Annotated in this window: 75 protein-coding genes, 1 pseudogene and 1 riboswitch (1 of these 77 only partly in view); of the genes and pseudogenes, 25 read left to right on the forward strand and 51 right to left on the reverse strand. The window is 64.2% G+C overall.

Annotated elements, in window-relative coordinates; all coding sequences use genetic code 11:
- Positions 1-190: the final stretch of a J domain-containing protein gene (locus DKM43_RS13320; protein ID WP_109798991.1), read on the forward strand. 344 nt of this gene lie to the left of the window's left edge; 190 of the gene's 534 nt are visible here — the last part of the coding sequence; the start codon falls outside the window, past its left edge; the stop codon is at positions 188-190.
- 3 nt (positions 191-193) lie between these two features.
- Here the strand turns inward: DKM43_RS13320 and DKM43_RS13325 are convergent, their stop codons facing one another.
- From DKM43_RS13325 to DKM43_RS13345, 5 genes are all read right to left on the reverse strand, one after another.
- The gene (locus tag DKM43_RS13325; RefSeq protein ID WP_109799059.1) at positions 194-1372 is read right to left on the reverse strand and encodes a CCA tRNA nucleotidyltransferase; all 1179 of its coding nucleotides are present in this window, start codon (positions 1370-1372) and stop codon (positions 194-196) included.
- Entirely contained in the window at positions 1369-1980 is a 612-nt protein-coding gene (locus DKM43_RS13330; protein ID WP_109798992.1) for a CoA pyrophosphatase, read from the reverse strand. The genes DKM43_RS13325 and DKM43_RS13330 overlap by 4 nt, the downstream gene beginning before the upstream one ends.
- Positions 1977-2543, reverse strand: coding sequence for a DUF1285 domain-containing protein (locus DKM43_RS13335; protein ID WP_109798993.1), 567 nt, complete (start codon positions 2541-2543; stop codon positions 1977-1979). The genes DKM43_RS13330 and DKM43_RS13335 overlap by 4 nt, the downstream gene beginning before the upstream one ends.
- Before the next feature lie 38 nt (positions 2544-2581).
- The gene (locus tag DKM43_RS13340) at positions 2582-3091 is read right to left on the reverse strand and encodes a GNAT family N-acetyltransferase (protein WP_109798994.1); all 510 of its coding nucleotides are present in this window, start codon (positions 3089-3091) and stop codon (positions 2582-2584) included.
- A 90-nt stretch (positions 3092-3181) separates the two neighbouring features.
- A complete protein-coding gene (locus DKM43_RS13345; protein WP_236632585.1) occupies positions 3182-4576 on the reverse strand; it encodes a helix-turn-helix domain-containing protein in 1395 nt (464 codons plus the stop codon).
- Between the two features lie 147 nt (positions 4577-4723).
- On the opposite strand from DKM43_RS13345, the gene DKM43_RS13350 reads away from it, so the two are divergent.
- The 3 genes from DKM43_RS13350 to DKM43_RS13355 all read left to right on the forward strand — a co-directional run bounded on the left by DKM43_RS13350 (position 4724) and on the right by DKM43_RS13355 (position 9105).
- Positions 4724-6319, forward strand: coding sequence for an isocitrate lyase (locus DKM43_RS13350; protein ID WP_109798996.1), 1596 nt, complete (start codon positions 4724-4726; stop codon positions 6317-6319).
- Positions 6320-6412: 93 nt separating this feature from the next.
- Positions 6413-6571, forward strand: a complete 159-nt coding sequence (locus tag DKM43_RS16595) for a hypothetical protein (protein WP_201739872.1) — start codon at positions 6413-6415, stop codon at positions 6569-6571.
- A 170-nt stretch (positions 6572-6741) separates the two neighbouring features.
- Complete coding sequence (locus tag DKM43_RS13355) at positions 6742-9105, forward strand: putative bifunctional diguanylate cyclase/phosphodiesterase (RefSeq protein ID WP_236632586.1); 2364 nt, start codon at positions 6742-6744, stop codon at positions 9103-9105.
- A 24-nt stretch (positions 9106-9129) separates the two neighbouring features.
- Here the strand turns inward: DKM43_RS13355 and purQ are convergent, their stop codons facing one another.
- Positions 9130-9807 (reverse strand): phosphoribosylformylglycinamidine synthase subunit PurQ, encoded by a 678-nt coding sequence (gene purQ, locus DKM43_RS13360; protein ID WP_109798998.1) that lies wholly within the window; start codon positions 9805-9807, stop codon positions 9130-9132.
- Between the two features lie 74 nt (positions 9808-9881).
- The gene (gene purS / locus DKM43_RS13365; RefSeq protein WP_109798999.1) at positions 9882-10115 is read right to left on the reverse strand and encodes a phosphoribosylformylglycinamidine synthase subunit PurS; all 234 of its coding nucleotides are present in this window, start codon (positions 10113-10115) and stop codon (positions 9882-9884) included.
- Positions 10116-10467: 352 nt separating this feature from the next.
- On the opposite strand from purS, the gene DKM43_RS13370 reads away from it, so the two are divergent.
- The gene (locus DKM43_RS13370) at positions 10468-11073 is read left to right on the forward strand and encodes a TetR/AcrR family transcriptional regulator (RefSeq protein WP_109799000.1); all 606 of its coding nucleotides are present in this window, start codon (positions 10468-10470) and stop codon (positions 11071-11073) included.
- 37 nt (positions 11074-11110) lie between these two features.
- Here DKM43_RS13370 and DKM43_RS13375 read toward each other — a convergent pair whose 3' ends face one another.
- From DKM43_RS13375 to DKM43_RS13415, 9 genes are read right to left on the reverse strand one after another with little or no spacing between them, the layout of a single operon-like run.
- Positions 11111-12055, reverse strand: coding sequence for a Vgb family protein (locus DKM43_RS13375; protein ID WP_109799001.1), 945 nt, complete (start codon positions 12053-12055; stop codon positions 11111-11113).
- Positions 12056-12078: 23 nt separating this feature from the next.
- Positions 12079-13848 carry an allophanate hydrolase gene (gene atzF, locus DKM43_RS13380; protein ID WP_109799002.1) on the reverse strand — a complete coding sequence of 590 codons (1770 nt, stop codon included), beginning with the start codon at positions 13846-13848 and terminating at the stop codon, positions 12079-12081.
- Positions 13845-17441, reverse strand: a complete 3597-nt coding sequence (gene uca, locus DKM43_RS13385; protein WP_109799003.1) for an urea carboxylase — start codon at positions 17439-17441, stop codon at positions 13845-13847. Before uca ends, atzF begins: the two co-directional genes overlap by 4 nt.
- Before the next feature lie 11 nt (positions 17442-17452).
- Positions 17453-18085 carry an urea amidolyase associated protein UAAP2 gene (locus DKM43_RS13390; protein ID WP_109799004.1) on the reverse strand — a complete coding sequence of 211 codons (633 nt, stop codon included), beginning with the start codon at positions 18083-18085 and terminating at the stop codon, positions 17453-17455.
- Positions 18086-18101: 16 nt separating this feature from the next.
- Entirely contained in the window at positions 18102-18926 is an 825-nt protein-coding gene (locus tag DKM43_RS13395) for an urea amidolyase associated protein UAAP1 (protein ID WP_109799005.1), read from the reverse strand.
- Entirely contained in the window at positions 18923-19396 is a 474-nt protein-coding gene (locus tag DKM43_RS13400; RefSeq protein WP_407938500.1) for a CopG family ribbon-helix-helix protein, read from the reverse strand. Before DKM43_RS13400 ends, DKM43_RS13395 begins: the two co-directional genes overlap by 4 nt.
- A complete protein-coding gene (locus DKM43_RS13405; protein WP_109799006.1) occupies positions 19393-20163 on the reverse strand; it encodes an ABC transporter ATP-binding protein in 771 nt (256 codons plus the stop codon). Before DKM43_RS13405 ends, DKM43_RS13400 begins: the two co-directional genes overlap by 4 nt.
- Positions 20160-20987 carry an ABC transporter permease gene (locus tag DKM43_RS13410; protein WP_109799007.1) on the reverse strand — a complete coding sequence of 276 codons (828 nt, stop codon included), beginning with the start codon at positions 20985-20987 and terminating at the stop codon, positions 20160-20162. The genes DKM43_RS13405 and DKM43_RS13410 overlap by 4 nt, the downstream gene beginning before the upstream one ends.
- Before the next feature lie 52 nt (positions 20988-21039).
- Positions 21040-22122 (reverse strand): putative urea ABC transporter substrate-binding protein, encoded by a 1083-nt coding sequence (locus DKM43_RS13415; protein ID WP_109799061.1) that lies wholly within the window; start codon positions 22120-22122, stop codon positions 21040-21042.
- Positions 22123-22371: 249 nt separating this feature from the next.
- Here DKM43_RS13415 and DKM43_RS13420 point away from each other — a divergent pair, with 249 nt between their 5' ends.
- Complete coding sequence (locus DKM43_RS13420) at positions 22372-23280, forward strand: sterol desaturase family protein (RefSeq protein WP_236632587.1); 909 nt, start codon at positions 22372-22374, stop codon at positions 23278-23280.
- A 207-nt stretch (positions 23281-23487) separates the two neighbouring features.
- Positions 23488-24015: a c-type cytochrome gene (locus DKM43_RS13425; RefSeq protein WP_109799009.1), complete on the forward strand. Its 528-nt coding sequence runs from the start codon at positions 23488-23490 to the stop codon at positions 24013-24015.
- 86 nt (positions 24016-24101) lie between these two features.
- Here the strand turns inward: DKM43_RS13425 and hemA are convergent, their stop codons facing one another.
- The 14 genes from hemA to bchF are packed head-to-tail and all read right to left on the reverse strand — an operon-like array spanning position 24102 to position 39491.
- Positions 24102-25322, reverse strand: coding sequence for a 5-aminolevulinate synthase (gene hemA, locus DKM43_RS13430; protein WP_109799010.1), 1221 nt, complete (start codon positions 25320-25322; stop codon positions 24102-24104).
- Positions 25323-25350: 28 nt separating this feature from the next.
- The gene (gene puhE, locus DKM43_RS13435) at positions 25351-26136 is read right to left on the reverse strand and encodes a putative photosynthetic complex assembly protein PuhE (RefSeq protein WP_109799011.1); all 786 of its coding nucleotides are present in this window, start codon (positions 26134-26136) and stop codon (positions 25351-25353) included.
- Positions 26130-27179, reverse strand: coding sequence for a magnesium-protoporphyrin IX monomethyl ester (oxidative) cyclase (acsF, locus tag DKM43_RS13440; protein ID WP_236632590.1), 1050 nt, complete (start codon positions 27177-27179; stop codon positions 26130-26132). The genes puhE and acsF overlap by 7 nt, the downstream gene beginning before the upstream one ends.
- 41 nt (positions 27180-27220) lie before the next feature.
- A complete protein-coding gene (locus DKM43_RS13445; protein ID WP_109799013.1) occupies positions 27221-27511 on the reverse strand; it encodes a hypothetical protein in 291 nt (96 codons plus the stop codon).
- On the reverse strand, positions 27508-28002 hold the full coding sequence (puhC, locus tag DKM43_RS13450) for a photosynthetic complex assembly protein PuhC (RefSeq protein ID WP_109799014.1): 495 nt from the start codon (positions 28000-28002) through the stop codon (positions 27508-27510). Before puhC ends, DKM43_RS13445 begins: the two co-directional genes overlap by 4 nt.
- A complete protein-coding gene (gene puhB, locus DKM43_RS13455) occupies positions 27999-28622 on the reverse strand; it encodes a photosynthetic complex putative assembly protein PuhB (protein ID WP_109799015.1) in 624 nt (207 codons plus the stop codon). The genes puhC and puhB overlap by 4 nt, the downstream gene beginning before the upstream one ends.
- Positions 28619-29383 (reverse strand): photosynthetic reaction center subunit H, encoded by a 765-nt coding sequence (gene puhA / locus DKM43_RS13460; protein ID WP_109799016.1) that lies wholly within the window; start codon positions 29381-29383, stop codon positions 28619-28621. Before puhA ends, puhB begins: the two co-directional genes overlap by 4 nt.
- Positions 29384-29417: 34 nt before the next feature.
- Positions 29418-30857, reverse strand: a complete 1440-nt coding sequence (locus DKM43_RS13465; RefSeq protein WP_109799017.1) for a BCD family MFS transporter — start codon at positions 30855-30857, stop codon at positions 29418-29420.
- On the reverse strand, positions 30857-31588 hold the full coding sequence (bchM, locus tag DKM43_RS13470) for a magnesium protoporphyrin IX methyltransferase (protein WP_407938501.1): 732 nt from the start codon (positions 31586-31588) through the stop codon (positions 30857-30859). Before bchM ends, DKM43_RS13465 begins: the two co-directional genes overlap by 1 nt.
- Positions 31585-32481: a ferredoxin:protochlorophyllide reductase (ATP-dependent) iron-sulfur ATP-binding protein gene (gene bchL / locus DKM43_RS13475; RefSeq protein ID WP_109799019.1), complete on the reverse strand. Its 897-nt coding sequence runs from the start codon at positions 32479-32481 to the stop codon at positions 31585-31587. The genes bchM and bchL overlap by 4 nt, the downstream gene beginning before the upstream one ends.
- A 10-nt stretch (positions 32482-32491) precedes the next feature.
- On the reverse strand, positions 32492-36088 hold the full coding sequence (locus tag DKM43_RS13480; protein ID WP_109799020.1) for a magnesium chelatase subunit H: 3597 nt from the start codon (positions 36086-36088) through the stop codon (positions 32492-32494).
- Entirely contained in the window at positions 36078-37667 is a 1590-nt protein-coding gene (gene bchB / locus DKM43_RS13485; RefSeq protein ID WP_109799021.1) for a ferredoxin:protochlorophyllide reductase (ATP-dependent) subunit B, read from the reverse strand. Before bchB ends, DKM43_RS13480 begins: the two co-directional genes overlap by 11 nt.
- Positions 37668-37671: 4 nt before the next feature.
- The gene (locus DKM43_RS13490; RefSeq protein WP_109799022.1) at positions 37672-38967 is read right to left on the reverse strand and encodes a ferredoxin:protochlorophyllide reductase (ATP-dependent) subunit N; all 1296 of its coding nucleotides are present in this window, start codon (positions 38965-38967) and stop codon (positions 37672-37674) included.
- Positions 38964-39491, reverse strand: a complete 528-nt coding sequence (bchF, locus tag DKM43_RS13495) for a 2-vinyl bacteriochlorophyllide hydratase (RefSeq protein ID WP_109799023.1) — start codon at positions 39489-39491, stop codon at positions 38964-38966. The genes DKM43_RS13490 and bchF overlap by 4 nt, the downstream gene beginning before the upstream one ends.
- Before the next feature lie 376 nt (positions 39492-39867).
- On the opposite strand from bchF, the gene DKM43_RS13500 reads away from it, so the two are divergent.
- From DKM43_RS13500 to DKM43_RS13530, 7 genes are read left to right on the forward strand one after another with little or no spacing between them, the layout of a single operon-like run.
- Complete coding sequence (locus tag DKM43_RS13500) at positions 39868-40608, forward strand: cobalamin B12-binding domain-containing protein (protein ID WP_161554094.1); 741 nt, start codon at positions 39868-39870, stop codon at positions 40606-40608.
- Positions 40609-40620: 12 nt separating this feature from the next.
- Positions 40621-42036 carry a transcriptional regulator PpsR gene (gene ppsR, locus DKM43_RS13505; protein ID WP_109799025.1) on the forward strand — a complete coding sequence of 472 codons (1416 nt, stop codon included), beginning with the start codon at positions 40621-40623 and terminating at the stop codon, positions 42034-42036.
- Between the two features lie 50 nt (positions 42037-42086).
- Complete coding sequence (chlG, locus tag DKM43_RS13510; RefSeq protein WP_109799026.1) at positions 42087-42989, forward strand: chlorophyll synthase ChlG; 903 nt, start codon at positions 42087-42089, stop codon at positions 42987-42989.
- Complete coding sequence (locus DKM43_RS13515) at positions 42989-44302, forward strand: BCD family MFS transporter (protein ID WP_109799027.1); 1314 nt, start codon at positions 42989-42991, stop codon at positions 44300-44302. The genes chlG and DKM43_RS13515 overlap by 1 nt, the downstream gene beginning before the upstream one ends.
- Entirely contained in the window at positions 44299-45495 is a 1197-nt protein-coding gene (locus tag DKM43_RS13520) for a geranylgeranyl diphosphate reductase (protein WP_109799028.1), read from the forward strand. Before DKM43_RS13515 ends, DKM43_RS13520 begins: the two co-directional genes overlap by 4 nt.
- Positions 45492-45974: a TspO/MBR family protein gene (locus DKM43_RS13525; protein ID WP_201739873.1), complete on the forward strand. Its 483-nt coding sequence runs from the start codon at positions 45492-45494 to the stop codon at positions 45972-45974. The genes DKM43_RS13520 and DKM43_RS13525 overlap by 4 nt, the downstream gene beginning before the upstream one ends.
- A 6-nt stretch (positions 45975-45980) precedes the next feature.
- Complete coding sequence (locus DKM43_RS13530) at positions 45981-46250, forward strand: hypothetical protein (RefSeq protein ID WP_109799029.1); 270 nt, start codon at positions 45981-45983, stop codon at positions 46248-46250.
- A 114-nt stretch (positions 46251-46364) separates the two neighbouring features.
- Here the strand turns inward: DKM43_RS13530 and pufC are convergent, their stop codons facing one another.
- From pufC to DKM43_RS13580, 10 genes are all read right to left on the reverse strand, one after another.
- Positions 46365-47441, reverse strand: coding sequence for a photosynthetic reaction center cytochrome PufC (gene pufC / locus DKM43_RS13535; protein ID WP_109799030.1), 1077 nt, complete (start codon positions 47439-47441; stop codon positions 46365-46367).
- Positions 47438-48412 carry a photosynthetic reaction center subunit M gene (gene pufM / locus DKM43_RS13540; RefSeq protein ID WP_109799031.1) on the reverse strand — a complete coding sequence of 325 codons (975 nt, stop codon included), beginning with the start codon at positions 48410-48412 and terminating at the stop codon, positions 47438-47440. The genes pufC and pufM overlap by 4 nt, the downstream gene beginning before the upstream one ends.
- A gap of 14 nt (positions 48413-48426) precedes the next feature.
- Positions 48427-49251: a photosynthetic reaction center subunit L gene (pufL, locus tag DKM43_RS13545; RefSeq protein WP_109799032.1), complete on the reverse strand. Its 825-nt coding sequence runs from the start codon at positions 49249-49251 to the stop codon at positions 48427-48429.
- A 120-nt stretch (positions 49252-49371) separates the two neighbouring features.
- Positions 49372-49557: a light-harvesting antenna LH1, alpha subunit gene (gene pufA / locus DKM43_RS13550; protein WP_109799033.1), complete on the reverse strand. Its 186-nt coding sequence runs from the start codon at positions 49555-49557 to the stop codon at positions 49372-49374.
- Positions 49558-49635: 78 nt separating this feature from the next.
- On the reverse strand, positions 49636-49791 hold the full coding sequence (gene pufB, locus DKM43_RS13555) for a light-harvesting antenna LH1, beta subunit (RefSeq protein WP_082013438.1): 156 nt from the start codon (positions 49789-49791) through the stop codon (positions 49636-49638).
- Positions 49792-49956: 165 nt separating this feature from the next.
- Positions 49957-51402 carry a chlorophyllide a reductase subunit Z gene (gene bchZ / locus DKM43_RS13560; protein ID WP_109799034.1) on the reverse strand — a complete coding sequence of 482 codons (1446 nt, stop codon included), beginning with the start codon at positions 51400-51402 and terminating at the stop codon, positions 49957-49959.
- Positions 51399-52952, reverse strand: a complete 1554-nt coding sequence (gene bchY / locus DKM43_RS13565; protein WP_109799035.1) for a chlorophyllide a reductase subunit Y — start codon at positions 52950-52952, stop codon at positions 51399-51401. Before bchY ends, bchZ begins: the two co-directional genes overlap by 4 nt.
- Positions 52953-52970: 18 nt before the next feature.
- Positions 52971-53957 (reverse strand): chlorophyllide a reductase iron protein subunit X, encoded by a 987-nt coding sequence (locus DKM43_RS13570; RefSeq protein ID WP_109799036.1) that lies wholly within the window; start codon positions 53955-53957, stop codon positions 52971-52973.
- Positions 53954-54931, reverse strand: a complete 978-nt coding sequence (gene bchC, locus DKM43_RS13575; RefSeq protein ID WP_109799037.1) for a chlorophyll synthesis pathway protein BchC — start codon at positions 54929-54931, stop codon at positions 53954-53956. The genes DKM43_RS13570 and bchC overlap by 4 nt, the downstream gene beginning before the upstream one ends.
- A gap of 120 nt (positions 54932-55051) precedes the next feature.
- Positions 55052-56179 (reverse strand): methyltransferase, encoded by a 1128-nt coding sequence (locus tag DKM43_RS13580; RefSeq protein ID WP_109799038.1) that lies wholly within the window; start codon positions 56177-56179, stop codon positions 55052-55054.
- Between the two features lie 79 nt (positions 56180-56258).
- Between DKM43_RS13580 and crtD the strand changes: the two genes are divergently transcribed.
- Complete coding sequence (crtD, locus tag DKM43_RS13585; RefSeq protein ID WP_109799039.1) at positions 56259-57818, forward strand: 1-hydroxycarotenoid 3,4-desaturase CrtD; 1560 nt, start codon at positions 56259-56261, stop codon at positions 57816-57818.
- A gap of 23 nt (positions 57819-57841) precedes the next feature.
- The gene (locus tag DKM43_RS13590) at positions 57842-58669 is read left to right on the forward strand and encodes a hydroxyneurosporene dehydrogenase (protein WP_236632588.1); all 828 of its coding nucleotides are present in this window, start codon (positions 57842-57844) and stop codon (positions 58667-58669) included.
- Here the strand turns inward: DKM43_RS13590 and DKM43_RS13595 are convergent.
- The gene (locus DKM43_RS13595; RefSeq protein WP_201739874.1) at positions 58623-59939 is read right to left on the reverse strand and encodes an MFS transporter; all 1317 of its coding nucleotides are present in this window, start codon (positions 59937-59939) and stop codon (positions 58623-58625) included. The two genes, DKM43_RS13590 and DKM43_RS13595, sit on opposite strands and share 47 nt — an antisense overlap.
- A 159-nt stretch (positions 59940-60098) precedes the next feature.
- Positions 60099-60179, forward strand: a riboswitch (Fluoride riboswitch).
- Positions 60180-60203: 24 nt separating this feature from the next.
- Here DKM43_RS13595 and DKM43_RS13600 point away from each other — a divergent pair.
- Entirely contained in the window at positions 60204-61589 is a 1386-nt protein-coding gene (locus tag DKM43_RS13600; protein WP_109799040.1) for a voltage-gated chloride channel family protein, read from the forward strand.
- Positions 61579-62004 carry a DUF190 domain-containing protein gene (locus tag DKM43_RS13605; protein ID WP_109799041.1) on the forward strand — a complete coding sequence of 142 codons (426 nt, stop codon included), beginning with the start codon at positions 61579-61581 and terminating at the stop codon, positions 62002-62004. Before DKM43_RS13600 ends, DKM43_RS13605 begins: the two co-directional genes overlap by 11 nt.
- Positions 62005-62011: 7 nt before the next feature.
- On the opposite strand, the gene DKM43_RS13610 is transcribed toward DKM43_RS13605, so the two are convergent.
- The 5 genes from DKM43_RS13610 to DKM43_RS13630 are packed head-to-tail and all read right to left on the reverse strand — an operon-like array spanning position 62012 to position 67109.
- Complete coding sequence (locus DKM43_RS13610; protein ID WP_109799042.1) at positions 62012-62191, reverse strand: hypothetical protein; 180 nt, start codon at positions 62189-62191, stop codon at positions 62012-62014.
- Positions 62188-63087 carry an alpha/beta fold hydrolase BchO gene (gene bchO / locus DKM43_RS13615; protein WP_109799043.1) on the reverse strand — a complete coding sequence of 300 codons (900 nt, stop codon included), beginning with the start codon at positions 63085-63087 and terminating at the stop codon, positions 62188-62190. The genes DKM43_RS13610 and bchO overlap by 4 nt, the downstream gene beginning before the upstream one ends.
- Positions 63084-64778, reverse strand: a complete 1695-nt coding sequence (locus DKM43_RS13620; RefSeq protein ID WP_109799044.1) for a magnesium chelatase subunit D — start codon at positions 64776-64778, stop codon at positions 63084-63086. The genes bchO and DKM43_RS13620 overlap by 4 nt, the downstream gene beginning before the upstream one ends.
- A 10-nt stretch (positions 64779-64788) precedes the next feature.
- Positions 64789-65790 (reverse strand): magnesium chelatase ATPase subunit I, encoded by a 1002-nt coding sequence (gene bchI, locus DKM43_RS13625; protein WP_109799045.1) that lies wholly within the window; start codon positions 65788-65790, stop codon positions 64789-64791.
- Positions 65791-65834: 44 nt separating this feature from the next.
- The gene (locus DKM43_RS13630) at positions 65835-67109 is read right to left on the reverse strand and encodes a DUF3422 domain-containing protein (RefSeq protein WP_109799046.1); all 1275 of its coding nucleotides are present in this window, start codon (positions 67107-67109) and stop codon (positions 65835-65837) included.
- A 281-nt stretch (positions 67110-67390) separates the two neighbouring features.
- Between DKM43_RS13630 and DKM43_RS13635 the strand changes: the two genes are divergently transcribed.
- From DKM43_RS13635 to DKM43_RS13665, 7 genes are all read left to right on the forward strand, one after another.
- Complete coding sequence (locus DKM43_RS13635; RefSeq protein WP_109799065.1) at positions 67391-70363, forward strand: TonB-dependent receptor; 2973 nt, start codon at positions 67391-67393, stop codon at positions 70361-70363.
- Between the two features lie 170 nt (positions 70364-70533).
- Positions 70534-71259: a SapC family protein gene (locus DKM43_RS13640; RefSeq protein ID WP_109799047.1), complete on the forward strand. Its 726-nt coding sequence runs from the start codon at positions 70534-70536 to the stop codon at positions 71257-71259.
- A complete protein-coding gene (locus tag DKM43_RS13645) occupies positions 71240-72250 on the forward strand; it encodes a cupin-like domain-containing protein (RefSeq protein ID WP_109799048.1) in 1011 nt (336 codons plus the stop codon). Before DKM43_RS13640 ends, DKM43_RS13645 begins: the two co-directional genes overlap by 20 nt.
- Positions 72247-73767 (forward strand): tryptophan halogenase family protein, encoded by a 1521-nt coding sequence (locus DKM43_RS13650; protein ID WP_236632589.1) that lies wholly within the window; start codon positions 72247-72249, stop codon positions 73765-73767. Before DKM43_RS13645 ends, DKM43_RS13650 begins: the two co-directional genes overlap by 4 nt.
- 87 nt (positions 73768-73854) lie before the next feature.
- Complete coding sequence (locus DKM43_RS13655; protein WP_109799049.1) at positions 73855-74934, forward strand: LacI family DNA-binding transcriptional regulator; 1080 nt, start codon at positions 73855-73857, stop codon at positions 74932-74934.
- Between the two features lie 38 nt (positions 74935-74972).
- Positions 74973-76187, forward strand: coding sequence for an MFS transporter (locus tag DKM43_RS13660; RefSeq protein WP_109799050.1), 1215 nt, complete (start codon positions 74973-74975; stop codon positions 76185-76187).
- Between the two features lie 140 nt (positions 76188-76327).
- On the forward strand, positions 76328-78727 hold the full coding sequence (locus DKM43_RS13665) for a glycoside hydrolase family 3 protein (protein WP_109799051.1): 2400 nt from the start codon (positions 76328-76330) through the stop codon (positions 78725-78727).
- Between the two features lie 32 nt (positions 78728-78759).
- On the opposite strand, the gene DKM43_RS13670 is transcribed toward DKM43_RS13665, so the two are convergent.
- The 5 genes and pseudogenes from DKM43_RS13670 to DKM43_RS13685 all read right to left on the reverse strand — a co-directional run.
- Entirely contained in the window at positions 78760-80199 is a 1440-nt protein-coding gene (locus DKM43_RS13670) for an efflux transporter outer membrane subunit (RefSeq protein WP_161554095.1), read from the reverse strand.
- 11 nt (positions 80200-80210) lie between these two features.
- Positions 80211-82463: a peptidase domain-containing ABC transporter gene (locus DKM43_RS13675; RefSeq protein ID WP_109799053.1), complete on the reverse strand. Its 2253-nt coding sequence runs from the start codon at positions 82461-82463 to the stop codon at positions 80211-80213.
- A complete protein-coding gene (locus DKM43_RS13680) occupies positions 82460-83704 on the reverse strand; it encodes an HlyD family efflux transporter periplasmic adaptor subunit (protein ID WP_109799054.1) in 1245 nt (414 codons plus the stop codon). The genes DKM43_RS13675 and DKM43_RS13680 overlap by 4 nt, the downstream gene beginning before the upstream one ends.
- Before the next feature lie 199 nt (positions 83705-83903).
- Complete coding sequence (locus tag DKM43_RS16525) at positions 83904-84059, reverse strand: hypothetical protein (RefSeq protein WP_161554096.1); 156 nt, start codon at positions 84057-84059, stop codon at positions 83904-83906.
- 192 nt (positions 84060-84251) lie between these two features.
- Positions 84252-84375 (reverse strand): annotated as a pseudogene (locus DKM43_RS13685) (IS5 family transposase); the annotation flags it as partial.

Raw genomic sequence — 84375 nt, forward strand, 5'->3', positions numbered from 1 at the left:
GCTTGAGGTGCTGGAGCTTGAACCCGATGCCGATTTCGACGCCGTGCGCAAGGCGTGGCGCATGAAGGCCAAGCTGGTTCATCCGGATGTGCGCCCCGGCGACAAGGCGGCAGCGGAAGAGTTCCAGAAGCTTCAGCTTGCCTATGAAGTGCTGCGCGCTGCCGAGGAACGGCGCGAGTGGAAGGGTTGAGCTTCAGCGGCTCGTCAACATCTCGTCCAGCAGCGCGGTTGTTCGCGCCGCGTCCGGAAAGCCTTCGGCAATCCACGCCGCTTCCACCTCGCGCAGCAGCCGCGCCACCTCTGGCCCGGCGGTGACGCCGCGGGCAACGATGGCGCCGCCCTTGAGCGGAAACTCCGGCACGGACCATCCTTCGAGCGCGGAGAGCGTTTCGCCAGCAAGCAGCAGACGGTCGCAGGCTTCGGTCATGCCGAGCCGGTAGGCCAGCGCTCTGGCGTCGATCGGCGCCCCATCGCGCGCGGCCGCGATTGCCAGACGCTTGCGCTGCGCAGTGGAAAGCCGCAGCCGCGCCGCAACCTGTTCAGCCAGCGCGGGATCGGCAGGCAACAAGGCTGCAAGCCGGCGCAAGGCATCGGGGGCAACTGCCTGCGCGGCTTCATGAGACGTGAGGCGTTCAAGCCCCGCGACATCGGCTTCGGGCAGAACCTGCTCCAGCACGCCGAGTTGGGCCATGCGCCGCACAGTGGGTGCGGGATCGGGCAGGGCCAGCAGGGTCATCAGTTCCCAGCCCACCCGCTCGCGCGAGAGCCCTTTCAGCCCGGCTGCCAGTTGCTGGACCGCACATTCGGCCTCGGCATTGGCGGGGGTGGAGCCATAGCGCGCCTGAAAGCGGAAATAGCGCAGGATGCGCAGGTAATCCTCGCGGATACGCTGGCGGGCATCGCCGATGAAGCGCACGCACCGCGCGGCCAGATCTTCCAGTCCGCCGTTATAATCGAACACTTCACCCGTGCGCGGATCGGCATAGAGCGCGTTGATCGTGAAATCGCGCCGTGCTGCATCATCCCGCCAGTCGGTGGAGAATGCCACGGTAGCATGGCGGCCATCGGTGGACACATCCCGGCGAAGCGTGGTGATTTCCACCACGCCGCCGGGCAGGACGGCTGTTATCGTGCCGTGAATGATGCCGGTTGGAATGGTCTTGATCCCGGCAGCCCCCAGCCGCGCCGTGACCTCTGCGGGCACGAGGGTCGTGGCCATGTCCACGTCCTTCGAGACGATGCCCAGAAGGGTGTCGCGCACCACGCCGCCCACCCAGCGGCAATTGCCCTGCGCCTCCGGATCAAGCGCCGCAACCAGCGCAGCAAGATCGGCGCGCGCCGTCCATTCGGCTTCGGGCAGGCGTCGGATCATGCGGGCAAGTCCTTCCATGCGATGCGCTTGGCCAGATTGGAAATGATCGCCGCCGTAACCCCCCAGATGCGATGGTGCCGCCACATGATCTCGATGAAGCGGCCCTTGCGGCCATTCCATTCTGCCGATTGCCAGCGGTGCTGCGCCGGATCGAGCAGAAAGCCCAGCGGCGGTTCGAACCATTCGGCCACTTCTGCTGGGTTGGGAGTGATGGTCAGCCCTTCGGGCACCATCGCCAGAACCGGCGTGATGTCATAGCCGGTGCCGGTGCGGAAGCGGTCGGTCGTGCCGATCACGCGCACGTCTTCGGGGCGAATGCCAAGTTCCTCGTTCGCCTCGCGCAGCGCCGCTTCAACGGGGGTCTCGCCGGGATCAAGCTTGCCGCCGGGAAATGCGGCCTGTCCGGGGTGGGCGCGCATGTGCGACGGACGATGGGTAAGCAGCACGCCCGGACCTTCGGCATGGCCAGCGCGGTCAGTCACGGCGATCAGCACGGCGGCGAGGCGCAGGCCATGTTCGGGCAGGGGGCGCCAGTCTTCGTAAAGCTGCTTCACCGGTTCGCGGTGGCCATCCTCGTACAGGCGCGTCAGCCGGTCGAACAGGGTCATGTGCCCGGCACCAGTGCAAACCGTGCGCCGCGGCTTTCCACCACGAGTTCATCGCCAAGGCTCAGCGCGTGGTCGATCAGCTGGCCGTAGGTGCTCCGGTTGAGCCGGGCCTCGGTGCCATTGCGCACTGTCAGATAGAAGGCTGGCACATCCGGCGTTCCTGCCACGCGCAGCGGGTTTTCAGGGCCACATATCACCAGATCGTCGGTGTTCAGCCTGAAGGCAAGGACCCGTCGTCCGTCGGCGTCGGTCTTTGCTTCCATATCGGTGGCGATGAAGGCTGCGTCATCAACCATGATCGACAGGCGCTGGAAGGGCGTAACCAGCCAGTGCTGCCCGGCCTTGTCGCGCATCAGCAGCGAGGCAAAGGCGCGCACCATCGCGGGGCGTCGGATTTCGCCGCCCTGATGGAACCAGCGGCCATCGGCGCCAATGCGCATTTCGCTGTCGCCAACGTCCTGCGGCTGCCACTGTTCAACCGGCGGCAGTTTGCGTGCAGCCACCTGCGCGGCCAGTTCGGCAAGGCTCAGCGCGGCGAGTTCGGGGGGCGGTTCGTAGGGCATCGGTCAATCGTCACCTTCTGCGCCGATGCCAGAACCCGTCAGCGCCGCCAAGGCCCCAACATGCCCTCTTGCGGCAGAACCGCAGGGTTTGCGGTGCGGCACAGCAGACGACGCTGTTCGTAAGGCCCCGGCAGCTTCCATCCACCAGTGTGGGCATTGCTGAAACCGAAGAAGCGTTCGTAGTATTCGGGATCACCGATCAGCACCTGCGGCAGCGGCGCGCGCGGGTCGATCGCGGTGAGGCTGGCGGTCATCAGCGCCTTGCCGAACCCTTCGCCCTGAAGGTGCGGCATGACCGCCACGGGGCCGACCATTATCATGGGGTGCATCCGCCCGGCCGGATCGGTCAGGGCCACGGGCCAGCACTGGATGGTGCCGGCCAGCATGTCGTTATCGTCCAGCGCAGCGAAGGACAGGTTGGGCAGCCAGTCCATGCCTTCGCGCACCTTGTAAGCGGTGCGGCCGCGCCGCTCAGGCTCGAAGGCTGCATCCAGCAGTTCCTCGATCAGGGCGGGGTCGACATCGGCAAGGGGAATGATCTTGGACAAGGGCAGCGCTTTCGCAGGCTCCGGGCACCCCGGCAGAAGCCGCGCCGATAGCCGCCAAGCCGATGCGCCGCAAGTGATCCGGTCAATGCTTCACGACTCGGCAAAGCTGAACGGTTCCACCCCGCGCCGGTAATCGTCGGGCAGGATTTCCCGGCCGATGGGCGGTTCGGCGCGGGCCGTGCACTGCGCGCGGTGGCACAGGCGGCAGGTCACGCCAATCGGCGTTGCCGCAGCGCTCGCCGCATCGGCGCCTGCGGCATAGACAAGGCGCGGCGCGTGCTCGGCCGCACAGGCCAGCGCAATTGCGCGCGTCCAGCGAGGGCGGCCAAAACCGCCGCCGCCCGATGTCACGGTGCGCGCCAGCGAAAAGAAGCGCTGGCCATCGGGCAGTTCAAGCCACTGCGTCACGATTTCGCCGGGTCTGCGGAAGACTTCGTGCACGCTCCACAGGGGGCATCCCCCGCCATGCGCGGCGAAGGGAAATCCCGCGCCATCGAGCCGCTTGGAGACATTGCCTGCCGCATCGACGCGGATGAAGAAGAACGGCACCCGTTCCTGCCCTGGCCGGTTGAGCGTGGTCAGCCGGTGCGTGACCTGTTCGAAGCTCGCGCCGAACTGGCCGGAAAGCGCCTCGATGTCATAGCGGCGCGCATCGACCGCGCGCGCGAAGCGGTCATAAGGCATGACAAGCGCGGCGGCGGCATAGCTGGCAAGCGCCCGACGCACGAGCTGCGCGGCCGTATCGCTGGCAAAGCTTTCCCCCCGGATCACGGCGGCAATGTCGGGGCGCAGCGTGGTGTAGGCGATGTGCTGCATCAGCTGCCAGTTCCGGCCGGAAGGCGAAAGCGTATCGTCGACAAGGAGCTGCTCATTATGCCGGTCATAGCGGCGCACCGCGTCCATCATCACTTCGGGTGGCAGGAAGCGGACCCGCACGCCGCGCAGCCGCAGCCAGTCCACCGCCCCGCCTGCCTTGTCGATCTCGGCGGAAAGCTCTTCGGCCCTTGAATCGATCGCGGGAAAATAGTTTCGCCGCGCAGCCACGAAGCGGCGGGCCTCGCCCACCGGATCGCTTGCGCCGGGTCCGGGAAGGGCATTGCGCTGATCGGCAAGGGCCTGCTGCTCGCGCTGCCATGCACCGTAGAGCCGCAGCAGTGCCTCGGTGACACCGGGAAAGCTTGCCGCCACATCGGACACTTCAAGGGCGGGCAGATCGATATCCGCAAAGAGCGGATCGCGCAGGGCATCGCTCAGCCTTCGGGCGTAATCGTCGCGCTCGTCGGCAGCAAGATCGGCCATGTCGAGCTTGTAGGCGCGCGCCAGCCGGAGCAGCAGATCAGCGGTCAAGGGGCGCTGGTTGCGCTCGATCAGGGCGATATAGCTTGGGGAGATCCCCAATTCATCGGCCATGGCCTGCTGGGTCAGGCCCAGTTCGCGGCGGATGCGCTTGAGGCGCGGGCCGAGGTAGAGTGGTCTTGACGACACCGGATACGCCTCCTGTAGGGTCTGCACAACTTTACAAGCATATTCTGTAAAGTTTGACAACATGACTGCATAAGGCGTTCCGCCGCCGTGATCGCAGGGTTATGCCGGTCTCACATCAGACACAGACCACGTGAGGGAACACGGGACATGACCTACCACAGCAAGATCGTCGAAGCCGGCAAGGCCATTGCGCCTTTCGCGCAGACCTGGGACGGGATCGAACCCGAAAACGTGGCCCGGATGCGCCTCCAGAACCGCTTCCTGACCGGTCTGGACATTGCGCGCTACACCGCCAAAATCATGCGCCGCGACATGGAAGCCTATGATGCGGACCCGGCGAACTACACCCAGTCGCTCGGATGCTGGCACGGTTTCATCGGTCAGCAGAAGATGATTTCGATCAAGAAGCACTTCGGCACGACCAAGGGGCGCTACCTCTACCTGTCGGGCTGGATGGTCGCCGCGCTGCGCAGCGAGTTCGGCCCCCTGCCGGACCAGTCGATGCACGAAAAGACCAGCGTGCCTGCGCTGATCGAGGAACTCTATACCTTCCTCAAGCAGGCCGATGCCCGCGAACTGGGTATGCTGTTCCGCGATCTCGATGCGGCGAAGAAGGCGGGTGATGCGGTCAACACCCACCGCATCCTGCACAAGATCGACGAGTTCGAAACCCACGTGGTGCCGATCATTGCCGATATCGACGCGGGCTTTGGCAATGCCGAGGCGACCTACCTTCTCGCAAAGAAGTTCATCGAGGCGGGCGCCTGCTGCATCCAGATCGAGAACCAGGTTTCCGACGAAAAGCAGTGCGGCCACCAGGATGGCAAGGTCACTGTGCCGCACGAGGACTTCCTCGCGAAGATCCGCGCCGTGCGTTATGCTTTCATGGAGCTTGGCGTTGATGACGGGGTGATCGTTGCCCGCACTGACTCGCTTGGGGCAGGGTTGACCAAGCAGATCGCCTACACCCGCGAAAAGGGCGACATCGGCGACCAGTACAATTCGTTCCTTGATTGCGAGGAAGTCGATCCGGCGAACCTCGGCCACGGCGATGTGCTCATCAGCCGCGATGGCAAGCTGATGCGTCCCAAGCGCCTGCCTTCGAACCTTTACCAGTTCCGCCCCGGAACCGGCGAGGACCGGTGCGTTCTGGATTGCATCACCTCGCTCCAGAACGGCGCGGACCTGTTGTGGATCGAAACTGAAAAGCCCCACATCGGCCAGATTGGCGGCATGGTGAAGCGCATCCGTGAAGTGATCCCGAACGCGAAGCTGGTCTATAACAACAGCCCCTCGTTCAACTGGACGCTGAACTTCCGCCAGCAGGTGTTCGATGCCTGGGAAGCCGAAGGCCGCGATATGAGCGCCTATGACCGGGCGAAGCTGATGAGCGTTGATTACGACAACAGCGAGCTGGGGATCGAAGCCGACGCACGCATCCGCACTTTCCAGCGCGATGCGGCGCGCGAGGCGGGCATCTTCCATCACCTCATCACACTGCCCACCTACCACACGGCGGCACTGAGCACCGATAACCTCGCCAAGCGCTACTTCGGCGAAGAGGGCATGCTGGGCTATGTCAAGCAGGTCCAGCGCGAGGAAATCCGCCAGGGCATCGCCTGCGTGAAGCACCAGAACATGGCCGGCTCCGACATTGGCGACGACCACAAGGAATACTTCGCAGGAGAAGCCGCGCTGAAGGCCGGTGGCATCCACAACACGATGAACCAGTTCGCCGCATGACCCGGCGGGGGGCGGTTCTCCCGCCCAATCCCTGAAGACGACCCGAAATCCTCGCGGCAATCACGCCTCGAAGATCCAAGAAGGAGACCCAGAATGGCTGAACCTGCACGTGCCCGCGCGGTCCTCTCGACCGAGGACTTCAAGCTGATCCGCGAGGCAGTACTGCACTACCTCAAGGTCATCGAGGACCAGCCCGAATCGGTGAAGTTCTCGAACCTCTACCACCGGCTTGGCAGCGCTTTGGGACGTTGACGGATGCGTTAACGAAACGGGCAACGCCTATACGGACCTTTCCTGGGGAGGAAAGTCCGGCCCGTCGCGCTCCATAGGGGGTGCGGCGGGCCATATTTTTGCTGGCACGGCCGCGCGCGACGGCCGCGGCGCTTACTTTTGGATAATGAATCGGCGGTAAGTATCGGGGCGTGACAAAACTATCTGCGCCTCAGGAAAATCCCGTTGCGGCCAAGCTGCCGATCCTTGCTGTGATCGGTCTGCGTGATCCTGAGGAAGGGGACTGGGGCCGCCTGCGCGGCTTGCAGTATTCCAGCCTTGCAAAGCTCACCTTTCCGCGCCTCATCGCCCATGTCATGGCGGCGCTTCTGGTTCTGCAAACCTATGGCCGCAGCGTCCATCTTGCCCTGCTGGTGGGATGGATGGCCTTGCTTGTGGGGGTGCTGATCTTCGGCGCGCGCTATGATCGTTCGCTGGTCGATGCCGACCGGCGGCGGGTCAGCCGTCAGGAAATGCACCGGCAGAACCTAAGTTCGCTGGCTGTGGCGGCAGTCTGGTGCGTGCCGATGCTGGTCTTTTCCGCCTTTGGCGACGCCGCGCAACGCATGACCTTGTGGACGGTGCTGGCCATGCTGATGACCGGCAGGGCCGTTACATTTGCAGCGCTGCCCATTGCCACGGTGCTCTTTGCGGGCGTGGTCGGCCTGTCTGCAATCCTGTCGTTCCTGTTCTGGGGGGAATATACGGCGGCGTCAGTCGCCGTGGCGTTCATCGTCATCGTCAGCGTGGGCGCTGTCGAAGCGGCGCGGACATTTCTTGGCGCGCGCGTGGCAGAGGCCGGGATGGCCGAGAAGGCGGAAGTCGTCTCGCTCCTGCTGCGCGAGTTCGAGGAAGGCGATGCCGACTGGCTGTGGCAGATCGATGCCACCCGCCGCGTGCGTTCGGTCAGTCCGCGCTTTGCCTTCGCGCTCGGCGAAGACCCCGAAGACGTGGAAGGCAAGCCTCTGATCCAGCTTATCGCCGGGCTGGCCTGGGAAAGCGGGCATTTCCATTCCAGCCTGCACGATCTGGCCGAACGGCTGAAGCGGCGCGAAAGCTTTTCCAACCTGCTGGTGCGCGTGACGCTGCACGGCAACCATCGCTGGTGGGAACTTTCCGCATCCCCCAAGTTTGACGAGAACGGCACGTTCGTCGGATTTCGCGGAGTGGGGTCCGATGTTACCGAACAGCGCGAGAGCGCCGAAAAGATTGCCTATCTCGCGCGCTACGACACTCTGACCGGCTTGCCCAACCGCCTGATGCTGACCGAAGCGCTGGGCGATGCGCTGGCCTATGCCGAGAAGTGGCGCACGTCCTGCGCGCTATTGATGATCGATCTGGATCGATTCAAGGCCATCAACGATACGCTGGGCCATCTGGTCGGCGATCAGCTGCTGTCGCTCGTTTCGGAGCGGATGAAGGCGGTGATGCGCGCCAATGAGGTGTGCGGGCGCCTTGGCGGTGACGAGTTTGCAGTGGTCATCCGTGACGCGGCCGACGGGCGGCGTCTTGAGGAGCTTTCCGAGGCGATCATCGCCACGCTTTCACGTCCCTACGAGGTCGATCACCACACCCTCTATGTCGGGGCGAGTGTCGGTTCGGCAATCGGGCCGCGTGACGGTTCGACGGTGGAAACCCTGCTGCGCAACGCCGATCTGGCGCTCTACCGGGCCAAGGACGAGGGCGGCGGGCGGCACTGCACCTATGAACCCTCGCTCCACGCCCATGCCGAGGAACGCCGCAAGCTTGAGTTCTCGTTGCGGCACGCACTGGAACGCAATGAGTTCTCGCTGATGTATCAGCCGGTGGTCGATGCGATGACGGAGAGCGTGCTGAGCTTCGAGGCCCTGCTGCGCTGGACCAGCAGCGAGCACGGCTTTGTCAGCCCGGCAAAGTTCGTTCCGCTGGCTGAAGACACCCGGCTGATCGTGCCGATTGGCGAATGGGTGCTGCGCACGGCCTGCCGCGAGGCAATGAACTGGCCGGAGCACGTCAAGATTGCGGTCAACGTATCGGGCGAACAGCTGCTCGATCCCTATTTTGCCGAAACCGTGGTTGGCGCGCTGACCAGCACCGGGCTTTCGCCGCATCGCCTTGAGATCGAGGTGACGGAGAGTATCTTCGTGCGCGACGGCACCACCGCGCAGATGACGCTGGAAAACCTGATGGGCATCGGTTGCGGCGTTGCTCTCGACGATTTCGGAACCGGCTATTCCTCGCTGGGCTATCTGCGCAAGATGCGTTTCTCGACGATCAAGGTCGATCGCAGCTTCGTGCAGGGCGCGGCGAAGGATAATCCCGAAAGCCTTGCGATCTGCCGTGCCGTGGTGGCCATGGCCGACAGTCTGGAAATGTCGACTACCGCGGAAGGGGTCGAGACCGAACTGGAGCTCGAAGTGATCCGCCGTCTGGGCTGCAAGAAGATCCAGGGCTACTACTTCGGGCGCCCGATGAGCGCTGCCGATGCGCTCGCCCTGTTCAGCACGCCGCGCTTTCGGGAGCGGCTGGCAAGCTGAGACTCCGGCAAGCCGTCGCTGGTGTCAGGCGGAGACCAGCGAGCGCACCACGCTTTCGAACAGAGCGCGACCGTCGGTGCCGCCCTGCGCGGGTTCGATCATCCGTTCCGGATGCGGCATCATGCCCAGCACATTGCCGCGCTCGTTCAGGATGCCGGCGATGTCGCGGGCCGAACCGTTGACCTGCTCGGCATAGCGGAAGGCCACCCGGCCTTCGGCCTCAAGGCGGTCAAGCGTGGCATCGTCGGCAAAATAGTTGCCATCGTGGTGCGCCACCGGAATGACAATGCGCTGGCCCGCTTCGTAGCCCGCGGTGAACAGCGACTGGCTGTTCTCTACCGTCAGCGCCACATCGCGGCAGACAAAGCGGATGCCAGCGTTGCGCATCAGCGCACCGGGCAGCAGGCCCGCCTCGGTCAGCACCTGAAAGCCATTGCAGACCCCCAGAACCGCCACGCCGCGTTCGGCCGCGCGGACTACCGCCTGCATCACCGGCGAACGAGCTGCCATCGCGCCGGAACGCAGATAATCGCCATAGGAAAATCCGCCGGGCAGGGCGATGAAATCAAGCCCGTCAGGCAGGTCGGCATCGCCATGCCACACGCGGTGAACGGTGCCGCCGCAGACCTGCTCGATGGCAACGGCCATGTCGCGGTCGCAGTTCGATCCGGGGAAGGTGATGACGGCGGAAGTGAAGGCCATGGGAGATGCTCCTTGCGCAGCTCAGATTGCACGCAAATCGTGATGCGCGCAGATCGTCGGATCAGACCGCTTGCTCAGGCCGCCCTTTCGATGCGGTAGTTCTCGATCACCATGTTGGCGAGCAGCTTGCGGCACATCTCGTCAAGCGCTTCGTCGGTGGTGCTGTCGGCAACGTCGAGTTCGATCACGCGTCCGGCGCGAACATCGTTGACGCCCGAAAAGCCCAGTCCTTCGAGCGCGTGGTGAATGGCCCGACCCTGCGGATCGAGGACGCCGTTCTTGAGAGTGACCAGGACGCGAACCTTCATCGGCGGGGCCTTTCGCAGATCGAAACGGGTGAGAATCTTGTGCGCGCCTATGCAACCGGTAGCCCGCAAGAGCAAGGGGCCGCGCGACAGTGCCGGTTCGCCACACTTGCCGTCGATCCCGCACGCATGATTCCTACGTAAAGAAACGATGCGGGCGATCGGGCCGTTGCGGGGTATCCTCCCTGCGCCAGGGACTGGCAGAACTCGCGCGGTGGCGGGGCTTCCGGAACCAGAAACTGCACCCCGCACAGCCGCCGGAGATGCGCCGCCACCGCCTCTTTTGCCCGATTTGACCGATGCCGCGTGCTGACGCGCCTTTTAACTGACGGTTGCGTCAGCTATAGCATGAGCCATGCCCCGCAAGACTCCGGAAGATCGCAAGGCCCGCATCCTCGAAGCTGCGCGCGAGGAGTTTGCCGCCCACGGCTTTGCCGCAGCCCGGCTGGAGGATGTGGCAAGCCGGGTCGGCATCAGCCGCGCGGCGCTTTATCTGGCGTTCGACAGCAAGGAAGCCCTGTTCCGTGCGCTGGTTTCGGGTGTCATCACCGAACTGATGCCCGCCCTTCTGCCCAGCGATTACGGCAGTCTGCCCGCACCCGCGCTGCTGCGCGGGTTCATCCGCAACGCAACGAAGCGGATTGCCAGCCCGGAAATGGCCTTTCTGCCGCGTCTCATCGTGGGCGAGGGGCGCAACTTTCCCGAACTGGCCCGCTTCTACCACGAAACCACGATGATCTGCCTGATCGGCGCGGTTGAACGGCTCATCATCCACGGGATTGAACGCGGCGAGTTCTCGTGCCCGGATCCGAATATGGCGGCGCATTCGGTGGCCGGAAGCTTGATCTATGCCGCGCTGTGGCAGAACGTGTTCGAGCCGGTCGGCGCGCAGCCGCTTGACGTGGACTGGCTCGCCGAGACACAGGCCGGGCTTGTTCTGGCGGCGTTGCGCAAGGTGTAGGGTCCAAAGCGCGTTTGGATCTGGGAAGCGGCCGCAGTCAGGGCTTTGCCGCTTCGAGCAGGCCCTTTATCGGCCAGAACGAAATCGTGTGGACATCATGGGCGCTGGTCCAGATGCCTTTGGGCGTAAAGCGGATGGCGCCGCTTCCCGCTGCCTTGCCATGCCTGCCGCTGACTGTCATCGAAGCCGGATCGATCACGGCAAAGATCTGGTCATCCGTGGTGCGCAGCCATACTTTCCCATCGCCAGTATCGATATCGCCGTATTTGAGGTTTGCGCCCACCTTGATGCGCCCTGTCACCTGCCCGGTGGCGGGATCAGCGCGCACCAGCGTGCCTTCGCCCTGTTCCTGCACCCACACTCCGCCTTCACCTGCGGCGAGGAATCCCGGCATCTTGCCCAGTGGCGCGCGGGCAACCACGGTGTTGGTTTTCGGGTCGATCTTCTGGAGCGTCTGCTGCGTTGCGCTGACCGCCCACAGGGCATCATAGCCATAGGTGACATACCACGTATCGGCATCAACCGGGATGCTGGCAATGACGGCATTGCTTGCCGGATCGATGCGGGCGACCGCGCCTTCGGGCTTGCTTGCCAGCCAGACCGAACCGGCCCCTGTCGCCACGATCAGTTCGCCCTGTTTCTGGTTGGCAATGCCGCTGGCGATGGTGGCGACAACCTTTGCCTCTTCCAGATCGATGCGCAGCAGTGTGCCTTCGGCGCAGTTGGCCACCCACAATGATCCGAAGCCGATGGCCATGGCCCCGCAGGGCCGTTCGACCGGCACTTCGGCGAGTTTACCGTTGCGACCCCATTTTTCGACCTTGCCGCGATTGGTCAGCCATACCGCATCGCCATCAACCGCAATGAAATCGGCAAAGCCGGGCACGGTCTGCGCCTGCTCCACCACTTGCGCGCTGGCAGGGCCAGCCCCCAATAGCGCGGCGATGACCATCGGGATAAGGGCAAGCGTCTTGCGAAACATGGGGAGGGCCTTTCGCTTCGGGATCAGGATTTGCTGGCGATATAGGCGCGCCAGCCGCCAAGGTGGGTGATGTCCTGGGCACCTTCGAGCGCGCGCGGTTCGGCCACGAAGCCCTTCACGCTGCTGCCATCAGCCAGCACCACCGTGCCAATGGCCAGCGGCGGCGGGACTTCAACCACAAAGCTGCCGAACTCAGCCACGCCCAGTTCATAGACTTCCACCTTGATCGCCGCGCCATCGGCGCTGAACACCAGCGCAGGCTTGGGCGGCACGCTGTCGGCCATGGCATAAAGCCGGTATGTCGGCGCGGTTTCGAAAGCGCCAACGAATATGGCGTTTCGCGAGGTAAGCTGCCAGTGCAGCGGCATCCCTTCAAGGTGTGCGCCAACCACGGCGAGTTTAACGGTCTGCATCTTGCCCTCCAGATCGAGCGGGGGTGGGGGAGGAAGCTGTGCGGCGGCCAGCCACGCTTCGGCCGCCGTCAGCAGCGCACGGTCACTGTCAGCCGGGCCGATCAGGGTGATGCCAAAGCCAGTGCCATTGTCGCGCTGCCCCGCAGGCACGGCAACCGCGGCCATATCCAGCAGGTTCACGAAGTTGGTATAGGCGCCCAGATTGCTGTTGAGCGCAACCGGCGATGCCAGCAGTTCTGCCACGCGGTAGGTCGTGCCCGTGGTCGGAAAGGCAAGGAGATCGACTTCGCCCAGCAGGCGGTCTGCCTGCCGCTTCAGCGCGGCCATCCGGTAAATGCCGTTCCACAGTTCGACAGCGCTCTTGCTCCAGCCTGCTTCCACTACGGTCCGCACGGTAGGATCGACCGCATCGGGATTCTCGCTCAGAATCCGGGACATGGCGGCGGTGCGTTCGGCAACCCATGGCCCGTTGTAGAGCAGCAGCGCCGCTTCCTGCAGCGGGGCCATGTCGATCTCGACCACTTCGGCAAGGCCCGCCAGCACATCGAGCGCGCGGTCATAGAGATACTCGGCTTCCACATCGCCGAACCACAGGCGCTGACCACGCCGGGGAACGCCGATGCGGCGGGCGGCAAGGGGGCGGTCCGCCAGCGGTTTCGACCACGGATCGGCCGGATCGAACCCGGCAATCACCGCATCGACAAGGCGCGCATCAGCAACATCATCCGAAAACACGGTGATGCAGTCGATGCTGCGGCAGGCAGGCACAAGGCCCTGTGTGGGCCAGCGGCCCTTGGTGGGCTTGAACCCGATCAGGTGGTTGAATGCCGCCGGAACCCGGCCCGACCCTGCGGTATCGGTGCCCAGCGCGATGGGAACCAGCCCGGCGGCCACGGCAACGGCCGAACCGGAACTCGACCCTCCACTGACATAGGCGAGGTTCGAGGCATTGCGCGGAATGCCATAGGGACTGCGCGTGCCGACCAGCCCGGTGGCGAACTGGTCGAGGTTGGTCTTGCCCACGCAGATCGCGCCTGCGGCTGCCAGCCGGTCGATCACCGTCGCATTGGCGCCGGGGCGATAGGCAAAGGCGGGGCAGGCGGCGGTCGTCTCAAGCCCGGAAACGTCGATGTTGTCCTTGGCCGCGTAGGGAACGCCCGCCAGTGGCAGGTGCTCTCCGGCGGCAACGCGGGCATCGACGGCGCGGGCCTGTGCCAGAAGATCATCCGGCGATGCACGGCTGATCCACACCTGCGGCTGAACCGCATCATAGGCGGCAATGCGCGCCAGCGTCGCTTCCATCACGGCCACCGCGCTGGTGATGCCTGCGCCGACATCGGCGGCGATGCGCGATGCGCTTTGGCGAAAGGCGGCGCTCATGCCGCCTTCTCCAGCGCAAAGATCGGCGCGCCGGGCTGGAGCGACTGTTTCTCGGTGACATAGAGGGCAACGATCCGGCCCGTGCCGGGGCTGAGCACGGGGCATTCCATCTTCATCGATTCCAGCACCGCGATGGTATCCCCGGTCTTCACTTCATCGCCATTGGCCACGAGCAGTTTCCACACGCTGCCGCCGAACGGAGCTTCGACAAGATCGGCCCCTTCGGGGACGCTGACTTCGGCCTCGTCGGGCGTGTCGGCTTCTGCAAGGGCCGATATGCGGTCAAACTCTCCGCGTGCCTGCCAGTCGGCGCGTTCGGCATCGAAAGCAGCCTTGCGCTGCGCCTCGAAGGCGGCAATCGCTTCGGCATTGTCGGCCAGATACCGGCGATAATCGGCCAGCCTGAACTCGGACGGCTCGATGGTGATCGATCGCCTGCCGCTGGGAAAATCACGCCGCCATTCGGCCAGTTCCTCGGCGCTGACCGGATAGAAGCGGATCTGGTCGAAGAAGCGCAGCAGCCACGGCTTGCCTTCGGTGAAATCGGCGGTCTGGCGATAGGTGTTCCAAACCTGGATGGTGCGGCCGAACAACTGGTATCCGCCCGGTCCTTCCATGCCGTAGATGCACATGTAGGCCCCGCCGATGCCGACGACATTGGGCGGGGTCCACGTGCGCGCGGGGTTATACTTGGTCGTGACCAGACGATGCCGGGGGTCGACAGGCGTTGCCACCGGCGCGCCGAGATAGACATCGCCCAGCCCCATGACGAGATAGCTGGCATCGAAGATCAGGTTCTCCACCGCCGCCACATCGGGCAGGCCGTTGATGCGGCGGATGAACTCGATGTTGTCCGGGCACCATGGCGCATCGTCACGCACCGCGCCCATGTATTTCTCGATGGTCTCGATGGTGGCAGGATCGCGCCAGCTCAGCGGCAGGTGGACGATGCGCGAAGGGATGGCGAAGTCTTCAAGGTCGCCAAGCCGATCTTCGGCCGCGATCAGCGCGTCGAGTGCCCCTTGCTGGTCCAGCGCCGCGCCATCGAAGTGCAGTTGCAACGAGCGGATTCCGGGAACGATGTCGATCACGCCCGGAATGGCCATGCGCTCCAGCTCGGTCATCAGTGCATGGACGCGGATGCGCAGCTCGATATCGAGAACCAGAGGGCCGTATTCCACCAGGATGTTGCGATCCCCCTGCTGGCGATAGACGGTGCGGGGGCGGCCTGTGCCTTCGGGCAGTTCGGCCAGTATCGGGGTCTGTGCAGCGATGGCGCAAGGGCGGCTTGGCGGCACCTTGGTTCCGTTCTCCAGCAGCGTGGCCTGTGCGGCGGCAGCGGCGCTTGCCTCGGCCATGTTGACCGGGACGAAGCGCACCCGGTCTCCGGCGGCAAGCTGGCCAACTTTCCACAAGTCTGCGGCAATGACCACGAAGGGACAGACAAAGCCGCCAAGCGAGGGCCCATCCGGTCCAAGGATGATGGGCATATCCCCGGTGAAGTCCACCGCGCCGATGGCGTAGGGGTTGTCGTGAATGTTCGAGGGATGAAGCCCTGCCTCGCCGCCGTCGCGCCGCGCCCATTCGGGCTTCGGTCCGACCAGCCGCACCCCGGTGCGGTTCGAGTTGTAGTGGACCTGCCAGTCGGCGGCGACGATCATGTCGATATCATCGTCGGTGAAGAAATCGGGCGCCCCGTGCGGGCCATAGAGCACACGCAGCGTCCATTCGGTGCCCAGCGCGGGGAGCGGAATGGTCGGGGCTGCACTGCTGGTCGGGGCGCCAGCCAGATGAAGCACGTCGCCTGCCACCAGCCGCCGCGCCGCATGGCCGCCGAACTGACCCAGTTCGAAGGTGCTGCAACTGCTGAGATAGGGCGCGATGTCCAGCCCGCCTGCGATGAGGAGATAGCCGCGCATCCCGCCGCCCGATGCCCGCCCCATGCTGAGGGTCTGCCCGGCAGCGATGTCGAACGGCGTGCCCGGCGCCACGGGTCTGCCATCGAGCATGGCACCGAAATCGGCGCCGGTCAGGCACACGCGGGCCGGAGCGGTAAAGGCGAGCGTGGGGCCCGTAACAGTCATTTCCAGCCCGGCCATGCCTTCGGGATTGCCCAGCAAACGGTTGCCGATGCGGAAGGACTGGTCGTCCATCGGGCCGGATGGCGGCACGCCCACGGCCCACAGCTTCTGCCTTCCGGGCCAGTCCTGCACGGTGGTGGACGTGCCGCCGCTGATGACCCGGATGCTTTGCGGGGTGAAGCTGATGCTTTCCAGAGCGCGGGTGGAAACCTCGCCGCTGGTGAAAGCTGGCGATGCCACCACGCTGCGCAGCCAGCGCAGGTTCGTCTCGATCCCGTCGATGCGGCTGGCGGCAAGCGCGCGCTGCATGGCTTCGACTGCCGCCTCGCGGCTTGAGGCGTGAACGATCAGCTTGGCAAGCATGGGATCGTAGAAGGCGCTCACTTCCGTCCCGGCCATGACCCACGTTTCGGTGCGCACGTCATCGGGGAAGCGAACGCAGGTGAGCGTTCCGGAGGTGGGGCGGTAATCGAGTGCGGGGTCTTCGGCATAGAGCCGCACCTGAACCGCATGGCCCAGCGGCGTAACCGGTGCCGTATCGAGGAAGCTGTAATCGCCCGCAGCGCCGCGGATCATCCATTCCACAAGATCCACGCCGAAGACCATTTCGGTCACGCCATGTTCCACTTGCAGGCGGGTGTTCATCTCAAGGAAGAAGAACTCCTCGCGGTCGGCATCGTAGAGAAACTCCACCGTTCCGGCAGAACGGTAGCGCGCCGCTTCGCCAAGGCGAATCGCGGCTGCGAACAGTGCCTGCCTGACGGCTTCGGGCAGGAGCGGGGCAGGTGCCTCTTCCACCACTTTCTGATTGCGCCGCTGGAGCGAACAGTCGCGCTCGCCCAGTGCCACCACCCGGCCTTCGCCATCGCCGAAGATCTGCACTTCCACATGCCGCGCGCGCCGCACGAAGCGTTCAAGGAATACGCCCGCATCGCCGAAATTGCTCTGGCCCAGCCGGGCCACCGCGGCAAAGCCTTCGCGCACGTCAGCTTCGGTTTCGCACACGCGCATCCCGATGCCGCCGCCGCCCGCGGTTGCCTTGAGCATCACGGGATAACCGATGGCCAGTGCGGCAGCGATGGCTTCGGCCTCGCCGGTCAGGAGATCGCTTCCCGGAGCCAGCGGCACCCCGTGCGCGGCTGCCAGTTCGCGGGCGCTGTGCTTGAGGCCGAAGGTGCGGATGTTTTCGGCGGTGGGGCCGATGAAAACGATTCCCGCCTCGGCGCAGGCGGCCGCAAACTCGGTGTTTTCCGAAAGGAAGCCATAGCCGGGATGGATGGCGCCCGCGCCCGTCTGATGCGCCGCGGCGATGATCTTTGCGATGTCGAGATAGCTCTCGCTTGGCCGCGCGCCGCCGATGCAGACGGCCTCGTCTGCTTCCGAGACGTGAAGCGAACCTTCGTCGGCCTGCGAATAGACCGCAACGGAACGCAGGCCCATGCGGCGCAGAGTGCGGATGATCCGGGTGGCAATCGCACCCCGGTTGGCGATGAGAACGGTGTCGAAGCTCATTGGGGCAGGGCTCATGCGGCCACGATCATGCGAACGGGGGTGGGATTGAAGGCGTTGCAGGGATTGTTGATCTGGGGACAGTTGGAAACGACCACGATCACGTCCATCTCGGCGCGCAGATCCACCGTCAGGCCCGGCGCGGAAATGCCGTCGACAATGCCCAGCGTGCCGTCGGCTTCCACCGGCACGTTCATGAAGAAGTTGATGTTCGAGACGATGTCGCGCTTGCCGCGCCCTTCCAGCAGGTTTGCCTCAAGGAAGTTTTCCACGCAGGCATGTTGCGCCTTGGTGTGATGACCATAGCGCAAGGTATTGGATTCACACGAACATGCGCCGCCGATGGTATCGTGATACTCCACCGCCGATGCGGCAATCGTCATCATCGGACGGCCTTCGTTGGACATCAGCGTGGTGCCTGTGCGCAGAAACAGGTTGCCCTGCGCGGCCACGGTATCCTGCGCGCTGTAGCGTTCGGCATCGTCGGCAGCGCTGTAGATGAGGAAATCTACCGCCTGATTGCCTTCAAGATCGACGATGCGCAGGGTCTGCCCCTTGGCCACATGATGCAGCCAGGGCGCGCGGGCGGGCACGATCTCGTCGTGGACGATCATGCCCGAAAGGCCGGAGAGGTGGGGATCGCTCATCGCTTGCATCCTTGTTTCAGCGGCGGAAATAGTCTTCGACGTTGATGAAGGCGCGCTGGCCCTCCGGCGTCGCGTTGCGGATGGGGTCGTCTTCGGCCGTCACCTTGCCGCGCCATGCGGTGACGCGCAGCGGCGTGACGGAGTATTCCGGCCTTGGGTCAAGCACGTGCGGGCAGTTGGCGATCACCACGATCACGTCCATCTCTGCACGCAGCAGCACCTCGCGCGCCGGTGCAAAGGGGCCGATCAAGGGCGTTATCGTGCCATCGGTTTCGATTCTGGTGCCCTTGAAAAGGTTGATGCAGGGGTGCACGTCGCGCCGTCCAAGCCCGTGCTTGGCCGCGCCCAGCAGGAACCGGTCCCGCCCATTGGGATAGGCGCCGCTGTTGCGCCCTTCGCCATACTTCGCAAGGTTGGTTGCCGCGTTGGAGGTGCCGCAGAAACAGTCGTGCGTGCCCGCACTGTCGGCCTCGATGCTCATCAGCACGCGGCCCATGTCGGACAGGAGCAGCTTGCCCGCCTCAAGGTAGGCGTTCCACTGAACCTTTACCGTATCGGCCACGTTGAGCCGTTCGGTCGGCATTTCGGCATTGAAGATCTGAAGCCCCGCGCAGGCATCGCCCTTCGCATCGATCAGCCGCAGGCGCGCGCCTCGTGCCAGCCGCCGCGTGGCATAGCCGCCCGGCGCGATCGTTTCCTCCCACACCAGATCACCGGCCGGGATGCCTTCGGGCAGGTCATCAGCAACCGGTGGCAGGACCGGCATGGATTCCACCACGGTTCCCGCCATGCTGCGAGCATGATCGCGCGCGGCCATCGGATTTGCGAGAGTTTCGGTCATTGCGCCGCTCCATTGTCTGCATCTTCGGCTGCATCCTGCTCGTAGAGCGGCGGAAGCAGCGCGGTGGTTGTGACGAGTTCAAGCTGCTGGACACCGCGCACGCGGCGCAGCGCATCCGCCAGTGCCTTGAGACGCACGGCAGGCCCCTGCACCAGCAGGACTTCCAGCGACTGGTCATCCTGCAGGAAGACGTGCTGGGTAGTGATGACCTCCTTGAGGTAATCGCTCTGGGTCTGGGCAAGCTGGTGCCGCACCCGGCCGCGATCGCCGCGATAGACAACGGTGATCGTGCCTGCGAGCATCTCTTCCGGCCGGGTATAGGCTTCGTGCTTGGCAAGGGCGTGGCGGATCAGTTCGGCAATCAGCTGCGAACGCGAGGGCAGCTTGCGCTCCTCGACCATCATGTCGAGCTGGCGGAACAGGCTGGCCGGCAGGCTCATGCTCATCCGGGCAAGCGGGCGCGCGCTCATGCTGCGGCTCCGGCTTGGGCGGCGGGGCTTTCCGACGATGCCTTCTTCTTGTCCAGTGGCAGGTCATAGACCGCCGTTGCGCCGAAACGGTGCGGCGCGTGCGGATCATGGCGGCGCTTGTCGAGCGCGAGGACGCGCGTTCCCAGCGAGAAAGCCTCGCGAATATCGTGCGTGACCATGATGACGGTCAGGTCATACTGCTGCCACAGCCTTGTAATCAGCGCGTGCATGTCGGCGCGGATGCCCGGATCGAGCGCGCCGAACGGTTCATCAAGCAGGAGGATGCGCGGTCGCTTGATAAGCGCCTGGGCAATGGCCAGCCGCTGCTGCATCCCGCCCGACATCTGCGCCGGATAAAGGTGCAGGCTGTCGCCCAGCCCCACGGCTGCAAGCATTTCGGCGGCCTGCGCTTCGGCAGCCTTGCGCCGCGATCCGAAAAGGCGGGCAAACAGCGGCGCTTCGGCACATTCCAGCCCGAACACCACATTGCCAAGCACGGTCAGGTGCGGAAACACCGAGTAGCGCTGGAACACCACGCCGCGATCGGGGCCGCATTCGGGCGGCAGGGGCGCCCCGTCGAGCATGATGCTGCCGCGCGTTGCCTGCTCCTGACCAAGGATCACCCGCAGCAGGGTGCTCTTGCCTGCGCCCGATGGCCCGACAATCGAAACGAACGAGCCTGCCGTAACGTCGAGGTCGACACGCTCAAGGATGATGCGGTCGCCATATTCGACCCACACGTCGCGAAGAGTCAGCATCGCACTCAATGGCCTGCTCCCGATGCCGAAGGGTGCGCCCAGGGGAAGGCGGCGCGGCTGATGCGCGTGGCGGCATAGTCCATCGCAATGGCCAGGAGCGCGATCCAGGCCACGTAGGGGATGATGACATCCATCGAGAGATAGCGCCGGACGAGGAAGATGCGGTAGCCAAGCCCCACATCCGATGCGATCGCCTCGGCCGAAATAAGGAACACCCACGCCGGGCCGAGCGCAAGGCGCAGCGCCACCAGCAGACGGGGCATGGCCTGGGGCAGGGCAACACGCAGCATGATCTGCCAGCTTCCCGCGCCAAGCGTCTGCGCCTTGACGATCTGCTCGCGCGGGAGCGCTGCCACATGCCCGGCAATGTCGCGGATCATCACCGGCGCGATGCCGATCACGATCAGCGCGACTTTCGCCGTCTCGCCAAGGCCAAGCGCGATGAACAGGATGGGCAGCAGGGCGATGGGCGGGATCACCGCAATACCCGTGACCAGCGGGCCAAGCGTGGCGCGCAAGGGGGGAAGGACGCCCAGCACAAGCCCGACCAGCAGTGCCATCAGCGTGGCGATGCCCAGACCCAGGCCAAGCCTTTGCAGGCTGGCCAGCGTATCGGCCCAGAACACCAGCTTTCCGGTCAGGGCATCGGGCTGCTGCATCATGCCCCACAGCGCTGAAGCCATGCCGCTGGGCAGGGGCAGGATCTTGTCCGAAGGGTTCAGGGCATGGCGCTGCGCGGAAAGCACCACATAGACGAGGGCCAGCAGCGCGATCGGCAGCGCGCCCAGCACGAAACCCTGTCTGCGTCCGATCTGTCGGTTTACCCAGCGCATGTCGGATTCTCCCGGTCAGGCCGAAGCGTCGTCATCGTCAGTGTCACGCGCCTCAGAGCTTTCCGTCAGCAGCAAGTCGCATGAAGCTGTCGTCAAAGCGCAGCGTGACACGCGCGGGATCACCCAGAGTTACGCCGCCCGGAAAGGCGATGCCCACCGCGTCTGCCGAGGTCGCGCCCTGAAACAATCCCTTAGAGAAGCTGAAATCGCGCACCTTCGTCATGGTCGAGACCAGATCGGGCGAGGTTGTCGCGGCGACGGCTTCCTTGGGATCGACATAGAGCCGGGTCGTCTTGAGCTGGCTTTCGAAGATTTCGGGCGTGGTCCCGGCCAGTTTTGCCATTGCGGCGCGGGCTTCCTTGCCCTGTGCGTCGTCTCGCACCATCAGGCCGACGGTTTCATACCAGATACCGGCCAGCGCCTTGCCCAGATCGGGATTGGCCTTGAGCGTGGCCGTATCGACCACCAGCAGATCGAGGATTTCGCCCGGTATGTCGGCTGAACTGAACACCTGCGTGACGCCGGGCTGGCTGCGCATCACGGAAAGCTGGGGGTTCCACGCGACAGCCGCCTTCGCATCGCGGCTGGCAAAGGCGCCCACGATATCGGCATCGGCCGTGTTGATCGTGCGCACGTCTGTCAGCGACATGCCCGCCGAACCCAGCGCACGAGCCAGCAAATAATGCGAGACTGAAAGTTCCACGAGGTTGATGGGCTGGCCCTTAAGCGCGGCGACCGTGGTGCCGCCTTTCAGCAGGACGCCGTCGTTGCCGTTCGAATAGTCGCCGACGATGATCGCGCTCGTATCCTTGCCGCCTGCGGCGGGGATCGTCAGCGCATCCATGTTCGCCACGGTCACGCCGTCGAACTTGCCAGCGGTGAACTGGTTGACCGACTCCACGTAGTCGTTGACCTGAACCACGCTGATCTTGAGGCCATATTTGTCGGCCCACTTCTTCACGATGCCTGCCTGTTGGGCATAGGGCCAGGGCATCCACCCGGCATAGATCGACCAGCCGATGCTGAACTCGGTGCGCTTGGGCGCGGGCGCATCGGCCGATGGCGCGCATGATGCCACCGCCAGCGTTGCTGCCATCAACAATGTCTTTCCGGTCCTGCGGATCAGCCTGAGCACGAGTGATTCCCCTTTTGCTTTCCTGGCGGGCTGCACCATGGGGGAAATCAGGCGGGCGGCGTATTACGCTTTTTGCGTATGGTAATACTTGGCAGCCAATGAAGCCGCGCTCCGTGAAAACGATGTGCCGTGGCGTCCGGAAGGCGTCAATTGCGGGTGCGGGCGACTGGTTACGCCAATCGGCGTATGCTATGCTGCGGCCGCCCGCGCTTAGCGTGCATCCCTGAGGCAGGACAGGGTAATCGGCACATGCAGAGTGATACGATGCGATCCGGCGCGGCGAGGCTGGCGGTTGATCTCCTGCCTCCGGCCATGCTTGCTCTTGTCGTGACGTTCTGGGCCTTCGCACCTGAAGCGTGGGTGAAAAGCACCTGGGTCGTCATCGGCGTGAGCACTGCAATCACCTTCACGATCCTGCTGCTTGAAATCCCGTTTGAGCGTCATCCCGGCTGGCGGATGACCCGGCGCGAGTTTTTCACCGACTTGTTCTATGTCGTGCTGAACGCCACGATCATATCCAAGGCGACCAACTTTTTCGCGGAACGGCCACTGGAATCGGCCAAGGAAGCGCTTGGCCTTGCAACGCCATGGGCAGGCGAAATGCCTTGGCTGCTTCAGGTTGCCTTCGTCGTGTTCCTCATCGAGTTCGGGCAATACTGGATGCATCGGCTCATGCACAACTCCACGCCCTTCTGGCTGACGCATGCGCCGCACCATCACATCACCCAGCTCAACGCGATGAAAGGCGCGGTGGGCAACCCTATCGAACTTTGGCTCATCAGCCTCAGCGTTGTCGTTCTCTTTGATTTTCAGCAGTCGGCCGTTCTTGCCGGATACAGTGTGCTTGGCGTTGTCTCGACATTTGCCCATGCCAATGTCCGGTCCGATCCGCCGCTGTTCTATTCGTTGATATTCACGACCATCCGGCACCACAGCCTGCACCATTCGGTCCCCTATGAAGATACGCGCTGCAATTACGGCAACTCCCTGATTCTGCTTGACCGCATTTTCGGCACCTACAAGGAGGGTGAGGCATCGATCGTGGGGCAGGATGACAGGCGGCGCCTGTCCATTCGCGAGCAGTGGCTCTTTCCTTTCGTGCCGTTGATCGAACGGATGAAGACGGCAAGGGAAAGAAGCGCGCGCGCTGCCAAGTAGCAGCCACGCTTGCGGCAAGCCTTGCCACCGAAATCGGCTCGTCTGACATTTTGCCACGTTCTGCCGCATAATCGTGCGTTGATGGGAACCTTGCGTTTCATTGCATGTTCAACCCGAAATGCCGTGTTGCGGGACTTGCCCGCTCATGGTTTACTTCTGCGCCGTTTGTTGTGAACGTGCATCATTTCGGATGAAGGGTGGATGCAAATGAGGCAATCTTTTCAATATATTGCGCTGACGACTGCTACCCTGCTCCTCGCATCGTGCGGCGGCGGAAGCGCGGACAAGGCTGCTGAAGCACCGGCTGCCGCCGAAACCACGCAAGCGGCCGCTCCCCCGGCCGAAGCGGCACCGGCTGCTGCCACCAGCGCTGCTGCGCCGACGGCGGACTCCACCGATACGCTTGATGGCACCACCCTTGCCTCGCTCAAGCCCGATGCGGCCCACGGCAAGACCATCTTCGCGCAGTGCAAGGCGTGCCATTCGGTCGAGGCGGGCAAGAACATGGTCGGTCCTTCGCTTGCCGGTGTCGTCGGTCGGGCCGCCGGGTCCATTGCCGGTTACAGCTATTCAGCCGCCAACAAGAACAGTGGCATCACCTGGACCCCGGAAAAGCTGTTCCAGTATCTGGAAAAGCCCGCGCGTGTGGTTCCGGGCACCAAGATGGCATTTGCCGGCCTTCCGAAGGCGCAGGATCGCGCCGACGTGATCGAATATCTCAAGGCTCCCAACTGAAGCGGAGCAGCCTTTCGGGTTCGCAAACAGAAGCAATGGAGCGCAGGATCAGCCGATCCTGCGCCCCTATTGGTGAACGCCGGTAATCAGGCGGCGACTGCGCGGCGCGCCAGTTCGCATTGCGACCAGATATCGCTCAGCGCTTCGATCAGCTTGTCGACATCGCCATCGGTGTGAACGGGCGAGGGCGTGATGCGCAGCCGTTCGGTTCCGCGCGGAACCGTGGGATAGTTGATCGGCTGCACATAGATACCGTGGTTGTCCATCAGCCAGTCGCTGATGCGTTTGCACTTGTGCGGATCGCCCACCATCACCGGGATGATGTGGCTGGGATTGGGCAGGTGCGGAATGCCGATGGCATCAAGGCGGCGCCGAACCGTGGCCACGCGCTCCTTGTGGCGGGCGCGTTCGATTTCGCTGCTCTTGAGATGGCGGATGCTGGCCGTGGCACCGGCGGCAAGCGCCGGGGGCAGTGCAGTGGTGAAGATGAAGCCGCTGGCAAAGGTGCGCACGAAATCACACAGTGCAGCCGATGCCGCGATGTAGCCGCCCATGACCCCGAACGCCTTGCCCAGCGTGCCTTCGATCACCGTGATGCGGTCCATCAGGCCCTCGCGTTCGGCCACCCCGCCACCGCGCGGGCCATAAAGGCCAACCGCATGGACCTCGTCGATGTAGCTCATCGCGCCGTGCTTTTCACACACGTCGAGGATCTGGGCGATCGGGCCGATATCGCCGTCCATGGAATAAACGCTCTCGAAGGCCACGAGCTTGGGCACTTCGGGTCCGTATTCGGAAAGGAGCTGGTCGAGGTGCTCGACATCGTTGTGTCGCCACACCCGGCAGGTGGCGCGCGAATGGCGAATGCCTTCGATCATCGATGCGTGGTTCAGGGCGTCGGAGAAGACCACGCAGCCGGGAATCTTCGCCGCCAGTGTGCCAAGACCCGCCCAGTTCGATACGTAACCGCTGGTGAACAGGAGCGCTGCTTCCTTGCCGTGCAGATCCGCCAGTTCCCGCTCCAGCAGGACATGATGATGGTTGGTGCCGGAGATGTTGCGCGTGCCGCCGGCACCGGCGCCGCATTCATCCAGCACCTTGTGCATCGCATCCAGCACCGCGGGATGCTGCCCCATGCCCAGGTAGTCGTTCGAGCACCAGACCGTGACCTGTTCGGTGCGGTCATCGACATAGCGCGTCGCATGCGGGAAATTGCCGCAGCGGCGTTCGATTTCGGTGAAGATCCGATAGCGTCCCTCGTCCCGGACCGCGTCCAGTTCCCCCTGGAAGTAGGCTTCGTAATCCATGTCGTCGGTCCTCTTGGTGTGAAACGTGTCAGATGCGGGTTGTCGCGCGGCGCGAAGGAAGCGCCCAGCCCCACAGCGCCCCGTCGCGGATCGGCAGGGCAAGAAACAGGTGTTCAAGTGCGCCCAGCGCCGCCAGCGCGAAGAGCAGGCTGGCCCCTGCTGCACTGGCGCTGCCATCGGGCGCATTGAGCGCGGTCAATCCAAGCCAGATTGCCAGCGCGCAGGTGGCCGCAATCGCCAGAACCAGTTCCGGACCCATGCGGCGGGGGCCGAAATAGGTCTTGAGATAGGCCATGTGGGGCGGAAAGATCTCGGTGCTGAGATTGGGCACGCCGAAAAAGATCACCAGCTTTGTGCTCAGCCGCATGGCCAGCAGCAGGGTGAAGGTCATTGCGCCGATCTGGTTTGGCGCATCCCAGCTTAGCGAGATGAGGCCAAGCGCGCTCAGCGCGAGGGCCAGTTCATGCCAGGCCACGGCGGAAACAGCATGGACGAAGCGCTCCAGCCCACGCGCATCCGGCGGGCAGGCTTCCCGGCGCGGCCCGGTAACGGCGCCCGTAAGGAAGCTGATTTCATGCCATGACCAGATCAGGATGGCCCCGGCAAATGAGGCATAGACACCGGCGAGCGTCGGCTGGTGCATTGACCAGCCCACGATCACCAGCCCGCCGACGCCTGCAATTCCGGCAAGGATCAGGCTGAAGGGAAAGGTGCGCCGTTCGCGGTTGTCGGCCCAGGCGATCAGCCCGGTGGCGAGAAACCACACCGCGATCGTTGCCACCACCGGCAGGATATGGCCGGTCCAGCTTACCATGCGGGCTGAAGCCTGACCGTGCTGGGCAGTTCGTTGGCGCGCGGACGCAGCAGATACATTCTGGCAAAGTTGAAGGCAGCCCCTGCTGCGCCCGAAGCACGCAGCATCAGACCGGAAATGCCGCCCCGGCGCTTGCCTTCCTCGATCCTGCGGCTTGCGGCAAGCAGGCGGTCCATCGCCCGGCGGAAGCGCGGATCGTCGGTATCCAGCTCGACCGGGAACACCTGCCGACTGATCTGGGTGCAGATCGAGAACACGTTGTAGTCGTAGGTCTTGGGATCAAGGCCAAGGGCCTGATGGAACACCGGCCGGGCATGATCGCGCACATACATCGTGGAATAGACCGCCAGCAGGAAGAAGCGGACCCACAGCTTGTTCATGCCCCGCAACAGTTTGGGATCGGCACGCAGGAGCAGCGCAAAGGCTTCACCGTGCCGGAACTCGTCGTTGCACCAGCTTTCGAACCACTGGAAGATCGGGTGGAAGCGCAGGTGCGGATTGGCCGCAAGCTGGCGATAGATCGCGATATAGCGGGCATAGCCGATCTTTTCGGACAGATAGACCGAGTAGAAAATGAACTTCGGCTTGAAGTAGTGGTATTTCTTGGCCTTGGTCAGAAAGCCCAGATCAATCCCGATGCCCGCATCCTTGAGCGCTTCGTTGATGAAGCCGGCGTGGCGGCTTTCATCGCGCGCGAGCAGCTTGAACAGCAGCTTCATGTCGGGGTTCTTGGTGCGCCGGGCCATTTCGGCATAGAGGATGCAGCCGGAAAACTCGGACGTGAGCGAACTGACCAGAAAATCGATGAACTCGGCACGCAGGGCCGGCTCCAGACCTTCGATGATCCCGGCAAAGCTGCCCTCGCGCTTGAAATGCTTCTTGTTGGGATCGCTGACCATTTCGGCCATCAGCTCGTCCCACTCCTTGCGCACCGGCGAGACATCGATGGAATCGAGCGCGGCAAAATCGGTCGTGTAGAAGCGCGGGCTGAGCACGGTCTCGTGCTTGACCATCTCATGGACGTCGGGCTTTTCGGCCATCATGGCGTCAAGCTCAGGGTGGGCCGCAATTGCGGTGTGCGCGTTCATTTCAGGCTCCCAGGATTGAAGCTGACTTCATAGAGTTCGGTCAGGCCGAGATAGGCGATCAGCCGGGTCCAGCCGCGCAGCAGGGGGCCTGCGCGCACCACGGTTGCCATGCGTTCGATCACCGCGCTCTGGCCAAAGGCAACGCGAATGGGATCGCCGTGAACGAACACGCGATCGCCGGGATGGACGGGAAGGTCGCCTTCCAGTTCGACATGCGCATGAAAGTGCGCCTCGCTCTGCTCCACCGCGATCCGGCAGGGAACGTCAAAGGCGTGGCGGGCCATCATGCACCTGCACCTTTGGCCGGGGTTTTCAGAAACTGCATGAAGGCCGCACGGTTGTCTGGTCCGAACGATCCCAGTTCCACCGAACGACCGGTAGCCGGATCAAGCAGCGATAGCGAACCGTTCTGCCACAGGGCCAGTTCGAAGGGGGCTTCCTGTCCCACCCCGCGCATCTTGCGTTCGCGGGCCATGCCGCGCATCACGCCGCGCACGAAGCCGCCGCCATCGTTCTCGCCCATTAGGACGGCGAGTGTTTGCCCACTGTCGGCATCCTCAACCACAACCGCGCCATCGCTCCGGTCGCTGAAGGTGAGGTGGCGGATCTCGACGGCGGCGATCCCGGCGCTTGCCCGTTCCGCCGAAGGCACTGCCTCGCGGTTGAGCACGCCAGTCTGCACCAGCGCGGTCAGCACCAAGGTTGTGGCAACGAGGGCGCCGGCAAGCATCAGCGCGGGCCGCGGGACGGTCTCGTCGTGCTTGTGGACAAGGCTCATGCCGCGGCTCCCTGAAGGCCATGCGCGGCTGTCGGCGCGGGCCTTAATGCAGCGGCCACGGCCTCGTTGGGCACGACTGCGGCACAAGCCCTTGCGAGAATGGCCGCAACATTGGCCGCATCGGGAAGCGCCCGCAGCATCGGCTGCGGCTTTGCCAGTTGCCACGGCCGTGCGTGCGGCCAGAGCATGGCATAGCCAAGCCGGTGGCGTCCGGTCGGAACCAGCGCAATATCGCCATATCCGGCGGGCAAGGCGCGCAGGTCAGCCGAACCGATCAAGGCAAGCGGCAGGTTGATGCACTTGTTGAGCGCCACTCCGATGCGCAGGACGACGCGGCGGTTGGTGATGGTATAGACCGTCGTGCGTGCCACGAGCACCGCGAACAGCGCCAGCAGGCCCTGTGTCAGCACACCGCCCGCAATGGCCGCAGCGGCGGCAACCAGCTTTCCGGTGGCAAGGCCATAGATCGCGAGGGCCGCGAAATAGGCACTCACCCACCGGGTGTGCAGGGCGCTGCGGGCAAAGTTGCGCCATTCGGGCGAACCTTGCCAGAGGATGTGCTCGCCTGCCGGGAGCTGGCCCGGCAGGCCGCGGATCGGCTCGTGGTCGTATTCGGTCACACCAATGGCTCCAGACGGTCTTCGTTGGCGTAGAGATAGCCGGTGCCGAAGTAGGCAACGGTGCGCTCTTCCTCGTAGCGGGTGATCTCGCCCGGATTGGCGGGGAAGGGTGCGTTGGCGAAATCAGCCGCATTGATCGCGTTGATGATGACCGCGTTCCTGCGCACCACAGCCATCGGCATGGGGGCAAGCACGGTCCGGCTGCCGGTATCGACCGCGAGGTAGCGGACCATGTGTTCGGCCCGGTCAACCCACAGATCGGTGACAACCCCGGCCTTCAGCCCATCGGCCCCGTAAACCGGAAGTCCGCGCGGATCGGTGCTGGCGCTCGCCACGCTGATTTCGGGCACTGCGCCCATGGGCACGATACGCGGATTGCCATGCGCGTCGATATCCGGCCACTTGGCGCGCTCCGCATAGGAACCGGGGCCGACGCCTGCCTCGAACACGTTGCCGATGGGCGAATAGGGCGCGCCGCCGAAGTTCTCGCGGCGCTTGGCCTTGATCTCGAAGGGATCGCGGCTGCCATTGGGAAACGAGACCTTGCCCTTGCCGAAGGGGAGGATGAAGGTTTTCGGGGCAGCGGTGGAAAGCGGCCCGCCCTCGCTGTCAGGGATGCCGGTCATGGCGTCTTCCAGCGGATAGCCTTCCCGGCGGTCCTCGCGGCGCAGCCAGAAGACAAGGGCGATGAAGAAGCCGATGAAAGTGATCATCGCGATCTGTGCGGCATCGATCGTGCCGACAATATTGCCGTAGTTCATGATGGTGTCCTTCCCGATTGCATGTGGCCCGGTCTCATGTGGGAAACTCCGTAAGTCCGAAGCGATTGCCGCCAGCGCCATTGCCTGCATCCCGGGCGGCAGCCGGGGTCTGTCCCACCAGCGGGCCGAGCACGACGAGCGTGGCGAGCAGCAGGAAGATTTCGACGATGTAGATCGTGGCATAGCCGGTGCTGCGGTGGGCCAGCGTATCACCAAGGCCATGCGCCACGGCGATGCCGGAAAGCAGATCGCGCAGCACCCCGCCCATGGCGATGGCAAGACCCGCAAAGGTTGTCTGCACCGCGCCCCAGGCGCCCAGTGCAAGACCCGCCGTCTTGCTGTCGGCCAGCGCCATGGCGGTTGTCAGCGTGCCGACTAGAAACAGCCCCGCACCCGTGCCGATCAGCATCGCGCCCAGCGCCAGCGCCAGCGGACTGCCCAGCGGTGCGGCAAAGATCACCAGCAGGAAGGCGGCAATGCCGATCACGCCGCCATATCCGGCGATGCGAAGGGCCTCCACACCGCGCGAAAGCCAGCGCGCGGAAAGCGCGAATGCCACCAGCGCGCCCAGCGCCCATGCGCCCGTAAGGCCGGTTGTTGCCCCCACCGAAAGGCCCAGAATCTCGCCGCCATAGGGTTCGAGCAGCGCATCCTGCATGGCAAAGGCAGTGGCGCCAAGGCCCACCGCGGTCAGCAGCCTCATGGTCACGGGCTGTGCGGTAAATGCTTGCCATACTTCGGCAAAGGCGGGGCGGTGGGTTTCGGGCGAAGCGATGGCGGGCTGGCGGGCTTCCTGCTTCCACAGCGCAACGAGGTTCAGGACGAAAGTGAGAACCGCCGCGCCCTGGATGACCTGAACCAGCCGGGTGGGGCTGAAATCGGCAAGAAGGCTGCCGATCACCAGCGATGCCAGCATCATGCCGGCCAGCAATGCCAGATAAAGAAGGGAAACTGCGCGGGGACGGTGTTCCTCGTCAACCAGATCGCCCGTCAGGGCAAGCCCGGCGGTCTGGGTGGTGTGCATCCCGAAACCGGCGAGAAGGAAGGCGAACGAACTGGCGATCACGCCGACCGCGAAAAGCTCTGGCCGTGCCATGAGCAGCAGCGCGAACGGCATGATGGCAAGGCCGCCGAACTGCATCAGCGTGCCGAACCAGATGTAGGGAACGCGCCGCCAGCCCAGAACGGAGCGGTGATTGTCCGAACGATGGCCGATCAGCGCGCGGAACGGCGCGGCGAGCAGGGGTATGCCGATCATCAGCGCCACGAGCCATGCCGGGATTCCCAGCTCGACGATCATCACCCGATTGAAGGTGCCGTTCAGCAGGACCATGGCCATGCCCACTGTCACCTGAAACAGCGACAGGCGCAGGAGGCGCGAAAGCGGCACCTCCTTGGTGGCCGCATCGGCAAAGGGCAGCCAGGTCATTGCCACCCGGCTCCACTTTGCGGAAAAGGCCTGTCTCTGCTGCATCAGCGCTTTACCAGTTCCATTCCGTGCGAGGTGTAGAACCCGCTGGAGATGCGGCCGCTGCGGCCGACTTCCCAGCCATCCAGCCCGGCCAGAGCCTGGCGCAGTTGGTCTTCGGCAATCGGCACGATTGCGGGCGAACGATCGGCGCGGGGGAAGATCTTGCCCACGGTGTGCATGGCACCAAGCAGCGGGGTGTAGGGCGCGAAAGTGAAGACAAGCGATCCTGTGCAGCGCCGCGCCAGTGCGGAAAGCGCCCACACCATGTCGGGCAGGGTGTAGTGGATGAGCGAGTCCATGGCGACCACATGGTCGAACCGGCCCAGCGCCGTGTCGAGCATATCGCCCGTGCGCCATTCGATCCGGCCGTGCCCCAGAAACGAAGGGGCACGCTCGCGGGCGATTTCGACCAGTCCTTCGGCCACGTCGATGGCCGTAACAACCGCACCGCGCCGCGCGGCCTCCACGCTGAGGCTGCCCGTCCCGCAGCCCGCGTCAAGCACATCGCAGCGCCGAAGGTCTTCGGGCAGCCAGCCAAGCAATTGCGCGCGCATGGCATCGCGCCCGGCCCGCACCGTGGCGCGAATGCCGCTGACCTTTGCGTTCGAGGTAAGATCGATCCACGCCTTGCGCGCGGTTCCGTCGAAATAGGCCGCAAGTTTCTCGCGCTGATGGTCGTATCCCGTGGGTGGGGCCTGCGTGGTGAAAGGCGTGGTGAACTGCGTGGCCATCATTCAAACCCCAGAAAATCGAAGATGTCGCGGTCCTTCATGGGGGCGGCTTCAACGGGATCGACACCGTCCCACAGCAACTGGGCAAGGCGCAGGTATTCCTGCTGCGCCGCGATCACTTCGGGCGAAGGCTCCATTTCGAAGAGCGTGCATTTCTTGAGGCGGCTGCGACGGATGGCATCGACGTCGCGGAAGTGGGCAAGGCGCTTCATGCCGATCGCATTGCTGAACCGGTCGATTTCGTCTGTCGCGGCAGAGCGGTTGGCGATGACCCCTGCCAGCCTGACATTGTAGTTCTTCGCCTTGGCGCCAATGGCCGCAACAATGCGGTTCATCGCAAAGATCGAGTCGAAATCGTTGGCGGCAACCACAAGGGCGCGTTCGGCATGTTGCAGCGGGGCGGCAAAACCGCCGCAGACGACATCGCCCAGCACATCGAAGATCACCACATCGGTATCGTCGAGCAGGTGATGCTGCTTGAGCAGCTTGACCGTCTGCCCCACGACATAGCCGCCGCAGCCGGTCCCTGCGGGCGGACCACCGGCTTCCACACACATGACACCGTTGTAGCCTTCGAACATGTAGTCTTCGGGCCGCAGTTCCTCGGCATGGAACTCCACCCCTTCCAGCACGTCGATGACCGTGGGGATCAGCTTCTTGGTAAGGGTGAAGGTGGAATCATGCTTGGGATCGCAGCCGATCTGGAGCACCCGGTGCCCCAGCTTGGAAAAGGCCGCGGCAAGGTTCGAGGACGTGGTCGACTTGCCGATGCCGCCCTTGCCATAGACGGCAAAGACCTTGGCGCCCTTGATCTGGTCGCGAGGGTCAAGCTGGACCTGAACGGAGCCTTCGCCATCAGGCTGGCTGAAGCGGGCGCGTGGATCGAGCAGGTTCATTGCATTCTCCTCATTCCGCCGCGATTGCAGCGGGGAACACGCCTTCAAGACGGTCCTCCAGTTCGTCGCTGGCCATGCGCAGCGCTTCGAGCGTGTCGTCGTCAGGTTCCCACAGTCGGCGTTCGCAGGCTTCGAGAAGCCGACCCGCTACGCGCGCCGAACTGGTGGGATTCAGTGCCGAGAGCCTTTCGCGCATGGCCGGATCGAGCACGAAAGTCTCGCTGATGCGCTGATAGACCCAGGGTTCGACCTGACCGGTGGTGGCAGACCAGCCAACGGTATTGGTCACGTGCAGTTCGATGTTGCGCACACCTTCGAAGCCATGCTTGAGCATGCCTTCGAACCACTTGGGGTTGAGCGTGCGCGTGCGGGTTTCGAGGTTGATCTGCTCGGTCAGGGTGCGCACCTTGGTGCTGCCCTGCGTGGCATCGACGATATAAACCGGCGCTTCCTTGCCCTTGATCCGGGCGATGGAACGGCTGACCCCGCCGAGACTGTCGACATACTGGTCCAGATCGGTGATTCCGACCTCGACGCTCTCAAGGTTCTGATAGACGAGATCGACATCTTTCAGCGCGCTGCGCATCAGTTCGCGCTGCGGCACCGGGGTTCCCTTGACGCCATAGGCGTAGCCCTTGCGTGTCTCGAAGGCGTTGGCCAGTTCATCGGGATCGGCCCAGACACCGCCGTCGATCAACTGGTTGACGTTTGCGCCATAGGAACCTTCGGCATTCGAGAACACGCGCAGTGCAGCCGTTTCAAGATCGCAGCCATGCTCCTGCTGGTAGGCCAGGGTATGCTTGCGCACGAAGTTCATTTCCGGCGGCTCGTCAGCGCTTGCGGCCAGAAGCGCGGCTTCGGCCAGCATGCGCGTCTGCAAGGGAAGGAGATCGCGGAAAATGCCCGAAAGCGTGATGACCACATCGATGCGGGGGCGGCCAAGCTCTGCCAGAGGGATCAGCTCGGCCCCGGCAAGACGGCCATAGCTGTCCATCCGCGGGCGCGCGCCCAGAAGCATCAGGGCCTGCGCAATCTGCGCGCCCTCGCTTTTCATGTTGTCGGTGCCCCACAGCACCATGGCGAGGCTTTCCGGCAAGGGCTGGCCGGAGGCGGCATGGCGGGCCAGCACGCGCTCGGCCTGATCGCGCCCCTGATTGCACGCAAAGGGGCTGGGCAGGCGGAACGGATCAAAGCCGTGGATGTTGCGCCCGGTCGGCAGAACCTGCGGATTGGCCAGCAGATCGCCACCCGGAGCAGGGCGGATGAAGCAGCCATCCAGCGCGCGGATGACTGCGCCCAGTTCATCGCAGGAATCAATCGCGGCCTCGATCCCGGCGCGGGTCGATGCCGGATCGGCCTCGGTCATGGCCTCGACCATCTCGGCGCGTTCGGCCCCTTCAAGCGGCGCGCCGAGCACATGCAGGCCATGCGGAATCAGGGTGCGCTCCAGCTCATAAAGGTGCGCGGCGAGGGTTGAAATGTCTTCCGCCTCGATGTCGAGCGCGGCACATTCCTCGTGGATCAGGGCTTCCAGTTCGGCCCGTTCGACCGCGTTGGTGGAAGAGCGCCAGCGATCCACGCTGGCCTTCAGGTCGGCAAACCCGCGATACAGCCCCGCGCGCGCCAGCGGCGGGGTAAGGTAGCTCAGCATCGTGGCGCCCGAACGCCGCTTGGCCAGAATGCCTTCCGACGGATTGTTCGACGCGAAGAGATAGAAGTTCGGCAGATCGCCCAGCAGACGTTCGGGCCAGCACTTTCCGGCAAGGCCCACCTGCTTGCCGGGCATGTATTCCAGCGCGCCGTGGGTGCCGAAGTGGAGGACTGCGTCCGCCCGGAAATCCTCGCGCAGCCAGTGGTAGTAGGCGGAAAATGCATGGGTCGGCGCAAAATCGCCGTCGAACAGCAGCCGCATCGGATCACCCTCGTAGCCGAAGGTGGGCTGCACGCCGATGAAGACATTGCCGAACATGGCGCCCAGGATCTGGATGTGCGAACCATCGGACTGCACCTTGCCGGGGGCCGGTCCCCACTGCGCCTCGATCTCGGCGAGGTGCTTTTCGCGGCGCACGTGATCGTCGCAGCTGATCCGCGCGGCAACATTGGCATCCGCGCCCCAGCGTTCGGCATTGCCCTTCAGAATGGCCTCGCGCAGCGCGTCCACCGAGGGCGGAACATCGACGCTGTATCCTTCGCGGGAAAGGCGCTGGAGGGTGGCGTGGAGCGATTCAAAGACCGCAAGGAAGGCGGCAGAGCCCGTTGCCCCCGCATTGGGCGGGAAGTTGAAGATGGTGATGGCCAGCTTGCGGCTAGCGCGTTCGGCGCGGCGCAGGGCAATGAGCCTTGCCACCTTTGCCGCCAGGGCTTCTGCGCGTTCCGGGCAAGCCTGCATGGCATTGACGGGGCCTTGGCGTTCGAAGGTGCAGCCACGGGCGCAGCCTTTGCAGGCTTCGCCAAGTGCGTCCGAGCGACCACCGAACACCGTGGGCAGGATTGCACCGTCGAGCTCCGGGATGGAAACCATGATGGTGGATTCGATCGGCAGCAGGCCCTGCCGTCCCGCGCCCCACTGCTCAATCGACTGGAACTCAAGCGGATGCGCGGCCACATAAGGCACGCCAAGCCTTGCCAGCACGTCCTCGGCAGCCTTGGCATCGTTGTAGGCAGGCCCGCCCACCAGCGAAAATCCCGTGAGCGAGATCACCGCATCGACCGTGGGCTTGCCGTCCTTCATGAAGAACTTCTCGATCACAGGGCGCGAATCGAGGCCGTTGGCGAAGCCGGGAACAACGCGCAGCCCCTCAGCCTCAAGCGCGGCGATCATGCCGTCATAATGGCCGGTATCCTTGCTGATGAGGTAGGAGCGCAGCAGCAGCAGTCCCACGGTGCCCTTGCCCCCCGGCCTTGTGGGCAGGAGCTTCAGACTTTCCGACAGCTTCTGGTCGGTCCGGGGGTGATAGACGCCCACTTCCGGATATTCGCGCGGCGGTTCGGCCGGGGTCATGCCACGGCGGGTCAGGCGCTCGCCCGCGGCATAGCGGTCAACCAGGGCGCGCACCATCGAGACGACATTGTCGTCCGAACCCGACAGCCAGTATTGCAGCGTAAGGAAATAGGCGCGCACGTCCTGTGCGGTTCCGGGAATGAAGCGCAGGATCTTGGGCAGGCGGCGCAGCATCCGCATCTGGCTGGCGCCCGCGCTGGCCCCCGGCTTGCCCGATCCGCGCAGCTTCTTGAGCATGGCGAGCGGTCCCTTGGCAGGGGCATCCATGCGGTAGTTGCCCATGCGCGTGAGACGCACCACTTCGCCAGCCGACATCAGGCATACCATGGCATCGCAGGCATCGCGCCGCGCTTCGAGCGCGGGCAGGATTGCGCGGATATGGTCGTCGAGAAACAGCATCGTGGCGATCACGATATCGGCCTGCGCAATCGCGGCTTTGGTTCGTTCAAGCGCATCGCCGGGATGAGCCCAGTCCGTCGCAGCGTGAAGCGTGAGGCTGATGTTGTCTTGCAGCAGTTGCGCGTTCGCGCGCTCGACCCCGCCCTTGAGGTGATTGTCGAGCGTGACAATGACGACACGGACCTTGGGGGCGCGGCTACCGGGCATAGTGGGCCTTCGCATCATAGAGGGTGGCAAGGTCGATCTCTGACCGGCCCTGCGCGATGGCAAAGGCTTCGGTGTTGCGCCGGGCCTTGCCGCGAACGAAGAACGGGATTTTTTTCAGTTCCTTTTCGGCCTCGGCCGTCCAGACCGGAGCGGGATCGCCAGAAGGGGCTTCCATGACGCCAATGGCCGCCTCGCCTGTCTGCTCCGCAGCCGGATCGGCCTCGGCGCGGGTGTTGGCGTCTGCCCGCGCCTTGGCGTGGAGATGGGACGGCCCGGCTTCGTCCGAAAACTCGAAATCGTCGCGGAACATGGTGAGCAGATGCTCTTCCAGCCCCATGACGAGCGGGTGGACCCAGGTGTCGAAAATGACGTTCGCACCTTCGAAGCCCATTTGCGGGCTGTGCCGGGCCGGAAAGTCCTGCACGTGCACAGGCGAGGAGATGACTGCGCACGGAATGCCGAAGCGCTTGGCGATATGGCGTTCCATCTGCGTGCCCAGCACCAGTTCGGGTGAGGCATTGAGGATCGCGTCCTCGACCAGCAGATGATCGTCGGTGATCAGCGGTTCGATGTCATAGAGCGCGGCGGCCTTGCGCATCTCGCGCGCAAACTCGCGGTTGTAGCAGCCAAGGCCGCACACTTCGAAGCCAAGCTCCTCATGCGCGATCCGGGCTGCGGCGATGGCATGTGTCGCATCGCCGAAGATGAAGACGCGCTTCCCGGTCAGATAGGTCGAATCGACCGAACGGCTCCACCATGGCATGCGCGATGCGTGATCAGCGAGGGCGGCCCCTGCATCGACACCCGCCAGCGCTGCCACTTCCTCGATGAATTCGCGGGTCGCGCCCACACCGATCGGCACTGTGCGGATGGCAGGCTGGGCAAGCGCCTGATCGAGCCAGCGCGCCGCCTCTGCGCCGATTTCGGGATAAAGCACGATGTTGAAATCGGCCCGGCCAAGCGTGCGAATGTCATGCGGCGAAGCATCCAGCGGAGCAACGCAGTTCACGTCGATCCCCATCCGGTCCAGCAGGTTGCGGATCTCCGCCACGTCGTCGCGGTGCCGAAAACCGAGGGCGCAGGGGCCGAGCAGATTGACAAGCGGACGGCGATTGTCGCGCGGGGCGGGGCGCAGGTCGCGGTCGGTCAGTTCGCGCACCAGACGATAGAAGGTTTCGGCCGCGCCCCAGTTCTCCTTGCGCTGATAGCTGGGAAGCTCCAGCGGGATGACAGGGCAGGGCAGGTCGAGCGCTTCGGCCAGCCCGGCTGGATCATCCTGAATCAGTTCTGCGGTGCACGAGGCGCCAACCAACAGGGCTTGCGGCAGGAAGCGGTCGAAGGCATCGCGCGCCGCGTTCTGGAAGAGGCTGGCCGTGTCCTTGCCCAGATCGCGCGCCTGAAATGTGGTGTAGGTGACGGGCGGGCGCTTGCCGCGCCGTTCGATCATGGTGAAGAGCAGGTCGGCGTAGGTATCGCCCTGAGGCGCATGAAGAACATAGTGCAGCCCGTTCATCGCGGTTGCCACGCGCATGGCGCCGACATGAGGCGGACCTTCGTATGTCCAGACCGCCAGCTGCATCGTCCTATACCCTCAAGATGTCGCGCCGCCGCAGCGGACGCGCAAAAAGTTCGGCAAGATCGCCGGCCTGTTCGAAACCATGAATGGGCGAGAACACCAGTTCGATCGCCCACTTCGTGGAAAATCCTTCCGCTTCCAGCGGGTTGGCAAGGCCAAGGCCGCAAACGGTAAGGTCGGGCCGGTCAATCCTGACCCGGTCGAGCTGAAGATCGACATCCTGACCTTCGCTGAGACGTGTTCCGGCCGGCAGCAATGCCAGTTCGCGCGCGTTCAGTTCGCGGTTGAGATAGGGCGTGCCGACTTCCACCGGGTGCATTCCCAGTTCAGTCGCAAGGAACCGGGCAAGCGGCAGTTCGAGCTGCGAATCCGGCAGGAAGCTGATGCGCTTGCCTTCAAGCCGATCACGGCGGTGGGCAATTGCGCGCTTGGCGCGTTCACGACCTGGCGCGATCACCCGGTTGAAATGCATCCGGTCAACACCAAACGCATCGGCGGCCGCCCGCAGCCAGTCGCTCGTGCCTTCGGCGCCAAAGGGGAAGAGCGCATCAAGCCTGCGCGCGCCGCGCCCTTCAAGCGCGCGCGTGGTTTCGGTCAGGAAGGGCTGTGCCAGAAGGAAGCGGGTCTGCGGCCCGATCGGGGGAAGGTCGGCCAGCCGCCGCGAGGGGAGATATCCAACGGGGCCGATTCCCAGTTCGGCAAAGAGCCTCGCGAACTGATCCTCCACAATATCGGGCAGGGCGCCGACAACCAGCAGGTTCGGCCGGTCGGCGGCCCGCGCGGCGGGCATTTCGGGCACAAGCGTGGTAAGGCAGGCATCCTCGCCCTCGGTGAAAGTCGTCTCGATGCCGCTGCCGGAGTAGTTCAGGATGCGGGTCGCGGGCGAGAACTTGACATCAAGCCGCTGCGCCGCCTTTCCGAGATCAAGTTTGATGACCTCGGACGGGCAGGAGCCCACCAGGAAGAGTGTGCGGATTTCCGGGCGCCGCTGGAGCAACCGTTCAACGATCCGGTCGAGTTCATCCTGGCAATCTGCCATGCCGGCCAGATCGCGCTCTTCGATGATCGCGGTGGCAAAGCGCGGTTCGGCAAAGATCATCACGCCCGCAGCCGATTGCAGCAGGTGCGCACAGGTGCGCGAGCCGACCACCAGGAAGAAGGCATCCTGCATCTTGCGGTGCAGCCAGATGATGCCGGTCAGCCCGCAGAACACCTCGCGTTGCCCGCGCTCGCGCAGGACTTCAGGAAGCGGCGCGGATGCACAGCCTGATTCCGGTGCAAGAAGGGTGTTCTCACCGCTCATGAACGGGTCTCCATGGCGGCTGCTTGCAGCCTTGCTGCGCGCAGTTTCAGCAGAAACTGTCCGGCATTGATGACATAAGCGGCATATCCCGCGAGCGCGATTGTCATGCGCTCCTCGAAGGTGCCGATCTGGCCGAACAGCATGACAAGGTAAGCCGTGTGCAGCGCCAGCACGAGCATCGAGAACACGTCTTCCCAGAAGAACGCGGGAGCGAACAGCCACTTGCCGAACACGACCTTTTCCCAGATCGAGCCGGTAATCATGATCGTGTAGAGCGTGAGCGTCTTGAAGACGACCGACATGTCGGCGGCAAAGGCGCCCTGATCCGTGATCAGGCTGCGCAGGACAAGCGCCAGACTGACGAGGAACACCACGAACTGGAACGGAGCGAGCAGACCCTGAACGAGGGTCCAGCGGGTTGAGTCGCGCCGTGCCCGCTCTTCGGGTGAGTAGAGCGCCCGGAGCGGGGCTTGTCCGCCGATTGCCTGATCGGCCGCTCCGAGATTGATCGCGTCCCCTCGCATGCAGGTTGTGCACCTTCGTAGTTCAAGGGGAAGACTACGCCTCACCGCAAGCAAGTGTCAATCTATCTTGACGACAAATAAAAATGACATCTGAGGGTTTGTCAGCAACAATTTACAGGCGTAGGGTGATGTTCCCGAACAGAGTCGAAATATCGATGCGGCAGTCCGGGCGGCGCGTTCTTGCGCCCTCACCAGACCGGAGGGGTCTGACATGGCAACTGTCTATGGTAGTGGCTCGTCAAGACAGCGCGCTAAATCGTCCCGGCCGGGCGGTTCGGCGCTTGCGGCAAGTGGCATCGCTTCGATAGGGCTTGCGCGGGACGGGCCGAAATCGGTCAATGCCCTGATCGAAGAGCAGATTATACCACGGTTGCTGATGGCGCATTCTTCCGGCCTTTCGCGCCAGACTCTGGTCGGCGCAATCACGGTCAGCCCGGCAGATGCGGCGGCCTTTGCCTCGCTCCCGCTGGAACTTGAAGCGGATGAGCTGTTCGCGATTGTCGAAGCGCTTCTTGGCAAAGGCGTATCGGTCGAGTCGATCTTCGTGGATGTGCTCGCCCCTTCGGCGAGGCGGCTCGGCCAGCATTGGGAAGATGACGAGTGCGATTTTCTCGACGTCGCGATGGGTTTGTGGCGTCTTCAGGAGGTGATGAGGCAGGTTGCCTTGCGCTTTCCCTCGGAACTTTCGCTGACGGCCGCGGGGCGCAGCGCGCTGTTCACGCCCATGCCCGGCGACGAACACGTGCTGGGCACCCTGATGGTCGAGGAGGTCTTTGCAAGGGCCGGATGGCAAACCGAGGCGCTTATCAAGCCTAAGCGCAAGGAACTGCTGCAAATTGTTGCCGAACGCCACTTTGATGTCATCGGCTTGACCATCAGTTGCGATTGTCCTAACGGCGCGATTACTGACCTAATTTCCTCGATGCGCGGCATTTCGCGCTCGCCGAAAGTCAAGGTTCTGATCGGTGGTCGAATGGTGAATGCCAATCCGGAAATCGTGGATGAAGTGGGGGCTGATGGCACGGCGGTGGATGCGCGGGCCGTGCTTTCGCTTGCCGAATCGCTTGTCCGGGATGCTGAACTTTCCGATTCCCGCTCCGCTTCTCGCCTCTTTTAGCCGGGGCGAGTGATGCCCGCCCGCAAGAACGCGCTAGAGGGAAAGCTTCCCTTTTCCAGCCCGCACCAGCATTTCGAAGAGATCGACATCCAGGCCGTAACACGTCTGGCGATGGTCGCGGGTGATCTCGTTCTCGTGATCGATCAGGTGGGGCGGATTGTCGATCTTGCTGCCAATCCGGCTGAGTTTCCCGATGCCCGCCAGTGGCTTGGCAAGGACTGGATCGATACGGTTTCGGTCGAGAGCAAGGCGAAGGTTATGGAAATGCTGGCCAATGCCCGCAAGGGCGTGACCCAGCACTGGAGGCAGGTGAACCAGATCACCGGCGATGGTCAGGTGCCTGTCCGTTTCGTCGTCGTCAGCATCGGCGGGCAAAGCCTCGCCTTCGGGCGCGACATGCGCGATGCGGCGGCGCTTCAGCAGCGGGTCCTTCAGGCGCAGCAGTCGCTCGAACGCGATTACCTGCGCCTGCGCCAGCTCGAAGCGCGCTATCGGATGCTGTTCGAGCAGACCGAGGAGCCGGTGCTCATCATCGAGGCAGACAGTTTCCGCATCCGCGAGGCCAATCATGCCGCGCACAGCCTGTTCCATGCCAAGCCCGGATCCTTGCAGGGCGGCAAGCTGACCGCCCTGTTCGCCAAGCCCTCGCGCGAGAGTCTGATTGCCTTTCTCGGCTCAGCGCTGGTCACCAATTCCCTGCAACCGATCGTGGCAGAACCCCTTGACGGGCGCCGCTCGGTTTCGATTTCGGCGAGCGGTTTCCGCGAAAGAGGCGGGCAGTATCTGCTCGTCCGGATCGCCGGGGTCAGCGGCGTATCCGAACATTCTTCGGATGCGACGCTCGACGTGGTCGAGACCATGCCCGATGCTTTCGTGCTGACCGATCAGCGGATGCAGATACAGGCAGCCAATGCTGCATTCGTCGAACTGGTTTCTGCTGCCAGTCTTGACCAGCTGCGCGGGCGCTCGCTGGGCGAGTTTGTCGGGCGGCCGGGCATCGACCTCGATCTGATCGAGGGGCAACTTGCCAAGCATGATGTTGCCCGCAATGTCAGCACAGTCATTGGCGCGACCGATGGTTTCGAGGGCGAACCGGTGGAACTTTCCGCTGTGCGCACCGGCGGGGAGCAGCCATTCTACGGGTTCGTGATCCGTCCGATCGGCCGACGGCTGCGCGACCTGCCAACCCCTGGCGACGCACCGCGCTCGGTCGAGCAGTTGACCGAACTTGTCGGGCGGATGTCGCTGCGCGACATCGTGCGCGAGTCGACCGATCTGATCGAGCGCCTGTGCATCGAAGCGGCTCTGGAATACACGTCGAATAACCGCGCTTCCGCCGCGGAAATCCTTGGCCTGAGCCGTCAGAGCCTCTATTCCAAGCTGCATCGCTACGGCCTTGGCAACATGGCTGACAGCGTGGACATCTAGAAGTGTCAATTTGATTTGACGCCTTTGTCCGATGGGCATAGGCTTCGGTCATGGCGCGATCGACAGTCTCGACTGGGATGACGCCGCCTCCGGCGGCTCGCGACGTGTTGGAACTTCTCAAGCCGATCACCTGGTTCCCGCCGATGTGGGCGCTGCTTTGCGGTGTGGTTTCCTCAGGCGTTTCGCCACTTTCGCGCTGGACTTTCCTGCTCGCCGGAATTGCCCTGACCGGCCCGCTTGTCTGCGGGACGAGCCAGGCGGTGAACGACTGGTTCGACCGCCACGTGGATGCGATCAATGAACCCGCCCGCCCCATTCCTTCGGGGCGGATTGCCGGGCGCTGGGGGCTTTACATTGCCATCATCTGGACGGTGATCTCGCTGGCGGTGGCAGCGTTCACCGGCAAATGGGTGCTGATCGCCACGGTGTTCGGGCTGGCCTGCGCATGGGCCTACAGTGCGCCGCCATTCCGTTTCAAGACCAGCGGCTGGCTCGGTCCGGCGGTTGTTGCGCTGACCTATGAAGGCTTGAGCTGGTTCACGGGCGCTGCCGTCATGGCAGGGGCGCTGCCTTCCGCGCCTATCATCGTGATCCTTGCGCTCTACAGTTTCGGTGCACACGGGATCATGACCCTGAACGACTTCAAGGCCGTTGAAGGAGACCGCGCCACGGGGCTGCGCTCCCTGCCAGTGGTTCTGGGGGAGAGGCCTGCCGCCCTTCTGGCCAGCGCGGTCATGGCGGCGCCGCAAGTCGTTGTCATCGTGCTGATGGTGCTTTGGGGGCACCGGGCATCGGCCGTGGCGATTGCGATTCTGCTGGGTATCCAGCTTGCACTCATGCCGCGGCTTGTTTCGGCGCCTGCGAAGAATGCCCCCTGGTATAATGCAACCGGCGTTTCCTCTTACGTGCTCGGCATGATGGCGGCGGCCCTTGGTCTTGGAGGATATGTGTGATGTCCGGCGGTTTCGGGTGGCTTTCCATCATCCGTCTGGGCATGGTCCAGGCCGCAATCGGCGCCATGGTCATGATCGCCACTTCGCTCCTGAACCGGTTGATGGTGCTGGAATACGGCCTTGCTGCGGGCGTTCCAGCGGGGCTGGTAGCCTGGCATTATGTCGTCCAGTTGTCGCGGCCGGTCTGGGGGCATGGTTCCGATCTGGGACGTCGCCGCACGCCTTGGGTTCTGGCGGGCATGGCCACGCTGGGTTTCGGCGCGCTGCTTGCGGTCTATGCCACCACCTTGCTTGACGCCCAGCGGATCGGCGCGATTGGCCTTGCGATCCTTGCCTTTACGCTGATCGGCGCGGGCGTGGGGGCTGCGGGCACCTCGATGCTGGCCATTCTTGCATCCGGGGTTGCCCCTTCGCGCCGTGCGGCGGCGGCGGCAACAACATGGGTCATGATGGTTTTCGGGATCGTGATCTCGGCGGGAACGGCCGGTGCCTTGCTCGACCCGTTTTCCGAGGTCCGGCTCTTTCAGGTGGCCGGGGGCGTGGTCGGCATTGCCGTTGTCATTGCATGCCTTGCCATGTTCCGTCTCGAGGCCGGCGGACCGCGCGAGGCGCAGATCGAACGCGCCGACTCGCCGCCCAGTTTCCGCGATGCCATTGCCGAGATTCTGGGAGAAACCGAATCCCGGCGCTTCACCCTGTTCATCTTCTTCTCGATGCTGGCCTACAGCATGCAGGATCTGATCCTTGAACCCTTTGCCGGGCTTGTTTTTGCCATGACCCCCGGACAATCGACCAGCCTTTCGGGTTTGCAGCATGGCGGCGTGCTCGTCGGCATGATCCTCACCGGTATTGGCGGCAGCGCCTTTGCCGGGCGGATGCCGGTTGAACTGCGGGTCTGGACCATGGTCGGCTGCATCGGATCGGCGTTGGCGCTGATCGGCCTGGCGTTGGCGGCAAAATGGGGCCCAGGCTGGCCGATTGCCGCCAATGTTGCCGCATTGGGCTTTTTCAACGGGGCCTTCGCGGTTGCGGCGATCGGGTCGATGATGGGGCTGGCCGGAGCAGGCAGGCGCACGCGTGAGGGGGTGCGGATGGGCGTGTGGGGGACGGCGCAGGCCATGGCCTTCGGCCTTGGCGGGCTTTCCGGCGCGCTGGGTGTTGATGCGATGCGCCGCATGACCGGCCATGATGGGGCCGCATTCCAGCTCGTTTTCATGATCGAGGCAGCTCTGTTCCTCGTTTCGGCAGCGCTGGCCATGCGCGTTACGGCGCAGGCACCACGGATTGGCCATCTTGAAGGGATACGGACATGAGCATGACGGATTTCGATGTCGTGGTTGTCGGTGGTGGTCCTTCGGGGGCAACGGCAGCGTGCGATCTGGCAAGGGCGGGGCACAAGGTGCTGCTGCTGGACCGGGCGGGGCGGATCAAGCCCTGCGGCGGCGCGGTGCCGCCCCGGCTGCTTGAGGAGTTCGAGGTGCCGCAATCCCTGCTGGTGGCGCGTGCGCGGGCTGCACGCATGGTGGCACCTTCAAGCCGCGCGGTGGACATGCCCGTGGGCGAGATCGGCTATGTCGGCATGGTCGATCGTGATGTTTTCGATGAATGGCTGCGCGACCGTGCCGCTTCAGCCGGGGCGCAACGGCGGACCGGCACCTACGAAGCGATCGAGCGCGACGGCGCTGAAGGCGCCGTTGTCTGCTACCGCGAAGAACGTGGCGGGCCTGTGCTGAAGGTGCGCGCGCGTCTGGTTATCGGTGCAGATGGTGCCCGATCCGGTGTGGCGCGGGAAAACATCCCCGGCGCTGAGCGCAACCCTTGCGTGTTTGCCTATCACGAAGTTGTCCGATCACCTGAAAGCACGCCGCAGGGCTTCGATGGGGCGCGCTGCGACGTGCTTTATCAGGGCAGGCTTTCGCCCGATTTCTATGCATGGGTGTTTCCCCATGGCGAAACGTCCAGCATTGGCGTGGGAAGTGCGCACAAGGGCTTTTCACTGCGCGGATCGGTGAAGGATCTGCGCGCCGACCTCGGCCTTGAAGGCTGCGAAACGATCCGCCGCGAAGGCGCGCCTATACCGCTCAAGCCCTTGAAGCGCTGGGACAACGGGCGCGACGTTCTGGTCACGGGCGACGCTGCGGGCGTTGTCGCTCCCGCATCGGGAGAAGGGATTTACTATGCCATGGCCTGCGGCCGGATTGCGGCAAGTGCGGCCGATGCCTTTCTGCGTTCGGGCAAGCCGGCAGCACTCAGGCAGGCGCGCAAGACGTTCCTGAAAGAGCACGGCCGGGTCTTCTGGATCCTCGGCATCATGCAATACTTCTGGTATTCCAGTGACAAGCGCCGCGAGCGGTTTGTGGAGATGTGCGCCGATCGCGACGTGCAGCGGCTGACGTGGCAGGCCTATATGAACAAGAAGCTCGTGCGGGCGGACCCCATGGCGCATGTGCGCATCTTCCTGAAAGACTGCGCTCATCTGCTTGGCCTGAAGCCGGTGGCGCGATGAACCGTGCAGCGCTGATCCCGATCAGCATTGCATCGCTGGCAGCCTTTGGCGTGGCCATGCTGGGCGCGACCATAACCGATCTCGGTCCATGGTATGATGCGCTGCGCAAGCCCGATTTCACCCCGCCGCGCCCGGTCTTTCCGATTGCTTGGACGGTGATTTTCGCCCTTGCCGCAATCGCGGCAGTCTCGGCATGGCGGGGCGCGCGCGACCTGCGCACGGCAGACACGGTGGTTGGCCTCTTTGCGCTGAACGGCTTTCTGAACATCGTCTGGAGCCTGCTGTTCTTCCGCTTGCAGCGTCCCGACTGGGCGATGTTCGAACTGGTATTGCTGTGGTGTTCGATTGTGCTCCTGATCGTTTACTGCCTGCGCCTGTCGCGGCTGGCGGTAGTTCTGCTGCTCCCCTACCTCGGTTGGGTCACTCTGGCCGGTGCGTTGAACTGGCAAGTGGTCCAGCTCAACGCGCCCTTCGGTTGAACCGTGATGATGGAGCAGCTTTTCGCAAGCGGCCGCGCGGCTGACCTTGTGCTCCTTGCCCTGCTGGTCGAGGCAATCTGGCTGCGCCGGAAAGGGTGGTCGTGGCGCGATCTTGCGCCAATGCTGCTGCCTGCGGCATTGATCGTTGCCGGGCTGCGCGCAGCCTTGACGGGGGCGCCCTGGCCGCTGATTTCACTGCCGGTGGCCCTCTCCTTTCCCGTGCACCTTCTCGATCTCGCGCGGCGCCGCAAGGCATCGGAGCGCGCTGCTTCCTGAACCGGGAGGGGAGCGGATTTCTCCGGCCATTTGCCTTCCTCTGCCGTCATGAAAAATGGGTCCACCGGAGCCATTCCGGTGGACTCTCGAAGGTCCCACATTGTCTGCGGGGGATCAGTGCGTGGCGGTCGTCACGGCAGGGGCGGCCGGTTGCTCCGGTGCAGCCGGGGCCGCAGCCGGAACCGCCACCGGCGATCCCCAGAGCGCCGGATAATCCTTGGCCATCTTGTAGCCATCCATCGGCTTGTTCTTGCCCTGATGGCAGGTGGCGCAGCTAACCTTGAAAGGATCGCCCATCGGTCCCTTGCGATGCGCCGGGAACGTATCGGCAAGCGGGCTGATATACTGCCCGTTGACGTCACGCACCATGCGCAGGCCATACCACGCCGTTGCGCGCTGCGGCGTGCTGATGTTCCACGGCTGGAATGCCTGGGCATTGTGGCAGAAGGTGCAATTCACGCCCAGCGACGTCGAAAGGTGCATCATCAGCGCATACTGCGGCTCGGTCTGCATCGTCGTCAGCGTATTGGCAGACGAAGGATGAATGCCCTTGGAAACCACGCGGATGCTCTTGTCGGTCTTGGGGTCGCCCGTCAGATACATCGCCAGCGATGCCGTGGGGAGCGAAGAATAGGCCGAAGCGGCAACTGGCGAGTTCTGTCCGTGCAGGTTGCCGATCACGCCTTTCTTGCCAGGCTCCGGCAGTGCCCAGTAATTGGCCGGGACGGCCTGTCCGCGGTGGCAGGTCCAGCAGGTCACGCCGGTGGTTCCGACATGTTTGTTCCAGTTGGTGTTGATGTTGCGTGTCATCTGCAACATCTTGCGCGCCACGACCTTGGTGTAGATCTCGTCCGAGGCCATGTTCTCCGGGTTGTGGCAGTAGTTGCAGCCCTGCTCCGGTGCGATCCAGTTGGTGATCGCGGCCATGGTGTAGGTAAACTGCTCTTCCGTCACATCCCCCAGAACCTGGACGTTCTGGTAAACCGTGGCGGCCTTGGGGCCATCGCCCGTCGGCATGTCATAGGGCGGGGCCGGGACATCGTCCTTGGCCATGGCCACCTTCTTCAGCTTGATGGTGTCCATGCCCGTGCCACGATGCCCGTTCTGCACCGATTGTTTCGGTCCCAGCTCGCACCCGGCAAGGGTGAGGGCGGCAGTCGCCATTGCGGCGATAGCGAGTGTCCTTTTCATTGGGCCGAACTCCCCTGCGTGGCGGGATCGATGACCCCGGTATCGGGATAAAGCGATGCGTAGCCGTGCTGCTGTGCCCACAGGTACCAGTTGTCGACCACGGTTCCCGTCAGAAGGATGCCGATGCCGCCGGTCAGCGTGGTCAGCACCGCAAACCACCAGGCCCACCGATGGATCGATTCCATCGTGGCGTTGAAGCCCATGGTCCAGCGCCAGAACAGCGCCGCGCGTTCCGAAGCGGTGCCTCGGTCGGTGATCTGTTCGATCTCGCGCTCGCCGCCATAGCGCCCGACGGCCAGAATGGTTGCGCCGTGCATCGCGAAGAGCAGGGTCGAACCATAAAGGAAGGCGATCGAGAAGGCGTGGAACGGATTGTAGAACAGGTTTCCGTATCGGATCGAGAAGGCGGCGGTCCAGTCAAGGTGGGGGAAGATGCCGAAGGGCACCGCTTCCGACCATGACCCCATGAACATCGGCCGGATAAAGCCAAGCACCAGATAGAGCCAGATGGCCGAGGCAAATGCCCATGCAACGTGCGTTCCCATGCCCAGCGCTCTGGCGCGGGTATAGGTGCGCACCCACCACAGCAGGATCGAGGCCGTGAGGAAGAAGCCCGCGAGGATCCACCAGCCCCCTTCCGCCAGCGGCACGAAGGGCGAAAAGCCATATTGCGGTCCGGGCGGCTCAAGCGAGAGCCACGGCAGCATCCGCACGAACTGGATCGGATCCCAGTTGACCGAGGCGAGCATGTTAAGCCCGATGATCTCGATCGCGAAGAAGCCGAAGATCAGCGAGAATACGCCGGTCCAGCCCAGATAGACGGGGCCGATCTGCGCGTGGCCGATGATCCCCATGAGGTGGTTGAAGGTGCCCTTGCCGATCCGCGGTTCGCTGCCGGGGGGGAGGGCGATCCCGGCTTCGGGCTCGCCACGAAGCTGGACCTGGGTGAAAATGTTCTGATAGGTCGCCATCGCTCAATGCTCCTTCACGACCAGATCGGCAGGTTGAGCCACCAGGTCCACCATTCGGGCCAGCCCTTGGTCCACAGCGGCCCGCTGATCACGATGCATACCGCGCTCCAGAAACCGGCGTTCATTGCCAGCAGAAGACCCACCCGGTGGATGCCGAGGGTGCCCACCGAATAGCCGATCAGGTCGCGGAAGAAGGTGTCTTCGTATTCCGGCGACTTCACTTCCGTTCCTTCGGGCGGGTTCACCGCCGAAAGCACCAGCGCGCCGTGCAGGGCAAGCGCAAGCGCTGTCGTGAAGAAGAACGAGACTGCAAGCATGTGCGCCGGATTGTAGTGGAAGTGCAGATACTGGTATCCCGTGTTGGAAACCCAATCGAGGTGACTGAAGATTCCGTAAGGGAAGCCGAAATGCCATCCGCCCAGAAGGACGGGCCGGATCACCACAAGCGTGAAATAGGCGAAGATCGCCATGCCGAAGGCCGCGGGCACATGATAGCCCATGCCCAGCTTGCGGCAGATTTCCACCTCCCGCAGCGCCCAGCTCACGAACGAGACAAGCGCGCAGACCGTGATGACCTGCCAGAACCCGCCCTTTGCCAGGGGCGCGAGGCCAAGGCCGTATTTCAGGTCTGGCGGTTCGATCGAGATCAGCCAGGGATTCCAGGTCGGCCCCTGCGATGCCGCATAGAAGATGAGCGCAGTGCCAAGCGATGCGAAGATCGCTGTCACCACCCCGAAGAAACCGACGTAGAACGGACCCACCCAGAAATCGAACAGGTCGCCGCCGATCAACGTGCCACCGCGAACGCGGTATTTTCGTTCGAAACTAAGGAGTGCCATGATTCTACCCCTCCCCGCCGCGGCGCGACGGGATTTAGTGTTCAGTCATTTCTTGGCCACCGGAGGCGGCGGCATTTGCGCCGCCGCCTCTCGCACAGGCCCCAGTAAGGCGGGCCCGTGTCAGGACGCCGGAGGCGCCGCCGCTGCTGCGTTCGCCATGCCCTGGGCCGAGTTCGGACCATCGAGCCAGTTGAACGTATCGGTGCTGAGCAGGATGAAGTGAATCACCAGTGCGAGCACGAACAGGAACGCGAACAGAGCAACGAGTGCCCTGCGCGGATCGAAAATAAGCCAAATCCTCCACATGGTCTGAATCCTTGTGCAAGTTCATGAGTTTACCGCATCAGCCGTGGCAACATGCCAAGGCCTCGGCGGTGCGGTGTGTCAGAGCCAGGGCTTCCACATCCAGACGAGGACGTGAGCGACCACTGCGACGGCGGTGAAGCCGACGAAGCTGCTCATGAACAGTTTGTGGAACTCCTTTGCTTCCTCAGGCGTGAGGTAGGTCCTCAGCCCGAAGCGATCGTCATGATCACTCATAGCCCAATCTCCAGTCGTTGTTGGTGTGCGAGAGGCGGAAGACCTCTTTCGATATCCACGCGGCGAACCCCGCGAGGATGGGGGAGCGCGGTGGCCGTGATGGGGCCATCGGGCGATCGGTTGGAGCGCATCCGGGCCTGCGCTGAGGAAGGGCGGCAAGGCGCGTCATGTGACCTGTGCCTCCATGAGAGCATCGGCCAGCCGATCCGCGCAAACGCGCAGCTCTCCGTGCCGCCGCGCGGCACGCTCGGCCGCGTCGCGCAGCCGCTTGGCCGCGGAGATCCGCACGAGCACGGGCTGCGCCGCAACAACTTCGTCGAGCCGCTGCTTGGCATCAGCATCCCATTGCAGTTCGCGGTGATCGCGGGCTGGTGTGGCTTCGGCCTGATCGAGCTGCGTTGAAAGCGGAATGATGTTGAACAGTGCATCGAACAGCGCGTTGCACACTTCCTGCACAAGGTATGTTGCGCCGGAATAGCCCATGAAGGGCGTGCCGATGTGACGCCGGATCGCGGCGCCGGGAAAGCTTGCGGGAATATAGATCGCTCGCCCGCCGCGCTCGGCATTATACATGCGTTCGTTGTAGCTTCCGAACAGGATCAGCGGCGGGTTCGCGTGGATTGCGGCGCGCACATCCTCGTTCTTCGGCTTGATGCCCGCACTGCGCGCAAAGGCGAAGTTGCAGGGCAGCCCCATGTCGTCTTCAAGGAACTTGCGGATGCCGCGCGCATAGGTTTCGTTGGCCACGATGCCGAAGCTGGCTGTTGCGAAGAAATCCTGCGTGACCGACCGCCACAGATCCCATAGCGGCTTGATCGTGGTGTGCTTTTCCCGTTCGATGAAGGGTTCGGGATCAAGCCCCAGCTCTGCCGCCAGCGCGCGCAGGAACCGCGTCGTGCTGTCAAGCCCGATGGGGGCCTGGAAATAGGGCCGCTCCATCAGCTCGCAAAGATTGCGCCCGAACTCGCGATACAGGCACACGTTGGCGTGGGCATCGGCCAGTTTCCGCACATCCGCGAGATGGCTGCCCAGCGGGAAGACCATACCCACTTCCGCTCCGATGCCTTCGATCAGCCGCCGCATTTCGTGCAGGTCGCTCGCCATGTTGAACATGCCGTAGCTGGGACCGAGGATGTTGACCTTCGGCTTTTCGCCCTGCTTCAATGGTTTGAGTGCCGGAACGGTCTTCGGCCCGAACTCCGACCAGAGCCAGCTCATCGCCCGGTCGGCCGATTGCCACTGATCCTCATCGATGGTGCGCGGCAGAAACCGCTTGATGTTGGTTCCCTGAGGGGTGACGCCGCCGCCGATCATCTCGGCAATCGATCCTGTCACGACCACGGCGGGCAGATCGGGATCGAGCGTCTTCCACGCTCGCTTCATCGCCGCTTCGGTGCCCGTCTTGCCCAATTCCTCTTCGGCAAGGCCCGTCACCACGATGGGCAGTTCGTGCGGGGGGAGACCATCGGTGTAATGGAGCACCGAGGTGACGGGCAGGTTCTCGCAGCCCACCGGGCCGTCGATGATGACTTGCAACCCCTTCACCGCCGTGAAGACATAGACAGCGCCCCAATAGCCGCCGGCCCTGTCGTGATCGATCACGAGGGTCATGATCCCACCGCCTCTGCCGCCTTGCGGGCGGCTTCGTTGAGGGCGGCATACTTCTTCTTGAACTGCGGCCGGTCCTGAGGGATGTCTTCCCAGATCCCCGCGTTCGGTCCGCTGCCCACGCCCTCGAAAAAGGCGGTCATCCGGTCGAAGCGCGCCTTGTTGGCCATGGCCGCATTGACAACCTGCGCCAGACTGCCTGCCCCCGCCACCCCCATCAGCGGACGGGCCGAAATGAGATTGGTGAAGTAGAGCGCGGGAATGGCCTGCTGCTTGGCATGTTGCACCACCGGCGTGGTGCCGATCGCCAGATCGGGCCGGAACTCTTCGACCGCCGCAATATCCTGTTCAAGGCTGGCGCGAAAATTGACCCGCACGCCGCGTGCTTCCAGCCATTTGCGGTCGGGATCGGACCAGCGCGTCCGGGGGCACGCCGATCCGACATAGGGCACATCCGCCCCGCTTTCGATCAGCAACCGGGCAACGAGCAGTTCCGAGCCTTCATAACCCGAAACGGTGATGCGCCCCCTGATCGGATTGGCGGCCAGCGCGCCGCGGATGGCAGGGAGGAACCGATCCTTGGCCGCATCGACCTGCGCCTGCGCCACGCCGCACGCCGTGCCGATGGCATCGAGCCAGGCGGCCGTCCCGTCGACGCCGACAGGGGCCGAGCCCACAATCGCGCGTCCCGCCGCTTCGAACTCGCGCACGCTGGCAGTGTAGAAGGGATGGATCGCGGCCACTGCCGCACAATCGAGCGCGGCATAAAGTTCACGCCATTCCCGCGTGGGCACGACCGGTCCAGCGGCAAGGCCAAGCGGTTCGAGCATCATGCCGATGCCGACCGGATCGGCAGGGAACATCTCGCCCAGCAGGGTGATGGTCGGGCGGCTTGCCCGGTTGGCGGGCGCGGCGACCGGACCTTGCTCAACCTCCGTTCGGGCATAGGTCAGCATTGCGCCTGCCAGCACGTCCTTCGCCTCGGCATGAGTGGGTATGCCGAAGCCGGGAACATCGATGCCAATAATGCGCACGCCGTTGATCTGCCTTTTCAGCAGGCGCAGCGGCACCCCGCTTGCGGTTGGCACGCACAGGTTCGTGACCACGATGGCATCATAAAGCGCCGGATCGGCAAGACCTTCGACGGCTTCCTTTATGTCCTCGAAGAGCTTGCCGGTAACGAGCGTTTCCGAATTGAACGGAACATAGCCCACGGTCCGGCGCGCGCCGTAGAAGTGCGAGGTGAACGTGAGGCCGTAAACGCAGCATGCCGAGCCTGACAGAACCGTGGCCGTGCGCCGCATCCGCAGGCCCACCCGGAGCGAGCCGAAGGCGGGGCACATGCTTTGCGGCTGATCGTGCGGTCCCACCGGATAGTCTGCCGCATAGCGTTCAAGCAGGCCCGCACCCTGCGCCTTGTTCGTCGCCTCGCGCAGCACGTCGGCACCGGCGTGGCAGCCACCCGCCAGATTCGGCTCGTCCGCACCCGAAAGGTCCAGATCAAGCCGGTCAGGCTGCCGGAAATCGGCCGATCCGGGCGCCAGATCGCTCATCGCGCTGGCCTCCTTGGATCAGACGTCATCATAAACCACCTCCAGCGATGGTTTCTGGGCATAGTTACCGCCGCGCATGTCAGCCTGGGTCGCCGGGACGAGTTGAACGTCGCCGCCGGTGTCTTCGGGGGAGAAGAGGCCGAGCAGCCCATCCTGGTCGAGGGGCACGGGCCGCCGCGGCGGTGCCGACGCAACATTGGAGGCAAGCTCTTCGAAAAGACTGCCCCATTGCCCGCCGGGCTTTCCGATGATCTGGTAATTGGCCGATTTGCGGCGGATGTCTTCGTCCGCCGGGATCGCGCAAAGCACCGGAATGTCGACTGCCTGCGCAAAGGCACGGGCTTCGCCGGTGCCATCGTCCTTGTTGATGATCATGCCGGCAACACCGACATTGCCGCCCATCTTGCGGAAGTATTCCACCGCCTTGCAGACGTTGTTCGCCACATAGAGCGATTGCAGATCATTCGATCCGACAACGATCACCTTCTGGCACATGTCGCGGGCGATCGGCAGGCCGAAGCCGCCGCACACCACATCGCCCAGAAAGTCGAGCAGGACATAATCGAAACCCCAGTCATGGAAGCCCAGCTTTTCGAGCAGTTCGAAACCGTGGATTATCCCGCGCCCGCCGCATCCGCGGCCCACTTCGGGGCCGCCCAGTTCCATCGCGAACACACCATCGCGCTGGAAGCAGACGTCCTCGATGCGAACTTCTTCTCCGGCCAGCTTCTTGGCGGCAGAGGTTTCAATGATCGTGGGGGTGGCCTTGCCCGAAAACAGGAGGCTGGTGGTGTCCGATTTGGGGTCGCAGCCGATCAGCAGCACGCGCTTGCCCTGCTGGGCCATCATGTAGCTGAGATTGGCCAGTGCGAAGCTCTTGCCTGATCCGCCCTTGCCATAGATGGCGATGATTTGCGTTTCCTTGCGCACCTCGCCGGTGTGGGGCGCATCGGGCTCGATTGCGGCCTCTTCGCGAAGTGCGGCATGGGTATCCAGCATCGTCATGCGCAGTCGCTCCAGTCGAGAACCATCTTCAGGCAGTCAGTGTCGAGGAAAGCTTCCGGGTAGGCTTCGGGCGCTTCGATGGCGGGGCGCTGGTGCGTGACCAGACCGGCAAGGTTGAGCGCGCCGCTTTCAATCAGGGCGCGCGTTGAGGCCAGATCATCGGGGCCCCATTCAGCCGCCACGCGAAACCGGGCTTCGGCGCGGAATGCCGGGGCGAAGGCAAAGCTTGGCCGGTTGGCATAGAAGCCCGCCAGCACGATTTCTCCGCCCTTGCGCAGGCGCGGCACGAGCAGATCAAGGCAATCGGCGTCGCCACTGGCATCGTAGATGTTGCCGTAATCGCGCCTGTCATCATCCTTGGGGGCGATGATGTCATAACCCACGCCTCCCGTGCGGCGGGTTGCCTTGGTTTCCCATACGGTTGGCGCAGGGGCGCCGGCGGCAATCGTCATGCGGGCAAGCAGGCGGCCAAGCGTGCCGTGGCCGATAATGAGATCGGGCGGTGCACCGCCGCTCATGGCATGGAGCGCGGTGGCGGCAAGCGCAAAGAGCACACCATCACGGCCGAGCGACTCGGCAACGGGCAGGGCGCGCGCCGAAGGCACGATCACGCGCTGGGCCGTGCCGCCGAACAGGCCGCGCGCATCGCGGTAGCAGGTGGCGCCCGGCACGAAGACCCAGTCGCCGATGCGTTCGGCAACATCAGCACCGGCATCCACGATCCGGCCCACCGATTCGTATCCCGGCACGAGCGGATAGCCCATGCCGGGGAAGTTCGGCATTTCGCCGCTCCACAAAAGCTTTTCGGTTCCGGCGCTTACGCCGCTCCACTGGATCTGGACGAGGACATCGGACGGCCCCAGCAGGCCCGCATGGTCGGCGCTGTGATCGGCAGACGCATTGCCGCCTGCAAGGGTGAGCTTGCGAAGCGCGATCCGCCTCGGTGCCTCCAGTATGACCGCCAGCGACTCCATGCCGGTCTTCCCCTCAACAGGCCATCTGGCCCTGCCTCAGCAACCGGGTGGCTGCTTTCAGGCACTGTTCACCATACGCCTGCATGAAAAAGTGTCAAACAAATTGGACGTCCAGTAATGTCAAAATGAAAGGACAATAACGCTTGCGATAACCGGCATGGCAGTGGCGCGGGCTTGCCAGCGCGTGAAGCCTGCCGTCTCGGCCATTGCGCCATAGTCGTTGATGGTGCGGGGGCGGCCGGAGTTCATGGCCCAGAGATATAGTCCGAAGTAGGCGTCCCCCATGGCCCGTGCGCCAGGGGCATCGGCCATCGGTTCGGCGATGACCAGCTTGCCGCCCGGCGGCAGTGATTCGCGGGCCTTGCGCAGAATGGCAAGGCAGCGATCATCGTCGTGATCGTGGAGAATCCTGACGAGGGTCATGCAATCGTAGCCGTGCGGCAGGGCGCTTGCGAAAAAATCGCCGGGATGAAGCGCGAATCGCGATGCAAGATGCTGTGCGCCTGCGATCACTGGCGGCAGATCGAAGATGCCCAGGTCGAGCCCCGGCGCTGCGTGGGCAAGCGCGGTCACGAAAGCACCGTGGCCCCCGCCCAGATCGAGCAGGCGGCGATGGCGCGCAAAGGGATAGGCGGCAATCGCCTCTCGCGAGACCATGGCCTGTGATGCGGCCATCAGTGTTGAGTATTCCGCGGCCGTTTCTGCATCCGTTTCAGTAGTATAGTGCCAGAAGCCGGACAGTGCGGTCGGCTCGCGGCGATCCTTGCGAAGCAGGGCGAGGGGGTCGGCAAGATCGGCGTAGAGCAGGTGATGATGGCGCACCATCGCCAGCGCGCCGGGATTGGAAAGCAGGGCTGCGCCTTGCTGCCCCAGCATCCAGCAGCCGGGCGCAACTTCTTCAGCCAGATCGAGCGCTGCGGCGGCGCGAACGAGTCGCAGTGCTGCTTCGCGGCTGAGGCCGGTTGACCGGGCCAGTTCGGCTCCATCGCACGGCCCCTTGTCCAGCAGTTCGAGCAGGCCGCACTGAACAGCGCAGAACAGAACCTGCGAATAGCAGAAGCCTGCCACGAGATCGAAGGCGCGGCCCGCGCGGTGGCGCGAGATGGCCGCGAACAAGGGTAGCCGCGCGGCCCAGTGCTGGAAGCGTTCGCTGCCCAGAATGCGGTTGCGCCATGTCACCCACCGGCGCCGCCACTCCGGGGGCGGCTGCGCGAGGCAGGCTTCGTTCTGGGGGGCAACGTCGAGCATATGTCCAAAAGATTGGACATTCGGGATGTAAAGGTCAATTGTATTCGGGTTGGATTGTCCAACGGGCAGGAGACTTGCCTTGGCTTCGCGCGTGGCGATCATCGGTGCGGGCATCGGCGGGCTGACGGCAGCGGCGCTGCTGGCGGCGCGCGGGCTGGATGTGACCGTGGTGGAAAAGGCGCTTCACCCCGGCGGCAAGGCGCGCCAGTTGATCGTCGATGGTGCGGCGATCGATGCAGGGCCGACCGTGTTTACCCTGCGCGACGTATTCGAGGCGGTGTTTGCCGAATGCGGTGCGGACCTGTCCGATTTCGTTTCGGTGCGGCAGGCCGGGGTGATTGCCCGCCATGCCTGGGATGATGATCGTCAGCTAGATCTTCACGCCGATCCGGCGGCGAGCGAGGAGGCCATCGGCACCTTTGCCGGTGCTGCTGCGGCACGGGGCTTTCGCGCGTTCCGGGAAGAGGCGGCGCGTATCCACCGCATTCTGGACCATGCGATGATGCGCTCCAGCAAGGTTTCGTGGCCGCTGCCGCTGATGTGGCGGATCGGCCTGTGGCGGCTGGGCGATCTGCTGGCCATCCGCCCCTATGAATCGATGTGGAAGGTGCTGGGTGAACATTTTGCCGATCAGCGCCTGCGCCAGCTGTTTGCGCGCTATTCCACCTATTGCGGTTCCTCCCCCTTCCAAACCCCGGCCACGCTGATGCTGGTGGCCCACGTCGAAGCGCAGGGCGTGTGGCTGCTTGATGGGGGGATGAGCGCACTGGCAGAAGCGCTGATGCAGCTTGCGCAGATGAATGGCGCCAAGTTCCGTTTCGGGCAGGAAGTGGCCATGATCGAGGCGACGGGCGGCCGCACATCGGGGGTGATCCTTGGCACCGGTGATCGTCTGGCCGCCGATGCGATCATCGCCAATGCCGATCCCGAAGCCCTGGCCGCCGGGCGCTTCGGGCCACTGGGGGCCATGGCCGTTAGCTCTCACGGGGTAAAGCGGCGCTCGCTTTCGGCAATGGTCTGGCTGGCGCACGCGCGCATATCGGGCTTCCCGCTACAGCGCCACAACGTGCTGTTTTCCCAAGATTATCCGCGCGAGTTTGCCGATATTGCCGGAGGGCGTCCGCCTGCCGATCCCAGTGTTTATGTCTGCGCGCAGGATCGCGAAGGCGCAACTCCCGTGCCGGATGGCGGCCGCGAACGGTTGCAGATCATCGTCAATGCCCCGGCCAACGGCGATACCCACGTCTATTCGCAAGAGGAGAAGGACCAGTGCACACGGGCCATGAGGCGCAGCCTTCGGCGCTGCGGACTGGAACTGGAGGACGGCTTCCCCCACATGCTGCTGACGCCGAACGCCTTCGAGAGCTTTTTGCCATCGACGGGCGGAGCGATCTATGGTCGGGCCTCGCACGGCTGGGCGGCGTCCTTCCTCCGGCAGGGCACGCGGACGCGGATCCCTGGGCTTTACTGCGCGGGTGGAAGCACCCATCCGGGGGCCGGAGTCCCGATGGCCGCCTTGTCAGGGCGGCTGGCGACGCAGGCGGTGCTGCAAGACCTCGTTTCGATGCGCAGATTCCCCCCGGCGGCTACGGCTGGTGGTATGTCGATGCGATCAGCGAATGCGGACGCCACGGCCTGACTATCATTGCCTTCATCGGCAGCGTGTTTTCCCCCTACTACAAGAAGAGCGGGCGCGGCGACCCTTTGCAGCACTGCGCGCTCAACGTGGCGCTTTATGGCCCCGGCGCCCGCTGGACGATGACCGAGCGGGGACGCGGACAGGTTGAGCGCGATGCCGACAGGCTTCAGATCGGGCCAAGCGCCGTGCGCTGGACCGGCGATGCGCTGGAAATCGACATCGAGGAGATGGACAAGCGCGTGGGGGTTCCGTGGCGGCGCCGCGTTGCGGGCAAGGTGCGGGTTCATCCCGAAGCGATGAACGGACGCGCCTTTGCGCTTGATCCGCAGGGGCGCCATCGGTGGCATTGCCTCGCGCCGCGCGCACGGATCGAGGTGGCGATGGAGCGGCCCGGCCTGAAATGGAAGGGCGGCGCCTACCTCGATTCAAACTTCGGCTCGGAATCGCTCGAAGAGGGCTTTCGCGTCTGGCACTGGTCGCGCGCGCACGGGCGGCGCGATTCGGTGGTGTGCTATGAAGGCATCCGCCGCGATGGGCGGGCTTTCGCCAGTGCGTTGCGCTTTGGCCGCGATGGCGTCCCGCACGAGGAAGAGGTGCTGCCGCCAGTTGCACCGCTGCCCGATACGCTGTGGCAGATGGAGCGCAAGACCCGCGCCGACCGGGGCCTTGCCAGCGTTATCCGCACATGGGAGGACGCGCCCTTCTACGCGCGCTCGACGCTTTCCTCGCGCCTGTTCGGCGAACCGGTGGTGGCTGTGCAGGAAAGTCTCGATCTTGACCGCTTCGCCTCGCCGATCGTGCAGTTCATGCTGCCTTACCGGATACCGCGTGAAACTTCCCCGGCAGGATAAGCAGGCCGATGGCCGAAAGTGCGGCAAAGCCAGCCCCGGCAAGGAAGGTTGCCTGTGATCCGAACTGTTCCCACAGCAGGCCCGCAAGCATGCTGGCGAGCAGGAGAGCCACGCCGGTGACGAGGTTGAACATGCCATAGGCGGTGCCGCGCAGTTCCTGCGGCACGGTGCGGGCCACCATGGCGGCAAGGATGCCCTGTGTCAGCCCCATATGCAGCCCCCACAGGGCTATGCCCACCCCAAGGCCCGGCAGGCCCGGTAGCAGGGCGAGCACGATATCCGCCAGCACCAGAATGCCAAGCCCGCCAAGAAGGAGCGCCGGGCCGCTCATCCTGTCCGACAAGGCGCCCGCAGGCCAGGCCGAGAGGGCATAGACCGCGTTCATCCCCACCAGCACCAGCGGGATCAGCATCAGTTCAACCCCTGTTTCCTGCGCGCGCAGGATCAGAAAGGCTTCGGAAAAGCGCGCCATCGTGAAGACCGCGGCAATCGCCACCACGGCCCAGTAGGCCGCGCCGAGCCGTCGCAACTCCCGCATGGACAGGGGATTGGCCACCTTGCGCAAGGGGTGGGCGCGTGCCGGTTCCCTTACGGCAAGCAGGATGAGGCAGAAGGCCGCAAAGGCGGGAATGACCGCGATCCAGAAGACGGATCTGAAATCGTCCGAAAACAACCACATCAATCCAATGGCCAGCAGCGGACCGAAAAAGGCCCCCAAGGTATCCAGCGACTGGCGAAGCCCGAATGCTGCGCCGCTTCGGCCCTCTGGCGCAAGATCGGCAACCAGCGCATCGCGCGGGGCGCCGCGGATGCCTTTGCCAACCCGGTCAACAAAGCGGGCCGCCACTACCCAGCCCAGCGACGAGGCAAGCGGAAAGACCGGCTTCGTCAGGGCTGCAAGGCCATAGCCCGCCGCCGCAAGCTGCTTGCGCTTGCCGGTAAGATCGGAAAGCGCGCCGGAAAAGACTTTCGTTATGGCAGCCGTCGCCTCGGCAATGCCCTCGATCACGCCGACTGCCAGTGCGGTCGCTCCGAGGCCCACGGTCAGGTAAACCGGCAGCAGGGCGTGGATCATCTCTGACGAGATATCCATCAGCATGGAAACCAGCCCCAGCGCCCAGATGCCTGCGGGCAGACCGCGCCATGATGATGCACCTGCGCCTTGGTCTGGCTCATCATCCGCTTCGGGGCCGAGGGGCGCGAGGCCGGGCATTTGCGGCGGGATTTGCGGCTCCGCGCCTGCCTCGCCCTGATTGGTCTGTCCGGTCATGATCGGCTCCGGTCGAAGTTCGGATATCGGCCCCTGCTTGCCAGCAGATGCCGGGTGCGGAAAGTGCGAAGGGTGCGGCACCAGCAGAACCGGCTACCCGCTCATCGGTTCCGGCCGCGCGAGATTCGGTATTGACGCAGTGCAGCATTGCGGTCATAGGCCCGCCCCGGTGATGGATTTCCGCCTGTGCCCCGCCGGGGCCGAACCGCCTGTAGCAGGGCTGATGATTCCTACCTTTCGCCGTTTCGGCAACAAGGAGGAATTGTGCGCGCTACATTTCGCAATCTGCTTGCCAGCATCGATGTCGTCTCGTTCTTCCGGGCGCGGCACGATCATGCCATGTCGGTCCTGCGCTGGACCATCATCCTTGTGCCCATGGCCATGGCCATAGGGGCGCTGTGTGCGGCCTTTCTGTGGTCGCTTGACGAAGCAACGCGGCTTCGCTTCGACCAGCCCTGGCTGCTCTACCTGCTGCCGCTTGCCGGGCTTGCCATTGGCTGGCTTTACCATCTGCTCGGCCAGAGCGTGGAGGGCGGCAACAACCTGATTGTCGAACAGATCCATGAACCGGGCGGCGGGGTGCCGCTGCGCATGGCCCCGCTGATCTTTCTTTCCACCGTGGTCACGCACCTTTTCGGCGGTTCGGCCGGGCGCGAGGGCACCGCCGTCCAGCTTGGCGGCAGCCTTGCCAGCGCCTTTGGCACCCTGTTCCGGCTGGATGGCGAAAGCGTGCGGATCATCCTCATGGCGGGGATCGCGGCCGGTTTCGGTGCGGTGTTCGGAACGCCGCTGGCAGGCGCGGTCTTCGCGCTTGAGGTGCTTGCCGTGGGCCGGGTCGAATATGCGGCGCTGGTGCCCTGCCTTGTCGCGGCCGTCGTGGGCGACTGGACGTGCCATACGCTTGGCATCGAACATGGATCATACCACATCGATTATCTGGCCAACGCGACAAGCGCTGTCCGCTTCGACACGGTGCTGCTGGTCAAATCGGCGCTGGCCGGGGTGGCGTTCGGCCTTATCGGCCTTGCCTTTGCCGAGGCGAACCACGGCCTTGGCGCGCTGGTGAAGCGGGTGATCCGCTTTGGCCCCGCGCGCCCGCTGGTGGGCGGCATCGTGATCATCGCGCTGGTCTATGCTTTCGGCACGCGCGATTATCTGGGCCTTGGCGTTATTGCCGAACATCCCGGCGCGCCCACGATCGCGGGCTTCTTTACGGGCGGTGTCGATGACTGGAGCTGGCTGCTCAAGTTCGTGTTCACGGTCGCCACGCTCAGCTTCGGCTTCAAGGGTGGCGAGGTGACACCGCTGTTCTTCATTGGCGCAGCGGCCGGAAGTGCGATCAGCGGTGTGCTTGACGCGCCCACCGATCTGTTTGCGGGCCTTGGCTTCGTGGCCGTATTCGCGGGGGCTGCCAATACCCCGCTGGCCTGCACGATCATGGGCATCGAACTGTTCGGCGCCACCCATGCCATTCCCATCGCGATCGCGTGCTTTGTCTCCTACCTCTGTTCGGGGCACAGCGGCATCTATCTTTCGCAGCGGATCGCCGTGCCCAAGACAGGCATGGATTCGCTTGCCCCCGAAACCACCCTGCGCGAAGCGCGTGCCCGGCGCGTGGCCAGAAAGGAAAGCATCACCCATGAAGCCTGATCACACCGTTGTCCCGCGCGAGACCGGCATGGTGCGCATCTATCTCAAGCCATCGGACCAGGGACCGAAGACGGGTAGCTGGAAGCGCTTCTTTTCAGGCAATCCGCTCTATCGCGAACTTGTGGTGCGGGCGAAGGCCGATGGCATCATGAATGCAGTGGCGCACCACACGCACTTTGGCTTCAGCAACAACGGACCTGTCCGCTCGGATGGGGCCGAATACCGCGATCCGCACCTGACCATGTGCGTTGAACTGATCGGCCCGCGTGACGAGCTTGCAGCCTTCTGCGCGCGCCACGGCGCGCTGCTTTCCGGGAAGGTCGTGGTTTACAAGCATCTCGAACACTGGACCATCGATGAAAGCGGGGTCCATCCCGAAGATGCGCCGCTTGAGGAGCTCAAGGCGCAGTCCTGAAGTCCGATCAGGCGTCCGGGGCGCGCGTCTCGCTGCTGTCCGGTTCGGGGGCCTTGGTTTTGCGGGCGGCATCGTCTCTGGCGATCTCCCGGTTCACCGACCAGAGCTGGTAAATGCCGAAGCCGAGCGCGATCACTGCGGTGAACACGATTTCGACCCAGCCGAAGTGTTCGCTGAAATTGCTCATGCAGGCTCTCCCAGGGTTTCGCGGGCGAACGAACCGATCAGCCGGGCGGCGGTTTCCGGCGCTTCCTCGTGGGCAAGATGGCCAAGGCCCGGCAGCACTTCCAGACGGCAATCGGGGATGGCCCTTGCCGCCTGCTCGACCGAACCGAGCGGAATTGCCCTGTCGCTGGTGGAATGGACCAGCAGCACCGGCACGGCAATGCGCGGCAGCAGGCGGCTGAGGCTTTCCAGATCCCAGCTTGCCATCATTTCCATCGCCCCGCCGCAATGCCGGGGGCTGGTCATCAAGGCTTCATAGGCGGCAATGCCCTCGGCATCGATCCGCGATCCCGTGGCGCGGGCAAGGAAGCGTCCCGTCTCTCCCGGAATGCGGGCAATGCCTGCCAGCATCCGGGGCACTAACGGATTGACGAAAAGAATCTTCGCAAGCGACGGAAACAGTCTTGCCGCAAGACCGGGAAACGGCATGAGCGCCGGGTTGAAGCCAATGACCGGCGCATACGATCCCTGCGCATGGACCAGTTGCAGGGCGATGGCCGCGCCTGCCGAATGGCCGACGACAAGGGCGGGCTGCGCGTCCATCCTTTCCATGAGGTCGGCCAGCGCCCCTGCCATGCCTGCCAGAGTAAGTCCCAGCTTCGGCCTGCCGCGCGTAAAGCCGTGGCCGGGCAGATCGGGGGCGATAACGGTATGGTGCTGCGCCAGAAGGGGCAACATGGCGCGCCATGTGTGCGTGGCCGCGCCGGTGCCGTGCAGCAGCAGCAGAACCGGGCCTTGCCCGGCCGCTTGCACATGCCACCTCATGCCGGGCGTTTCGACAAGGCGGCTGCATTGACGGTTGGGCCAAGCGCGGCCTTCCACGTCCCAGCGCGGCGCATCGCGGCTGGCGCCCGTCATGCGCGTTTTCTTTCGGGTTGCGCGGCAAGCGCCACTGCTGCCTTGAGCGCCCTGGCATCGGCAAAGGGCAGAGGCAGATATCGCGCGCCCATGGCATCGGCAATGCGCGACGCTTCGGGCCGCGTGCGCGGCGAAATGTCGATCACCACGGCATCGAGGCGGGCCGCGCCCATGCTGCGCGCGGCGGCCAGCGCATCGGCATTGGCTTGCGCTCTGCCGGGGGTGCCATCGGCGGCAATGTTTGCGCTGCCATCGGTTAAGAGGACAAGGAAGGGCGTGCGCCCCCGTGCAGCAACCGCTTCGGCAAGCTGATGCGCCATGCGAATGCCGCTCGCCAGCGGCGTGCCGCCGCCGCCGGGCAGTTCGGTCAGTGCGCGCTTGGCGCGGGTGAGCGAGCGCGTGGGCGGGAGCAGCAAGTCCGCGCCCTTGCCCCGAAACGCGATAAGCGCAACTTCGGCGCGTTTGACATAGGCTTGCGCAAGGATCAGTTCGACCGCGCCCTTGGCCTCGGCAAGGCGGGCCATGGCGGCCGAACCTGAGGCATCGACACAGAAGATGCTGACGCTGGTGGCGCGTTCCTCGAAGCGGCGCACGCGCAGGTCATCGCGCCGGAAACGGATGGGGCCGGCGCCTTCGGGTGCGGGATCGCGGCAGCGCAGGGGCTGCCACGGAATTGCGGCGCGAAGGGTGTCGACCAGCGCCATGCGCACTCCGCCGCCGGGCATCCCAGGCCGGGCGCCCAGCGGCTTGCCGCGCATTGCCGAGGCGGTGCGCCGCCCCTGACCGCCGCCGCGCGCCGAACGCTGGGCGCGGCCCTTGGCGATGAGATCCAGAACATCGGGCGGAATGGCGGCCCGCGCGGCTTCGATCAGGAGGTCTTCGGGGATATCGGGAGCGGTCTGGTCATCCTCGTCATTACGCTGAGTGCGCTCGCTTTCCGGCTCAGGATCGGGCGCTTCGGGTTCAGGCGGCGGGCTTTCAGGCGGGGGAGGGAACTGCGTTGCGCGCGGAGCAAGAATGAGACGGACGGCAAGTTCAAGATCGTCCCGCGTGGCCACGGCGCGGCCTGCCAGCGCGGCATGGGCACGCGCGGCGGCGGCGGCAAAAAGCGTGGGACGAAGCGAGGATATGCCAAGCGCCGCAGCTGTTGTGGCAAGCGCGCGAAGGCTTTCATCGGAAAGGGCAGGCGACGCGCAGGTCGGCGAAGGTTCGGGCAAGATTGCCGCAAGGTCTGCGGGAGAAAGCCCGGATAGAGCCATGTCGAAAGCAATACGCTCCATCAGCGCGGCGGGCGGGCGGTCATCTCCTTCCTCGCCGTCATCAAGGAGCACGAGGAGGAACGGGGCGGGGCCATCCATGACCTGTGCTATCCGCCCCGCAATGTCGGTGCGCAGGCGTTCGGCCATCGGGACAACGAGCACGCCGCCTGCCGCTTCGGCCAGCAACCCGCGCTGAAGCACCAGGGTTCCTGTGGCGAGGCTTGCGGCGATGTCGGTTCCGCCGCAGAGACGATCCTCGTCGATGTGGCCGGGCAGGCGGCGGAAGGGGGTGCCGGGCACAAGCAGGCTGCGAAGGGCATTCAGCACAATGTCCCGTGCCGGGCCGCCACCCCGCAGCGCTATGCCACCAAGCCTGCGATCATGGGCCAGCAGGCGCGCCGCGAGGAGCGCATCTGCCAGAGCCGAGTTCATTGCCGGTGCTTCATGAGAAGTGTTCGGCGATGGCGCGTTCGATCCGGGCGGTCGATCCGCTTTCATCCAGAACGTCGCGGCGCAGGCGGTGGCGCAGGGCGAGCGGGGCGACATGGAGCAGATGTTCGCGCCGGACCGCCTTGGCCCCTTTCAGCGCGGCATAGGCGCGGGCCGCGCGCATCAGGGTGAGTTCGCCGCGCAGGCCATCGACACCGATGGCGCTGCACAGGCGGGCGGCGTCATTCAGCACATCGTCGGGCACGTCCATCTTCGGCAGGCGCTTCTGGCCGCGCGCGATCTGGTGGAGGATGCGGTCATCCTCTTCGGCCCACTGCGCGGCGAAGGTGGCGCTGTCGGCATCGTGAGCGGCGCAGCGACGCATGATTTCCACCCGGTCGGCAATTTCGCGCGGGGTGCGCACCTCGACCGAGAGGCCGAAACGATCGAGCAACTGGGGGCGCAGTTCGCCTTCTTCGGGATTGCCGCTGCCGATCAGCACGAAGCGCGCCTTGTGGCGCACCGAAAGCCCTTCGCGTTCGACCACGTTTTCGCCCGAAGCCGCCACATCGAGCAGCAGATCGACGAGATGATCTTCAAGCAGGTTGATTTCATCGATGTAGAGAAAACCGCGATGCGCGCGCGCGAGCAGGCCGGGTTCGAAGACCTTCTCCCCGGTCCGCAGCGCCCGTTCAAGATCGAGCGAGCCAAGCACGCGATCTTCGGTGGCGCCCAGCGGCAGATCGACGAAGGGAACGGGGCGCTTCTCCGCTCCAGCGGCCTCGCACGGGCCAGGGCAGGTGCGCGGGCCATCGGGCGAACAGCCGAAACGGCATCCCTGCATCACCATGATCGGCGGCAAGAGGGCTGCGAGCGCACGCGCCGCCGTGGATTTTCCCGTGCCGCGATCACCGAAGACCATGACCCCGCCGATCGAGGGATCGACCGCGGCGATCAGGAGAGCCAGCTTCATCTCGTCCTGACCGACGATCGCAGAGAAAGGGAAGCGTGCCATGTGTCCAACATTCTGGACATTAACCGCCGTAAGGACAAGCGGAATTATTTGCGTTCGGCGGACTTCAGAAGGCGTTCCTTGAGCAGGTGCATGGTCCACCACACACCCAGCACCATGGGCACGACCAGCAGGCCGACCAGCAGATCATGCGAGATTCCCAGCACATCGTGCGGCACCGCGTAGAGCGCGTACTTCAGCAGGCTGAGGGCATAGTAGCTGAGGGCAACGGCAGACAGGCCCTCCACCAGTTGCTGCAGGCGGGCCTGCATCGAGATGGACTGTTCCATCGAACGCAGCAGCTCTGCGTTCTGGTTCTCGATCCGGGTATCGATGCGCGCGCGCAGCAGCGAGGCGAGCTGTTCGGTGCGCGCACCGAGCCGTTCGATCCGCTCCGCCGTGGCAAGGCAGGTGTTCATCGCCGGGCGGAAGCGCCGCTGGGTGAAATCGACCAGCGAGGCATAGCCTTCGACGCTGCGCACATCGAGCTGTTCAAGCCTCTCCTCGACAATCTGGCCGTAGGCGCGCGTGGCATCCATGCGAAAGGAAATGGCCGTGGAAACCGAGGCGAGATCGAGCGCGAGGCCCGACAGTTCCTCAAGCAGGGTATCATCGCGCGCATCGCTTCCGGCAATGCGGTTGGCCAGATCGCGCAGGCGTTCTTCGGCGGCATCCAGCTTGGGCCAGCATTCGCGCGCAACCGGCAGGCCCAGAAGGGCCTTGTTGCGGTAATTGCCCAGTTCCTGCATCCGCTGAAGCTGGCGCGAAAGATCGCGCCGGTCGACGCCATTGGCCGCCACCAGCAGGCGCCCGAAACCATCATCCATGATGCGGAAATCCGACCACACGCGGATGCCGCCGCCCAGCGTGCTGGAGATCAGTTCATCGCGGTTGAAGGAATGCGCATCAAGCAGGCGCATGACGCTTGCATCATCCTCACCCAGCCAGACGCGCGTGCTGCGGATGACCTTGCCCGGCAGGGTTTGCGCCCATTGCACGGCGGCTGCGATGAGCGGATCGGCCGACAGATCGAGAAAGCCGTCTTCGGTGCAGGGCGAGGCAAAGAGCGTGAGGCTGCTGCCCTCGCTCTGGCGTTCCCAGGTGAACATCACGCTTTCGTTGATGCGGCCTTCGCGGTGCGACGGATTGCCGACGGTATCGCGCCCGGCAACAAGCGCCTCGATCGCGGCGAGTTCCTCGGCACGTTCGGCATCGTCAAGCGCAAGCACCCATTGCAGGATATGGCAGGGCACTGGCAGCACGGGCCAGCGCCGCAGGTGCATTTCGCCGACCGCACGGCGTCTGAGTTCATGGTCGCGCACCGGGCCGGTCTCCGCTGTCGAAAGAACTATCGCCGCAACAGGTGGCCGGGGTGCCACCGGGTCGATCGTGTCAACAAGGCTATGCCAATCCGGGCAGGGTGCCAATCGGTTTTGCCGCCGCTCTGCACCAAAGACCAATGCGCCAGATTGCCAGAAGGTGAACGGACTTGACGTGGTGAACGTTCTCATTTAGGTGAACGTTCACAAGTCGGGCGCGAGTCCCGGCTGGGTGTCTGTATCCGTCATCCGGCAGGCAAGCCGGGACGGGGAAGGGCAGGATGATGAGAGTTTCCGCAACACGTGCCGCTGCCGTTCGTGCTTCGAGCCTTGGCGCAATCGCGCTTGCGCTCGCTGCCCAGCCGGTTCTGGCGCAGGAAGCCGCCGAGGACGAGCCGGCATCCGAGGCCATCGTTGTCACGGGTATCCGTGCCTCGCTGACACAGGCGCTCAACATCAAGCGCAGCGCGCAGGGTGTGGTCGATGCGATCTCTGCCGAAGACATCGGCAAGTTCCCCGATACCAACCTTGCCGAATCGCTTCAGCGCATCACTGGCGTTTCAATTGACCGTTCCAACGGTGAAGGCTCAACCGTGACCGTGCGCGGCTTCGGGCCGGAGTTCAACCTGGTGCTGCTTAACGGCCGCCAGATGCCGACCTCGACGCTGGGCGATGGCGCCAGCGCGCCGTCGTCGCGCTCGTTCGATTTCGCCAACCTTGCCTCGGAAGGGATTTCGGGGGTCGAGGTGTACAAGTCAGGCCGTGCGATCCTGCCGACCGGCGGCATCGGTTCGACCATCAACATCAAGACACCGCGCCCGCTCGACAAGCCGGGCTTTTCGGGCAGCCTTGCCGCACGCGGGGTCTATGATACTTCGCTCAACAGCGGGACGGCGATCACGCCCGAAGTTTCGGGCATCATTTCCAAGACGTTCGGCGCCGAGGACCAGTTCGGCATCCTCGTGACCGGCACGTGGCAGAAGCGCAAGGCGAGCGTCAATCAGGCCAATGTGGGCTGGCGCGACGGTTATCTGGGCTCGGAGAACAACTGGGGTTCGCTGCCGCAGCAGGGTGACCCGCGCTTTGCCAACATCACCAACCGCCCCGGTCCGAACGATGTCTATCAGGTGCAGCAGAACGCCAGCTACGACCTCAACGATATCAACCGCGAGCGCCTGAACGGGCAGGTCGTGTTGCAGGCGCGTCCAACCGAGAACCTGACGGCAACCTTCGACTACACCTATTCGAGCAACACCGTTCAGGTGCGCAATTCGAACGTCGGCATCTGGTTCAACTTCAATGACGTGTCGAGCGCGTGGACCAACGGTCCGGTGGCAGGGCCGATCTTCTATTCCGAGCGTTTCGGTGCGGCTGAAGGCAAGGATCTGTCCTATTCGGGCGCGCTGACCGAGAACCGTTCGGAAAACAACTCGATCGGCGGCAACCTCAAGTGGAAGGGGCCGGGCGGGCTGCGGCTTGAGCTGGATGGGCACCACTCGACCGCAGAATCGGGCGCCAACAATCCCTATGGCACCAGCACGTCTGTCGGCACTGCCGTGTTTGGCATCGCGCAGCAGACAGTGAACTACGAAAACAAGCTGCCGGTGATTTCCTACACCATGCACCCCGGCATCGATGCGTTGAACGCGGCCAACATCCAGGCCACGGGCAATTCCTTCCGCAACGCCTACTTCAAGGACACGATCAACGAAGTGCAGCTTCGCGGCGGCTGGGACTTCGACAATTCGATCCTCGACAGCCTCGATTTCGGGGTAGTCTATACCGAGAACAAGGTGCGTTCGGCCTACGGTTTCATCCAGAATGACACCTGGGGCGGTTCGACCACCAAGGAGCAGATGCCCGACGATCTGTTCACGCTGGAAACCCTGCCCGACAAGTTCAAGGGGCTTTCGGGCGCCAGCAACCCGGCGATGATCCAGAGCTTCTACAAGTTCAACTTCGAGAAGATGGTCGAACTGCTTGACGGTCTGAACCGCATCTGTGGCGGCGACAACAACTGCCTTTCGCCCTTCAACGTTGACCGCCGGATCCGCGAGCGGACGGTTGCGCCCTATCTTCAGGCGAACAGCACTTTCGACCTGTTCAGCAACCCCGCTCATTTCCGCGCCGGTCTGCGCTATGAAAAGACGCGCGTGACGTCGTCGGCGCTGGTGCCGATCCCGATTGGCACCCAGTGGGTTTCGGCCAACGAGTTCAACCTCGTCTATGGCAACACCTCCGATTTCACCACGTTCCGCGGGGAATACGAGAACTGGCTGCCGGCCTTCGACTTCGACTTCGAGCCGGTGCGCAACGTGAAGGTGCGCGCAAGCTACAGCCACACGATCACGCGGCCCGACTATGCCTCGATGCAGGGCGGGCGCACGGTTGACCAGCTCTTCCGCATCGGCGGCGGCTTCGGCAGTCAGGGCAACCCCGGCCTGAACCCCTACAAGTCGAAGAACATCGATATTTCGGCCGAGTGGTATTACGACAAGGCCAGCTATCTTTCGGTCGGCTTCTTCGACAAGCGCGTGCGCAACTTCATTGCGGCTGACCGTATCGACAGCGACGCCTTCGGCCTGACCAACCCGGCGGATGGTCCGCGTTACCGGGCGGCGGTGGCGGCGCTTGGCGCCAATGCCAGCACAACCGCGATCCGCAACTATATCTTCGCCAACTACCCCGGCTCGGTGATTGTCGACAGTTTCGATCCGGTGACGGGCAACTACACCGGCAAGATCCTCGGCCTGCCTGAGGACAACAAGGTGAACTTCCAGATCACCACGCCGATCAATTCGGCCCAGGCGGCGCACCTTTACGGCTTCGAGTTTGCCGTGCAGCACAGCTTCTGGGACAGCGGCTTCGGCACGATCCTGAACTACACCGTGGTGAGGGGCGATGCGCGGTATGACAATACCCAGCCGTCAAGCGTGCCGCAGTTCGCGCTGACGGGGCTTTCCGACAGTGCCAACGCCGTCCTGTTCTATGACAAGAACGGCATTCAGGCCCGCGTTGCCTACAACTGGCGCGACAAGTTCCTCGGCGGCACCGGTCCAAACCCGTTCTACATCGAAGCCTACGGGCAGGTCGATGCCAGCGCGAGCTGGGAGTTCCGCAAGGGCTACACCCTGTTCTTCGAAGGCATCAACATCACGGGGGCAAGCCGCCGCGGGCACCTGCGCAGCACGAACAACGTGTTCTTCGCATCGCCCGGCTATGCCCGCTACCAGCTTGGTGCGCGCATCAACTTCTGAGGCCGGGCGCAAGCCGTTTCTGGCAGGGAACACTTGCTAAGGTTCCGCGCCAGTGGGAAAAGGCCGGGCCGAAGGGTCGGCCGTTCTCCTGACAAAATGGGGCGCGCGCGGGCGGGGCCACGAGGCACAGGCGGCGGACCCCAGCCGCAGAGGATGAAGTCAGGCCAGACATGTCAACGACAACACACGCCGTTCTGGATTCGCTCAACCACCGCAATCTTAGGGTGCAGACCCGGCGCAGCGCGGCACTGGGGGATGCAGTGATGGCGTGCATGGTCATGCCGGCGGAGTTCCGGCGCGCGCAGGCGCATTACCCGATCGTTTTCCGGCGCGATCTGGAAAGCGGACGCCTGATGGCACTGGCGCTGTTCGGCTTCGAGAACGGGGAAAACCTGTTTCTGGCACCGCATGGCTGGGATGCTGCTTGGATTCCGCTGGCCCATGCCGTCCAGCCCTTCCTTATCGGGCGTAGCGCCGATCCGGCCGCAACGCCGCAGGTCCACATCGACATGGCCAGCCCGCGCGTCGTGGCATCGGGCGAGGAGGGAGAGCGCCTGTTCAACGATATGGGCCAGCCTGCCGCGCTGCTTGAACAAGTGGCGCAGCAGCTTGGCGATCTGGATGCCGCCTATAAGGCATCTGGCGCCTTCTTCGAGGCGATGGAGCGCCATGGCCTGATCGAGCCGTTCACGCTGGAGGTGCCGCTGCCCGATGGTTCGTCCAATTCGCTCGTCGGGTTCCAGACGGTGAACGAGGACCGTCTGCGCGAGCTTCCGGGCGATGTTCTGGGGGAACTCAATGCGCAGGGGCACCTGATGCCGCTGTTCATGGCCGTGGCGTCCATCGGTCGGTTTTCCGATCTTGTCGCCCGCCGCAATGCCCGCGATGGCGGCTGACCGGCTGCCTTGCGTGCGCGAGGCCGCGGCGGAGGAACTGCCCGGCCTGATCGCGGGCGGGGCCGAGCCGTTTGTGGTGCGTGCGCTGGTGCGAGACTGGCCGCTGGTGCAGGCTGGCCTGGCCTCAGCCGCAAGTGCGCGAGATTATCTGGCGGACCGGTCGCGCGCAGTCGATGTGCCCTATTCGGTGGTGCCGCCGGGCGAGGGCGGACGCCTGTTCTATGATGCGGCGATGGCGGTGAACTTCCGCATGGCATCGGGGCGGCTGCGCGACGTATTGGCGGCCTTCGGCGGTGCCGAAGAGGCGGAGCGGCCGACAGTCTATCTCGGTTCGATCGACATTCACCGCTATTTCGACGGGCTGCATCAGGCCAACCATGTGGCAGCTGTGCCGGAAGATGCTCTGGCTTCGATCTGGATCGGGCATGCCACGCGGATTGCGGCGCACAATGACCACCCGCGCAATCTTGCCTGCTGCGCGGTGGGGCAGCGGCGCTTCACGCTGTTTCCGCCCGACCAGTTAGCCAATCTCTATCTTGGACCGCTGGATGTGACGCCTGCGGGAAGGCCGGTTTCGCTGGTGGATTTCGATGCGCCCGATTTCACGCGCCATCCCCGCTACCGCGAAGCGCTGGCCCATGCGCAAGTGGCGCAGCTCGAACCGGGCGATGCGCTGTTCATCCCCTCGCTGTGGTATCACCATGTCGATGCGACCGCGCCGTTCAACGTGCTGGTCAACTACTGGTGGCGCGATACCCCGCGCTGGCTCGGCCAGCCGCAGACGGCAATGACCCACGCGATCATGGCGATCCGCGATCTGCCTGAAAGCGAACGGGCAATCTGGCGCGAAATGTTCGAGCATTATGTCTTTTCCGGTGGCGAGGATGCCCGCGCGCATGTGCCGGAGGCCGGGCGGGGCATTCTTGGCCCCATCGATGCCGCAACCGCCCAACGCATTCACCAGTTCCTGTTGAGGAGCCTCAGCCAATGACCATGTTCGATCCTGTGCAAGGGCCCCATCTTCCCCGCCGCATCGTGATTGCCGGTGGTGGCACGGCCGGATGGATGACGGCAGCGGCCCTTGCCCGCACGCTTGGCCCCGTTGCCACGGTAACTCTGGTGGAAAGCGAGGAAATCGGCACGATCGGCGTGGGCGAAAGCACTATCCCGCCACTTGTTGCCTACAATCGCATTCTGGGCATTGCCGAAGCCGATTTCATGCGGGCCACGCAAGCCACCTTCAAACTGGGCATCAATTTCGAGAATTGGCGCGTTCCGGGCGAGGCCTATTTCCATTCGTTTGGCGGCACGGGCAGGGATCACTGGTCTGCCGGGTTCCAGCATTTCTGGATGAACGGCCTGATGCGCGGCCACACCGCCCCTTACGGCGAATACTGTCTTGAATTGAAGGCAGCCGAGGCAGGGCGGTTTGCCCATCTGCCCGATGACCGGATGAACTATGCCTATCAGCTCGATTCCGGGCTTTATGCGCGGTTCCTGCGGACCATGGCCGAGGCCGACGGCACCCGGAGGATCGAGGGCAAGATCGCGCAAGTGGTGCTTGACGGGACGAGCGGCGACATTGCTGCACTGATGCTGGAAAGCGGACAGCGCATCGAGGGCGATCTGTTTGTCGACTGCACGGGATTTCGAGCGCTGCTGATCGAAGGCGCCCTCAAGGTGGGCTATGATGACTGGACCCACTGGTTACCGTGCGATAGCGCCATCGCCATCCAGACCGCCAGCGTGCGCCCGCCCGTGCCCTACACCCGTGCCATCGCGCACGAGACGGGATGGCAGTGGCGCATTCCCCTGCAGCACCGTCAGGGCAATGGGATCGTCTATTGCAGCACGTGGTTGGACCATGAGACGGCACTGGAAAAGCTCCTGTCCACCGTTGAGGGTGAAAAGCTGGTCAAGCCCAACCCCATCCGCTTCCGCACCGGTGCGCGCCGTCGCCAGTGGCACCGCAACTGCGTGGCCGTGGGGCTTTCAGGCGGGTTCATGGAGCCGCTGGAGAGCACCTCGATACACCTGATCCAGCGGGCAATCCTGCGTATCGTGCGGATGCTTCCGGCAGGCGCGATCAGCCAGCGTGACATCGACGAGTTCAACGAGCAGCAATTGACCGACATGGATCAGATCCGGGATTTCCTGATCCTGCACTACAAGGTGACGGACCGCCGCGACACGCCCTTCTGGCGGCACGTGGCGGCCATGGATGTGCCCGACAGCCTTGCCCACAGGATTGCGCTGTTCCGCGAGACGGGCCGCGTGTTCCGCAAGAACGAGGAACTCTTTGCCGAAAACTCGTGGGTGCAGGTGATGATGGGGCAGGGCATCATGCCGCAAAGCCACCACCCCGTTGCCGCCAAGCTGCGCGACGAGGAAATGGCCCACCTGCTGCAAACCCTGCGCGAGCAGGTGGCGCGCACGGTGGCCGCACTGCCCGCGCACGGCGAATACGTGGCGCGCTATTGCGGGGCGCAGGTGCCCGCAGCGGCATGATTGCGCCTTTTCGTCCAACCATCTTGTCATTCATCCATGATGCGGCCTAGCAAGGCCGCGGGAACACAACAGGGGTAGCACAGCACCATGGCGCGCAGGCGGCAGGCGGTGACGATCAAGCATGTGGCGGCCGATGCGGGCGTTTCTTTGCAGACCGTCAGCCGCGTCATCAACAACGAGGCCAATGTCCGGCCGGAAATGCGCGAGAAGGTGAAGGCTTCGATCGAGAAGCTTGGCTATGTTCCCTCGATCGCGGCCCAGCGCATGAGCGGATCGCGGTCATACCTCATCCTTGCCCTGAACGACCGCGAGCGCACTATTGCCGACTGGCGCGCACGGCAAGGCACTGACTGGGTGGACCAGATGCTGCTGGGCGGGATGCTGGAATGCGCAAAGCACGGATACCGCCTGATCTTCGAACTGGTCGATACCCACAACGATCATGTCGAGCGCGAACTGGGCGCGGCGATTGCCGCCTTGCAACCCGATGGCGCGATCCTGACCCCGCCTCATTCGGACAATCCCAAGATCCTTGAGACACTGGCACATCACCGCATTCCCTTCGCCCGTATCGGTGCGCAGGCGCATGATCCGCGGCTTCCGGACGGGATCATCGTTTCGATGGACGACGAGGGCGGCGCACGCATGGCCACGCGCCACCTGCTGGACCTTGGCCACCGCCGCATCGGCTTCATCGCAGGGCCTAAGGAATACCGGCTCGTGGGTCTGCGCATCGCGGGATGGCGCGCCGAGATGGAGGCCGCCGGGCTTTCGGCAGAAGGGCTGCTGGAGGCGGGCGATTTTACCTATGACAGCGGCGCGCGCGCGGCGCGGGCTTTGTTGCAGCGGCATGAGCCGCCAACCGCGATCATCGCCAGCAACGACCAGATGGCGCTGGCAACCGCAGACGTGGCGGCCGAACTGGGGCTGGCCATTCCTGAACAGCTCTCGCTTGTCAGCTTCGACAATACGCCGCTGGTGCGCTTTACGCGGCCCGCTCTTACCGCAGTGGACCAGCCCATTGCCGAAACCACTGCCATGGCCGTGCGCATGCTGATCGAGGCGCAGCGCGACAAGGGCGCCGTCTTGTCCGAGGGGACATCGGCAGAGCCGGTCATCATGCCGGTGGGCTTTCAGGTGCGCGGATCGACCGGACCGGCGGCATGACCGGCGGCATTCGCGATCTTCGGCGGTAAAGGCAGGTGATGCGCGAACGCATGGGCGCGTCTGACACGGCCGACCGGCGCTTCCTTGCGCTCTATGCGCTGGCCTGGGCGGGGTCGACGGTGGCCTATGTGCCGTTCCTGACCCTGCTGCTGCCGATGCACGTTGCGCGGCTGGCGGCAAGCGATGCGGTGCGCTGGCTGGCGCTGACGACCTTTGCCGGGGCGATCTTTGCCAGTCTGTGCGGGATTGCCTTTGGCTGGCTCAGCGATCTGGCCGGGCGGCGCAGGCCCTTTGTGCTTGGCGGGCTGCTGCTGTCGGGCCTGATGCTTCAGGCCGCGCCGCGCGCGGAGACGCTGGGTGCAATTCTGGGCGTGATCGTGGTCTGGCAGATCGGCCTCAACCTCATGCTGGGGCCGCTGTCGGCCTGGGCGGGCGATCAGGTGCCCGATGGGCGCAAGGGGCTTCTGGGCGGTCTTCTGGCCTTTGCGCCAGCCAGCGGCGCGCTGGTCGGGGCGCTGGTGACGCTGCCGGTCTTTTCCGGTCCTGAGTTGCGCTTTGCCGCGGTGGGCATGATCGTGTGCCTGATGGTGCTGCCGATCGTGATCTTCGGGCGCGACGGTGCACATGCTTCGGCCGATGCATCGGCGGGCGCAGGCGCCGGTGCAGGCGCAGCGCCTTCGGGCAGGATGCTGCGCGCAGTGCTTTCCGGCATGGCAACACGGATGTGGTTTGCCCGGCTCATGGTGCAGCTTGCCGAAGCCTCGCTCTTTGCCTTCTTCTATCTCTGGCTGCGCACGGTCGATGCAAAATTGGGCGATGCGGCCATTGCACGGGTGCTGATGACCGCGATGCTCGCAGGCGCACTGACCGCGCTGCTGGCAGGGCGCTGGGCCGACCGGCACGGGCGGCCGGTGACACCGCTGGTGGCGGCATCGGCAGGCGCGGCAACGGGGCTGACCATCATGGCGCTGGCGCACGGGCCGACAGCGGCGATTGGCGGCTACATCGTCTTCGGCATTTCGACGGCGGTCTTTCTGGGATTGCACACCGCGCACACCTTGCGCGTTCTACCCGACAGCCGCAGACGCGGGCGCGATCTTGGACTGTTCAATCTGACCAACACGATCCCGTCGCTGATCGTGCCTTCGCTGACACTGGCGCTGGTGCCGTGGCTTGGCTTTGCGGGACTGTTTGCCGTGCTGGCGCTCCTGGCGGTGGGGGCAATGGTGCTGCTGCGCGCCCGCGCGGCCTGAGCGGCGGCGCACCTCGTTCGGTTCCTGTGCAAAGCCCCTTGCTTTCCCGGCTAAGTCATGGGAAATGCGTGATTGAGAACGTTCGCAAGAATACGGGGTAGGTGATGCCGAAGCACGAGACAGGACGTAAGCCTTTTCAGATGGTTGCGCTACCATTGGCGCTGCTGTCGACGACGATGCTGGCGGGAACAGCCTTTGCCAGCGATTCGGCCGAGGCCGTGGCGAACCCTGCGAACTGGCCTGCCGCCCACTCGCCCGCAGCCATTACCGACCGCGCGACCGAAAAGGCGATCGACCGCATCCTGCGCGGGCTGACGGTGGAGCAGAAGGTCGGGCAGGTGATTCAGGGCGATATCAGCGCGATCACCCCGGCCGATCTGGCGCGCTATCCGCTGGGGTCCATTCTGGCGGGAGGCAACAGCGGCCCTTACGGCGATGAGCGCGCCGATGGCGCAACATGGCTGAAGCTGGTAAACGCGTTCCGTGCCGCATCGCGCAAGGCAGGCGCGGGCATTCCGATCCTGTTCGGGGTGGACGCGGTGCATGGGCACTCCAACGTGCCCGGCGCAACCATCTTTCCGCACAATATCGGACTGGGCGCGGCGCGCGATCCCGACCTGATCCGCCGCATTGGCGCAGCAACAGCAGCAGAAATCGCCGCCACAGGCATCGAGTGGACATTCGCGCCCACGCTGGCCGTGCCCCAGGACTTGCGCTGGGGCAGGGCCTATGAAGGCTATTCCAGCGATCCGCAGATCGTTGCCAGCTATTCGCGCCCGATGGTTGAAGGGTTGCAGGGGCAGCTTGTGGCGGGAAGGCCGCTGGCGAAGGACAAGGTTTCCGCCAGCGCCAAGCATTTCCTTGCTGATGGCGGGACCGAAGGCGGCAAGGATCAGGGCGACGCGCGGATTTCCGAGGCCGAACTGGTGCGCGTCCATGCGCAGGGCTATCCCCCCGCGATCGATGCCGGTGCGCTTACCGTCATGGCCAGCTTTTCAAGCTGGAACGGGGTCAAGAACCACGGCAACCGTTCGCTTCTGACCGATGTGGTGAAAAAGCGCATGGGCTTCGAAGGGCTGATCGTGGGTGACTGGAACGGCCACGGCCAGATTCCCGGCTGCACCCCCACCGATTGCGCGGCTGCGCTGAACGCCGGGCTTGATCTCTATATGGCGCCCGATAGCTGGAGGGACCTGTTCGCCAATACGGTCAGGCAGGTGCGCGACGGAACGATCCCCATGCAGCGGCTTGACGATGCCGTGCGGCGCAACCTGCGCGTGAAGTTCAAGCTGGGGTTGATGGGCAAGACGCGGGTGGAGCGGGGCAATCCCGCGCTGCTTGGGGCGGATGCGCACCTTGCCCTTGCACGCGAGGCGGCGGCAAAGTCGCTCGTCCTGCTGAAGAACGAAGGCGGCGTCCTGCCGATCCGCGCGGGCGCGAAGGTGCTGGTGACGGGGCCGGGCGCGGACAGCATGGCCATGCAGGCTGGCGGCTGGACCGTGACCTGGCAGGGCACCGATACCACGGCTGCCGATTTCCCGAAGGGTCGCACCATCGGCCGTGCCATTGCCGAGGCGGTCGCCGAAGCGGGTGGCACGGCCGAAATCGGGAACGGAGCGGGCAGCAGCAAGCCCGATGTGGCCGTGGTGGTGTTCGGCGAGCAGCCCTATGCCGAGTTTCAGGGCGATGTGCCCAACCTCATGTTCCATGCGCGCGAGGGTGAACTGGAACTGATGAAGGCGCTGAAGGCAAAGGGCGTGCCGGTGGTGGCGGTGTTCCTTTCGGGCCGTCCGATGTTCGTGGGCGCGGCGATGAACCTTGCCGATGCCTTCGTCGCCGCGTGGCAGCCCGGTTCGCAGGGACAGGGCGTTGCCGATGTGCTGGTGGCCCGGCGCGATGGCCGGCCTGCGCGCGATTTTACTGGCAGGCTGCCGTTTGACTGGCCGCAGGATGCCCGCGCGCCGATGGCGGAGCCGCTGTTCAAGGTGGGTTACGGCCTGTCCTATGCCAGCCCCGGCGCGCTGGGTCCGGTAAACGAGGATCCGCGCGTGGATCTGGGACCGGCGCTGAGCGAGACGACGTTCATGCGTGCGGGCAAGGTGATCGATCCCTGGCGCCTTGGCCTTGACAGCGTGGTGACGATGCGCAGCGTTGACGTTGCCGCGCAGGAAGACGCGCGCCAGTTCACCTGGGGCGGCAAGGGCGACATTGCCATCGATGGGCCGCCGGTGGACATGCAGCGTCATGTGAACGGCAGCTTTGCGCTGCGGCTGGACTGGCGGCCCGATGCGCGCGGCACTGGCCCGGTTACGCTGGCTTTCGGCGGTGTGCGCTTCGATGTGAGCGGGTTGATCGGCCAGTCCGGCCAGCCAGCAACCCTGCGCATTCCGCTGACCTGTTTTGCCGCACGCGGCGCACAGGTTCAGGCGATCGGCAATCCGGTTCGCATCGGCGCGGACAAGGGATTTGCGGTGAGCGTGCGCAATGCCGGGATCGAGGCAGTGGGCGAGACGATTGCCTGTCCGCCCGAAGCGCGCTGAGACGGGACGGCTCCCTGATGGGCAACGCGCCGTCAGGAAGCCGGTTCAGTCTCGCCCAGCGCGGCATGAAGTTCGGCAAGCGCGGTGGCATGGGCTGCTGCCGTGTTGACCAGTTCCTCGCGCTGGCTGAGCAGCGCCTGTTCGGCGGCTAGCACCACGAAGAAATCGATCAGGCCCAGTTCGTGCTGGCGCCTTGCCTGCTGAGCGGCCCGCTCTGCCGCATCGAGGGCTTGCCGGTTGATGGCAAGGCGTGCCTGCGCGGTCCGTGCGGCGGAAAGCGCGTTCTCGCAGCTTTCGAGCGCGAGCAGGATGGCATTGCGCCATGCCGCCAGCGCTTCGTCCGCGACGGCGCGGTTGCGGGCGACGGCAGCTTTTTGTGCGCCTCCGGCAAAGAGTGACTGGGTAATGCGCCCCACGGTCTGGGCGATGATCGCATCGAACAGACCGGCAGGGCTGGGCGCAGCGGTGGACAGGGTGGCGCCGATCGAAAGTTGTGGCAGCAGCGCGGCGCGGGCCGCACCGATCCGTTCGCCCGCTGCCATCAGGCGGCTTTCCGCCGCGCGCACATCGGGCCGCAGCCGCACTACATCGGCCGGAACGCCAAGGTTCGCAGGCGGCGCGAATGCCGGAATGCCCGCCGGATGATCGAGCAGGGGATCGAGCGCCGATGCGGTGGTGCCGGCCAGCACCGCAAGCCGGTTGCGCAACTGGTTGCGTTCGTTGCGCAGCAGCGGTTCAAGCGAGCGCACCTGAAGCAGTTGCAGCCGCGCCTGCTGGCGGTCGGTCTCGACGCTGAGGCCAAGCGCATAGCGCTTTTCCACCATGTCGAGAATGTCCTGCTGGCGCTGTGCCGAAATGCCGACATATTGCAGCCGTGTCTCAAGCGCGCGATAGGCAACATAAGTGCGGATCACCTCAAGCCGCACGATCCGTTGCAGGTTATCAAGATCAAATCCCGCCGCAGCGAGATCGGCGCGCGCCGCGGAGGCATCCTTGCGCAGACGCCCGAAGACATCAGGATCCCAGCCGAGATCGATCTGGACAGACAGACTTTCCCGCGAAAGTCCGCGCGGTCCGCGAAGGCTGTCTGTCCGTGAGACATCGGCAGAGGCATCGATGCGCGGCAGGCGCGCGGCCGCGGCAGTGCTGCGCAGGGCTTGCGCCTGCGCCAGCCGCGCCGCGCCCGCCAGAACATCGTTGTTGGCTATGGCGGCCTTGGCAAGCAGGCTTTCAAGCGCGGGATCGCCAGCCACACGCCACCATCCTGCCGGACCGGCGGACACAGACTGGGGCGGGGCTTCGGCGGCAAGCGGACCGGTTGGCGCTTCGGGATCAGCAAAGCTGCCCGAAAGCGTATCGAGATAGGCAAGCCTTGGTGCTCGGTGCGGATCGCCGGAATGCGTGCAGCCTGCCGAAAGCGCGGCTAGGCCGATGATGGCGACAAGCTCAGCGATGGGGGCGGAACGCGGCATGTCCTGGCCAGTCATGCGCGCAGCCGCAGCCGGTCAATCGCGCCACCCGGCTGTGCGGCGCGGGGCATCAGCCGATCGGTGATGACACCATCGCGCATTTCAACCACCCGCCGTGCCGAAGCGATGGTTTCCGGACGATGCGCGACCATGATGCGGGTAATGTCGAGCGCGGCGAGGCTGGCGTTGACTTCGGCTTCCTTGGCCTGATCGAGATTGGCCGTGCCTTCATCCAGAATCAGGATGCGGGGCCGGTGATAGAGCGCGCGGGCAAGAAAAAGGCGCTGCTTCTGCCCGCCTGAAAACGATGCCCCCATCTCGCCCACGAGTGTTTCGTAGCCCATGGGAAAGCCCGTGATCTCGTCATGGATGCAGGCCATGCGCGCGCATTCCACCACCCAGTCAAGGTCCATGTCGGGATCGAAGAAGGCAATGTTTTCCGCGATGCTTCCGGCATAGAGAACATCGTCCTGCATCACCGTGGCGAACAGCTTGCGGAAATTGTCGATGCCCACGCGCGAGAGCGGTTGGCCATCGATGAGGATCTGGCCGGATGTGGGTTGATAAAGCCCCATGATGAGCTTGAGCAGGGTCGATTTGCCGCCGCCTGAAGGGCCGGTGATGGCCAGCGATTCCCCCGGTGCGATCCTGAGGTTGACGCCGCGGATGATTTCCGGATCGTCGCGGCCGTAGGCAAAGCGCAGATCGCGCAGCTCGATTGCGCCTTCCAGGGGCTTGCGTCCGATAGCGCTGCTGCTGCCGCGCGTCTCTTCGGGCTTTTCCAGCGCGATATCGGCAAGACGATCAACGTGCATGTCGAGCATCCGGTAATCGAACATCATGTCGACAAAGCGTTGCCCGGCATCGAGGAACTGGTTCTTGTAGGCCTGAAACGCAAAGACCATGCCCACGGTGAACGTGCCGCCAATCACCATGCCCACCGCCAGATAGACGAAAAGCACCGTTTCCAGCCGCAGGACGGCGTGTTCGGCAGTATCGATCCAGATCGAGGTGCGTCCCATGCGGATGCCCGCATTCACGGTATCGGCGTGCTTGTTCTGCCAAAGGGTCATGCGTTCGCCCACGCGGCCAAACAGCTTGATCGTGTTCATGCCGCGCACGGTCTCGATCATGGTGCTGGCCTCGTCGGCCTTGGCGGCGATAAAATCGGTCTGTGCGTTGCGCAGGGTGCGGAAGGTGACAAGCCGGTAGCCGATGAACACCGCCAGCGTCGCCACGGCCACCAGCGTCAGCACGGGCGAATAATAGAACATGATGCCGAAGGTGATGATGGCCATGAGCGCATCGATGGTGCTGGATACCAGCCCCTTGCTGATAAGCTCGTTGATCGGTTCGGTGGATTCGAAGCGCGAGATCACATCCCCCGTCTGCCGCCGTTCAAAGTAGCTGACAGGCAGACGCAGGAGGTGTCGGAACAGGTCCGTCACCATCGAGAATCCGACGGCGCTCGACACCTTGAGCAAAATCAGCTCGCGCAAGGACCGGGTGGCAAAACCCACCAGTTCGAGCGCAGCAAAGCCGAGCGCCAGTGCGGTGAGAAAGGCCATGTCGAAGGCTGGAACGGCCTTGTCGATCGACAGTTGCAGGAAGAAGGGCGCGGCAAAGGCGATCAGTTGCAGCAGCAGCGAAAGGCCGACTGCCTGCATAAGCGCGCTGCGAAATCCGCCGATGTTCATGCCAAGCTGGGAAAGCCGCAGCCGCACCGGCTTTCCCACCTTGCGCAGGGCCTGGGTGGGGGCCAGTTCCAGCACGACGCCCGTCCAGTGGCGCGAAAGCGCCGCTTCGCCCAGCTCAAGCACGCCGCGGGCCGGATCGTGGATCACATACCGCTTGCCGGAGAGCGTGCGACGTATGGCCTTGAGCACGACGAAATGGTTGAGATCCCAGTGCAGCACTGCCGGAAGGCGCACTTCGGGCAGTTCCTCGATCTCGCCGCGCAAGGGGCGGCTGTGCAGGCCCATCTCATCGGACACGGCCATGAGCTGCGCCAGCGTCATGCCGCGCAGCGAAATCGGAAAGCGCTGTCGCAGCCTGGAAAGGCTGGTGCGCTGGCCATGGTAGCCCGCGATCATGGCGAGGCAGGCCAGCCCGCATTCGGCCGCTTCGGACTGGCGCACCAACGGCAGCACCGAACGTCCGGTGAAGTTGAGCAGGTTCAGCCCGGTGCCGAAGGCTGGAGCCTTGGCTGGCGTTACTGCGTTGGCGGCCTCGGCAGGGGCTGTGTCTGGTGCCGGTCCGCCGCTCATTTCAGGCGGTTCCTGATGGCGTTGACAGGCTCCAGCAGCCAGTCGAGAAAGCTCTGACGTTCAAGGATGATATTGGCCTTCAGCGTCATGCCCGGCTGAACCGGATAGGACTGGCCGAAGGCGCGGACCGCCTGTTCGCCAAGCCGCACCCGGATGCGGTAGCTTGGCGCTTCGGGCTTGACGGGTGCGGTCACTTCATCGGCGGCGATGACGCTGCGCGAGATTTCGGTGATCGTGCCGGTAAAGGTGCCATACTGCTCGTAGGGAAAGGCATCATACATCAGCCGCACGTCCTGGCCCACGCGGGCAAAGCCGATGGCGCGGGTGGGGGCATAGAGTTCGGCTTCCAGAACCGTATTGGCGCCGAGAATCTGCATGACGGGCTGCTGCGCATTCAGCGTCTGGCCCGGCTTGGCCTGAACCACTCCGACAATCCCGTCGAAAGGGGCGGTCAGCACGGCCGAACTGCCCTGCTGCACTGCCATGCGCTGCTTCTCGACATCAATGGCATTGCCGCGCAGATCGGCAAGGCGCTGTTCCAGACGGATGGGCAGCAGGCGCAGTTCGGCATTTGCCTCTGCGATCTGGGCGCTGAGGGCGGCCTTTTCCGAAACGAGCTGCTGGAGCTGCGCCTTTTCGGCGAGAAGGGCGCGGCGCTGGCCTTCGAAGTCGATGCGGTTGATTGCCTTCTCGCGTTCGGCGCGCGCCATGATCGCGAAGCTGGCTTCGGCCGACTTAACCTGTTCGCGCTGAATGGTGATCTGGCGTTCGATGGCTTGCATCCGGGTGTTCATGGCCTGTGTGGCGGCGCGCAGGCGCTGCTGCTCTTCGCGCGTGCTGGCGCGGGCCAGTTCGCCCTGCCGGACAACATCATCGCCCTGCCGCGCAAGCATTTCGAGCGACTGGCGGGCAGGATCGGCGCTGGCGGCATTGGCAGTCTGGAGGCTGAGGCGGGCCACAGGCTGTCCGGCCTTGACCGTATCGCCTTCGCGCACCGCGATCGAAGCCACCATCCCCGGTTGCAAGGCGACTACGCTGGCCATCGGCCCGTTGGGCACCACCCACCCTTCGGCAAGCTGGGTGCGCGCATAGCTGCCCGTCATCATCCAGACCGAGACGACGATCGCCCCGAACAGGAGAACCAGTGTGATCGGCAGGCTGTGGCTGGAATAGAGCGGCACCGTTCGCCCGAAGCGCTGAAGGCGCCTGCTTTCCAAGACTTCGGGTCTGAACAGGCTCATGCGCAATCCAAGGCAGGTTTAACGTGGTGACGCGGAGGCAATATCCTGACCTTGCGCTAAACATACTGTCCTAATTCTGCGTTAACCCTGCGCAACGCGCCGTCCGGTGGCGGACGTTCATGCGGCCCAGATATGCAAAAAAGGGTGCGACCGCCTGGATCGCACCCCTTTTCGGGCTCTGTTGACTGGCGATTGCCGATCAGCAGTGCTTGCGCGGCTTGGGCGCGCAGGGAGCCGGGGCGGGCTTGGGAGCGCAGCTCTTGAGCAGGCTGACCTTGAGCGCAACGAGGCTCTTCACCAGGCACAGGGTGCCGCCAGCAACTTCCGAAACTTCATTCTTGTCGAGAACGCGCATTTTCGCCTCCGTTAACCTTGTTCGTAAATCAGAACTCGCTCCGTCCTGATAAATTACAAATAAAACGGGGTTCGGATTCGATAAAGATTGATAATATGGTTAACAATTCTCGGATCGGGACAGGGATATTTCAAGAAGTTAACGGAAGGAGCGTAATTATGTCGGAATATTTCTGGATCGGACTTGCCTTTGTTAGGTTTCGTGGACAAAGGGTAGCCAGAGTTTGACTGAGGCGAGAGCGACGAAGCCGAGGTAGGATTCCTTGGTTTTGTCGTATCGGGTTGCAACGCGTCGCCAGTTCTTGAGTTTGTTGAAC

The organism is Novosphingobium meiothermophilum, from assembly GCF_003171715.1.
GTDB lineage: Bacteria > Pseudomonadota > Alphaproteobacteria > Sphingomonadales > Sphingomonadaceae > Novosphingobium > Novosphingobium meiothermophilum.

What these genes read in the sequence shown, in the direction of transcription:
- DKM43_RS13500 (WP_161554094.1), top strand. Translation starts at nt 39,868, where the DNA reads ATGGCGCATTCTTCCGGCCTTTCGCGCCAGACTCTGGTCGGCGCAATC.
- bchZ (WP_109799034.1), bottom strand. Translation starts at nt 51,402, where the DNA reads ATGACCCTCGTGATCGATCACGACAGGGCCGGCGGCTATTGGGGCGCT.
- DKM43_RS16525 (WP_161554096.1), bottom strand. Translation starts at nt 84,059, where the DNA reads ATGCGCGTTCTCGACAAGAATGAAGTTTCGGAAGTTGCTGGCGGCACC.
- DKM43_RS13325 (WP_109799059.1), bottom strand. Translation starts at nt 1,372, where the DNA reads ATGATCCGACGCCTGCCCGAAGCCGAATGGACGGCGCGCGCCGATCTT.
- ppsR (WP_109799025.1), top strand. Translation starts at nt 40,621, where the DNA reads ATGCCCGCCCGCAAGAACGCGCTAGAGGGAAAGCTTCCCTTTTCCAGC.
- DKM43_RS13375 (WP_109799001.1), bottom strand. Translation starts at nt 12,055, where the DNA reads ATGTTTCGCAAGACGCTTGCCCTTATCCCGATGGTCATCGCCGCGCTA.
- puhC (WP_109799014.1), bottom strand. Translation starts at nt 28,002, where the DNA reads ATGAGCCTTGTCCACAAGCACGACGAGACCGTCCCGCGGCCCGCGCTG.
- DKM43_RS13570 (WP_109799036.1), bottom strand. Translation starts at nt 53,957, where the DNA reads ATGACGATGCTGGATACCCATGCCGCACTTCGCGAAGAGGCCGCAATC.
- DKM43_RS13520 (WP_109799028.1), top strand. Translation starts at nt 44,299, where the DNA reads ATGAGCATGACGGATTTCGATGTCGTGGTTGTCGGTGGTGGTCCTTCG.
- pufC (WP_109799030.1), bottom strand. Translation starts at nt 47,441, where the DNA reads ATGAAAAGGACACTCGCTATCGCCGCAATGGCGACTGCCGCCCTCACC.
- DKM43_RS13605 (WP_109799041.1), top strand. Translation starts at nt 61,579, where the DNA reads ATGAAGCCTGATCACACCGTTGTCCCGCGCGAGACCGGCATGGTGCGC.
- purQ (WP_109798998.1), bottom strand. Translation starts at nt 9,807, where the DNA reads ATGGCCTTCACTTCCGCCGTCATCACCTTCCCCGGATCGAACTGCGAC.
- DKM43_RS13660 (WP_109799050.1), top strand. Translation starts at nt 74,973, where the DNA reads ATGCGCGAACGCATGGGCGCGTCTGACACGGCCGACCGGCGCTTCCTT.
- DKM43_RS13420 (WP_236632587.1), top strand. Translation starts at nt 22,372, where the DNA reads ATGCAGAGTGATACGATGCGATCCGGCGCGGCGAGGCTGGCGGTTGAT.
- bchI (WP_109799045.1), bottom strand. Translation starts at nt 65,790, where the DNA reads ATGGCACGCTTCCCTTTCTCTGCGATCGTCGGTCAGGACGAGATGAAG.
- DKM43_RS13530 (WP_109799029.1), top strand. Translation starts at nt 45,981, where the DNA reads ATGATGGAGCAGCTTTTCGCAAGCGGCCGCGCGGCTGACCTTGTGCTC.
- pufM (WP_109799031.1), bottom strand. Translation starts at nt 48,412, where the DNA reads ATGGCGACCTATCAGAACATTTTCACCCAGGTCCAGCTTCGTGGCGAG.
- DKM43_RS13390 (WP_109799004.1), bottom strand. Translation starts at nt 18,085, where the DNA reads ATGAGCGATCCCCACCTCTCCGGCCTTTCGGGCATGATCGTCCACGAC.
- pufA (WP_109799033.1), bottom strand. Translation starts at nt 49,557, where the DNA reads ATGTGGAGGATTTGGCTTATTTTCGATCCGCGCAGGGCACTCGTTGCT.
- DKM43_RS13400 (WP_407938500.1), bottom strand. Translation starts at nt 19,396, where the DNA reads ATGAGCGCGCGCCCGCTTGCCCGGATGAGCATGAGCCTGCCGGCCAGC.
- purS (WP_109798999.1), bottom strand. Translation starts at nt 10,115, where the DNA reads ATGAAGGTTCGCGTCCTGGTCACTCTCAAGAACGGCGTCCTCGATCCG.
- DKM43_RS13650 (WP_236632589.1), top strand. Translation starts at nt 72,247, where the DNA reads ATGACCATGTTCGATCCTGTGCAAGGGCCCCATCTTCCCCGCCGCATC.
- bchL (WP_109799019.1), bottom strand. Translation starts at nt 32,481, where the DNA reads ATGAACCTGCTCGATCCACGCGCCCGCTTCAGCCAGCCTGATGGCGAA.
- pufL (WP_109799032.1), bottom strand. Translation starts at nt 49,251, where the DNA reads ATGGCACTCCTTAGTTTCGAACGAAAATACCGCGTTCGCGGTGGCACG.
- DKM43_RS13675 (WP_109799053.1), bottom strand. Translation starts at nt 82,463, where the DNA reads ATGAGCGGCGGACCGGCACCAGACACAGCCCCTGCCGAGGCCGCCAAC.
- DKM43_RS13480 (WP_109799020.1), bottom strand. Translation starts at nt 36,088, where the DNA reads ATGCCCGGTAGCCGCGCCCCCAAGGTCCGTGTCGTCATTGTCACGCTC.
- puhA (WP_109799016.1), bottom strand. Translation starts at nt 29,383, where the DNA reads ATGAACTACGGCAATATTGTCGGCACGATCGATGCCGCACAGATCGCG.
- DKM43_RS13515 (WP_109799027.1), top strand. Translation starts at nt 42,989, where the DNA reads ATGTCCGGCGGTTTCGGGTGGCTTTCCATCATCCGTCTGGGCATGGTC.
- atzF (WP_109799002.1), bottom strand. Translation starts at nt 13,848, where the DNA reads ATGAGCGCCGCCTTTCGCCAAAGCGCATCGCGCATCGCCGCCGATGTC.
- bchM (WP_407938501.1), bottom strand. Translation starts at nt 31,588, where the DNA reads ATGATGGCCACGCAGTTCACCACGCCTTTCACCACGCAGGCCCCACCC.
- DKM43_RS13445 (WP_109799013.1), bottom strand. Translation starts at nt 27,511, where the DNA reads ATGATGGCCCGCCACGCCTTTGACGTTCCCTGCCGGATCGCGGTGGAG.
- bchY (WP_109799035.1), bottom strand. Translation starts at nt 52,952, where the DNA reads ATGAGCGATCTGGCGCCCGGATCGGCCGATTTCCGGCAGCCTGACCGG.
- DKM43_RS13665 (WP_109799051.1), top strand. Translation starts at nt 76,328, where the DNA reads ATGGTTGCGCTACCATTGGCGCTGCTGTCGACGACGATGCTGGCGGGA.
- DKM43_RS13595 (WP_201739874.1), bottom strand. Translation starts at nt 59,939, where the DNA reads ATGACCGGACAGACCAATCAGGGCGAGGCAGGCGCGGAGCCGCAAATC.
- puhE (WP_109799011.1), bottom strand. Translation starts at nt 26,136, where the DNA reads ATGGTAAGCTGGACCGGCCATATCCTGCCGGTGGTGGCAACGATCGCG.
- DKM43_RS13620 (WP_109799044.1), bottom strand. Translation starts at nt 64,778, where the DNA reads ATGAACTCGGCTCTGGCAGATGCGCTCCTCGCGGCGCGCCTGCTGGCC.
- DKM43_RS13655 (WP_109799049.1), top strand. Translation starts at nt 73,855, where the DNA reads ATGGCGCGCAGGCGGCAGGCGGTGACGATCAAGCATGTGGCGGCCGAT.
- DKM43_RS13525 (WP_201739873.1), top strand. Translation starts at nt 45,492, where the DNA reads ATGAACCGTGCAGCGCTGATCCCGATCAGCATTGCATCGCTGGCAGCC.
- pufB (WP_082013438.1), bottom strand. Translation starts at nt 49,791, where the DNA reads ATGAGTGATCATGACGATCGCTTCGGGCTGAGGACCTACCTCACGCCT.
- DKM43_RS13610 (WP_109799042.1), bottom strand. Translation starts at nt 62,191, where the DNA reads ATGAGCAATTTCAGCGAACACTTCGGCTGGGTCGAAATCGTGTTCACC.
- DKM43_RS13635 (WP_109799065.1), top strand. Translation starts at nt 67,391, where the DNA reads ATGAGAGTTTCCGCAACACGTGCCGCTGCCGTTCGTGCTTCGAGCCTT.
- DKM43_RS13465 (WP_109799017.1), bottom strand. Translation starts at nt 30,857, where the DNA reads ATGCAGCAGAGACAGGCCTTTTCCGCAAAGTGGAGCCGGGTGGCAATG.
- DKM43_RS13330 (WP_109798992.1), bottom strand. Translation starts at nt 1,980, where the DNA reads ATGACCCTGTTCGACCGGCTGACGCGCCTGTACGAGGATGGCCACCGC.
- bchC (WP_109799037.1), bottom strand. Translation starts at nt 54,931, where the DNA reads ATGGAGTCGCTGGCGGTCATACTGGAGGCACCGAGGCGGATCGCGCTT.
- bchO (WP_109799043.1), bottom strand. Translation starts at nt 63,087, where the DNA reads ATGACGGGCGCCAGCCGCGATGCGCCGCGCTGGGACGTGGAAGGCCGC.
- DKM43_RS16595 (WP_201739872.1), top strand. Translation starts at nt 6,413, where the DNA reads ATGGCTGAACCTGCACGTGCCCGCGCGGTCCTCTCGACCGAGGACTTC.
- DKM43_RS13490 (WP_109799022.1), bottom strand. Translation starts at nt 38,967, where the DNA reads ATGAGCGGTGAGAACACCCTTCTTGCACCGGAATCAGGCTGTGCATCC.
- DKM43_RS13425 (WP_109799009.1), top strand. Translation starts at nt 23,488, where the DNA reads ATGAGGCAATCTTTTCAATATATTGCGCTGACGACTGCTACCCTGCTC.
- chlG (WP_109799026.1), top strand. Translation starts at nt 42,087, where the DNA reads ATGGCGCGATCGACAGTCTCGACTGGGATGACGCCGCCTCCGGCGGCT.
- DKM43_RS13670 (WP_161554095.1), bottom strand. Translation starts at nt 80,199, where the DNA reads ATGCCGCGTTCCGCCCCCATCGCTGAGCTTGTCGCCATCATCGGCCTA.
- DKM43_RS13370 (WP_109799000.1), top strand. Translation starts at nt 10,468, where the DNA reads ATGCCCCGCAAGACTCCGGAAGATCGCAAGGCCCGCATCCTCGAAGCT.
- uca (WP_109799003.1), bottom strand. Translation starts at nt 17,441, where the DNA reads ATGAGCTTCGACACCGTTCTCATCGCCAACCGGGGTGCGATTGCCACC.
- DKM43_RS13335 (WP_109798993.1), bottom strand. Translation starts at nt 2,543, where the DNA reads ATGCCCTACGAACCGCCCCCCGAACTCGCCGCGCTGAGCCTTGCCGAA.
- DKM43_RS13680 (WP_109799054.1), bottom strand. Translation starts at nt 83,704, where the DNA reads ATGAGCCTGTTCAGACCCGAAGTCTTGGAAAGCAGGCGCCTTCAGCGC.
- acsF (WP_236632590.1), bottom strand. Translation starts at nt 27,179, where the DNA reads ATGATGGCCGAAAAGCCCGACGTCCATGAGATGGTCAAGCACGAGACC.
- DKM43_RS13350 (WP_109798996.1), top strand. Translation starts at nt 4,724, where the DNA reads ATGACCTACCACAGCAAGATCGTCGAAGCCGGCAAGGCCATTGCGCCT.
- DKM43_RS13645 (WP_109799048.1), top strand. Translation starts at nt 71,240, where the DNA reads ATGCCCGCGATGGCGGCTGACCGGCTGCCTTGCGTGCGCGAGGCCGCG.
- DKM43_RS13410 (WP_109799007.1), bottom strand. Translation starts at nt 20,987, where the DNA reads ATGCGCTGGGTAAACCGACAGATCGGACGCAGACAGGGTTTCGTGCTG.
- DKM43_RS13580 (WP_109799038.1), bottom strand. Translation starts at nt 56,179, where the DNA reads ATGCTCGACGTTGCCCCCCAGAACGAAGCCTGCCTCGCGCAGCCGCCC.
- DKM43_RS13395 (WP_109799005.1), bottom strand. Translation starts at nt 18,926, where the DNA reads ATGACCGAAACTCTCGCAAATCCGATGGCCGCGCGCGATCATGCTCGC.
- bchF (WP_109799023.1), bottom strand. Translation starts at nt 39,491, where the DNA reads ATGCGAGGGGACGCGATCAATCTCGGAGCGGCCGATCAGGCAATCGGC.
- DKM43_RS13640 (WP_109799047.1), top strand. Translation starts at nt 70,534, where the DNA reads ATGTCAACGACAACACACGCCGTTCTGGATTCGCTCAACCACCGCAAT.
- hemA (WP_109799010.1), bottom strand. Translation starts at nt 25,322, where the DNA reads ATGGATTACGAAGCCTACTTCCAGGGGGAACTGGACGCGGTCCGGGAC.
- bchB (WP_109799021.1), bottom strand. Translation starts at nt 37,667, where the DNA reads ATGCAGCTGGCGGTCTGGACATACGAAGGTCCGCCTCATGTCGGCGCC.